The following is a 115,343-nucleotide window of genomic DNA, read 5'->3' on the forward strand; positions in this document are numbered from 1 at the left end:
CCAGCAACATTGAAGTCATACAAGCGCAGGATTTGTTTAAATAAAACTTCAAGCCGTATGAAAGTGTAAACGCCTCGCTTATGCGAGGCGTTTTTATTGATTGGCATTAAGTTGCACGCGCGTAAAAAAAACACCATTATAGGAACCTTAAGTTATAATTAATAACTAGAAATTTGAGTCTGGCTAGTGCTATCAAAGGGTGATGCGCGCTAAGATAAGTAACGACAGTAAATGATAGGCATGTGGAAATTATGAGACACGAAATTTGGCAACAATTGAGAGAAGAAGCCCAAGAGCTTGTGCAAAGAGAGCCTTTACTCGCCAGTCACGTCTACTCAAGTGTGCTCAATCATGAATGCTTAGGTGCAGCGTTGAGTTTTATTGTGGCAAATAAGCTCTCAGATGCTGTCGTTTCTGCATTTACCATTCGAGAATTGTTTGATCAGGCGTTTGTCGATTGTGACCGAATGCTTACCCATGTTGCTTATGATATAAAAGCTGTTAAAGATCGAGACCCTGCTGCCGATAGTTATCTTAACGTGATATTAAACTTGAAGGGTTTCCATGCATTACAAGCACACCGTCTCGCATATTGTCTGTGGCGACAACAGCGCAAAGAGCTCGCCCGCTTTATCCAAAGTCGCACCTCTGAAGTTTTTGGCGTTGACATCCATCCTGCTTGTAAAGTCGGCCATGGTATTATGCTTGACCATGCGACTGGTATAGTCATTGGTGAAACCGCGGTGATTGAAGACAATGTATCCATACTGCAGTCAGTTACGCTTGGTGGTACGGGTAATGAGCAAGGTGATCGTCACCCTAAGATCCGCGCTGGCGTATTGATTGGTGCGGGTGTAAAAGTGCTTGGTAACATTGAAGTCGGGGAAGGGGCGCGCATTGGCGCAGGCTCGGTAGTATTGAAAGCTGTTGCACCGCATACCACGGTAGTGGGTGTACCTGCCAAAGTGGTCGGTAAACCAAATTGCCCATGTCCTGCAGAGAGCATGGATCAAAACTTCTTAGATGATGCGATTAGTCGAATTAACGACTCCCATACAAGCGCCATGCTTTAAGTTGCGCTTGGTCTGATGCGCTCCAAGAGTTCTTTGGTATATGCGTTTGCTGCAGGTATTTTATTAACTTGTGGTGTTTATGAGATACGTCAAACTGATTTGGGCTCTGGAGACGCACTACCGGAGAAAGCGTCTCGATTAAATGAGGGCACACGCGAAGAGGCTGAAGAACATCTGTTAGAACAAGCTATCTCTGCGGCTCCACCACAAGATACGTACAGTAATGAGTTAGCTGCTTTAAATCAAACCACACAATACGCACAGCTGGTTCAACTCATTCAGCAATTAGAGCAAGAAAATACGCGCTTGAAAGCGCAGTTATCCAACCCCAGTGAATCTTCATCTTCAAGCTATAATGTTCCAAATCAATTGAAAAATATATTCGCACACCAGCGGCGCGATGAAGTATGGGCCTCTGAAGTGGAGCTATTTGCGGAAGATTTTTTATATGAGGCGAGTCTGCATGATGATATAGATATGCTATCTGTCGAATGCAAGCTACATATTTGTCAGCTCAACTTTGCCTCGCAATCACATAACTCTTCACCAAGGTGGCAGCAGCTTCACAAAGCTCTACTTAACATGCCTTGGATGAAGCAGTTTAAAACGGTGACCGCTGTGCAAAACCAAGGCGTCATGCAGATACACCTGAGTTTAAAAACCAGTGAACAATTAAGAAGTGAGTACTAACTTACTCGTCTTTTTCTTTAATTGCAGTGACTTTAGTATGTAGTTGCCCATCTGCGAGCTGTGTAATAAGCGCGTCGCCGGTTTTGACCTCTGATACCGAACTGAGCACATGTTTGCCTTTTTGAGTAATACTGTAACCTCGAGATAGCACTGTCAGAGGGCTGACACTGTCAAGTCTAGCAGCAAGTAGCGCCAGCTGGTTTTTTTGGCGGCTTTGCTGCTGTTTCATAGTATTGTGCAAGGCTGATTCCAATCTCTGTACCTTTGCTTTGGCTTCATTCAAGCGCTTTTCAGGGTGGAATTTTAGTAGTGTATGCTCAAGCACATTCACTTTGTGATGGTATTTTTGTTGCTGATATTGCCATGCTCGGATCAAACGTTGCTGCAATTCATCGACGCGCTGCACTTGTTGCATTAATTGGTTCTGAGGATGCTGCAGGCTTAATCGCTGTTGTAGCCGTGCAATATGTTGTTGTTCATCATATAGCTTGCGTTTTAACGCATTTGTTAGGCGCTGCTTTCTATCTTTTACATAACTTATCAGTTCATTACTATCAGGGCTCACTAACTCTGCGGCTGCTGAGGGGGTAGGGGCACGTAAATCAGCGACATAGTCACTGATGGTGGTGTCTATTTCGTGGCCTACAGCACTGATGACAGGGAGGTTACAGGCAAAAATAGCACGGGCGACGACTTCTTCGTTAAAGCACCACAGGTCCTCTAGCGAACCACCTCCGCGACCCACTATCAATATATCGACTTCATTACGCTTATCTGCCAATGCAATCTTTTCTGCGATTTGCACTCCAGCATCTTTTCCCTGTACGAGTGTGGGGTAGATGGTGACTTCTAATTGAGGAGCTCGGCGTTTTAGCACAGACAAAATATCTTTGATGGCAGCGCCGGTTGCTGAGGTTACAACCCCAACTCGATTGATTTGTTGCGGAAGCGGTTTTTTATGGAAACTATTAAAGAGTCCTTCAGCAGCGAGCTGCATCTGTAGCGCTTCAAATTGTTGTTTCAGTAAGCCTTCACCTGCAGGAGCCATCTGTTCGACGATAAGCTGATAATCACCACGGGGTTCATACACTGAGACACGGGCTTTGACTTGTACTTGTGCGCCATTTTCAGGGCGATATTTACAATATCGGTTATTGCCTCGCCACATGGCCGCCTTAATTTGTGCTTTTTCATCTTTGAGAGAAAAGTACCAATGGCCAGAAGCGGGGGCGACAAAGTTTGAAATTTCACCCGTCAACTCAAGAGAAGCGAAACCTTGTTCTAATAAACTGCGAATTTCGCGATTTAGACGCGAAACTGTATAAACTTTGTTGTTTTGTGGCAACGACATACCGAGCTCCATAAAAAATTCACAGACACTTTAGCACATTTTTTGCTAAATTTTGTTTACTCACATAAGGAACGCTGATAAAATGCGCACGCAATTCCTTATACTCAGAATTCACTTGAGAGAAGCCGCACACATGCTAAGAATTGCAAAAGAAGCCCTTACTTTTGACGACGTACTATTAGTACCCGCTCATTCAACTGTTCTACCGCACACAGCGAGTCTTAAAACTCGTCTGACACGCGATATCGAGCTTAATCTGCCACTTGTTTCTGCGTCAATGGACACAGTTACTGAAGCACGCTTAGCGATTGCCTTAGCGCAAGAAGGCGGCATTGGCTTTATTCACAAAAACATGACCATCGAAGAGCAAGCCGACAATGTTCGTAAAGTGAAAACTTACGAAGCTGGTATTGTTACTTTCCCGGTTACAGTGACAGCTGACAAAACAATTGCTGAAACAATTGCCCTTGCTGAAGAAAAAGGGTTTTCAGGCTTCCCAGTAGTGGGTGCTGATAACCAGTTAGAAGGCATTGTGACAAGTCGTGATATGCGTTTTGAAACTCAGTTAGACAAGCCTGTTTCGTCAGTGATGACAAAACAAGCAGACCTAGTGACTGTAAAAGAAGGCGCGGGTCGTGAAGAGATCCTTGGCCTGATGCACGAACACCGCATCGAGAAAATCTTAGTGGTTGATGATGCATTTGCACTGAAAGGCATGATCACTGTTAAAGACTATCAAAAAGCTCAAGAAAAGCCGAACGCATGTAAAGACGCACAAGGTCGTTTACGTGTTGGTGCTGCTGTGGGCGTTGGTGCTGGTACTGATGAGCGTATCGCTGCATTGGTTGAAGCAGGTGTGGACATCTTATTGATTGATACATCTCATGGTCACTCTCAAGGTGTAATTGACCGCGTTAAAGCAACGCGTGCAGCTTACCCAGAGTTACAAATTGTTGCGGGTAACGTTGCAACAGGCGCAGGTGCTCTTGCCCTTGCAGATGCTGGTGCAGATGCCGTTAAAGTAGGTATTGGCCCTGGTTCAATTTGTACAACACGTATTGTTACAGGATGCGGTGTACCACAAATCACAGCTATTTCAGATGCTGTTGAAGCACTAAAAGAGCGTGATATTCCAGTCATCGCCGATGGTGGTATTCGCTATTCAGGTGACATTGTTAAAGCGCTTGTTGCTGGTGCAGCGTGCGTCATGGTTGGTTCAATGCTTGCTGGTACCGAAGAGTCACCGGGTGAAGTTGAATTGTATCAAGGCCGTTACTACAAGTCTTACCGTGGTATGGGTTCTCTAGGTGCTATGAACCAAAAAGAAGGTTCTTCAGATCGTTACTTCCAGAAGAGCAACCAAGCAGACAAGCTTGTGCCAGAAGGCATTGAAGGCCGCGTTGCATACAAGGGCCCAATTGCTGCGATTATTCACCAGCAAATTGGTGGTATTCGCAGTGCAATGGGCTTAACAGGTTGTGCAACAATCGCTGAGCTGAACATCAAACCTGAGTTTGTACGTGTTACATCAGCAGGTATGGGTGAGTCTCACGTACACGATGTACAAATCACCAAAGAAGCGCCTAACTATCGCTTAGGTTAAGTCGGCCAACGTGCGTTGAGCCCGCAAAATTGTCAGGGCTAGCAGCAGCTAGCCCTTTTTAATTCTGGTAAAGCAGGTTAGCTGTGCTTTACTAATTTTATCGTTTCCTAACTAACGAGATTTTCAATGAGCAAAGACATCCATGATTCCCGTATTTTGATCTTAGACTTCGGTTCTCAATACACGCAGTTAATTGCACGTCGTGTACGTGAGATTGGCGTTTACTGTGAACTTTGGGCGTGGGATGTAACGGAAGAGCAGATCCGTGAATTCAACCCTCAGGGTATCATCCTGTCTGGTGGTCCAGAGTCAACCACAGAAGAAAATAGCCCAAGAGCACCTGAATATGTGTTTGAGGCAGGCGTACCTGTACTTGGTGTATGTTACGGCATGCAAACAATGGCGATGCAGCTAGGTGGTAAAGTACATAGCTCTGATAAGAAAGAATTTGGTTACGCAAAAGTTGAAAAAGTCGGTAACTGTGCACTATTCGAAGCGATTGAAGATCACATCGAAGATGGCATTGGTCAACTGGACGTATGGATGAGTCACGGTGATAAAGTGGTTGAAATCCCTGACACATTTGTAACAAGTGCGAAAACGGATACGTGTCCACACGCGGCAATGTCTTGGGAAGAAAAACGTTTCTACGGTGTGCAATTCCACCCAGAAGTAACACACACGCAGCAAGGTACTCGTTTGTTAGAGCGTTTTGCGATTGATATCTGTGGCTGTGAGAAGCTTTGGACACCTTCGCAGATCATTGAAGATGCGGTTGAGCGTATCAAAGAGAAAGTCGGTGATGACGAAGTTATCTTAGGACTATCTGGTGGTGTTGATTCATCGGTTGTGGCTATGCTAATCCACCGTGCGATTGGTAAGAAGCTAACGTGTGTATTCGTTGATAACGGTTTACTTCGTTTAAACGAAGGTCAGCAAGTAATGGAAATGTTTGGTGATAAGTTCGGTTTGAATATCATCAAAGTAGATGCTGAAGATCAGTTCCTAAATGACTTGGCTGGTCTTTCTGATCCTGAAGACAAGCGTAAAGCAATTGGTCATACGTTCATTGACGTATTCGATGCTGAATCTAAAAAGTTGAAAAATGCTAAATGGCTAGCGCAAGGTACAATTTACCCAGACGTAATCGAATCAGCGGCGTCTAAAACAGGTAAGGCGCACGTGATTAAATCTCACCATAACGTAGGCGGTCTGCCTGATGATATGGAAATGGGTCTAGTAGAGCCACTTCGCGAGCTGTTTAAAGATGAAGTACGTAAGATTGGTTTAGAGCTTGGTTTACCTTATGACATGCTATACCGTCACCCATTCCCAGGTCCAGGTCTAGGTGTACGTGTACTTGGTGAAATCAAGAAAGAATACTGTGATTTACTTCGTCGTGCAGATGCTATCTTCATTGAAGAGCTTCATAAAGCAGACATCTACCACAAAGTATCTCAAGCATTCACTGTATTCCTTCCAGTTAAATCTGTAGGCGTAATGGGTGATGCACGTAAGTACGACTGGGTTGTATCATTACGTTGTGTAGAAACCATCGACTTTATGACGGCGCGTTGGTCACATTTACCATATGACTTCCTAGGTCTGGTATCAAACCGTATCATTAATGAAATTGATGGAATTTCTCGTGTTGTTTACGATATCTCAGGTAAACCACCTGCGACCATCGAGTGGGAATAATGATAATTAGCACAAGCTAATTGAATGAAAAAAAGGCGAATATAATAAATATTCGCCTTTTTGTTTATAAAAGACGCAAACAAACAAAAAAATGCATTTTTCCTCTTTACCTTTTCTAAAAGCTCTTTATAATGCGTCGACATTGCAGGGGCGTAGTTCCAATTGGTAGAACAGCGGTCTCCAAAACCGATGGTTGCGGGTTCGAGTCCTGCCGCCCCTGCCACTTCTTACTTTTCCCACGTAATTGAATCTTTTACTACTACCATTTAAAATCAGTATAAAAAGTGTTTTCATCATGCATCCGATACATGCTCAATTACTTGGTTTAACACCACTCAAGCTCAAAGCTCGCTATGATACGCAAGTTGCTTCGCAAGATGAGTCAAATGCCCCAATCAATTTGCAGCTGACAGCGCAATTGACAGAAGATATTTGTCTTGCTTTAAACTGTACTGACTTAGTGGTGGTGCTAGGTGATTCAATCGCCTTAAATGGCAGTACACTGACACTGCCTAGTGACATATTGAATGCCCAGCAAAAGCAACATCTATGGCAGGTGATATCTCATGCAATATCAGCATAAAGACGCACTCGGAGAGTTTCCGTTAGATAAGGTCATGGAGATTGAGAATGCGTGCCACAGCCATCCGTGGAGCGAAAAAACACTCGTCTCATGCATTGGTGGACGCTACTTTAATATGTGTCGCGATAGTGAGCAGGGGTTGATTGGGTACTTTATCGCTGAGCGAGCGGGCCCTGATTATACTTTGATGAATATCTGTGTACATCCAAATAGCCAAGGCCAAGGAATTGCAACTGAGTTAATGCATGCCTTGATCGCTTGGTGTCGAGATGAGCAGGCGGAAAACTTATTTCTTGAAGTTAGAGCATCGAATACACCAGCGATTGCTTTGTATGAAAAGGCGGGTCTGCATGTGATGGGTAGAAGAAAAAACTACTACCCGACTCAAAACGGTAAAGAAGATGCTATTTTAATGGGGCTACAGTTCACACAGTGAAGAAGCGACAAGCAAGCTTAACGAGCGGCTTGTAGTTGAACATCTTCATTGTCTAGTGTGTATTGTATTGCTTGTGTAAGCTGCAGTGTGGTGTATTGCCACTGTGCTTTGTTATTACCTTGCAAACTAATCTCCAGATCTCCAGCTGCACTGTGGATGTTACTAAAGCCAAAGCAGCCCGCACTACCTTTCAAGCTGTGTGCTAGGGCACGCAGAGATTCCCACTCTTGGTTTTCATAAAGAGCCTCTACAAGATCGAGTTGCTCAGGCAGCTTTTCTAGATAGTTCTGGCTTATCTGCAAGAACTTTTCGCTTTTGAGCAGGTTATTCCACTTAGAGGCATTTTCGCTGGCGAGCTCTAAAAACTCGAGTAACACCGCACCTAGTTTCTCTCTATCAATTGGTTTACCAAGAGTGGCATTGCACCCTGCTGCCAAGTAGGTGTCAATATCATGCTTCATGATGTTTGCTGTCAGTGCGACAATAGGTCCGTCATAAGCTGCATGTCTAAGCATTTCTGTTGCCTCTAAGCCTCCCATTACTGGCATTTGCATATCCATCAGGATCAAGTCGTAATCATTGATGAGGGACATCTCGACAGCCTCTGCGCCGTTATTGGCAATATCGGGTTTGAGCCCCCAAGAGCTTAATAGTAAAGAGATCAATTCTTGGTTATCTTTGTTATCTTCAGCTAAGAGTATTGTCGCCTCTAGCTGAGTCTCGGCGAGCTTTTGTGAGCTGCTGGCTTGGCTATGGGTGTGGGTATCACACTCAATCCACTCAGTGTCGTGACCTGCATGGTTTGCAGAAATGGTAACAGTAAATGTACTACCATTGCCTTGCTCACTGCTGACTTGTACATCTCCACCAAGTAGCTGAGCGAGGTTTTTGGAAATACACAAACCAAGTCCTGTGCCGCCAAACCGTCTTGTGGTAGTGGTATCAGCCTGCTCAAAAGGTTTAAACACCCGTTCCATCTCACTTTTAGACATACCAATACCAGTGTCTCTGATAGTAAAGATAAACTGATCATGCTGAGTGTTAAAATCAATATTAATAGAGATAAAACCCTGCTCAGTAAATTTGACGGCGTTACTGGCAATGTTAAGCAAAATCTGTTTTAGGCGTGTCTCGTCGCTGTTGAGCACTTTTGGCAATGGGAATGTGTAATCAAGGTTAAGCTCAAGATTTTTTTCGTCAGCGAGAGGCTGAATAATAGACTCAATATCTTTTATTAAAGGTAGGAACTCAATTCTATTTTTTTCAACTGCAAGTTTTTCGGCTTCAATTTTAGATAAATCAAGAATATTGTTGATAAGTTCAAGTAAGTGCTTTGAATTTCGTAAAATAGTGTCTAGGTGTAAATCTGCATTTTTAGCGCCAGGATTGTGTAGCAGTTGTTCAGTAAAACCCATGATTGCAGTTAATGGAGTACGGATTTCGTGGCTCATATTGGCTAAAAAGCGACTTTTAAGCTGGTTTGCTTGCTCAGCTTCTGTGATTGCGACTTCGAGCTGGCTGTTCATTTCTTCTAGTGCTCGGGTACGGCTTTCTACCTTTTCTTCAAGGTGAAGCTTATAGTCTTCCAGTTCGCCTTGGAAATCACGGATCTGCTTTACCATGTGATTGAAATCATCAAACAAGGTGCCTACTTCGTCGTCGTCATGGGCTGGCAAGGATACTGATAAGTCTCCGTCACCGACACGATGGCTGGCCTCCCCAAGTAGCTCAATTGGCGTAAGTAGTAGATTACGTACTACGATAAAGATGAGTACAGGTAAAGTCACCACGGAGAGAATAACAATCAAAGCTGTGATCAAGCTGATCGCTTTACCAGATTGATAGAGAATGCTTTTGGGAATAGTAGAAATATAATAATAACCGCCGCTGAGCTGCGCGCTATAGGTCATACGCTTTAGCCCATCTACCGAGGGAAGTACGACTGAGTCTAATTTCCCCCTATCTGCCAATGAGCTTATCTGGGCCATCTCCTCATCAGATAGATAACTCGATGTAAACTGCTCATCAGAAGAGAAAAGTACTTCGCCCTGTGTGGAGACTAATAGGTTTAATGTATTGTCGTAGGGGGCTTCAAGTATGCTACTACTGATAATTGAGGGAGCGACTCGGACAATAATATAGCCCTGACGTTGAGGCCTTTTTAGGTGAAAGTTGACGCTATAAATCTGTTGCACAAAGTAGAGTTGTGTTCCGCCTTCTTTGGCTGGCAGCATATACTGTTGTTGTCTTAAGTTGCTTTTTAGAACTTGATCAAAAAAAGGGTAATCATCTGGCGCAAAGCTTAAATTACTTGAATAGAAAGCATGGCTTTTACCATCGGCATCGACAAGATTGATACTAAGTATATCTGGATAGGCTTCACTGTAACTAGCAAAGACATCCATAAGTGCACCTAAACGTTTTGTTTTTAGTTTGTGTTCATCAGATGATGTAAGAAGTGTACCCAAGCGCTTTTTTTGAAGCGGTTCTTTATCGGGTGGAGAGAGTAGATAATCACTGAGTACTGGAGATGTGGAAAGCAGTTTTGTGGTTGATTGATATATTTCCATGTAGTTGAACATTTTTTGCTGTTGTTGTTCAACAAAACGGCTAACAATGAGTTTTGCTTGTTTTTGAGTAGAGCTAGTTACATTGGTGAGCGTAAAGCCACCTAAGAACAGCAAAGGCAAAATCACTAGCGGTGTGATATACCAAAGTAACCTGATACTGAGCTTACTGGTTTTCATCTTTCCCGATATCCATATATTCTTTAAAAGTCCGTCAATTTATCCATTCATTGTGCAATATTGGATCATATGATGGCTTGCCTGATTTCTCAAGTTTTTGCGCTGTGTCGGGTGATGTTTGGGTTTAAATTAAAAGTACGGTGGCAGTGCAGGGGTTGGCAAAGCTTGAAGGCAAGGTAAAAAACCTTGCCTTAATTTATTTACTTAGCGCTAAAAAAGCCTATTTCTGATAGCTGAAGTAAGTTATTACCATTATTGTCAGTAGCAGTATGCGTTAAGTCAATACGGTAATGGGTAAACGCAGTGGTGTTTTCAATACGAAAAGTGCGAGTTTGAGTACGTTCAGTAAATTGTTCAGATTGACGTGTATCCAAAGTATGCCAATGGATGCCGTCATTTGATCCATGAAGCGTCCAGCTTGACGGGTCTCGTTCTGGAGCGTCGTTTCCACTGGTTATGCTATATGCACTGAGAATACGAGGTTGGTCGGCAATAAATTGTAGCCACCCTTTGTCTGTTAGTGCAACATACTTGTTTTTATAATTACCATCAAATGCGCTCTGATAACCTTCGCCCCATTGACTAAACCCTTCATGCTCTGCGCTCAGTTCACCACCTAGTAAAGCAAAGTTTTCTAAAACGACAGGTAAAGTTGCCGTAGCTCTATCGGCTAACAAGTCGATTTCAGCGATTTGAAACACTGAATCACCATTGCTTTGTTGACCACTGTTCATGAAGTTGAATCGAAAGTATTGGTAACTTGGCACTTGGTCGACTGCAAATTCTCGAGTTTCTAACCTTTGATTAAATACCTGATTAGATTGACTATCCACTTCATGCCATGTGACTCCATCTTGTGAGCCCAATAGCGTCCATGCACTTGGATCTCTGCTTGGTTGATTATCGCCGACAGTGAGTCTATAAGATTTAAGTTTTCCTGCGCCATGGGTAGAAAATGTTACCTCAGACTGATTATTTATCGTCAGGTATTTAGTATAACGGTCGCCATCGATTGCTTTTGCAATATCATAGATAGGGTCTGCAGGCTGTGCTGAGGCACTTATATCTGTGCCTAAACTGACTAAACTAATTTGATCTTCAGGGATTGCGGGGGCTTCAGGTGCAGCGCCCAGTGTTGCTTGGTACTTCTGCCACAGGGTATTAATATCTTGATTTAAGATGCGTTTAAATGCTTCTTCTAATGTCCACTCCCAACCTTCACGTTGACTCGTTAGCACCATTTGGTTGATCTTATAAGTAAAATCATCATCATAATTGTCTTGAACCCATGATAAAAAGAACCCAGTATTGGTGTAACCACCTAGCCAGTTTTTAGACGGTGAAGGGCTGCGTGTAGCGTGGAAACCAGCTCTGATCCGAACGAGATCAGCAATGCCTTCAACGATGGCGTGAGTTTCATTTCCATCGGCCATTGCGCCTGTTGGAAAGTGTTGATAGCCGTGAACAAGCTCATGCCAGAATACACCGAGCAATTCGTAAATAACTTCTTCATCGCTGGCGTTGGCTAAAGATTCCGTAATATATTTGGTACTGAACGCAATTTCCATATTTCGGCCAGAGCCAGCTCGGTAAGCAAGGGTATCCATCCACTTAAGACTAAATGTTACTGAGTCAAATTCAGGTGATTCACCATAGTGCTTATATAAATATTGATTTACTTGTAACGTAACGTCATTGATGGTTTTTTCTAGATTAGGGAATAGCCTATTAATACGTTTATAGCCTTCACTTTGCGTATCTTCGTGGGCAAATTTAATTTCAGGATAAGCAAATCCGTGCCAAGGATTTACGGGGTCAACCACTTTTACTTTGTGACTCGCCGTGTCACTTTGGCCATGCCAATTATATGTGACTAATTCTACTGTTTTTACACCTGGCGTATTAAAGGTGACTTGTGGGTCCTTAGCTAAACTGGTTGTTGGTGTGCCTTGCTCAAACCGCCACTCAAAGCTATTTGGTTTATTGAGACTGGTGTCTTTCAGCGTCAATGCTTCACCTATAAACACTGTGCTTGCATCGCTAGCAATACCAGCAATAGGTAGTTGCGTGTTGGTAAATAAATCAATTTCAGCAATTTGTAGTAAATCATAACCCCAATCATCCGTGCCTTTGTGAGTCATATCAAAGCGATAATGTTGATAAGGCTTTACCGTATTTAAATGATAGGTTTTTTGCTCGAAACGCTTACTGAAAGATTGCTCGGACTGTGTATCGATGACATGCCAGTTTTCGCCATCGTTAGAACCTTTCAGCGTCCATGTGTGTGGATCTCTCCCCGGAGCGTCGTTTGCGGATGTGAGTTGATATTTCGCCAAACTCTGTGGCTGTGTTAAAGAGACTTGCAGCCACCCCTGTGGTTTGAGTGTGACGTATTTAGTGCGGGGATCGCCATCAAAGGCATTACTGATAGCTTCTCCTGCAGGAGACTCTATTTTTTGTTCACTGAGTACTATGTTATTGCTAATTAGGCTCATTTGTGAAATTGGATCGTTCTTTTTATTATGGGCAACTTTAGCCCAGACTTGGCTTACATCTGGGACTTCATTCAATGTCCACCATTTAGCTTCAAATAACTCGCCCTTATAGGCAACGATGTGACCTTTGGTGTATACCTGCGCATGCAACCAAGGGTTTGGGGTATTATTTTCATGATTGATGAATTGTACAAACTGCCATGCCCCTGAAGTATTAATGGCGGGCGAATCGCCCTCAGACCACCAGTTTGCTTGATAAATTGCACCTTGGTGCGTGACTCGCTGGCCTTTTTTGTAGTTGTTTTTATCTTGCCATTCGTTGATTTCATTTGTGTGTGACGGTGAATGTGTATGGCCTGTGTGCGCGTGTATAGATACAGATTGGATAGCAAGTGCTAAAGCACAAAGTGCAAACCTTTTCATGATTAACTCCCATTCTCTTGATTGTTATTTTTTGGAACGTTCCATTTATTATTGGCACAAAATAACATCAATTCAAAGCATTAATTACACTAAAGAAGAGATAAAACAGAAAAAAGTAGGAGGTTAAGTTACAAAGACAATAAAAAAGCCGGAATAACCGGCTTGTTTATTTCGACAGATAAAATTAGCTATCTGCACGACTCATGAATTTAACTTCAGTCGTGTTGATTTTGATTTTATCGCCTGTTGAAATGTGCTCAGGCACTTGGACGATTAGGCCTGTTGTAAGTGTTGCCGGCTTTGTACGCGCACTAGCAGATGCACCTTTAATTGATGGTGCAGTTTCTTCAATCACAAGCTCTACGCTGGAAGGTAAGTCAACCGATACTGGGCTGCCTTCAACAACCACAACAGATAGACCTTTAGTATCTTCATTGATAAATAAAACCTGTTCTGAAATTGCTTCTTTATTTAGGTGATAAGGGGTGTAGTCTTCCTCATCCATAAATACATACTCTTCACCATCGATATATGAAAACATCGCAGGGCGACGTGTTAAATCAGCTAGCTTAAGCATTTCTTCTGCTTTAAACGTCTCGTCCACTTTACCATTGTTGACAACATCGTACATGCGCATGCGGTAAAGACTACCACCTGCGCGGCCCTGTGGTACTGAGCGCTCAATATCACGTACAATCATAACGCGGCCATTGTATTCAATCGCTGCATGTTTCTTTATTTCACTGGCCTTTGGCATAGTAATTCCCAAATTTATTTTGTTTTGCAGCAAACTAGCATGAAGCTGACTCTAGGCCAAGCGCCACTTGCATTTTATTGTGTTGTAAAGCACTGTTAGAGTGCATGCAAAGCAGCAATATGAACGAGCCTAATCCAGATGGAGAATACGATGGAAAAGTGTGTGAATGTTAAATGCCAATGTGGAAAAGTGCGCGGTGTTGTATCATGTGGCAATCGGCTTTTTCACAATCGCGTGGTTTGTTACTGTGATGATTGCCAAGCCTTTGTGAAACACTTAGCGAAGCAAAATATTCTCAATGAATATGGCGGTTCAGATGTGTTTCAAGTGAGCGCGTCACAGCTTATATTCACACATGGCATTGAAGAAATAGCTTGCCTTACCGTCACGCGACAGGGCGTGCATCGTTGGTTTGCAAAATGCTGCAATAGCCCTCTGGGTAATACCATGAACGCGCATTGGCCATTGGTTGGGCTATTGCACAGTTGTATTGAAGAAGATTTAGATGAAGTAGTTGGCCTGCCCTCAGGTAGCGTCTTTTGCAAATTTGCAAGTGCAGAGATTCCAGCAGAAATCAAAGGGCCTTGGTCACATAATCGGGTGGTGGCCAATTTGGTATTGAAACTTGTGCTTTGGCGACTGCTGAGAAAAAATTCACCATCGCCTTTTTATCGACAAGGCAAACCTCTGGTAGAACCTTATTGCCTTGTCGATAAAACAGAATAGGGGCTATAGTGCGTATAACGTCGCCATCTCTTGATAGCTCAGTCCAAATTGTTTTTTAAACCAACTGTTTACGAATTCATTATTGGGGGTGATTTTACCGCAGCGTAAGATATATTCTCCTTGTTGTGCACCGATTAAACCATTGCAATGGGTGTCAATCCAAACGCGATCTAACTGAGCTTTAAAATCTTGTTGCAATGTACTTAATTGTTTATCAAGTTTACTTTCTACATCTAAAAAGGATGCTTTTATGGGCTTGATTTTCAACTGAGGGAAGTTCGTTTGATGACTCTGTGTATAATGTGTCTGACTATCATCGACACGAAACTCAATGTGTTGTTGTGCAATGACGCCTTCATACTGTGCATTGACGCTAAATTGTTCAGTGAACTCGGTGACGGGATATCGAAATGCTTTTTTCACTTCAACATCTAGCGTATCAGACGGGTTGGTTTTACTTTGCTTTTCTTCAACGAGTGTGAAGTGAGTGTGTCGATTAACAAGCTTTGCTTTTCTAGTATGCTCTAAGCTTGCGTTAAATTTGAGTTTAAATTCGTTTTTACCGACAGGGTTATACCACAGACTTTCTCGAAATATTTGTTTTAATTCTGATGAAGCGGTTTTGAGTGAATTAGACTGCCTGCTGGTGGGATGCAAGTTCACCTTGAAGCGAGGTGTAAGCTTTATACTTGAGTAACGAGTTGGATCTTGAGTGATTGTGGTGAACTCTTGTGGTAGATCCCATGCCATACAATATTTTTCTGTGAACTGGCGCAAATAAAAGCGTTCATTGTTCGTTTTAGTCGACATGCGTGCACATTGAGCATGCGCTTTATTTTGCAATGCTGCATGATATGGTTTGAACTGGCTGTGTAATTGAGCATTACTGATTAAAAAAGCATACTTATGTTCAAAGTAGCGAAATTGATCAGGAAATCGAGACTTACTAAGTTGTTGAGCGCGCTGCTTTAACCACAATGTGGCATAATCGATTTCTTCATTTTGCGTGTTAGCGATAGGCCCAAATGGTTCAATTTGCCAAGCAATTTGATTGCGTAATAAAGATTCTAATTTAATGACTGCACCAGTTGGGTTGCCACCTAACCTTAGCATGCGAACATCGATTAAGCCTTTATCTAAAATCTTATTACGTGCTTGGAGCAGACCTTTTTGCGCTTCAATATCGTGAGGGTCTTCTTGTAGTGCTTGTTCATAGTATTCTGCTGATTGCGTATACATACCTGCTTGAAACAGGTTATGCCCTTTCTCCACTAAGCTTTTGCAACCACTTAGGGCGAGTATCAGCATAGGTAACATCAATACATTTCTCACTTCTGCCTTCCTTTTTCTCTGAATGAAACGGCTCAGACCTTTGCTGTCATACCTAGCAATCAGTCTTTATATTTATATATACGATTACAAGTATAGGTGGAATGTTAACCTATTATTATATAGTAAATGTTAATTTGTACCTATGTCTATGACTACTGAGGAAAGTTAGTGTAAATCTTGGCTGAGCGCGAACTCAATGGAGTGATAAAAGGCTCAGTAGAGCCTCATGCTAAAGCGAATTTAGTAATTTAGATACTGCTTTGATCACTTGTTCACTGTGGGAGTTAATGAAGAAGTGGTCGCCATTGAATGCATGTTGAGTAATCGGTAAAGCTGATAGCGCCTGCCAAGCGTTAATCATAGGTGGTGTTACATCAATATCCTCATGGCCGAAAAAGACATCGATAGGAACCGGTAGAGGATGCTTTTCGGTCTGATAACAATCGGCAATTTCAAAATCAGCACGTAGTAGGGGTAAAAATAGCTCCATGAGTTCCGCATTGTCTAACACTTCTTTAGGAGTACCGTTGAGTTCTCGTAGTTTAGTGATGAATTCGGATTCCGGTAGATGATAGATAGGCGTCTTATGATTTTCTAAGTGAGGCGCTCGACTACCTGATGCAATTAATTTCTGCGGCAGTGCTAGATTATTTTTCTGTAACGTTAGAGCGAGCTCATAAGCCACTCTACTTCCCAAGCTATGGCCGAAAAATACATTAGGCTTTTGCGTGATAAAACTACTGTGTAGCATTAGCTCGTCAATAATTGAACTCATTTTATTGTGGGGAGCTTCCATTAAGCGTGCGCCGCGCCCTGGAAGTTGTATCAAAACAAGCTCAACATTGTTTGGCAGTTTATTAAGCCATGGCATAAAGATATTAGGTGCGCCGCCTGCATATGGAAAACAAAATAATCGCAGGGTTGCATGTGGGTTAGGTTTCGGAATTAAAAAGAGTTTTGTCATTAGTCATATTTTTATTATTTGTTGATGGCGCTTATCCTAGCAATTTGAGCACATTTGTATAGTGGGGTTTTTGTCATGTATTAATAATTTAAATATGACGCTAGGCTACTAGCGGATATGTAACTTCACAATGCAACCGAATTTTGCTTAAAACAGAGCATCTAGAGTTTTTTGTGTAAATGTGACACAGATTATCGGCAATTTATACGCCGATAAGTTGTTAAAATAGTCAGGATCAGAGACAATATGCGGATATGTGTTCACAGTCGAGTGTCAGCAGCTAATAGATACACTCAGATAAGCCAAAAGTAGAGTTTTCAATGTCAAACAACAGTATCCAGCAAGAAGTATCGCTTCGCCGTACTTTTGCCATTATTTCTCACCCGGATGCGGGTAAAACCACCATTACAGAGAAAGTACTTTTATTCGGAAAGGCGTTACAAAAAGCCGGTACGGTAAAAGGTCGTGGTTCAAACCAGCACGCAAAATCTGACTGGATGGAAATGGAAAAAGAGCGTGGTATCTCGGTAACAACCTCAGTGATGCAGTTCCCGTATAATGATGCATTGGTAAACCTACTAGATACCCCAGGACACGAAGACTTCTCTGAAGATACTTATCGTACACTGACTGCAGTTGACTCATGTCTAATGGTGATCGATGCGGCAAAAGGTGTTGAGGATAGAACACGTAAATTAATGGAAGTTACTCGCTTACGTGACACGCCAATCGTGACTTTCATGAACAAACTTGACCGTGATATCCGTGACCCAATGGAAGTGATGGACGAAGTCGAAACAGAACTGAATATCATGTGTGCACCTATCACTTGGCCAATCGGCTGTGGTAAAGAATTTAAAGGCGTTTACCACATTCATCGTGATGAAACGATTTTATATGCAACGGGGCAAGGTCATACCATCCAAGAAAAACGCATCATTAAGGGTTTAGACAATCCAGATCTAGATGCCGAAATTGGAGATGAGTTAGCTGAACAGCTACGTGAAGAGCTAGAGTTGGTGATCGGTGCATCAAATGAGTTTGATCATGAGTTATTTTTATCGGGTGAGCTAACACCCGTTTACTTTGGTACAGCATTAGGTAATTTTGGTGTTGACCATATGCTTGATGGTTTAACAGAGTGGGCGCCGACGCCAATGCCGCGTCAAACTGAAGAGCGTGAAGTAAAAGCTGAAGAAGAAAAGTTCTCAGGCTTTGTATTCAAAATTCAAGCGAATATGGACCCTAAACACCGTGACCGTATTGCCTTTATGCGTATTGTATCGGGTAAATATACTCAAGGTATGAAGATGGACCATGTACGTATTGGTAAAAAAGTCAGTATCTCTGACGCGGTAACCTTTATGGCGGGTGATCGTGAGCGTGCTCAAGAGGCATACGCTGGAGACATCATTGGCTTGCATAATCACGGCACAATTCAAATAGGTGATACCTTCACGCAAGGTGAGAAGCTGAAATTCAGTGGTATACCAAATTTCGCGCCAGAATTATTCCGTAGTATTCGTTTAAAAGATCCGCTGAAGCAAAAGCAGTTGCTAAAAGGCTTAGTACAGCTGTCAGAAGAAGGTGCTGTACAGGTATTTAGACCACTACAAAATAACAGCTTAATCGTAGGTGCCGTCGGTGTGCTTCAGTTTGATGTGGTTGTAGCGCGTCTAAAAGCTGAATATAACGTAGATGCAATTTACGAAAGTGTAGCGGTACAAACAGCCCGTTGGGTGACGTGTGACGACGATAAGAAGATGGCTGAATTCAAACGTAAGTGCGAAGCAAACTTGGCCCTTGATGGTGGTGATAACTTGACTTACATTGCACCTAGCCGTGTAAATTTAAACTTATCAATGGAACGCTATCCTGATGTTAAGTTCCACCATACACGTGAACACTAATAAGCGCTTAAATTGAATTTAACCTTGCTGGTTTGATGGCTGGCAAGGGTCACAGGATAACAAATGAATATCAAAACTCTATTAATTGAAAAAGCTAATGCAGCGATGCAAGCTGCGGGCATTCCAGAAGGTACAAACCCAGCGGTTACACAATCTACTCGTCCGCAATTTGGTGATTACCAAATCAATGGCGCAATGGGTGCCGCAAAAGCATTAAAAACGAATCCGCGTGAAGTTGCACAGAAGATCATTGATAACTTAGATATCGACGATGTTGCTGCAAAAACTGAAATTGCAGGACCAGGTTTTATCAATATTCATCTAAAACCTGAGTTCTTAGCATCTAGCTTAGAATCAGCTAACCAAGATGCAAAACTTGGTGTAGCAGAACACGCGACGCCACATAAAGTCGTCGTGGATTATTCATCGCCAAACCTTGCAAAAGAAATGCACGTTGGTCATCTGCGTTCGACCATCATTGGTGATGCCGTTGTGCGTGCCCTTGAATTCCGTGGTGATAACGTTATCCGTCAAAATCACATGGGTGACTGGGGTACTCAGTTTGGTATGCTTATCGCACACCTTGAAGATTTACTTGAGCAAGGTATTGATCTTGAGGCGGTGGCACTGGCTGATTTAGAGAGCTTTTATCGTGATGCGAAAAAACGCTTTGATGATGAAGAAGGTTTTGCGGATAAAGCCCGTGACTATGTTGTAAAATTACAAGGTGGCGATGCGCACTGTGAAAAATTGTGGCAGTTATTCATCGATACATCAGTAAAACACTCTGAAGAAGTTTACCAAAAGCTGAACGTAACCCTTGGTCGTGAAGACATCAAAGCAGAGAGTGCATATAACGCGCGTCTTAATGGTGTAATCGAACTGCTCAAAGAAAAAGGCATTGCGGTAGAAGACCAAGGTGCACAAGTAGTATTCCTTGATGAATTAGCGAATAAAGATGGTGAGCCATCAGTATTCATCGTACAAAAATCAGGTGGTGGTTTCTTATACTCTACAACAGATTTAGCGGCGTGTGATTACCGTTCGAATGAGCTTGATGTTGACCGTATCTTGATTTTTGTAGATGCTCGTCAGGGTCTTCACTTCAACCAAGTTGAGATCACAGCGCGTAAAGCAGGTTTATTAAAAGAAAAAACCAGCTATGAGCCAAGCCTGTTTGGTACCATGATGGGTGATGATGGTAAACCATTTAAAACTCGTACAGGTGGTACGATTAAGCTTTCAGATTTGTTGGATGAAGCGGTTGGCCGAGCATCGGATAAACTTGCTGAGCGTGCTTCTGAGCTGTCAGAAGAAGCACGTGCGGAGATCGCCCGAAAAGTAGGTATTGGCGCGGTTAAATATGCCGATTTATCAAAGCATCGTACCAGTGATTATATCTTCAATTGGGATACGATGTTGAGTTTTGAAGGCGCAACAGCACCATATCTTCAATATGCATATACACGTGTTAAGAGCATCTTCCGTAAAGCAAATGTGGATAGCGCAACCTTGGCTGGTAATATCGCTATCATAGAGCCGCAAGAAAAAGCACTTGCGCTTAAGTTGTTGCAGCTGGAAGAAGTGCTTGATTTAATGATCAATGAAGCGACGCCACACGTATTATGTGGTTACTTATACGAGCTTGCGAGTTTATATATGTCTTTCTACGAGGCGTGCCCTATTTTGAAAGACGATGTCACAGAACAAGCAAGAGAAAGTCGCTTGATGTTATGTAATTTAGTGGCAAAAACACTGCACACAGGTCTAGATTTGCTAGGCATTGAAGTGATGGAGCAAATGTAAGCTTTATCTATGTGTGATGTTGAAAAAGCCGCCACTTTAGGCGGCTTTTTGTTTATGTAATACTTCCTTTGAGTGCAAAGAGAAGTCGTTGAAATATGCTAAGGAATCGCCAAGATGAAATTAGATGATATCCGCAGAGAATATGTGCAAGGTGGGCTGCGTCGAGAAACTTTGCAAGATGACCCTATTGAGCAATTTGAGATTTGGTTGAAGCAAGCGGTTGAAGCCAAGTTCAGTGCAGATCCAACAGCCATGGTGGTTGCGACTGTTGATAAAGATGGTCAGCCTTCACAGCGCATCGTATTACTCAAAAATCTAGATAAAAATGGCTTCGTATTTTTTACTAATACGGGCTCAAAAAAAGCACAAGATTTGTCTGAGAATAATAAAATCTCTCTACATTTCCCTTGGCATGCAATTGAGCGACAAGTGATTGTTTATGGTGAAGCTAAGCCTTTGAGCACTGCAGCTGTGGCAAAGTACTTTTTATCTCGCCCAAAAGAGAGCCAGCTAGCTGCTTGGGCTTCTCAGCAGTCGCGTCCAGTGTCATCAAGGCAGGCATTGATGCAAACATTTGAAGGGATGAAAAGTAAGTTTTCTAAAGGCGATATTCCCTTACCTGATTTTTGGGGCGGATACTGTGTTGTGCCACATAAAATAGAGTTTTGGCAAGGTGGAGAGCACCGCCTTCATGATCGCTTTATGTATGTGAAGCAAGCAGATGGTAGCTGGTCTATTGAGCGTTTAAATCCGTAAATGCGCTTTATAGACAGTCATTGTCACTTGGACTTTGACGAACTTGCCGATAACTTAACGGAATATATGTCAGATGCCTCAGCGTCTGGCATTGAGCGGTTTGTGGTGCCAGGTATAACACTTGCGCAAAGTGAAAGTTTACTGACGTTTCAACAGCAACACCCAAGTTGTCATATTGCATTTGGCTTACACCCATACTTTTTGACTGAACGAAGTGTAGAAGACATGCCACAGTTGGTTGCATTGGCAGTGCAACATAAAGAAAAACTGGTGGCTATTGGGGAGTGTGGTATCGATAGTCATTGCGATGACTTGGCAATGCAACAAACACTATTCAAAGAACATATTAAGTTGGCTAATCAATTAGGCTTACCGATTATTGTCCATCATCGCCAAAGCCATCACTTAATTGCACAAGCGTTTAAGCAAGTGGCCCCTCAATTTGGTGGTGTGATCCATGCATTCTCTGGCTCGCAGCAGCAAGCTGAATATTATATTAAGTTAGGATTTAAACTGGGTATTGGTGGCACGATCACTTATGCACGTGCGAGAAAGACCCGTGATGTCGTTAGCTGTTTGCCATTATCTAATTTTGTATTAGAAACCGATGCGCCATCAATGCCGGTTTGTGGGTTTCAAGGACAGATAAATGTGCCAGTGCGTTTGGTGGATATTTTTGAACAGGTATGTCAGTTGCGAGTTGAACCACCAGAAGTCATTGCGCAAGCTCTATATAAATCGTCCAGAGAGCTTTTTTCGCTTTGACGTCTGTAAGTTTACTCTAGCCTTTACTGCATTGAGTAAGTTTTGCTAGCGCCCCATCATTCGTTGATATCTTTTTCGGTCTTATTCTCTTGTGCACTTATGTTAATGTGCTTTTTGACATCACGTCGCGTCAATGCTCTGCCTATTTGCCAAGTAAACACTCCGACAATAATGAGCATGAGTAGCACGATACGGCCAAGCTGATGAAAGTGCTTATGGCTCTCACTCATCGCAGCGTCAGTCAGGTACTCAATACTCACAAAACCAATCGTGCGCTCATTATCTATAATTTGACTGACAATAGCATCTTTACTTGGGTTGATGCCTGCGAGTCCATCTGGCAATCCAGCAATAACAGGTGCTTCGGTGAGACCATCATTACCAATGACAAATTGCCCCTTGTGGTTGTATACCGCCACAGATAGTACATATTCATCGCTAGCAAGATGATTACTTAGTGCTCTGAGTCTGGGGGTATCCATCTTGGTAAGCGGTTCAATCACATTTAATGCAAACTGATTTATTAAGCTTTGGCCTGTGTGATTGGCATTGGTGTGTAGTAACTGATGAGATCGAAAACTGGTATTGGTTGCAATCCATAGCAGCGCAATCAAACAGCCTGCCGCGATAATAAGTCTCAGTAATCGTTTACTTTTTGATGACTGTAAAAAGGTGTTTGCTTGCGTATTTTTCATAGTTACAGCTTGTTGGCTGACATTATTTTCATTAGATGTTAAAAAGAGCCTATACCGCTATGAGGAGCGCTCAATGCCAATGCAAAATATGATAGATGTCGACCAACTTGACGTCCGCCCTGTTGAAAATCAACTTACCTTATCAAAGTGGTATGAATTTGAAAATGCCCAATCTGTGAAAGTGGGAGGATTAACAGAGGAATCAGTACACTGTATCGCGTTTTTTGGTAAGGCTATTACAGGAACACTTTTAATCGAGTTTTTAACCGCCTTGGAACTGGTCAATATTGTGCCTACACAGGTGTGTGTATACCAAGCACATGAAGACTTACCAGCGGGGGTCGCCATCATGGCACGTTGTCCCTCTGGTGAGTTGCCTAAATTAGAAGTCCGCCAAGCAGCTGGTAGTCTTGGTTGTCAAGGAGCAGTACTACCTTGTTTGCCTCAGCTACATACTCCAGGTTTACTGGTCATGGACATGGATTCAACAGCCATCGAGATTGAATGCATTGATGAAATTGCCCGTTTGGCCGACGTATATGAAGAAGTCGCTTCAGTCACCGCAGAGGCCATGGCTGGTAAATTGGCATTCAGTGAAAGTCTGCACAAGCGAGTGGCGAAGTTACAGGGGATTGAATTGAGCTTAATCTCACCGCTTAAAGAAGACTTACCTTTAATGTTGGGTATTAAGCAGCTGTGCGAGGTGTTAAAAGCACATCAATGGCGATTAGCAATTGCATCGGGGGGATTTACTTGGTTTGCAGAGGCGCTGCAATCTAGATTGGATTTAGACCATGTATATGCCAACACGCTAGAAATCGATGGGCAAAGTCTTACTGGCCGCGTCATCGGAGATATTGTGGATGCTGAGAAAAAGGCTGAGGTGTTAAATGCCTTACGTGCACGCTATGAAGTGGGTATAGGGCAGACACTCGCGATTGGTGACGGCGCAAACGATCTTGTCATGATGGCCTCGGCTGATTTAGGGGTCGCGATTCATGGCAAGCCCAAAGTAGTAGAGCAGGCCGATGCTGCAATTTGTGAAGGTTCATTATTGCAATTACTGTATTTTTTGACAGTTCCATTACCTTAACTTCTTGGTTCATAATCTGATGGGTCAGTTTGTACCTAAAATACATACTGACTAAGAACATACAATGATAACAAGTGAAGAAGAGGAAATTAGAGATGAGCACAAGTTAACCCTGTGAGAAGTTGTCCATCTTGACGTTGATTTTAGGACAGCTTCTCCCTCACCTTTGTTATCCATTCTGCAAACCACTCCCTATCTTGATACTATTTAAATTTGCCAATTGGCTTCAATCTGTATAGCCCCTTCTGGTCTGACCATTTTTATTTTTCTTTGCAATCATTTTTAATTGTATAAAGTTTAATCTGAATGGATGTCAAAAAAAGGATATTAAAAGCGATGAAAAGGTGTAATTTTGACAGCCGAGCTTGATTTTGATAACTTATTGTCCAAATTTGGTATGACCAATTTACCTACCTGGTCACAATATACTAAATGATTAAGTAAATATTGCTAAGTTTTAAAGACTTACGATGTAACGTAGGGACTTCATACTTAGCTGGTGGATATAACCCAAACTGGCGTGTTATCAATGTCTTTGAAGATTAAAGCTGCGAAACTCTCGGATGTGATTTTAGAGCAATTGGAAAACATGATTTTAGAAGGATCATTGCTTCCTGGTGAAAAGCTTCCTCCCGAACGAGAACTTGCTAAGCAGTTTGAAGTATCCCGCCCGTCGTTAAGAGAGGCGATTCAAAAACTCGAAGCCAAAGGGTTAGTGACGCGTCGCCAAGGTGGCGGCACGTACGTTAAAAATCAGCTAGAAGAAGGATTAACTGATCCACTTTTTGACTTGATCAGTAAACACCCTGAGTCTCAGTTTGACTTACTTGAATTCCGTCATGCTTTAGAAGGCATCGCTGCTTATTATGCTGCGCTTCGAGGCACAGACAATGACATGGATAAAGTAAAGCAAAGCTATGACAATATCGCTGAGGTGGGGGATGATTTAGCCCTAAAAGCCAAAGCAATCAATGCATTTCATTTCACTGTAGCAGAAGCGTCACATAATGTGGTGTTACTGCATCTTGTGAGAGGAATGCAAACGTTACTTGAGCAAAATGTATTGCAGAACTTAACCGTATTGGTGCAAAAGTCAGATGTGAGCGAACAACTTGCACAGCACCGAGCGGTATTGATGGATGCCGTGATCCAAGGTGATCCGGAAAAGGCGAGGCTTGCGAGTAACGCACACCTAGCCTTCATCGAAGAAGCATTACTTGAAGCGGGTAGAGAACGCTCTCGTATTGAGCGGAGTCTGCGTCGCACTAAGCAGCAATAAGTTAGGTAAATTCGGTCTTTTAAGCAAAATCGAGCAATTATGCTTGATTGCGTCATTGGCGCATTGAATAAATTTGCATTTAAAACATAAGGAACACTCCATATGTCTGAAGTCAATAAGTTTGACGTTGACGCGTTAGAAACCCAAGAGTGGTTACAAGCGCTTGAGTCAGTTGTTAAAGAAGAAGGCGTAGAACGTGCGCAATTCTTACTTGAGCAAGTGCTAGAGCAAGCCCGCCTAGATGGCGTGGATATGCCTACAGGTATTACTACAAACTATGTAAATACCATTCCGGCAGGCCAAGAACCAGCATACCCTGGTGATACCACGATTGAACGCCGTATCCGCTCTATCGTGCGTTGGAATGCGATCATGATCGTACTTCGTGCGTCTAAAAAAGACCTAGAGTTAGGCGGCCACATGGCGTCTTACCAGTCTTCAGCAGCATTTTATGAAATGTGTTTCAACCACTTCTTCCGTGCGCCAAACGAGAAGGACGGTGGTGATTTAGTTTATTACCAAGGTCATATTTCACCGGGTATCTATGCACGTGCATTCCTTGAGGGTCGTTTAACTGAAGAGCAGTTAGATAACTTCCGTCAAGAAGTAGACGGTAAAGGTATCTCTTCATACCCTCACCCTAAATTGATGCCTGAGTTCTGGCAATTCCCAACAGTATCTATGGGTCTTGGTCCAATCGCATCAATCTATCAAGCACGTTTCCTTAAGTACCTAGAAGGTCGTGGTCTTAAAGAGACCAACGAGCAGCGCGTATACGCGTTCCTAGGTGATGGTGAGATGGATGAGCCAGAATCACGTGGTGCAATCTCATTTGCAGCTCGTGAGAAGCTAGATAACCTATGTTATCTGATCAACTGTAACCTACAGCGTCTTGACGGCCCAGTAATGGGTAACGGTAAGATCATTCAAGAACTTGAAGGCCTATTTAAAGGTGCAGGTTGGAATGTGATCAAAGTTGTTTGGGGTTCTGGTTGGGATACGCTGCTAGCGAAAGATACAACTGGTAAGCTTCTTCAGCTAATGAACGAAACAATCGACGGTGATTACCAGACATACAAAGCGAAAGATGGCGCGTATGTACGTGAGCACTTCTTTGGTCGTTACCCAGAGACAGCAGCACTTGTTGCTGATATGACAGATGATGACATCTTCGCACTTAAGCGTGGTGGTCATGATACATCTAAACTATATGCAGCTTATAAAGCGGCGCAAGATGAGAAAGGTCGTCCAACGGTTATCCTAGCTAAGACTGTAAAAGGTTACGGCATGGGTGAAGCTGCGGAAGGTAAAAACATTGCACACCAAGTTAAGAAGATGGACATGTCTAGCGTTGAGCACTTGCGTTCACGTCTAGGTCTAGAAGATCTGGTTTCTGACGAAGAAATTACCAACTTACCGTACCTAACGCTTAAAGAAGGCTCTGCAGAGTACGAATACCTGCACGCACGTCGTAAAGCGCTACACGGTTACACGCCACAGCGTCTACCTAACTTCACACAAGCACTTGAGCTACCAAAATTGGAGCAGTTCAAGCCGCTACTTGAAGAGCAAAAGCGTGATATCTCAACGACAATGGGTTACGTACGTGCACTAAACATCTTGTTAAAAGACAAGGGTGTTGGCAAAAACATCGTACCAATCATTGCGGATGAAGCGCGTACTTTCGGTATGGAAGGTCTATTCCGTCAAATCGGTATTTATAACCCGCACGGTCAGAACTACACACCTCAAGACCGCGACATCGTTTCTTACTACAAAGAAGCAACATCAGGTCAGGTACTTCAAGAAGGTATCAACGAGCTAGGTGCAATGTCTTCATGGGTTGCTGCTGCAACATCATACAGCACAAATGACCTACCGATGATCCCATTCTACATCTACTACTCTATGTTCGGTTTCCAACGTGTTGGCGACATGGCGTGGATGGCGGGTGACCAACAAGCGCGTGGTTTCCTATTAGGTGCTACAGCAGGGCGTACAACGCTAAACGGTGAAGGTCTACAGCACGAAGATGGTCACTCGCACATTCAAGCGGGTACGATTCCTAACTGTATTTCTTACGACCCAACGTTCGTATTTGAAGTTGCGGTTATCTTGCAAGATGGTATCCGTCGTATGTACGGTCCAGAGCAAGAAAATGTGTTCTACTACCTAACGCTGATGAACGAAAACTATCACCAGCCAGCAATGCCTGAAGGTGCTGAAGAAGGTATCCGCAAAGGTATCTATAAGCTTGAGTCAAACGCAGGTGAGAAAGCACATGTACAACTTATGGGTTCAGGCACAATCTTGAACGAAGTACGTAAAGCGGGTGCAATCCTAAGCGAAGAATACGGCATTGGTTCAGATGTATTCTCTGTGACGTCATTCAACGAGCTTGCTCGTGACGGTCAAGACGCTGAACGTTTCAACATGCTTAACCCTGAAGCGGATGCAAAAGTACCTTACATTGCAACTGTACTTGGTGAGTCTCCTGCGATTGCAGCGACCGACTACATGAAGAACTATGCAGATCAAGTACGCGCATTCATGCCAAGCAGCTCTTACAAGGTACTAGGTACTGACGGTTACGGTCGTTCAGACAGCCGTGAAAACCTACGTCGTCACTTCGAAGTGAACGCAGGTTATGTGGTTGTTGCTGCACTTAACGAACTTGCTCAACAGGGCAAGGTTGAAAAATCAGTTGTTGCTGACGCTATCAAGAAATTTGATATCGACACAACAAAAGCTAACCCACTTTACGCATAAGAGGCAAAAACATGTCAATTGAAATTCATGTTCCAGATATTGGTGCCGATGAGGTTGAAGTAACCGAGCTCCTAGTAAGCGTAGGTGACACGGTTGAAGTGGATCAGTCATTGATCACAGTTGAAGGCGATAAAGCTTCAATGGAAGTACCAGCAGCTGCTGCGGGTACTGTTAAAGAAATCAAAGTTGTTGAAGGTGATAAAGTTTCAACAGGTTCTTTGATTATGATTTTTGACGCGGCCGGTGCAGAAGCGCCAGCGGCTCCTGCTGCAGCGCCAGCACCTGCTGCAGCGCCAGCACCTGCGGCACCAGCTGCGGCAGAGCTTAAAGAAGTACACGTACCAGATATTGGTGGCGACGAAGTTGAAGTGACTGAGATCATGGTTGCTGTGGGCGACGCAGTTGAAGCTGACCAGTCAATCTTAAACGTAGAAGGCGACAAGGCTTCTATGGAAGTACCAGCACCATTTGCAGGTACTGTGAAAGAAATCAAAGTGGAAGTTGGCGGTAAAGTGTCAACAGGCTCTTTGGTATTTGTATTTGAAGTTGCAGGCAGTGCGCCAGCAGCGGCTCCTGTTGAAGCTGCACCTGCGCCAGCGACGGCACCTGCTGCGGTAGCAGAAGCGAAAGAAGTACACGTACCAGATATCGGCGGTGACGAAGTTGAAGTGACTGAAATCATGGTATCTGTCGGTGATTCAATCGAAGAAGAGCAATCTCTTATCACTGTAGAAGGCGATAAGGCTTCTATGGAAGTACCTGCACCATTTGCAGGTACTGTGAAAGAGATCAAAGTAAATGCTGGCGATAAAGTATCGACAGGCTCTTTAATCTTCGTATTTGAAACAGCTGGCAGTGCACCAGCGGCAGCAGCACCTGTAGCTGCGCCGGCACCAACAGCAGCGCCAGCCGCGGCTCCTGCAGCAAAACCTGCACCGGCAGCTGCCCCTGCATCTGCACAAAAAGATGAATTTGTTGCCAACGATCAGTACGCACACGCATCACCAGTTGTACGTCGTCTAGCTCGTGAGTTTGGTGTAAACCTAGCGCGCGTTAAAGCCACGGGTCGTAAGAACCGTGTTGTTAAAGAAGACGTTCAGAACTATGTGAAAGAGCTAGTGAAGCAAGTTGAATCAGGTCAGCTATCTAAAGGTGGTAATACTGGTGGCGGCGAGCTTGGTCTAATTCCTTGGCCGAAAGTAGACTTCAGCAAGTTTGGTGAAGTTGAAGAGAAGAAGCTATCTCGTATTCAAAAGATCTCTGGTGCAAACCTACATCGTAACTGGGTACAAATCCCTCATGTTACACAGTTTGACGAAGCCGACATCACGACACTAGAAGCGTTCCGTAAAGAGCAAAATGTGCTGGCTGAGAAGAAGAAAATGGGTGTGAAAATCACGCCATTGGTCTTCGTAATGAAAGCAGCTGCAAAAGCACTTGAAGAGTTCCCAACGTTTAACTCTTCACTATCAGAAGACGGTGAGAGCCTAATTCTGAAGAAATACGTGAACATCGGTGTGGCGGTTGATACGCCAAATGGCTTGGTTGTTCCTGTATTCAAAGACGTGAACAAAAAAGGCATCATCGAACTTTCTCGTGAACTGATGGAAGTGTCTAAGAAAGCACGTGACGGTAAGCTTACTGCTGCTGACATGCAAGGCGGTTGTTTCACAATCTCGAGCCTTGGTGGTATCGGTGGTACGTCATTTACGCCAATCGTGAATGCACCAGAAGTGGCAATCTTAGGTGTATCTAAGTCTGAGATGAAGCCGAAATGGAATGGTAAAGAGTTTGAGCCGCGCTTAATGGTGCCGCTAAGCTGTTCATACGACCACCGTGTAATTGACGGGGCGCTTGCAGCACGCTTTACTGTGACACTTGCAAACTACCTGAGCGATATTCGTCAGCTAGTGATGTAAGATGAATCAAAACCGCTCAACCTAAGTTGTGCGGTTTTGTTGTATTTTTAGTGTCCTGTCTGATAATTGGACGGGACATTAGTGAGTGCGAATGATACACTTTCGCGCACAAAAAACTCTCTCTGTTGGATTTGCCCTAATTTGGCGACCGGCAGGCAAATTGGGTGCGGATACTCAGTTGAGTAGAGTCCCGTTCGAATAATAGTTAAGGTAATAACATGAGCAACGAAATCAAAACTCAAGTTGTTGTACTAGGCGGTGGTCCTGGTGGTTACTCTGCAGCATTCCGTGCAGCAGACCTAGGTTTAGATGTTACATTGATTGAATCCCGCGATACCCTAGGTGGTGTTTGCTTGAACGTAGGTTGTATTCCTTCAAAAGCACTTCTTCACGTCGCTAAGGTTATCGACGATGCAGCTGAAATGGCTTCTCACGGTGTAACTTTCGGTGCTCCACAAATCGATTTAGATAAAATCCGTACTTGGAAAGAGTCTGTAATCGGTCAACTTACTGGCGGCCTAGCTGGTATGTCTAAAATGCGTAAAGTTAACGTAGTTAACGGTTACGGTAAATTCACAGGTTCCAACACCATCGCAGTTGAAGGCGCTGACGGCACTAAGACAGTGACGTTTGACAATGCAATCATCGCAGCTGGTTCACAACCAGTAAGCCTTCCGTTCATCCCACAAGATGAGCGTATCATTGATTCAACTGGTGCACTTGAGCTTAAAGACGTTCCTGGCAAACTACTTGTACTAGGTGGTGGTATCATCGGTCTTGAGATGGGTACTGTTTACCGTGCGCTAGGTTCAGAGATCGACGTTGTTGAATTCGCTGATCAGCTAGTACCTGCTGCTGACAAAGACATCATCAAGGTTTACCAGAAGTACGTTAAGAACAAGTTCAACGTAATGCTTTCTACGAAAGTAGTTGCTGTTGAAGCGAAAGAAGACGGTATCTACGTTTCATTCGAAGGTAAGCAAGCACCTGAAGGTCAAGTGCGTTACGACAAAGTATTGGTTGCTGTTGGTCGTACACCAAACGGTAAGCTACTTGACGCTGACAAAGCTGGCGTTGCAGTTGATGAGCGTGGCTTCATCAACACAGACAAGCAAATGAAAACGAACGTTGACCACATCTTCGCGATTGGTGACATCGTTGGTCAGCCTATGCTTGCGCACAAAGCGGTACACGAAGCACACGTTGCTGCAGAAGTTATCTCTGGTAAGAAGCACTACTTCGATCCTAAGTGTATCCCTTCAATCGCTTACACAGATCCAGAAATTGCATGGGTTGGTGTAACTGAGAAAGAAGCGAAAGAGCAAGGTCTTAAGATTGAAACCGCGGTATTCCCGTGGGCAGCATCTGGCCGTGCAATCGCTTCAGCACGCACTGAAGGTCAAACTAAGCTTATCTTTGATAAAGAGTCAGGCCGTGTTATCGGTGGTGCAATGGTTGGTATCAACGCAGGCGAAATGCTTGGTGAGATCGGCCTAGCGGTAGAAATGGGTGCAGACGCAGAAGATGTGGCACTGACTATCCACGCTCACCCAACATTGAACGAGTCAATCGGTCTAGCTGCTGAAATTTTCGAAGGTTCAATCACTGACCTTCCAAACAAAAAAGCAGTTAAGAAGAAGTAATTTACACTTCTTTTTAAATTGAAAAAACCCGGCAATTGTCGGGTTTTTTGTTTGTTAAACGGGTGTATCGTTGTGAAAAGTGAGCTCCGATATGCTTATAAGCACGCTCAGCCATCTTTGTTCAACCCACTTAATACGCTCAAGCGGTCACTGTGACATTCGATTGCAGCGGATAACCTTGATACTCTTTGAGCACGGCTAAAAAGCTTTCTAGCTCACCGGTATCACTCCCTCTACTTTGCTCAAAGGCGATTTCGTTTTCAATTTGTGCTAAAAAATTCCTACTGCCAGAACTTTGGAGTTCACCATCAACCAATTTAAAGGTGTCATGAGGGAGCCTGAACAGCAGTCTATCATCACCTGTTGTCTGTATCAGTGCATTGAGCTCATTCATGTCGATATTGCTCATATCTATGGCTTTTGTATTGATCGACTGTGGTGTGGTGTTTTGAGGTAGTGTATTGCTATGTTGCGTTTTTCCCTTTCTATGGTGGTTCGTTGGGGCATATGCAGTGTATGAGCCATCAATTTTCATCTTGTTTCCTTACCCTTGTGTCGTTATTGCTTTAGATAAGCAAGATGCGTACACAAACTTCATTACGCTATTTATATTTAATGATTTATGTTCATAAGTTTGACTGGGTGTGAGTTTTAACGAAACTCAGGGGCATATTTGATTAGCAAGGCTCTCTTTTATATAACGGTGCGGAAAAGATTAACTGTAACTATGGTAGGTGTTGAATGTATCTATAAGGCGATATTTTAATGCTTTGGTACATTCTATGCAGTCACTTAAATTAAGACATAAGCGGTAAGAAATATATGTGAGAAAGATAATACTCAACATAGAAAGTGTCTAAATTTAATACTCTTCCTGCTGAAAAATGAAAGCTAATAGTAGCTAATTTTAAAACTAGCTAATAAAAGAAATTAGCTAAGTGATTAGTAGTGATTACAAGGAGTTTAAGGGGGGGGTTACTGATAGTGTTGCTAGCACCAGCAATTGCGTAAGTTTTCTCTTTGCTTAGATTTTATTATTTTGATTTTTATTTTATATGGCTATATTGTTGGTAATGAGGTTTTAATGGGCTTTTTAATTTTTATGAGTTTATTTTTTTAGTTATTATCTAATTAGTAGCTAATTTAAATAACTAGCTACTAAGATAATTAACTAATTAATTTTTTATTTTAGTACGCATTTAAAGTAAAAGTTTGTTTCGCCAATTGTAGTACCGCCAGCAATTTGATGAGTTTGCTTTTTGCTAAGATCTTTATTGTTAGAAAGTTCTTTTACTTTCTTTTTAGTCAATTTTAATTTCATTGTTAATTTTCCTTTTAAACTATTGTTTTCTCACCTTGGGTTGGTGAGTATTTAAAATATACAGTGAGTTTTTGAATGGGTCAATATTTTAATTAAACATTAATTATTTAATGCTTTGTGGTTTTAAATGTAAATAACATTAATATATTAATATTTTTTAATCGGTCTTGTTTTCTAAATAAATGAACTTCTGGCCTTTTGCTTGATCAGAACAAAAAACATAACGTAACCCAAGCGACAATGAAAAATAAAATTAAGAACTGCTCTGCCTATAATCGCGCATTGATACAGCGTGGCAATATTGCTATTTGGGTCAGTGATGACGCGACTTAACTCCACAATGGAAAATCACTTACAAACATGGAGGGCGTGGCCGTTCAAATAAATACTCTGATTTTGCCATTGAGGCTTGCCTGACACTTCGCTCTATGTAAGGGGGGGTTAAACTTTGTATATTAAAATGTAGTGGTTTACTTTGATTTACTTTTAACTTGGTTAGCGCTGTTAGTGTCGCGTCTTTTAAATATAATATCCGCCAGTTTATTCTCGATATGACAACAAAATAATGAAAAAAGTACTACCTGTATTCTTAGGGTTATCTCTGGCAGCATGTGGTGGTGGTAGTGATGGCAATAGCACGCCTAAAGCGCAAGAACAGCAACCAACAGTCAATAATTCAACGGCGACTGAACAACCTGCAACATCAGAGTTTGCACCGATAGTAGGTGTTTATGATGCAAGTTATGAGGGAGATAAAGCGGTTGCAGTAATTGATAGTCAGGGCAAATACCATATGTTTGACCACATAAATGATGACAAAGGTGGCAATAAAGACTGTTATGCTGCTGCAACAAAAGAGCTGCCTAATTATTCATTTAACGGCTTAAGCTTTAAATATGATGAGAACCTACGTCATTTCCAATTACAAAATGCAACGCCGTCACTTGCATATGAAATCAATGACAATAATGAAGTGGAATATATCATTAGCGATAATATGATGATAGGTGGCGGTACTTTGTCAATTAAATCTAATAATCAGCATATTGTGATCCGTAAAGATAAACTGGCTGTTTCAGTTGAAGATGTATTAGGCAAAAAATGTGCTTAATGCGCTGGGGGCGATAGCCCCCTTTCTAAATAGTTTAAAGCGTCAAAATGGCTTCAATACGCTTTAATTTAAGCTTATCCATCTCTACTTTTATTTCTGGCCCTTTTGCACCCAATGCAATGACCTCTTGTGCTTTAACATGACTGGCTGCTTTATATGCTTTGTTGAGTTCAACGGTTTTGGCGGCGCAGTTGTCATCTATGACACGTGCCGTGCTAATAAATACACTTAGTCGCTCTGGGCGACGCCATGCATCGAGTTGATTTAGAATGCTCATGATGGTGTCCGCTTGCCATTCACTGGATTGCAGTAATGGTAAGTTTGCTTGCAAATCACGTAAGCTATCGGCATAGGCTTTCGGGATCTTATGATCTTGCTCTAGATTGTATTGGCTCAGATCAGCTCGATATTGCCAAAGGCTAAACGCAGATCTTAAATAGGTATCATTGCTAGGATCTAAGCGCGCGAGTTGATCCGCTAATGTCTTAGCGTTTTCTTGATCCCATTCGGTTTGCCAAGGTGTGACAAATGGCAGGGCATTCAGATCCGCAAGCACATTGGCAAATATATAGATAGCACCATCTTTGAGTGACTTTTCTATCTCCATCCATACTCGCTCTCTAGTGAGTGTTTTAAGCTCACCCGCTTGAACCATGGCAGTCATTAACTGCATGGTTTCATCGGCAATGGTAAAACCTAAGTAGTGATAGCGCGCAGCGAATCTCGCAACACGTAAGATCCTCAGTGGATCTTCACTGAAAGCATCGCTGACATGGCGTAAGATCTTATTATCGAGATCTGCTTTGCCATGATATGGATCGATCAAATTGCCTTGATCATCTTGAGCAATAGCATTGACTGTTAAGTCGCGGCGGATCAGATCATCTTCTAGGGTAATGGTCGGTGCAAAGTCGCAAATAAAGCCTGTATAGCCTTGCCCTTGCTTGCGCTCGGTGCGTGCTAAGGCGTGCTCATCTTTACTCTCTGGGTGCAAAAACACAGGGAAATCTTTGCCAACTTGCTGATAACCAAGTTTGAGCATATCTCTGATTGTCGCACCTACTACAACATAGTCTCTTTCTAATATAGGTCTGCCGAGTAATTCATCTCTGACGGCACCTCCGACCAAATACACCTTCATAGTTATCCTAATACGTCATTATTTCATGTTTCACTATGGCACTATCATCTTGAGTTTAAAATGTTTGTTCCTAAATTTGTGAAAAATTCAGTGTCGATTAAGCAAACAATGTTTTAACTTAAAGTGATTTTTTGCCATTATAGGCAGCATTCTAACAATAAAGAGACAGCACGTGTATTTACGCTACTTTGGTTTAACGGAAAAACCGTTTTCAATTGCGCCAAATCCTGAGTTTCTATTTTTAAGTGATCGCCATAAAGAAGCGTTGGCACATTTAACCTATGGACTTGGTGATGCCGGTGGCTTTGTATTATTGACAGGGGAAGTGGGCACAGGTAAAACCACCGTGACACGCAGTATGTTGGCGCAATTACCCGAATCTACTCAGGTTGCGTTTGTTTTAAACCCAGCACTGTCTGAAATGGAATTATTAGCCAGTATTTGTGATGAGCTGCATATTGACTATGATGCAAAAGAAGCAACGCTGAAGTCATTAACCGATGTGATCAAAAAGCGCTTGTTAGATAATCATGAGCAAGGTGGCCACACCATGCTGATTATTGATGAGGCACAGCACTTGGCTGCAGAAGTATTAGAGCAGCTTCGTCTATTGACTAATTTAGAAACGGATCATAAAAAGCTACTGCAGATCGTACTGGTTGGACAGCCTGAGCTTCAGCAGTTACTACAACGCAACGAGCTGCGTCAGTTAGCGCAGAGGATCACTGCGAGATACCATTTACTGCCGTTGACTGAGTCGCAAGTGTTTTCTTATATCAAGCACAGGCTGAATAAAGCGGGTTGTCAAAACCATCTCTTTAATAATGAATCAGTTGCCTATATTCATCAAGTCACTGCAGGGATCCCAAGACTTATCAATTTACTGGCGGATAGATGTTTGCTTGGTGCTTATTCTGCTCAGCAGCAAGAAGTCACTAAGCAGATAGCGCAACAAGCTGCCAAAGAGGCTTTGCCGCTTAATTTGATCCCAGAACAACAAACCAAAAAGCTCAACGTGCCGATGTTAGTATCTGGTTGGGTGGCCGCGATGTTTGCTTGCGGTTTTGGTCTTTCATATATTTTTTAATGGTGTGTCATGTCTTATCTTGTTAATGCATTAAAACAATCACAACAACAATCAAAATCTGAGCAAGACTATGTACAAGCACGTCAATCTGCACAGGTCGCATTTTATAAACGTTTGAGTCTTGGGCTCGGAGGTGGGCTTATTAGCATTTGCGCGCTAAGCGCAGGGTACTTTCTGGGTCAATCGGTGCAAACACCTGAAAGTGATCAAACTCAGGTGGCTGTTGAGCCTCTATCGGGTGCTGGGGTAACCAAGGAGACTGCAGAGGGTGAGGCGGTTAAATCGGATTCTGAGGTTACTCAGGCTGAGTCCAATGCGTCTGAGAAAGCTGTCGCAAACAACACTGCACTTACAACCACCAATGTTGTTGCTGCCGCACCGGTTATGACCAACCAAATACAACAACCTGTATTAATGCAACAGCCTATGGTGCAAAACCAAATTCACTACCAATGGATGTCAGTGCAAGTGGGCTTTGATGCCAGTGGCCGGGCTGTTTATTCTCAACAGTTGGTACCTGTAAATAGTCAGGGACAAATCGTCAATGTACCAGTGCCAGCTCAAATGCCACAAACACAGCAATTTGCAACTGCAGGGCAAATTGTACAGCCAAATATGGCTTATACACAGCAGCCAGTCTCGATGCCTAATGCAGGGCAAGTTTATAATCCAAATATGGCACAAGTGTATACTGGATTACCACAATCTAATCAGTTTAATAGTACTCAAAGTCGTGAAGCAGATGAACTAGCTGGTGTATCTGATGAGTTAAAAAAAGCCTTTGCAGCGGCTGTGGAAGAAACGCGTCCGACATTTTCGGTGGGCTCAGATGAAGACAGTGACGTGGTATCTAGTAGTAGAGAAACAGCACAAGCGACGCCTGTTGAGCTACTTCCTTTGAAGTTGCAAAATAGTATTCCATCATTGCGTTATCAAGCTCATATCTACGCCACTGAGCCCGATAAGCGTTGGATCAAAGTGAATAACCGTGAGTTATATGAAGGCGATAACTTAGGTGCATTGACCATAGTGGAGATAACGCCTGAGCAAGCCTTATTTGATTTTGATGGCATTGAGTTTACTTTAAATGCCATGCAGGATTGGATCCCATAACCCGATTACAACGACCTTAGCGCTTTGGGGCGCTAAGGTAGCATGGAGTGGCGGAAAAATTTGATTAAGTCTAAACCAAACTCTTCAGGTTTTACCGCTGCTTCTAACTCATCATCAATGCGTTTATCGCTTAAGTCGACATCTCTCACTTCAACATGAAACATGTTTTTTGCGTTGTAAAAAACTTTTACCACAGGTTGTAAAGGCGATACTGGGTTGCTCGCTGCAACGATACCCACTCGGTGGCTTTTTAGCTTAACCAAAGTACCTACCGGATACATACCAATGCAGTGAATAAACTTATTGAGTAAATCCCCATCAAATTCGTGTGGACATCCAGCTCTGAGCTTTTTAAACGCTTGTATTGGTGTCATGCCTACTTTGTAGACTCTGTCGGCAGTCAGGGCATCATAGACATCAATAATGGAAATCATACGCACATACTGGGATAGTTCGTCCCCTTGTTTTGCGTATGGGTAGCCCGTACCATCAAGTCTCTCGTGATGAAATCCCGCTATTTCAGCGGCAATTTCACCTAATCCACTGTCTTTAACAATATCGTGACTATATTTGGCATGCTCTCGCATAATGGCAAATTCATTTTCACTGAGCTTGTCCGGTTTTTGCAATATGTCATCAGGGATTTTAATTTTACCTATGTCGTGTAATAACGCGCCCGTTGCCAACTCTTCTATGAGCTCGCGATCAAATCCGAGGTGCTTGGCAAAGATACTCATTAAAATGGATACGTTTAAAGAATGCTCCAGCAGGTAGCCATCTTTTTCACGGATCCGTGCGATGCAGGCGAGGGCATCTTGATTTCTAAACACTGAATCGATAAAGCCTGAAGCCGTTTCTTTAAACTCCGCGATATCAATTTTTCGACCTTCTTTTATATCGGAGAACGCCTTTTCTTGTAGTTGCTTTGCTTGCTCGTACATTTTAACAGCTTGGCCAAGCTCAGCTTCGACTGGGACGGATTTATGCCAGGGATCTGGTTTAGCAGAAGTGATCACTTCTTCGATGATCTCTGGTTCAGGTTGGAACTGATCTAATGTTTTGTCGGGATCGATCTCGACTTCTAATACACCGGAATGGATCAAGTTGTTGATCCCTTTTTCATCTCTCACCCAGCCCTGATTTTTTACCCGTACGTGTCCGGCTTGTTTGATCACGCCAACAACAAACATACCAGGTTGCAACTCTTTGATATTTATTGTTTTCACAGTATAAAAACCCCTTGTGTAGAGTTTAAGCTTAGCAAAGGCATATCAAAATGAAAGCGCAATAGTGCACAGATTATGAACATTTTTGTCCAGCGTGAATGGCATAAACAGTTGCATTTATCAGCAATTGTTTGCAAGCTGGAACGACTTTTTCAATTCAATAATAATAACGTTATGAAAACATTGCTCACATCAATGGCGCTATTGTGCTGCGTACATCATGCTGCTGCTAGTGATCTAGCATCTGCAGTCAACCAGTCGCTTCCTAAACTAGAAGCGCTGTATTTACATCTACACCAGAACCCTGAGCTGTCTATGCAAGAAAAGCAAACAGGCGCACGTTTGGCAGAAGAGTTAAAGGCACTGGGCTTTGACGTCACCGAACGTGTCGGTGGCTATGGTGTAGTGGGACTGATGAAAAATGGTGATGGACCTACAGTTATGATCCGCGCTGATACAGATGGTTTGCCAATTATTGAACAAACCGGAAAGCCTTATGCCTCAAAAGTGCGAGTAAAAGATGCCAACAATAACATGGTCGGTGTGATGCATGGCTGTGGCCATGATATTCATATGGCCAGCTTTATTGGTGCTGCAGAGCAGTTGGTAAAAAATAAAAATCAGTGGCAGGGGACATTAATGATGGTGGCGCAGCCCGCTGAAGAAGTGGGTGCTGGCGCTAAAGCCATGCTTAAAGAAGGGCTGTTTAGCAAATTTGCCAAGCCTGATCATGTGCTTGGTTTACATGTCAGTGCATCGCTGCCAGCAGGTAAAGTTGCCATCTCTCCTGGCTATGCGTTAGCTAATGTTGATTCTGTAGACATTACTGTTAAAGGGCAAGGTGGTCATGGTGCCTACCCGCATACAACCATTGATCCCATCGTGTTAGCGTCGCGCATTGTACTTGGGATCCAGACCATTACCAGTCGCGAGATTTCACCGCTTAAGCCTTCTGTGATCACTGTGGGATCGATTCATGGTGGATCTAAGCATAATATTATTTCTAACGAAGTGAAATTGCAGCTGACATTGCGATCTTATGATAGAGAAGTGAGAGATCAGCAAATAGCGGCGTTAAGGCGGCTGACTAAAGGGGTCGCTTTGAGTGCTGGATTAACGCCTGATCAAGCACCTGTTGTACATGTGCATGAGTCAGAAAGCATTCCATCAACTTATAATGCACCTGATCTTGCTAATGCGGTGACAGCCAGTATTAAAAATGAATTGGGTGCTGAAAATGTAGTGAAAGCAGAACCTGTGATGGCGGGTGAAGATTTTGGTCTGTATGGGCGTACAGATGACAATATTCCAATCACTATTTTCTGGTTAGGGGGTGTAGAGCCACAAGCTTATGCTAATGCGCAAACACATGGCATTAGTTTGCCTTCATTGCATTCAAGCAAGTTTGCGCCAGATTATCCATTGGCTTTAAAAACTGGGGTACGTGCCATGACGGCCAGTGCGTTAGATCTCTTTAATCAAAAATAGTGAGTTGTGCCAGAGCCTAAAAAGGATCTGGCGCATTAAATTGCATCATCTTGCCACTGACTGGGTGGCAGATCTCTAACATTTGTGCATGTAGCTGCAAACGCTCTGCGGCTTTGAGGGCATCACCAGTCGCATATAGCCTATCACCTAGAATAACATGCCCCAGTGATTGCATATGTACCCTTAGCTGGTGAGAACGACCTGTAATTGGCGTGAGTGACACACGTGTTGCATTTGGCTCGTATTCAAGCACTTCATAATGGGTCAGTGATGGTTTACCGGATTCATGACAGACTTTTTGCTTGGGGCGGTTAGGCCAGTCACAAATGAGTGGCAGATCAACTGAGCCTGTTTTACTTTCCAGTCGGCCATGAACACGCGCGACATAGCGCTTCTTAGTCAGTCGGTCTTGAAATTGAATACTTAAAAAGCGGTGTGCTTCTTTGTGCATGGCCAAGCATAAGATACCTGATGTCGCCATATCAAGACGATGCACGATTTTTGCGGTTGGAAACACCCGATTGATGCGGTTAATGACGCTGTCAGCATGTTTTGGATCTTTGCCCGGCACTGTCAACAAGCCACTTGGCTTGTTGATCACCAACATATGATCGTCCTGATATAAGAGACCTAGATAGGGATCGGTTGGTGGGTTGTAATTTAAAAGCACTGCAAAATTCCAAGTTTGATCGAAAACGGGCGTATTCTAACTGGCTACGATCAAAAGGCCAAGTAAACCCTAGTTGCTTGGCACGATTGTTAATTCAATCCCAAGTGTTTGGATGCTGGTTTGCACATCTTGGCGTATGCCTTCATCGGTGATCACATGGTTGATTTTATGTGCAGGCACAATCTGATAAGTTTTGGTTTTATCTAGCTTATCGTGTGGTCCCATTAAAACGGTGCGATCGGCTTGATCAATGGTGGCTCGCAATACTTCAGCTTCTTCGAGGTAATTAACGCAAAAGCCGTGCTTGGCATGAAATGCACAGATCCCCATAAAGACGATATCAAAGCGGATCTGTTTGAGCATCTCAATGGCACTGTGACCAACAGTGCGCATGGCGGGCTTAAACATTTTGCCGCCAATTTGGATCACCTGCACCTGAGGTTGCTGCATGAGATCTTGCACAATCAGCGGGCAACCGGTGACAACGGTTAAAGGTAAGTTGGCTGGTAAGTTTTGTGCGAGGTAACGACACGTCTCGCCAGAATCAATAACAATGGTTTGTCCTGCTTCAAGCATATTGAGTGCCGGTTCTAAAAAGCGCTTTTTTGAGGGATCGGGTGTATTTAATCTGTCAAAATAATCAGGTGTCTCTTCTTGCATCACCAAAGCACCGCCGTGAACACGGTGTAACAGTTTTAACTCTCCTAGCTTGTTGAGATCTCGCCTGATCGTGTCTTCACTGACAGCCAGTGATTTAGCCAATTCCACAGATGTGATCCTGCCATGCAGATTAAGTTGTTCTAAGATTAATTGATGTCGTTCCGCCAATAGCATTTTGCATGTTCCTGCGCTTTTTTGCCGAATTTTACTTGATCTTAGGGGGATCGCAAGCGTATTATTTGCATGTAGGTGCATTTATTTGCGTTTTTAAGTTTTTATTTGCGTGTTTTTGCCTGTTTTGATGGAGGGAAATATGGATTATTACTGTAATTTGTCAAAATACCGAGGTGCTATTTTTGATATGGATGGCACACTTGTCGATTCTGATACCGCGATTGCCAAAGCCATTGCGCCTTGGTGCCAACGGCATCAGCTCGATATTGAACAAGTATTAAAAGATGGCCGAGGTGTTCGTTTTGAAGACTATGTAAAGCAACATTTACCACATTTGGACCTTCACCAGGAAGTTCAGCATTTAGAAGGCGCTGAGGGCACATTTGCAAAGTATGTTGAAGAGATTGCTGGCGCAAAGACTTTCCTTACTCATTTACAGCAGTTGAACTTACCGTGGGCGTTAGCGACTTCAGCGGATCGTGATAATGCCGTAAAGCGAATGAAAACATGCGACTTACCTATACCCATGCATTTAATCGGGGCGGAAGATGTCCAACAAGGTAAACCAGACCCAGAGCCTTTCACCGCGGCTGCAAATAAGCTGGGTTTGCCCTGTCGAGAATGTGTGGTGTTTGAAGACTCAGATGCTGGCGTACAAGCAGCTTTGTCTGCGGGGTGTGACGTGGTGGTTGTTGGACGGTTTTGTCAGCTATCACATCCCAATATTGTTGCCAGAATAAATGACTATACAAACTGGAATGCAAGGCTTTTGCAGGGGAGGCAAGCATGTTGAGAGTCACTTGGGCACACTTTTTGATGAGTGATGAGCGTTATTGGGATATCGCAGGTGTATTATTTGGAGGTATTGGCGCATTTGCGTTACTTGGTCAACTTCTGAGTGAGTTGAATCGTGATGGTGAGAGTACTTTATCGATGAGCTTTTTATTTGGCTATGTCGTCGTATTTCTGTTTTGGTTACTGTACGGGTTGAGATTTAAACGTCCTGCAATTATTTGGACTAATGCTGTTTGCTTAGTATTGCAATCGATAATCGCTTTAGTGGTTTTAAGTTAAAAAAGGGGCAAATAACGCCCCACTTAGTTATTGAGCGACTGGGTATGGCCCTGCCTCATGAGTAAATTTGAATATCGCTTGTTTACCCAATGAACAATGTTCACCCGGTTGATACTGACAGACTGAAAGTCCATCTCTCTCAAATAGCGTTATCTCAAAAATACTTTCTTGTTGGTTAATGAATGTGTGTAATTTACCTTCTATAAAGGAAAAGGTGCCTGTACCTTCCGGTGAGGTCACTTGATTAACTAGATCACCGTTCTCGTCTGGTAAACGACTAAATAGATATGGGTGGCTTTGACCTTGGTACTCTAAGTTCATAGTCGTGAATGAAAAGATATTTCTAGAAAAATCTTTTATGCCAAATGCTTCGTCATACTCAACTTTGAGTATCCATTTACCTTGAAATTTTAACGGGCCTTGCGGATAAAACTCTGAATTATAATGGTAAGCAATGTAGAGCGTATTGCCTTTTTTAGCGAGCAGTTCATAAAAGAATTCGCAGCTAACATAGCAGCGATTGTCAGGGCAATTAAGTACAGTCCCTTGTTCTGGATGATCTAGTTTTTCTCTAACAAGTTGATTTAGGTGATTGAGTTTCCATTTTGAGGCTGTGTTGGCAACGCTTGCAACTGCAATTTGATCTGGATAGTAGTCATGAAAGCGCCCATTAGATTTACGCCATTGACCAATAACTTGTTCGTAAGTGAGTGCAATATCCTGCTTTTCAATCATGTAGCCGGAGATCCACTTTGCTTGCTTGGACTTTTTATTTACCTGTTTTGCAACAAAGCGCAGCCCAATATCATCAATATTCTCAACTATGCGAATTACTAATTTCACATTCTGTTCGTTGCGATGATAGCGAAGAACAAGCTTTTTTCCTTTCAGTTTCCAGGTTAAGTCACTTTGTGTGTTATCCCAATGATTGACTGTGCCTTTACCGTTTTCATGAAAAGTCACGGAAGCTGAGCTACTGGCTTTAAACCAAGCTACTTCGGCATGTGTGACTTCATCAAAATTAGCGATTTCCCAGGTTGTATTTACCAGCTGTGTTTGCCACTTTTGCAGTTGTCGTTGTTTTACTAAAAGTCCTTCGCTTGGGAGTGTATAGGTCTGTACAACCTCTTGTGCTTCTTTGTGCCAAACTTGCATATGCTGTGTGTATTCACTAGGGTTCTGCGTGTTGAGGTTAAAGCTCAACCCAATCAATTGGTGAATATGTGTCTCGTTCTCTGACATTGGTATTTGATATCGAGTTTGCGGCTGAGAAAAGTTTGCCATGACCTGCTGGTGGGACTGCCACTGCCACTGGGCAGACACTTTAAAATCATCCGCAACAATGACTTGATTATTGGCTTTGAAGTTCAATTTGAAGACTTGGTCAACGTCTGTACCAATCAAAAAATAGTTGCCTTGTGGTGCAGAGTTATTCGAAGCATATAACTTTGTGCAGAATATCGTTAATAAAAAGATATTAAGCATCAAGAGGAGATTTATTTTTTTAATTTTCATTGTCATTTCCTTGATTGTTTAAATCTTAATCAAGCTATCAAGGGAGGGGTAAGTTGACAAGAACTAAGAATATAATATGAAATTAATAATAAATAATTAAGATAAAAAGACTATGAAATAAAATAGGCAATAAAGTATCTATTTATTTTATTGCCTATTTTTAAGGACGTAATTACTGGTTAGCAACCACAATTAAACGGATCGCATCCAGTTTTACCTGTGCTTTAGAGATGTGCTCACTGAGCTGTGCTTTTTGCTTATCAAAGACTTGAATCTCTTCTTCACGGATATTTGGATTAATCGCTTTGAGTGCATTTAGACGGTTTTGCTCTTCGTCTAAGCGCGTCTGCATGTCTGCTTGAGCCTGACTTTGCAATGTATCTAACTGCTGATTGGCAATATCTGTCGCCTTGGAAATTAGTGGGTGGATCCCCGATTGCAATGCATTAGCTAGTTTACTGGCTGTTTGGCGGCCGACTGCAGACAGTTGCTGGTTAAATGCATCAAATGCGACGTTTTCAGCGAGGTTATTGCCTGCTTTGTCCATCAACACACGAATAGGTGTAGGTGGTAAAAAACGACCTACTTGCAGCGATTTAGGCGCAGAGGTTTCGGCAACATAAATCAGCTCAACAAAAAAAGTACCGACAGGCAGTTTGTTGTTTTTAAGTAGTGCCACTGATGCACAGCCGAAGTCATCATCACAGATCATGTCCATAACGCCTTCAACCATAGGGTGATCCCAACTGATGAATTGCGCATCTTCTTGAGATAGTGAAGTTGATCTGTCAAATGTTACTGTCATGCCATCGTCTTTTAAACATGGAAATGACGGGTTAAGCATATGCTCTGTGGGCTTGAGAATAATGGTGTTTTCGCCTTTATCTTCTTGGTTTACACCAAAAATATCAAACACATTAATCATATAAGCTGGCAAGATTACATCATCATCAAGCTTCTCAATCTCAGTTACGATTTGCTCTGCACGGCCTTGTCCGCTTGAGTGCAGTTCCAGTAGTCTATCTCGACCTTGTTCCATTTTTGCACGTAACACTTTGTTTTGCTTGGCGACTTGCTCAAGTAATGGATCAAGTTCTTCTTCGTCACAGTTATGCGCTGCGATAAATTCAAGTAGATCTTCAGAGAACTCTTTATATAGCAACTGACCGGTCGTGCTGGTGGTTTCGAATGCATCTAATGCTTCATTGTACCAACGTAATAACACTTCTTGTGCAGTATTGGCAAAATAAGGAACATGAATATTGACGTCATGTTGCTGACCTATACGGTCAAGTCGGCCAATACGCTGCTCTAATAAATCTGGGTTGAGTGGCAGATCAAACAAGACAAGGTGATGTGAAAACTGGAAATTACGACCTTCCGAGCCTATTTCTGAGCATAATAACACTTGTGCACTGTCATATTCATCAGCAAAGTAAGCGGCCGCACGGTCACGCTCAATGATTGACATGCCTTCATGGAATACAGCTGAGCGAATGCCTTCGCGCTCGCGTAAAGTCTGTTCAAGGCTAATTGCCGTTTGTGCTTCGGCACAGATCAAAAGTACTTTTTCGTGCTTTAGCTCTTTAAGCTTTTCAATCAACCAGTTGACGCGAGGATCAAATTGAGTCCAGCTGGCGCTTTCACCTTCAAACTCCTGAAATATTTTTTCAGGGAAAAGGGCGCGTGATGCGCTTTTTTCTGCAGTTTGGATACCGCCCATACTACCAAGCACGGACATAGCCGTTTTATATTGCTTTGGCATGTCAACTGGGTGTGCATGGACTTTACGACCGGGATAGCCATCAATGCCACTGCGACTATTACGGAACAAGATACGGCCTGTACCATGACGGTCAAGTAACATGCCTAATAGCTCTTGTTTTGCTTCTTGCTCTTTTGCAGCAACACGCTCTAGAAGTTCTGAGATATCAGTTTCTTTTAGAAGCTCAGTAATGGTCGCTGTGGCTTTGTCATCTAACTGCGCATCTTGCAGCAGTTGATTCGCCGCATCCGCAATTTCTTTATAGTTACTTTCCTCTGCAACAAATGCGTCATAGTCATAGAATCTATCCGGATCTAATAACTGCAGGCGAGCAAAGTGGCTGCGATGTCCTAATTGGTCAGGCGTTGCAGTCAATAAGATGAGGCCTGGAATATCTTGGCTGAGTTCAGCAATACGCTGATATTCAGTACTTGGCTTATCTTTTTCTACTGTAAGGTGGTGCGCTTCATCAACCACAAGCAGATCCCAATCTGCTAAAGTGGCTTGTTCAAACCAGCGGCGTTTCTTAGTGATAAACTCAAGGCTGACCAAAACCAACTGCTCGGTTTCAAACACATTGGGTGAGTCTGCAAATGCTTCGTCGCAACGTTCTTCATCAAAGATCGAAAAACGTAAGTTGAAACGACGCAACATCTCGACTAACCACTGATGTTGTAAACTTTCAGGTACCGCAATTAAAACACGGCTCGCGCGACCTGTTAGGATCTGCTGATGCAAAATCATACCGGCTTCAATGGTTTTACCCAATCCAACTTCATCAGATAGTAAAACACGTGGTGCAAAGCGTTGTCCTACTTCATCAGCTATATACAGCTGGTGTGGAATTAAGCTGGCACGTTGACCTATTAGGCCTTTCAGATGAGATTGTTGACGGTGAAACTGGTGCTGCCACGTTTGGTAACGCAGTGTATAGCGATCAAATCTATCTACTTGACCTGCAAACAGTCTGTCTTGAGGTTTGTTAAACTTAATGAAATGGTCTAAAAAGGTTTCTTTTAGGCTGACAGTTTCTTCTGTGTCTAGACGAACACCATGATAGCAAAGCAGATCCCCTTGCTCTTCGATGCTCTCTACACGCATTTCCCATTCTTCAACACTGCGGATCACATCCCCAGGATTAAATGCTACTCGAGTCACCGGCGCTTCTTGTACTGAATAAACGCGGTTTTCTCCACTGGCGGGAAACAGAATGGTTACTTGTCTACCTTCTAAGGCGACAATGGCCCCTAAACCCAAATCTGATTCGGTATCGCTTATCCAGCGCTGACCTAAGGAAAAATTCATGGTTTTCTCATCTTCGCAGAAAAAAGGCGGCTATGTTACCGAGAAGCAAAGCCTTGTTCAAGATTGTAAAAACACAATAAATGTGCCTTACAACGCGGTATTGCGTGGGTTTTGCATGATAACTGATTCATATTCGTCGTTTGCTCACCGTTGATTATTTTTTATTGTGCAATAGTGGCTATTAAGCATAGTCAAACATCACTGGTATTGGAGATAAAATATACGAATTGAGTCATTAAAAAAAGTGGCATAGGGGGAGTATGGAAATAATTAGGGACATTTCGGCAAAAGGTTTTTTGTCATGAAAACGACTTTTGTGACAAATAGACTAAAATTAAGTTAGAGCGATGTATTGTGTGGCGAGCAATGCACAGTTCAATCATAGAAATTGCAGACGAATAGGAATGCACTATGGGAAAAGATGACCTCGACCGGAAAATTTATGTACTAGACACCAACGTTTTACTTCACGAACCCCTCGCTTACCTTTCCTTCCAAGAACATGATGTTGTGATCCCCATGACCGTGTTAGAAGAACTTGACCACATCAAGGACAGAAAACGCGATGTAAGTCGAGATGCAAGAGTCGCTATTAGAAGTTTGGATGATGTTCTGACCGATGCGACTCCTGAGCAAATGCTAGAGGGCGTTGACTTACCAAAAGTACAGCGTGATCCAAACAAACCAGCCAGCAGTGGCAAGCTCATAATCGTAAATGACCATTTGTATCCAGATAGTATTTCTGGACTACCGGGTAATGAAAACGACCACAGTATCATCAACTGTGCACTACAACTTCAGAAACAATATACAGAGAAAAAAGTAATCTTGGTAACAAAAGACATCAATATGCGCCTCAAAGCAAAAGGGGTGGGTTTGAAATTCGTTGAAGATTACCGAACAGATCAACTCATTGATGATATCAACTTACTGACGTCAGGTTATAACAAGTTTGAAGGAGATTTTTGGGAAAGTGTGGGTGAGTGCCAAACTGAGCAGCAAGGGAGGTACAGTTTACACAAAGTACCTAAATCTCGGATGCCAGAAGTGTTTTATAATGAGTATCTGCTTGATGGCGGCGAGCACTTTGCGGCACGCGTAGTTGGGTATGATGAGGCGCATGTGACGTTAAAAGACATCAGTGTCGAACGGTTATTGCACCAGCAAGCATGGGGAGTCAAACCTAAAAATGTATATCAAGGTATGGCACTGGATGCACTCTTAGACCCCAATATTGAGCTGGTGGTATTAACAGGCCCTGCTGGTTGCGGGAAAACGCTATTGGCATTAGCTAGTGCCTTGGAAATGATCATAGAAAAGGGCGTATATGATAAAGTGATTGTAACGCGAAATACTCCTGAAATCGCTGAGAGTATAGGCTTTTTGCCCGGCACTGAAGAAGAGAAAATGGCGCCTTGGCTGGCGGCAATTACAGATACACTTGAAGTGCTGCACAAGCATGATGAAAGCCCAATATCTAGCCGAAATTACATTATGGAAAAGGCCAATATCCAGTTTAAGTCCGTTAACTTTATGCGTGGTCGCAGTATTCAAAATGCGGTGGTCATTTTAGATGAGAGCCAAAATTTAACAGCTTCTCAGCTCAAAACCATTATTACGCGTTGTGGTGAGGGAACTAAGCTTATCTGTACAGGTAACTTGGCGCAAATAGATAGTAACTACTTAACGCCAGTGACCTCTGGGCTAACTTATATCGTAGAGCGATTTAAAGACTTCGAAGGCAGTGCGACAATCAACCTCAATGGTGTTGTAAGGAGTCGATTGGCCTCATTTGCCGAAGAAAACTTGTAATATGTAGTTGATAAATATGAACCGGTGTATCCGATATACACTGGTTTTTTCATTTTCAAATAGGGTAGTTACGCTGTGAATCACTTGCTTATCTGAACGCTGCTCGCTAACCTTTCAAAAAAAGATGGAAAGAACTACTACAGGCCATTGAATGGACATTATGTCAGAGTTTCAGCCACTCAAAACTTATCGAAAATCTATCTGTGTTGCGTTATTAATTCCTTTAATTCTCGCCATTGTGCTGTGTTTTCATTTATTCAATATTAAGTTAGAACGTCAATACGCCGTCTACCAAGTGCAGTTTTCCGCAGTATTGGCGCAAGTCGATCAAGCTGCGAGTGCTGCAAGCACTGTCATTGGAAGTATTAAACGCGGATTAGAGACTCCCATCAAATACCAACTAAGCCGTGATGTCCAGCAGCAGGTACGCCAGCAATTAGGTTACTATTATCATCGCTTGCCAGAAAAAGGCGGAGAGCTGGTTGGGCTGGGAACCTACAAAGCCTCCCCCCGCGTGCTAGAGCACTGGCTGCATGTAATGGCGCTGGGTCCTAGCTTTGATACGGCTTTGGCGTTGATCAGTGAGTTAGAGGCTGTGGCCTATTTTAATGAGCATGGCTTTGCATTCGTTAAACGCCGTGATGAAACACAAAGTCATCTATTAACTGCCATTGTCGAAGGGCGTTTTAGTCCCAGAAAGGGCGTCTTGGCTAACCCTGACAGTAAGCAAACAAGGTTATTTGGCAATACCTATTTTAGCATTGCTCAACCAGTAAATAGTGGTGGAAAGTCTCATATTATTCTGATTTACAACGCAGAAAAAGTAACGGCTTTATTAGATAAGTTGACTTTTGATGGTGGGTCGCTGGCACTGGTAGATGATAATGAACAAGTACTGGTGCAAAGTAGTTCGCCGGCGAACTTATTAAAGTCTTTATCTTCGGAGCGTGCTCGGGTTTGGCGCGGTGGTATTGAGTTAACCGGGGATATCCAAAATGCACCTTATATACTTAGATTTCAGCAAACAGAAGATGCGTTTACTGCCGCTGTTTTCAAAGAAGTCATGGTTGAACTTAGCTTTTTAGCACTATTTATTGTATTCACTTTTTTCTCCTTTTTATGGCTCAACGGGCAGATATTTATTCGTCCGCTCAGACATTTTGTTCATTATTTAACAAAGCAAGATGCAGTCGATTCAGATACGCTTGATTACTCTGTTCCAGTGGATTGGCAGCCTTGGTTTAAAGAGATCAAAGATGTTGTGGTGCAAAGGCAGGCACTCATTGAACAGATGGAAACACATAATGCGCGATTGGATGGGCAGGTACAGCGACAGAAAAAAGCTTTATCACGTAGTTTTGAAGCCAAAGAGCGACAGGCTGCGCTGCTTAATACCGTGCTTAACTCAGTGCCTGATCTTATCTATTTTAAAAATATTGATGGTTCATTTATTGGTTGTAACCAAGCTTTTGAGCGGTTTATCGGGGTGGCGCAAAGTGAGTTAGTTGCCAAAGAGCATCAAGAGGTGAGTCAAAAGTACCATGAGCTATTAGATCTTGAGCAGGCAATGGAAAGTCATAGCATTCCACTTACTGAGATCCTAGACTTTGATGATAAGGCATACTTAGTGAGTGTCTCTCCTTTATTCGATGAACAGGGAAGTAGAATAGGCAGTTTGGGGATTGCTCGAGATATTAGTGAGCAGCAGCAAGCTATGAATGCGCTGCGAGCGTCGGAACAAAACTTTAAAGCGGCGATTAAACATGCGCCTAATGGCATTCTGCTCGTCTCTACTGATGCAATGATTTTAGAGTTCAACCGCGCTGTACGTAAATTGTTGGGAGGAGTGGAAACTGGTCAACCATTAAGCGCGCTGTTTGCTCATGCTGAGCTTGAGACGCTTAATGGAGTTCTAAATCAATTACTTGAAGAGCGCAAAGGCGTTAAAGTACTCAGTTTGTCACAAAGTGAGTCGTCTTTGTGGTTACAATTGAGTGTGTCCTTGGTTTGGGATAAGCAAAAACAGCCCAAGTACTTTGTTATTCATGTGCAAAACGTCACAGCTCTTACCAAAGCAAAAATAGAAGCTGAGCGCGCAAATAGGGCAAAAAGTCGCTTTATTGCCAATATCAGTCATGAGATCCGCACACCGTTAAATGCCATTCTCGGGTTAGTCGGGATATTAAAACCAAGTCTCACACTGCCGCAAGACAGTGAGAAATTAACCCATATAGAAACCGCCGCAAAGCAACTGTTGACTATGCTAAGCGATATTTTGAGTTTTGCGCGTTTGGAGAGTGGTCGTACCAAAGTGCGTAATAAACCTTTCACCATATTGAGCTTAATGAATAGCTTAAATGCCTTAATACAACCATTGAGTGATGCAAAGGGATTAACACTGAATCTGCAAGTTGCCGCTAATGTTTGGCCTGAGTTTGTTGGCGATGAAGCGCGCATTAAGCAAATCTTAGTTAACCTGATGGGGAATGCCGTTAAGTTTACGCAACGTGGTGAAGTTGGCTTAAAGGTTGAGTCTAAATGGAGTAAAGAGGGAGAGCAGTGGCTTTCTTTTTCAGTTTTTGACACCGGCCCCGGTATTAAAGAAGACGAGCAAGCGCGATTATTTGATGCCTTTACGCAGGGCAACGAGTCAAGTTCGAGAGAGTATGAAGGGATTGGTTTGGGCTTGGCGATTGTTAAACAGCAAGTAACACTGCTAGGTGGAAAAATTGAAATACACAGTGAGGAAGGCGTTGGCAGTAATTTTGAATTTGAACTTATGCTACAAACGCAAAAGCGTGCTTACACGGCCGAGCAAGATACGATATGTTTGATATCTGCACATGAGCCCCCTGATTACCTAAGTCATTATCAAATTGCCTGCTTTGCTAATTTCGGAGAAGCGCTGGCACAGTTGGATAGATTTGCTTATATCGCATGTGATGATGCCGATGAAATGAGCTATTTGTGTCACCATTTTAGCGATATCGCGCCTGAGAACTGTTTAGGGCTGGTGGTGCCGAGCGATTTATCCTTAGCGTCAGCGCATCATGCATCACTGAACACCTTAAAGATACCGCAGCATATGTTCTATCAGTCTTTGTGTTTGGCTCCATTTGAGCAAGGCGTCACAGAGGTTGAAGGTCAGACGCGTCTGGCAAATTCTCTTTGCCTGGTTGTGGATGATAATGCGTTGAATCTAGATATCTCCAAAACGGTATTAGAACAGCACGGTGCTGTTGTCGTGGCGCTTTCAAGTGCACAAGGTATTGTACAGATTTGCCAGGCTCTGCAGCCAGATATGGTACTGATGGATATTTACATGCCACACATTGATGGTTATCAAGCTACAGAATCACTGCGTAAAAAATTAAGTAAAGAAGCCCTTCCTATTATTGCTTTGACAGCAAATGCACATGAGCATGAAAAGGAAAAAGCGTTTAAACATGGTGTGAATGCTTTTTTGGTGAAGCCTATTTCTCCTCAAGAGTTGTGTTCAGCATTATTACCTTATGTAGGCACTCAGCCATGTGTTTTTGATAAAGCCTTCGCAATGGCACAGTTGATGAACAACCCAAGCCTTGTAAAAACAATGTTGAATAAGTTTGCTAAACTATGTGATGAATATGTGAGCGAACTACTCGCAATAGAGAGTAACCAGCAATTGGCAGATATTGCACATAGCATCAAAGGAGCATCCGCAGGCATAGGGTTAACGCGCTTGGCCGAGTATGCCAAATTAGTAGAAGCGAATTCTCGTTTAGACACTGCGGTAAATGCGCCAATGGAGTATCAAGGTGTGATACCGCAAAACGCCTCTTTGAGAGATGAGCTTATTATTTTTATCCGCCAAGCTCAGCAGTTTATTTTATTGGAAACAAAAGGAAGTTAAATGCAAAAATCGGCCAATATATTAGTGTTAGATGGGGATCCGCTCAATCGCGTCGTGCTTGAAAATACGTTATCTGATGAGCACTTGGTGATCAGCTGTGCTAACAGCGACAAGGCTTTTGAACGGCTACTACAAACACAAATTGATTTGATCATTGTTGATATCCTTATGCCTGATGATGAAGGGCTCGATTTTTTACTGCAACTAAAAGCTGATCCAAGCTGTTACCAAATTCCCGTGATTGTTATCTCAGCGAGCAATAGCTATCAAGATGAAGCTAGGGGGTTATTGCTTGGCGCTGTAGATTATATTGTTAAACCATTTAGCCCTAATATTGTGAAAGCGCGCGTAAAAATACATTTAGCGATCAAGCAAAAAAATGATCTACTTGAGCGTTTGGCAAATATTGATGGTTTGACAGAGGTACCCAACCGCAGAGCACTTGATGAGACTTTAGCTCAGCTTTGGTATCAAAGTCGTGATCAGCAAGTTCCGCTGTCAATTTTGCTCGTAGATATTGATTATTTTAAAGAATATAACGATAGTTGCGGGTTTAGTGCCGGAGATGAGTGCTTAGTTAAAATTGCTAAAGTGTTGGAAAGCATGACGCAAAAAGTGGAGGGGTTTGTTGCAAGATACGATGGCGTGCGATTTGTTGCTTTGATGAATAAGCGCAATGCAGATCAAGCTATGTCATTGGCATCGGCAATGCATCAAGCTGTTGATGCACTATCTATTCCACATCCATGCTCTCCGATTTGCGCGCACGTGACTATTAGTATGGGGGTTGTGCATGTGCATGAGGATTTTTCTGGTGACCAAAACGACAGTTTGGAGCTAGCCGACGAAGCTTTATTACAAGCACATCACCAGCAAGAACGTATCGTTTTGGTGAGTCGCTGAGTAAGAAAAAAGCCGCATAATGCGGCTTGTGTTGGGAAGTAAATCGAATTTTTTTATAAATAACTGTCTACAGCAGCTTGGCCAAACCCGATGAGCTGATCATCTTTAAACACCAGTGGCGTGCATTCATCTTTGGTAATTTGACCATCCGAGTGCTTTCTGTTTGTGGCGAAATAAAGTACTTGATAAGTATGACCGTTTTTAGAGACGGCTTCATTAAAGTCAGGTGTACCAAACTTACTGGTTACTGCTTGATAACTTGCGCCTAGTTCAAGTTTACTGATCTTTGCTCTGTTCTCTTTGTGAGTGCTATTCCAGGCGCTGTGGTGGCGCGCTTCACCATCAGAGACTGCAACAATACAACCAGATAATAAAGTAGTGCTCAAAAGCGCAGTAGCTAAAAGTAATTTTTTCATTTTGTTATCCTCATGACCCGATGTGTGCTCCATCATCAAGTTCTTTATTTTTTACTTAACTTAGAGGTTGCAATTGCTTTGCCAAAAATTTTGTTTAATAAAAACAAAGGTTTGCTTTTTTGGGCGTTTCGGTGGATGTTAGTTTTCACTAATAAATAACAATAATGAACAATATGTAGTGAATAAAGCCACTTGAATACGAAGTAGCTTTATTGCATTAAAAGTGTGAGATCACACAACGCGGTTGTGTTGGCCACCGTCTAGGAAACTGGTGATATTGTCTGCAATACCTTGTATTAGGCGCGTAATAGACTCATGACTGGCCCAAGCTGTATGTGGGGTGAGCATTAGGTTATCACCTTGATATGTGATCAGCGGGTTATCTGTGGTTGCCGGTTCAATGGACAAAACATCGACGCCAGCGGCAGCTATTTGGTTTGCTGCAAGGGCGTCTGCTAGGGCTTTTTCATTGACGATACCGCCACGCGCTGTATTAATCAAAATGGCATGTTTTGGTAAAAGCGATAACGTCTTCTCATTGAATAAGTTTTCGGTTTGTGGGGTAAGCGGGCAATGTATCGAGACAATATCAGCTATTTGCATGGCTTCTTCAAATGTAACTCTACCGCTGCGCGTCGCCTTGCTGTTTGGTCGCTCTGCAATAATGACTTTCGCGCCAAACGCCTCTGCGACTTTAGCAGTTGCTTGACCGAGGTTACCATAGCCAACAATCACGAAGTTCTTAGCTGCAATATCATTGATGCTGTAATCTAAGCGACAAAACATCTTACTGTTTTGCCAAGCGCCTTGCTTGGTATCTGCAGCATATCTATGAATATTGCTCATTAAATTGCCAAGCAAAGTAAAGGTATGCTGAACCACCGATGGCGTTGAGTAGCCAGCGACATTGGTAACCGCAATACCGGCATCTTTTGCGGCGACCAAATCAATGTTATTGGTGCCTGTCGCGGCAACGCAAATTAATTTAAGGTCTGAGGCAATGGCAAAATTGGTGGCATTTAATTGTACTTTGTTTGAGATAATGATGTTTGCCTGCTGGATACGGCTGTTGACTTCACTTGGTTGGGTGTATTCATAGGTGGTCACTGTACCAAAAGCATGCAGTGGAGAAAGGTCGACACCTGCCAAAGTAGCGGCATCCAAAACAACAATGTTCATATTTTTATCTCGTTATTGACTTTGGAGTAAACTCCAAGGTTTATACTCTGTATTAGTGATGAATTTGACGAAACGGTGATGTCGGATTTTAGGCCCTTTTTGAGCGAGGCGGATAAAAGATCTCTACTTTACAGCACCATTTGCAGAGTTCATTTGTGTATGTTCAGCAAATTGCAAACACCAGTGTATCACTTTTAGCGCTTAAATTTTATTAAATATGGCGATGAGTACAGCTGGGAACAAATCGGTTTGTTGGTTGGTTTTACTACTTAGTTGGAAAGCAATGACGATGTTTCGAATAGGACAATTAGCTAAGCTCTTAGGCGTGTCGACCGACACGTTAAGATATTACGAGCAGCAAGGGTTATTGACTGCCAGTGAAAGAAGTGCAGCTGGTTATCGTCTATATGATAAGCAAGCTGTCGATAGAATGCGCTTTATAGTGCGCGCCAAGGAAGTCGGGTTCAATCTTAAGGATATTCATGAATTACTGAGTATTAAAATTGAAAAGCAAATGCACAGCTGCGAAGAGGTAAAAACACTTACATTACAAAAGCGTGATTGGGTAAGAGAAAAGATTGCACAATTGAGCATGTTTGAGCGCTCATTAACGTTATTAGCAAGCCAATGTTGTGGTGGCGATGAACCTGCAAATACTTGCTCAATTTTGACCGCATTGGAGGATTTAGATGACATTCATCAATAATTTTTGGCAGTTATTTGTGATTTCTGCACCTTGGCTAATGCTAGGGTTATTGTTGGCTGGGTTGTTAAATGTGTTTATTCCGAAAGACTTTTTACAGCGTCATTTGGGTAAAGAAGGGCTTTGGACCACAATTAAAGCGGCGCTCATTGGCGCACCTATGCCGCTGTGCTCTTGTGGTGTTATTCCGGCTGCAATTGGACTAAGGCGTGCAGGCGGCTCTAAAAGTGCAACTACTGCATTTTTGGTGTCAACACCAGAAACGGGTGTGGATTCAATTTCAGTGTCTTATGCGTTACTTGGGCCATTTATGGCGATTATCAGGCCTATTGCCGCGGTAACCAGTGCCATTACCGCAGGGTTGCTAGTTGGCAGAGATAGTCAAGATGAGGCCGGTAAAGAGACTTCAGAAAGCCCCACGGCTAATCACGCTAGTTGTTGCTCTAAAGAGCCACAAGTAGCGGCTTCTTCATGTGCGAGTCAGCCTAAGAATTTAGATGAGAACTCGATATCTTGCCGCGCTAAAGAGCCTCAAGTAGCAGCTTCTTCATGTGTGACTCAGCCTAAAAATTTGGATGAGGATAAGGCTTCTTGCTGTAACAAAGAGCCTGTTGTTGCGCCAAAGCTTGAACGTGAACAAGCAAGTTGTTGTGCTTCTGATAATAAAAAATTCGAGCCAGAAGTAAGCACTTGCTGTTCTTCTAAAGTCAAGAATGAAAACAGTTTGCTGAGTCAGCTTTGGCAAGCAGTAAAATTTAGTTGTAACAAGCTGTTATCTGATACTATGGTTTGGCTTTTAATTGGTATATTCTTCGCGGCATTAGTCCAAACATTTGTGCCAACCGCATTTTTAGCACAGTGGGGAGATGGCATTTTAGCCATGATAGTGGTTATCTTGATCAGTATTCCCATGTACATTTGTGCCACGGCATCGACGCCCATCGCCGCAGGTCTACTGTTAGCTGGCGTGTCTCCAGGTGCTGTATTGGTGTTTATGCTGGCAGGTCCGGCAACCAATGTGGCGACCATAGGTGTAGTCGCAAAAGAGCTTGGCCGCCGAGCTGTTGTCGCCTATATCACGGCTGTTATTGGTGTCGCAATTGTGTTTGGATTTTTAACGGACTACTTAGTCTCTCACTTTGGCTTTGAAGTGTCAGCCATGGCTGGGCATGAACATCAAATACTCCCTGGTTGGGTGAGCCAGCTTATGGCGCTTGTATTGGTGATGCTTATGTTACGCTTGTTTGCAATGGATGTTATGAAACGCCGAGCCGCCCAGTGTGGTCAGACTTGATATTCTTAGCATCCGAATAAAGAGCGAGATAGAATGAGCCGTTTTTTTGTCATACGCCTAGATCAGTAAGAGTAATTTAGTGGATAAATACGCAGATATCAGACCATATAATGATGATGAAGTGCCCGCAGCCCTAGCGAGGTTATTGGCCGATGAGCAATTTTTAGATGTGATTGCCGAGCATAACTTACCAAAGTGGCTTGCAGCCTTTTCTGCGATTAGCAGACCTTTGGTAAAGGCAAAATTAAAGTCTAAATGGAAGACGGTTAATAACGTTGAAGCGGTACAAAATGAAGTGGCGCAGTACTTGTCCTTGTTGGTTGAGCGTACCACGTCAAAAGTAACCTATTCTGGACTCGACCGTTTAGATAAAGACGCTGCGTATTTATTTATCTCAAATCACCGAGATATTGTACTTGACCCAGCATTAGTAAACTGGGGACTGCACCAGAATAATTTGCCAACAGTGCGTATCGCGATTGGCGATAACTTGTTGCAAGTACCCTATATCACTGAGCTGATGCGCTTAAATAAGAGTTTTATCGTTAAACGCTCAGCAAAAGCGCCAAAAGAAATGCTCAAAGCGCTATCTCAGTTGTCCGGCTATATCTATGACTCACTTCAGTCAGGTAATTCTATTTGGATTGCGCAAAAAGAAGGCCGTGCCAAAGATGGCATTGATTATACCGACCCTGCCTTATTGAAAATGTTGCAGTTGCAAGGGCGACGTTTGAAAGAGCCATTTGCTGATTATGTGCGCAAACTTAAAGTGGTACCTGTTTCTATCTCTTATCAATATGAGCCATGTGCGTTAGCTAAAGCCAAGGAGCTTTACCATAAACAGCAATTTGGTGAATATCAAAAAGAAGAAGGCGAAGATATTAAGAGCATCATTGATGGCTTTAGTGCAGACAAAGGAAACGTGCACGTTGCATTTGGTACGCCAATTGAAGATGATTTTGAAACCCCCGAAGAGTTGGCACAGATCATCGATAAGCAAATTATTGATAATTACTATCTGCATTCAAGCAATTATTTAGCGGCGGGTGATAAAACAAACAGCAGCAGTGAAGAAACAGCGCGTTTTAATCAAAGTATTGAGACACTGCCAAATGAACTAAAAGAGTTTGTTTTGTCTATGTATGCGCAGCCTGTGAAACGAAAATCGACAATATAAGCGGTAGCTAAATATGACTGATAAGCCCATGGGACTATGTTCTGTGGGTTTTTTATTTTTCTGACTAGGGTAACGCAAAAGAATAAGCGAGCGGTTCCATAAGTATGAAAGGTGTCCCCGGCTGCGTGGATGCGGATATAAGTCCTTGAACCCTAAGGTTCAAGGCGGAAGGCAACAACCCACCGTAGGCTTCTCGGTACATGCCAAGCTTGCGCAAAAGTGGATAAACTGCATTCCTAAAAAAAGTTTATCGGCTCAGGGACATAATCCACGGTCCAGCGAGCTAGGGAACACCTTCAGTATATAAGACAACATCGAATGCTTAAACCTTAAAATGAAAAAATCTTACGTATTTGCTGGCTAATTAACCTGCTGAGTATTGTCTGTGCAGCTTTTGCTTTTTTTCCATACACAGCAGATATCCACTTTATAAACTGAGTAAATCAATACGGTACTTTAGCTCCGGTAAAGACGGGTTTTTTCCAGCAGAATAAGACAATGCATTGTAGTTGCTATACTTCGAGTGGTAGCATTAACCTTATCAAGTGAATGAGAATTAAGCCTTATGATCGAATTAAAAGATTACCAACAAGCCCAGTTATTACTCGAAAAACACGGCATCTTTGTCGCACCTGCAGAAGTGCATGGCACCATCAGCGGTATTTTAGCCTGTGGATTGAGTATTGATGACAAAGAATACCTAGGTTTACTCAGCGATGTATTCAACGATGGCCAAGCATTTGGCGTTGAACTTAAAGACTTTTTAGCTGAGTTATACAAGCTTGTGGTAGAGCGCTTTAATGATCCTGAACATACCTTTGAAGTGTACTTACCAAATGATGATGAAGCACTTATCGACCAAGCTAATGCGTTAGTGTCTTGGGTGTCAGGGTTTTTACTTGGGTTTGGCTTAAAGCAAAAAGATTACGGCAAACTGTCAGCTGATGTAAAAGAAGTGATCAGCGACTTCAGTGAGATCACTCGCCTTGATACGCATTTCGATGATACCGAGGAAGACCAACAAGCATTCCATGAAGTGGTCGAGTATATTCGAGTTTCTGCGCTATTGTGCTTTGCGGAGATGGGCCGAGAGCAAGGAAATGGCGCGACATCAAAAACAGTGCATTAATTATGATAAAAAATGAAGAGTTTGTAGCACGTCGTGCACGACTGCTAAACAACCTAGATAATAACTCGGTTGCTATTATTCCTGCGGCTGCTGAAATTACCCGTAGTCGTGATACCGAGTTTCCATTTCGACAAGATAGTGACTTCTTTTACTTAACCGGCTTTAAAGAGCCGGATGCAGTGCTGGTGCTGAGCAAAGACAAAGCGGGTAAGGGGCTGAGCACCATGTTTTGTCGTAATAAAGATAAACTGGCAGAAATCTGGCACGGTAGACGCGTTGGTTTTGAACAAGCGAAAACCTTGTTTGCGATGGATGAAACCCATGCATTGACAGAGCTTGACGATGAGTTGTTAAGTTTAGTGAATGGCACCGCGACACTGTATTTTGGTCAAGGCACTTATCCAGACTTTGATGATAAAGTGTGGCGTATACTGAGTACGCTGCGCGGCGCACCTAAAAAAGGCTATAGAGCCCCTGAAACCATCAAAGATATTCGTTCGCTTATACATGAAATGCGTCTGTTTAAATCTGCAGACGAAATCGCCGTGATGCGCAAAGCGGCGCAGATCAGTGCTCAAGCGCATATTCGTGCCATGCAGTTTGCCAAGGCAGATGCCACTGAGTATCAATTAGAAGCTGAAATTCATCACCACTATGCGATGAATGGTGCGAGATATCCAGCGTATGGCACCATTGTTGGTTCTGGCAATAACGCCAACATATTACACTACACCGAAAACAGCGACGCATTAACGCAGGGCGATTTGATCTTGATCGACTCAGGCTGTGAATTGGAAGGGTATGCTGCGGATATTACACGTACTTTTCCTGTCAGCGGACAGTTTAGTGAAGCACAGACAGAGATTTATAATCTGGTATTAAAATCTCAGTTGGCTGCATTTGAAGAAGTGAAGCCCGGCGGTACGCTGGTTAAAGCCAATAAGCAAGTTGTGCGTGTGTTAACAGAAGGCTTAATTGAGCTTGGCATTCTCTCTGGCACCTTAGAAGAGCTGATAGAAACACAAGCGTGCAAGGCGTTTTATATGCACGGAGTGGGCCACTGGCTTGGTTTAGACGTACATGATGTCGGTGAATATAAACTGGACGAGGCAGACAGACCGTTTGAAGCGGGCATGGTGTTGACCATAGAGCCGGGTTTATATTTTGACGAAGATGCTGAAGTACCAGAAAAATACAAAGGCATTGGTGTGCGCATTGAGGATGATTTATTGATCACTCAAGATGGCCATGAAAACTTAACTGTTGATGTGCCAAAATCTATCGCTGAGATTGAAGCACTGATGCAAAAAGCCTAACTGCAAGATTTGGGAGTATCAGGCTTGCAACAATTCGACGTCCTTATCGTCGGCGGCGGCATGGCGGGTGCCACTGCCGCCGTCAGTATTAAAAAACAAATTCCCGATTGCCGTATTGCGGTGGTAGAAGCGTTCGCTCCGAAAGCTAATAGCCACCCAAGCTTTGACGATCGCAGTATTGCTTTGGCTGAGCAATCGGTTGATTACCTGAGCAAACTGAATCTATTTAATAAAACATGGTCATTCGCTGAGCGGATCTCGCAGGTCAACGTGTCTGATAGAGGGCACTTTGGTAAAGCCTCCATCACGCCTGAGGAATATCAAGTTGATGCGCTTGGCTATGTAGTTGAGGTAAATCCATATGGTCAGTTTTTACATCAGCAATTACAAAACCAAGATATCACCTTATTTTGCCCTGCAAAGGTAAAAACTGTAACGCAGCACACCGAGTATGTTGAAGTTGAACTCGATGCGGAGCAATCACCTGTTTTGCAAGCAAAGCTTTTGGTGATAGCGGACGGCGCGCATTCGCCTACGCGCGGGCTATTAAATTTAGAGTTTGATAGTTTCCCTTATGAGCAAGGAGCGTTAATTGCCAATGTGAAAGTGTCACCGGGTCATCAGGGGAAAGCGTTTGAGCGTTTTACATCGCAAGGGCCCATCGCACTGTTGCCAATGAGTGACGACCGATTTTCTGTCGCATGGTGTATGAACAAAGATGTCTTGGAAGAGGTACTCGGGCTTGATGACTGTGCCTTTTTAGCGCGATTACAGCAAGAATTTGGTTACCGAGGTGGCGTGTTTGAAGCCGTAGGTAAGCGCAGTCGCTATCCTTTGGTGCATGGGCGGATCTCCAGTGTTGTGCACCACCGCGTGGTGGTCATTGGTAATGCCGCGCACGCCATCCACCCCATTGCTGGGCAAGGCTTTAACTTGGGCATGCGCGACATTCAATGTTTAGTATCGCAACTACAATCCTCGGACATCGCAACATGGGGCGAACATGCATTTACGCAGGCGTATAAGATTGCCAGAGATAGCGATATTGGTCGGGTGATGACACTCACCGATGGTCTGGTACGACTCTTTTCTAATGAGTCCCGCAGTGTAGCGTTTGGACGCAGCTGTGGCCTGATGATGATTAGTCTCTTCCCTAATTTAAAAGCACCGTTAGCCAGACAGCTAATGGGTCGAGTGCAATAAAAGGAGCTCTCATGCAGCAAGTGCAAGTATGTATTGTTGGCGGTGGCTGTGTCGGTTTAACTTTGGCACTTGGGCTAGCACAGCAAGATGTGTCGGTCATGGTTTTGGATGCAGGTAATGCACCTAAGCCTTTGGCTGAGGACTACAGTATGCGTGTCAGTGCAATTAGTTTGGCCAGCCAGCAGTTATTTGAATCGCTAGATGTATGGCAGGACATTTTTGCTAGCCGCGCCACGCCTTATACCGCGATGGACGTCAGAGATGCAGATAGTTTTGGTAAAATCGCCTTTGACGCGCAGTCTTTGCAGCTACCACAACTTGGTCACATCATCGAAAACGATGGGATCCGCTACGCGCTCTATAATAAATTGCAGGCCTTTGAAAATGTGACGCTGGCATTTGAGAGCCGTTATCAGGCTATCCATCAAACCGAAACGGATGTATTGATAACGTTGAATTCAGGCATGCCCGTGATGAGTAAATTGCTGGTGGCAGCAGATGGCGCGAATTCAGGTGTACGTAGGTTATTTGATATGCCGTTGAGCTTTTGGGATTACGACCACCATGCCATTGTGGCGACGGTAAAAACGGATTGCACACACCAGCATACCGCCCGTCAGGTTTTTTTACCAACTGGCCCATTGGCATTTTTACCATTGGCAGAAGAGACTATGCATTCTATCGTATGGTCTACCTCTCCTGAGCATGCTGAGCAGTTAATGGCGCAAAGTCCCAGTGAGTTTAATAAGTCCTTATCTGCGGCCATTGATATGCAATGTGGCTTGTGTGAAGTGCAAAGTGAGCGAGCTGTATTTCCATTGACCATGCGCTATGCCCAGCAGTGGCTCAAAGGCCGTGTGGTGTTAATGGGCGATGCAGCGCACACCATTCACCCACTGGCAGGGCTTGGTATGAATTTAGGCTTAAAGGATGCCGCGCACCTGATCAAAGCATTGGGAGAGCAAAGCCAAGAATTTGCCGCGCACAAAGTGCTTAGAGAGTATGAGCGGGCGCGCAAGCTTGATGCGCAAAAGCACATTGCCATGATGCAGGGCCTAAAAGATTTATTTGAGGGCGCACATCCAGCTAAAAAACTGATCCGTGGGTTAGGGTTGAGCTTGGTTGATAATCTAGGCCCAATTAAAAGCTTGTTTGTAAAGCAGGCTGTCGGGCAATAGCGCTACGCCAAACGCAGCGCGATAAACTCAGCGAGCTTGTTCACCGCATGGGCAGACTCCTGAGTATTCTTTATTAGACTGATCCCAATCTCTCCAAGTTCAGGAAGCTGGGGTGTATGTTCTTGATAGGTCAGCTCACTGGGGACGGTATTTTTTGCCAATACAGTGATCCCCAGACCTTCTTTAAGCGCAGCGGTTAAACCAGTCAAATCAGCATTGCTGTAAACGATGCGAAAAGGACGTCCGCTTTGCTGTAGTGCTTCGATGGCGCGGCGACGGTAAATGCAGCCCTCCGGTGCAGTCACTAAAGTGATGACTTCTTTTTTAGCGAGATTCAAGTCACCGACCCAGACCAGTTGGTCACGCATAAAGATTGGGTGACTGACAGACTCAAGCTCTTCGTTGAGTGCCAATACCAAGTCAAATTGATCTTGCCTTGATACCGAAAGTAAATGCTTACTTAGTCTTGATTTCACTTCTAGTGCTACATCAGGGTAAAGAGAGACAAAGTCACCAATAATTGCTGGCAGAATACGGGCGGCAAATTCACTGGGGATCCCAAGACGTACACGCCCTGTGACACTCTCAGAAGTAAACTGCTGTAAAATAGCATCATTGTATTGCAGCATTTGTTTTGCTTGCGGCAGTAGCAGCTCGCCATATTGATTAAGTACTTGGCGCTGACCCTGCTTTTTAAACAATTTACAGCCAAGCAAATCTTCTAAGCGACGGATCTGTAAACTCACAGCGGGTTGCGATAAGCCCAGTAGTTCGCCTGCTTTTGCAAAACCTCCGACCTCTACAACCGTGACGAGTGTCCGTAGGCCATCAATTGATAAGTTCTTCATATTTAAAAAAGCTATTTATAAAACTCGAATACATTAATATTATTTATCAATTGATAAATAATTACAATTTGTTGTTGCCATTCACCCCCCCTATACTTTTGTCCATCTTCATTTCACTAAGGTGGTTGTATGACGTTTTCTCCAATAATTTTTGCCAAGCATCGTCAAGGGACGGTACCTGCTGAAAATGCCTACAGTGCATTGGCCGGTCAGGTGGTATTGGATTTTAGTGGCTTTGAAACAACTCCTTTTCTTAATCAAGAGCTTGGCATTAACTTAAACAAGTTAATTGCGCCGGGTTTAGGCATTCAAGGGTCGTTTGCAAATGGCCATCGTTATGCTGTTTATTACTTTAGTGAAACCGCTTATCGCTTCATTTTGGACCAAGACGCAGCACATACATTGCAAGCGCTGGTTGACCAACATGAGCAGGACTATGACATCGAATTGATGCGCCGTGATGATTTGGCCATTGCACAACTCAGTGGTGCGGCAGCATTTGAGTCATTGTTAACCCATTTTTCGCTCACACCGGGCTTAGGTATTTCTGACTTGCAGGCTTGCTATGGCAAGCAAAGTGGCGATGTGTTCATCACAACGCTATTGCAAGACGGTGTGCAGCAGCATCAACTCATCGCGCAGCCAGAGCCACTATCACTATGGCAAAAGAAGTTAAGCGATGCAGGTTTTTGCATTAACTAATTCCGTGCATTTGAGCTGATTATCAGCTCATGATTAACCCCATCGAGACTATGTGCTCGATTATATGTAACTCACCTTGAGTGGCTACATAAACCAAAAAAGTGAAGGACAAGTATGACTTCTAAAACAGTACTACATGCTAAGCACCTAGAAGCTGGCGCTAAAATGGTTGATTTCCACGGTTGGGAAATGCCAATCAACTATGGCTCACAAATCGAAGAGCACCACGCAGTGCGTCAAGATGCAGGTATGTTCGACGTATCTCACATGACCATTGTTGATGTAAAAGGTGCTGACGCACAGGCGTTTTTACGCAAGCTAGTGGCAAACGATGTTGCTAAGCTAACGGTTGCAGGTAAAGCGCTTTACACAGGCATGTTGAATGAGCAAGGCGGCGTAATTGACGACCTTATCATCTACTTCTTCACAGAAACAGATTATCGTTTAGTTGTAAATTCAGCAACGCGTGAAAAAGATCTGGCGCACATCGGCTCAGTCGCGGCTGATTTTGACGTGACAGTGACTGAGCGTCCAGAGTACGCGATGATTGCCGTTCAAGGTCCAAATGCAAAAGAAAAAACAGCAACTATCTTAAATGACGAGCAGCGTGCTGCTGTTGAAGGTATGAAGCCATTCTTTGGTGCGCAAGCTGGAAAACTATTCATTGCAACAACAGGTTACACTGGCGAAGCTGGCTACGAGATTGTTGTGCATAACGACGATGCTGCAGAGCTTTGGCAGCAACTGCTAGACGCGGGCGTGCGTCCGGCTGGCTTAGGTGCACGTGATACGCTACGTTTAGAAGCAGGCATGAACTTGTACGGCTCTGATATGGATGAAACTGTATCTCCACTGGCTGCTAACATGGCTTGGACCATTGCTTGGGAACCAGAAGATCGTGACTTCATCGGTCGTAAAGTGGTTGAGCAACAACGTGCTGACAAGAGCACTGATAAGTTAGTTGGCTTGGTGCTTGAGAGCAAAGGTGTTTTACGCGGTGGCTCTAAAGTTATCGTAGAAGGTGGCGAAGGTGTTATCACTTCTGGTACATTCTCCCCGACTTTAGGTTTTAGCGTAGCATTGGCACGTGTACCTCGTTCAACTGGGGAAACGGCACAAGTTGAAATGCGCAAAAAGCTGGTAGACGTTAAAGTAGTGAAGCCTTGCTTCGTACGTAACGGTAAGTCAGTGATCTAAAATCATTGTAACGAGTAGAATAATGGGCGGTTGCCCAATTAAAACGACCAAAGGAACAAAAAATGAGCAACATTCCTAGCGAGTTAAAATACGCATCTTCACACGAATGGGTTCGCGCTGAAGGCGACGGTGTATTCACTGTAGGTATCACTGAGCATGCACAAGAACTTCTAGGCGACATGGTATTTGTTGACCTACCTGACGTGGATGACGAAGTAGATGCTGGCGAAGACTGTGCAGTTGCTGAGTCTGTAAAAGCGGCTTCTGATATCTACGCACCAATCACTGGTACTATCGTTGAAATCAACGAAGAGCTAGAAGACTCTCCTGAGTCTGTAAACAACGACCCATACGGTGACGGTTGGTTATTCAAAGTGAAGGCGTCTGACGAGTCTGAGCTTGAAAACCTACTTGACGCTGAAGGTTATTCAAATTCAATCGACGAAGACTAATTCGTTGGATGACTAAAAGCCCCATTTTTTGGGGCTTTTGTTGTTAAATCAAACCGCTTTGGTTTGGTTTACTCTCAAAGCATTATTTGTGACTGCGTTACCAAGGCCTTTGTCTGGCAACACTGCTAGGCATCAATGCAGGAACACCCATTTTATTTGGATCATAGGAATCTGGACTAATGTCAAACGCCAAATCTCTTGAACAGTTAGAGCAAAAGCAAGACTTTATTCGTCGCCATATCGGCCCGAATGCCGCACAAGTAAGCGAAATGCTTGCTGAGCTTGGAGTATCAAGTGTTGAAGAGCTGATCGGTCAAACGGTACCTGACTCTATTCGTTTAGAAACAGGTCTTAAGATTGGTGAAAGCCGTACAGAAGTTGAAACGCTGAGCTACCTAAAATCAGTAGCAGGTCAAAACAAAGTATTTAAATCATACATTGGCCAAGGTTATCACCCAACACACGTACCTAATGTCATTTTACGTAATGTGTTAGAAAACCCAGGTTGGTACACAGCGTATACGCCTTATCAGCCAGAGATCGCACAGGGGCGTTTGGAGTCTCTTCTTAATTTCCAAACTCTAACAATGGATGTCACAGGCCTAGACTTGGCAAGTGCATCTTTGCTTGATGAGTCTACCGCAGCGGCAGAGGCAATGGCCCTAGCTAAGCGTGTAGCAAAAGCGAAAAAAGCAAATACATTCTTCATTGCAGATGACGTACACACTCAAACGATTGACGTAGTAAGCACACGTGCTGAACAGTTTGGTTTTGACGTAGTTGTAGCGCCTGCAAGCGACGTGGTAAATTACGAGATCTTCGGTGCACTATTCCAGTACCCGTCAACATCAGGTGAAGTGGTTGATGTCACTGACCTAATCGCACAAGTACAAGACAAAAAAGCGATCGCCTGTGTTGCTGCAGACATCATGAGCTTAATGCTATTGAAAGCACCGGGTAAACTAGGTGCAGACGTGGTACTTGGTTCGGCACAGCGCTTTGGTGTACCTATGGGTTACGGTGGTCCACACGCAGCTTTCTTCGCAACACGCGACAAGTACAAGCGTTCACTACCTGGTCGTATCATTGGTGTTTCTAAAGACCGTTTAGGTAACGATGCACTACGTATGGCGATGCAGACGCGTGAGCAGCATATCCGTCGTGAAAAAGCGAACTCAAACATTTGTACAGCGCAGGTATTGCTAGCTAACATGGCTGCATTCTACGCGGTGTACCACGGTCCTCAAGGTCTTAAAACTATTGCACAGCGCATCAACCGCTTTGCAAGCATCTTGGCGACTGGCCTTAAGTCAAAAGGCGTTGCACTGAAGCACGACACTTGGTTTGATACCATCACGGTTGTGGCTGAAGACGCAGATAAAAACGCGGTCGTTGCACGTGCCGTTGCAAAAGAAGTGAACTTTGCAATTAACCACGCAGGTGAGTATTCAATCGCACTGAATGAGACAACGACACGCGCTGACATCACAGAATTATTCGACATCATCCTTGGCGAAGGCCACGGTCTTGATGTGGCTGCGCTTGACGCAGAGGTTGCGGCAAACGACATCACAGGTATCCCAGCAAGCTTGGTACGTGATGACGAGATCCTAACCCATCCAAACTTTAATGAGTATCACAGCGAAACTGAAATGCTGCGTTACATCAAGCGTTTAGAGAACAAAGATTTAGCATTGAACCACTCAATGATCTCTTTGGGCTCTTGTACTATGAAGCTAAACGCGACAGCGGAGATGATCCCAGTAACCTGGCCTGAATTCGCTGAGCTTCACCCATTCTGTCCACTTGAGCAAGCACAAGGTTATCAAACTATGATGACTGAGCTGCACGACTGGCTTGTAGATATCACAGGCTACGATGCCGTATCACTACAGCCAAACTCAGGTGCACAAGGCGAGTACGCGGGTCTTATCGCGATTCGTAAATACCATGAATCACGTGGCGACGCGCACCGTAATGTCTGTTTGATCCCAAGCTCTGCGCACGGTACTAACCCTGCGTCTGCGCAAATGGCCAGCATGAAAGTTGTGGTTGTTGGCTGTGATGATAAAGGTAACATTGACCTTGACGACTTACGTGCAAAAGCAGAAGAAGTGTCTGAGAACCTATCTTGTATCATGGTTACTTACCCGTCTACACACGGTGTATACGAAGAGACTATCCGTGAAGTATGTGACATCGTTCACCAGCACGGCGGTCAAGTATACATGGACGGCGCGAATATGAACGCGCAAGTAGGTGTGACAAGCCCAGGCTTCATCGGCTCTGACGTATCGCACTTAAACCTACACAAAACATTCTGTATCCCACACGGTGGTGGCGGTCCTGGTGTTGGTCCTATCGGTGTTAAATCGCACCTTGCGCCATTTATGCCTAACCACAGCATCATCAATGTTGCGGGTACAACAGAAGGCAATGGCGCGGTATCTGCTGCACCTTACGGCTCAGCGGCGATTTTACCTATCTCATGGGCATACATCGCGATGATGGGCAGCGAAGGTCTTAAGCAAGCGACTGAAATTGCGATTGTTAACGCGAACTACCTAACGGCGAAACTAGCGGACCACTACCCAGTGCTATATCGCGGCCGTAACGACCGTGTTGCGCACGAGTGTATCGTTGACTTACGTCCACTTAAAGATGCGTCTGGCATCACTGAAATGGACGTGGCGAAGCGTCTTATGGACTACGGCTTCCACGCACCAACAATGTCATTCCCAGTTGCTGGCACACTGATGATCGAGCCTACTGAGTCTGAGTCTAAAGTTGAAATCGATCGCTTTATCGAAGCGATGATCTCAATTCGTAAAGAGATTGCAAAGGTTGAGTCTGGTGAGTGGTCTATTGAGAATAACCCACTTGTATTTGCACCGCACACACAAGCTGACGTATTAGGAAACGAGTGGGAGCGCGCATATGACCGTTTTTACGCGGCATTCCCAGTACCGGCTGTAGCAAAAGACAAGTTCTGGCCAACGGTAACCCGTATCGATGACGTATACGGTGACCGTAACCTAATCTGTTCATGTCCAGCCGTTGAGACATATGCAGAGTAATTGATATCTGATTGTCGGGAGAAATCCTGACATGGATTTTGATTTGAAAACCGCCTTAAGAGATTAAGGCGGTTTTTTTGTGGGTGGGTTTTGGTTTCAGTTGCAATCTCGCCCTCGTCATCCTGACGGAGGTCAGTATCCATGTCTATTAGGGTTATCAGGTTAACAACAGTTATGGTGTCGACAGCAGCCTTCAACTATACATTTTGTCGCGTTGGCGACGACAACCAAGGGACGGCTGCCGTTGGCCTCTCGGGTGCGACCTTCGCTCTGGACTCTCCCAGCGCTCTATTATCTAGAGATAAGTGAGTTTGTAATTCCTAGGAATTTTATAATAAAGATTATTCTATAATAGTATTTCTCTCTTTTATTGAACAGTATGCCATTGTAATAAGTGCACCAAATGTTAAAGCCCATAGTAAATAAGCGACTATAGGGTATAGATCATAAAAGAATTGAAAATCTATGTCGTAAATATTTCTTACAGTATTTTCTGCTAATGCTAGCAAGCAATTGAAAGCCGATAGTATGAAAAACCAGTGAAAAAAAGCATCAAAATCTGTTAATGAAACTTTACTTGAACCGAATAGTTTTTTTGATAATTGTACCCTGAAAATAAAAACACAGACAGCAACAAGGTTAATGACGAACTGAAGTCCAAAAATAATAGTACCTTTACTCAGATAATCATTATTTTGAGCAATTGGATCAATTAACTTAGTAAAGGTTATGTATTCTATCCCATTGATTACTACAAGGAATAGAGAGATGTGAGTTAAATTTATATCGTTGTTTTTTAAGCCAAAAATGAAACATACACTAAGAAGCATTAAGTATAAGGGAGCTACATATTGTGGTTCCCATAATTGAATAAAATACAGAGTAAAAGCTGAAATAATAAGCAAGATTATATTAAATGGTTTCATGGCTTTTTGCCTTTAAAATCATCAATACTTTTCACAGCTGATTGGGCTTTTGGCTTCGCTGGTCTGTAAGGACCTCTACCACAAATCTTCTCACAGTCTTTTGGGTTTAATAGAGTTCTCATTCTTCATCTCCCTTTATGATTGACTCTCCGGTCTTATTACCATTTACTTGTTCGCGAACAGCTTTGATTTGTCTAAACACTACACTTACGTCTACCTTACAGTAATATAACCAAAAAAATAAATCCCTTCCCCTAACCTTGATAACATTTAATTCATAATCAATGATGGTTTTACTTTCTAAATTGAGTTTGGTTGCCATGTTTTTTTGCGCAATCCCTGCTTTTAGGCGCATAGCCTTTAAATCATCGCCATTAATCACATCCTTTTCTCCTTTTAACGAAGTTTTTCAAATGTTAACATTTGGTTTTAAATTTGAAAGTGTTTTGTTCTTTTGGTCTGTGCTCAGCTGTAATTCCATCTTGGCGAATGTCAGGAGCCATTTTTGAGCTGTTAGTTTTAATCATGTATTTGCTGGTAATAGCAGTCTCCAATTAAACATTTTGTCGCGTTGGCGACGACAACCAAAGAGGGGCTGACGCTGGTCCCTCTCTGGACTCTCCCAGCGCCCCGCTATCACGCTGTTTCTTCAAATAATCAATTGATGTGAACGTAACCGCCACGAAGGCACATCCATGTGCCAACGTGGCTTGGCTCGCATCCATGCGATCGCATTACTCATCAATTGTTTATTTTCAGGCGTGATAGAAGGGGGAGTGGAGTTGTCTGTAGTTTGTTTGCTTGAGGTGGAATATCAAAGGCTCTCGCTTCTGTAGTTAAGAGATGCTGGGTTCAGCTGCAATCTCGCCTTCGTCATCCTAACGGAGGTCAGGATCCATTTTGCAGAGGTGTTAGGTTCAGCTGCAATCGCACCATCGTCATCCTGACGAAGGTCAGGATCCATTTTGCAGAGATGCTGGGTTCAGCTGCAATCTCGCCTTCGTCATCCTAACGGAGGTCAGGATCCATTTTGCAGAGGTGTTAGGTTCAGCTGCAATCTCACCTTCGTCGTCCTGATGAACGTCAGGATCCATTTTGCAAAGGTGTTAGGTTCAGCTGCAATCTCGCCTTCGTCATCCTGACGAACGTCAGGAACCATGTTTATTAGGACTAGCAGTTTAGTAACAGTGTGGGTTTGGACAGCAGCCTTCAACTAAACATTTTGTCGCGTTGGCGACGGCAACCAAAGAGGGGCTGACGCTGGCCCCTCTTTGGACGCTCCCAGCGCCCCGCTATCACGCTCATCTTCAAATAAGCCTTAACCGCTACGAAGGCACATCCATGTGCCAGCGTGGCTTGGCTCGCATCCATGCGAGCGCATTACTCTTCTTTAGATTTTTATAATTGGTAATAATTTTAAGAAGGCTTTATAGCTTTCCAACATCTTTAATTGGTGACCGGCTGTAAAGCTTGCTTTTAGAAATGAAGGTTAGTTAGTAAAGTATTATAAAAATTAACGATTTTATTTGTGAGTAGCAAGGTTTTAAATTTGATTGGTTAATGTAATTTTTAGCGTTTTATGTCAGAGTTAACTTAAGTCTAAGTAGAATTAAGTTATTTATTAAAGGATTAGCATATGCCGTTATTCGACAATAAACAGTTACAATATTTCGGAGCTAGTGCTGGCGCCTATTCACCAGTTACAGTAAGAGAAGCAACGGGAGATAAGTCAGTAACAGTTGATAAGTTCGAAAAAAAAGTACTGGAGACATGTTATCCATTAGATAGTTTTACTCGAGCTGGCGGTGCCCTGCCTGACGGAAAAGCAACTCATGTAACTTTCAAGCATCTTGTAGGCACAGAAGTTTTCGAACACGATCTAGCAATAAAATATCCTAAAGCTAATAAAAATGAACTAAGACTTTATTTTAATAGAAATAGTGAGTTCTATCCTTCCTCTGAGGATGTCTGGTTTATATTTAGTAGGTTTGACGAAAATATACCGTATATAGGTTTTATGAATGCCACGGCATGGAATAAAATAGGACAAGAAAAAAGCCCTCAAGATATCTTTGAGCACGATTATTCTTTTGATGAAGAAGATGAACAATATCAAAAAAGTATTGCATCACCAGAAGAACCAAAAGGGTCCAGTATATCAACAATTGTGCGGTATAATCGAAACCCAAAGTTGGCCCGTGAAGCTATTTCTAGAGCTCGTTATATTTGTGAATATGATAAAAATCATACAACATTTATTTCAGGCACTACTAAAAATAATTTCTTAGAAGCTCACCATTTGCTACCTGTATCTGAAGAGAGTAGTGAGTTGTTTAAAGTAAACTTAGATGTTTTAGAGAACATAATAGCTCTATGTCCTAATTGTCATAGAGCTATTCACTATGGAGACCAAGAAACTAAGTTCAAGCTTTTAGAAAAGTTATTTAATAATCGAAAAGAAAACTTGGCTCAGAAGGGAATAAGATTAAATTTTGAGACACTTTTACAAATCTACAGTGTAAAATAAGTTAGTAAAAGTGTACGTAATATAATCTATATTCCTCATTTAACTTTCAAGTATTCAGATATATTCTCAGATATTGACTGTACTATAGGTACAACGACTGAATTTCCAAGCTGTTTATAAGTAGGTGTTTTACTGTGGGGTAGCCAAAAATTTTTTGGGTACCCAAACAGATTTGCACATTCTCGTTTTGTAAGTTTCCGAGGGTTCATACCTTCTCTCTGAGGAGGTACAAGACATTCTTTTCCATCTTTACCATATCTCGCGACAATAGTATTTGAAGGCTTATTCAAATCAGCCATATGTGCTGTAAACCCAGTACCTCTATCAATATTTCTCTTTGTTCTATTTATATGACCCTGCCATAGCTTGTCTGAAATCGTATATTCCTCAAGTTCATCAAAGCTAAGCTCTTCCAGAGCTTCTTTTAAAGGTATAGGTTGCCCGTCAAAGTTGGGAAAATTGAATTCTCCCTTAAGTTTGTATATATCTTTTCTAATACAAACCATGAAACATCGTTTTCGGCTTTGTGCAACCACTGTATCTGAGTTAATTATTGAGAAATGGAAAGTGTAACTTTGCTTATCGTTATTGCCCCCCGACAGGTTTTCCATCGTTTCTCTAATAACCTTAAATGTTTCTCCTTTATTATGCGAAATGATATTTCGCACATTTTCCATAAAAATAATTTTTGGTTGCTTTACGTATGCAATTCTAGCAATTGAGTGAAATAAGGTACCCTGAGTGCTACAGTCAAAACCATGGTTATGACCCAAAGAAGAGCGAGCTGAGACGCCTGCAAGACTAAATGGTTGGCATGGAAAACCTCCAGCTAAAACATCATGGTCCGGTATTAAATTACTCAAAAGCGTGTCTTCAATCTCTTCTCCAGTGAATTGGTTAATATCACCAAAAGGAAACTTTCCATGATTCTTAAAATATGTTTGTTTAGCAGACTTATCCCACTCACTTGAAAACAAGCACTTCCCCCCAGTGTTTTGAAGTGCCAATTTAAATCCACCTATACCTGCGAAGAGATCTATAAATGAGAAATCATTTTTTATTGACGGGAAAAGGATATTACTAAGTAATGAATCTAGGGTTGTGTCATGTAAGGCGCAAAAATCATTAACCTCACTTCTCCATAATGTTATCAATTCTATGCTTCTTAGCTTGAAATTTATCTCAGGTGTATGAAGCCAATGAGAAATACAAGCTAAGAGCTCATCTTCTTGCTTTAATAAAGGAAAAGTTGCAACTGTTTTATCATAGATACTGCGAATTAAATCTTCATACATGCTCATTCTTCAAAGCCGATTACTGTGTTTTTATACATGAACAATTTTAGATTATTTCGAATGCAGTTGTAAGGGAAAGTGTGAAAATAAAAATTTAATCTAATGAGCAGTGGTAGGAGTCAAAGGGGAAGAGTAGCTTTTCTCCACTTCTAATCAATCCCCCCCCATACAGCCCTTGAAAAACACCATATATACTTACCCTATTACCATCCAACCCCCCCCATTTAATGTATCATCCTGATATCAACCATTTAGCACAGCTATTCATGTCAAAATTAACTGCGAAGCAGAACATCAATGCAATAGTGACGGCGATAAAAGCCGAAGAGGCATCGCTTAGGGCGCGTTACCCTATTCTTAAGTGGCAAAACGGTATTGCCATGGTCATTTTGCTGTTGTCATTGTGTTCATTCATTGGCGTTGCGACGCTGTATTATGTTGCGGCGATACCTGCGTGGGTGTGTATTATTTTAGTGGCTTTGATCACCTCTATTGCGCATGAGCTTGAGCATGATTTGCTCCACAAGCAGTATTTTAGCCAGCGCCCGTTTGTACATAATTTTATGATGTTAAGTGTGTGGTTGATGCGGCCAAATACGGTGAACCCTTGGTATCGCAGGAAGATACATCTGCACCATCATAAAGTGTCTGGTACTTCGCAGGATTTAGAAGAGCGTTTGGTGGGCAATGGCATTCAATCGCCTTTTTTACGGGCTGTGGTTATCCTCGATGCCCTGTTAGGGCTGCTTATAAATTCAAAGCGCTTTAGTAAAGAAATTCGTGGCTTTAAGTTTTTTCGAGTCTTTAATGCTGGCGCGCCGTTAGCAATTGCTTACTTTGGTATTTTGTATGGGGTGCTAACTTATTATGCGCTGCAATTTGTAATGCCATTCACATTGCCTGCATGGGGGGGGGAGTTTCTGGCGGTGGCTGAGTTTTTAATGGTGGTATTGATTGTGCCCAATATGCTCCGCTCAGCGTCATTGAATTTGATCACTTCTTCTATGCATTATTATGGTGGTGTGACGAATGTATTAGAGCAAACCCATGTGATCACTAGCCGCTGGTTTTTACCTTTTCAATTATTTTGCTTTGATTTTGGTCGCACTCATACCATTCACCATTTTGTGCCAAATCAGCCCTTTTATATTCGACAAGTGATCAGTCAAAAAATACGCCCAGTGATGGCAAAACATGGTGTACGCTTTGATGATTTACATAGTTTAAGGCATGCAAATAGGTATTTGGCGAAGAAGGAGTGAGGGGATTGGGAATTCAGGTAGGCTATGGTTACAATGGCTTAATTTACCTTGCGCAAAAGTAATCTTGCTCCGCAAGATGTATTTTGCACGAGCCCACCTTGCAGCTGGTACGATGAGTTGCTACTCTCGAATTAAATAATCATAATTTGAGGCAAGGTCATGCAGGAGTTTTTCGAGAAGTTTGCAATTAACACAAAAATTAATGTGGTTTGGGGCGAAATGGATGCGTTGGGGCATGTGAATAACGTGTCGTACTTCCGCTATTTTGAAACCGCAAGGATTGATTTTTTAAAGCAAACTGGCTTGCTCTCTATTTTATCTGAGCCCAGCCATAGTCCTGTTCTACGTGATACCTACGCGCAATACAAACGACCTGTTACTTTCCCTGACACTCTTTATATTGGCTCATACATTACTGACATCAAAGAAGACCGTTTTACTATGCGCTATGAAGCATTTAGTGAGTCACAGCGAGCAATCTGTACAACGGGGTATGCCACAGTGGTGATGTTTAATATGAAAACAGGGCAAAAAGCGGCCATTCCGAATGATATGCTCGCGATTTTGAAGCAATATGAGATGGAACCTTAGGGAGCAGAATAATTCGCTCTCGCTGTTTTGTACATAGCGGCCACTTAAGGGGTAAAGAGCTATTTGTGAGATCAGAGCAATGAATATGGAAAAAGCATTTTTCTGGCCTTTGGGGTTATCGATAGCCGTATTTAGATTTTGTTTAAAATGGTTCATTTCACCTTGCGCAAAGAGAATACCTTCGCTGCGCAAGGTGTATTTTGCACTAATGCACAGTGATCGGTTTGTCATTCACAACTAAAGACTGGCCATTTTTTTGGGCGCGCTGAAAGCTGGATATTAACACGTCATTAGACAAAGCATTAATGTCGTCGACCTCTTCAACCATGCAAAATGTGATGGAGTCCCAACCTAAATCTTTGATAAAGGTTTTAAGGTTGTTGATATTCTCCTTGTAGTTTTTGTCGGTTGTTAATAGGCCGATAGAGTGCTTGTTACCTAGTTTGTATTTACTTTGGTCTGTGGTCGAGCATTGTGCGTAACCGCTCAATACATACACGGTATTTGTGCTTTCATTCATTGTGATGTCATCACTCAATTGCAATTTTGTTCTTAGCTAATTTTGAATGCATTTTTCAAACCAAACTTTCTAAGTAGTACTAGGTTACTTTGCTAGACCTTGAAAGTAGAGGGAAAATATTCTTTTTTGAGTTGAATGAAGCCTAAGGTGTCAATTTTTTGCTAGATGTTTTTTTGCAGAGGCACAGCGCTATTGAGCATCAAGGCTAAATTTTGCCTTATGAACAATAGCTCTGTGCCTTTGCAATTGACTACTCACTGATTACTTTGGGAGCTTTTAATCTCACTATCAATGGTTTGATACCAAAATGTGCGACAACAGATACAATCACGAAGAGCACCACGCCAACAAATGGGATCATAGGGCCGGTAAAATAGGCGCCACCCAAAACATAGCCAACGATGGCTTCAATTCGATACAGGGGTAAAAACAGTGCGATAAAAGCAATGACAAGTAATAACGAGGCTGCGATTGATGAATAGCCGAGACTAAATATGGTCGATTGAATCAAGCTTATCAGTAACATGCCGACAAAGCTGCGCGCGGCTACGGTGTGAAAAGCTAAGCGGCTCTGCTCATCTTCTATCTGTTTACTTCTGTGCTCAATACCATAAGCGGTAAGCCACACTAACATAGGTAATATCAATAGTCCCCACCAATTGGATAAACCAGGCATGTCTTCTTGCGCTAAAAAGTGATGTGTAACAACACCGCCATTTAAGCTCTCCCACGTGAGTAGGGCGATTTGACATGCAACAACAGCGATCATTAAGTAGTTTCTTATTTTTTTGATATCCAAAATACAGTTCCTTAGCTTGTAGAGTCTGAGTATGACCTTATTCAGCAATAAGCAGACCAAAAAATAAAAGCCATAATTTTCAATGGCTTATTTATTTTTAAATTAAGATAAGGGCATTTTGATGCTAATTATTAGTGATTTTAATGAATAAATGGTGGTAATAATCAATGGCAGCTGGCAGTAAGTTCACGTAAGAGCAACCTTCAATAATATCGTAGCTTTTCGCAAGCTTGGCCGTAGCGCGTCTGTTCTGGTGTCAACTAAAGGTATGCTGTTACCAAACCATGGTTAGTTCCTTAGGGCGTTGCAATTACTGTCATATTGAATGTTTGAACATGTTATTTCTGATAAATATAGGTTATAAATGTTTATGGGGTGGCCGCATGACACTGTTGCTCAGTATTTCAGTTAAACATACCGCTTCAGAACAGTCTCCACTTTGCTTTAATTCATAGGTATTCACCCTTGTTCCAATCGCCAAGACTTATATCGCTTGCGCTACTTGTTATTGCCGAGCGTTATCCATAGCTCTTTGTCTTCAATTGGTGTGGACTGAGATAGAAACGGATTATCTATGGTTAATATCGTTTTCTTCTTCCATTTACTCAAAGGAAATAAATGCTTAGTCGTAGGGTGAGTTTGCATATATTTATCAAAGCTGCCATCTTTGATTGCCAGCATTAAACCCGACTTCAGGTCATCGATGAGCTGCATGTTATCTTTATGGGTAAAAAAGTACATTGGGAAATGATAGTGCAAAATAACATCATCAAATACCTTTAACTTAGGCATGATTTGCTTTCGGCTTGCTACTTCAGAGAAGGCCTCATTAATCCCTCTGGGAAAGGCTTTACACCGATCGACATAAACTTGCTTAAACATGTTTTCATAGACGACGTTAGTGATCACGCTGAGGCCAGCTGCTAGCATGATGTCTGTATCAGGCCAATGCTGTCCCTGACACAAAGTGATACTTTTTAGCGATTCTAAAGATTTGATTTGAGAGAATAACGGTTCTTTATCTTGATGAATGGTAAAAACGCGATAGCCGAGTAGCCCTTTTATCAGTGGAATAGGCACGACCCCTAACTCTGACTCTCTTTGCTGATCGGTACCTGCCCAGTACAAGTCAATTAAACGTTTAGATTGCAGTTCTAATAGCGCTCTCTCTTGTACCATATAAGGTGCAAATTGAATTCTAATTGGTTTGTTGATTTTATCGAAAGCCAGCTCTATGAGCCCAACATAGTAATTGTGTGTACTATCATGCTCTGATTGACTGCCTCGAACGCGAATTGTTTCAGTGGCAATGGACGTGTGGCTTATTAGCAAAAGCCAAATAAGTATGAGCTTGTACATTGGTCTCTCATTATTGTTGCCCAATACTATTAGCGTAGTGCATCTTTTGATGTTGTGTGTTGTTCATCTGGTTATTTGCTTTTTGAGCAGCTTAGCTTTTAAATGTGTTGCTTATTTTTTTCGTGCCTTCCAAGTACCACCGTATTGATACGTTTGAGCGAATTGCTTTTTGATGACGGTTAAACAGGGCCCACAAATAAACAGCCATTGAATATTATTGTCATAACGACAGCGGTACATGACCTTTTTGCTTTGCTGGCATTGTGCACAGACTTTGTGGCGTAATCGCATGATATATTTACTTAATGTTATATGAGAAAAGTGCCGCTAAATTACGTACTCAGGGTGATCTACTCTCCATTTACTCTTATATGTAAGAATACAATTTATAAAATGGATTTTTTGAGTGGACGTAATTTAGCTGGCAATATAGATACGAAACTGCCTGCGGTTCGATCAATATAGATAAAAAGGTAGCAAATATCGTGCTTTTTCGTCAGTCATAATAGTCGAGTGTTCCCATATGTGTTTTGTACTTTAAATGAGTTATTTATCCAATTTTACGCAGTACAAAAATATAGGGATGGTAGATACTTACTGTGAGAAAATATGACGGTACTGAATTCTTCTTTCTTTAGTGAGTAGCACAACACATATGCTGTAACAAAGCGCGTGTAGGGCCTCGTGTACTCTTTATTTATTGCATATTGGTGTATTATTGCGGTATCGAAAACGAAATAAATTAGACAGTGAGCAAAGAGTCATATGGCCAGCACAGCACATGCACTACACATCTTGGTAAAGCATAAAGAGCAAGCGGAAGATATCCTGAAGCAGTTAAAAAAGGGGGCTAAATTTCAAACTCTTGCGAAGAAGCATTCGACCTGCCCATCTGGTAAAAAAGGGGGGGATTTAGGTGAGTTTAGACGCGGGACTATGGTACCTCAGTTTGATAAAGTATGCTTCTCATGTGAAGTATTAACTCCGCAGCTGGTTAAAACCAAGTTTGGTTGGCACATTATAAAGGTGTTATATCGCACTTAAGAAATATTAAGCAATGACTCGACCTCATTGATTCTGTTTATTGTAGATAAGTACCCCGATGAAATCGGGGTTTTAAGTCATTTGGTTATGATTACCAAGCCATTAGATGTGATAAATTTTACTTAGACTCACTATTTAAGAACGCCTTATTGCCAAAAAATGATAGGTAGTTGTCGATTAAGCAATAGCATAATGCAAAATTGTAAAGCACAGATCAGACATACCAAATCAAACCAGTATATTTTACTTTGCTTTAGCAATGCTTTGGTTTTGTAAGCTGACCAAGTAAGACTGAGAGGCAATAACCCCGATAATAGCATGAGACAGAATGACGCTACTGTGAGCTCTCCAAATTGCATAAAACTTTGTTGCGTATATAAAGTGATGGGTATGGCAAACATAATTAGGTTATAAAAGCTCAGTTTTATATTGGCATATCTATTGTGCTTATCTCTAATCAAGGTTGCTATGCCCACGAGCAATATGCCAAATAAACTTGTGAGGCCGAGCAGTATGCTAGACCAAGCTAGTACTAATTTGAGTACGCTGCCTTTTTTATATGTCCTATGGCCATAACTAAGCATGGAGTGATTTTCATCATTTTGGTAAAACACATAGGTGGCATTACTGCGAGTGACGTCTCTAAAAAGCTGTTTGCCTACAGGAACAATGACTTTATCTTCACTTTGTAAAGAGTGGATCACTAAGTTGTTTCCAGCTTGGGTGAGCCACACAAAATTGGCGATCCAGTCAACAAATGCGAACTCGGCCATACTGTTAGGTGCTAAAAAGTAGATCCCTGTTTTGTCTTTCAAAGCCGTAATATCATTGACTGTTTCAGCGATTTTAGCGGGTTTTACTTGAAGCTGTTCGATAAAGAGTTTATCAAAATGAGCATAGTTTGCTGTTTCACTATCTGTATTGAGGGCGTAAAAAAATGCTTTATTTTCGTCGGGGAATACACACATATGGGCCCTAAAACCAAACGTTGTTCCAGGCCTACAGTGCCCGATGACTCCGTGACGGTCTCGATTTGAAAATACTAGCCCGTGGCCAATTTTAAGGCCAGCTTTATGCGCATTTGTATCATGAGCACCAGCTAGAAAAGGGAGTAATTCTGGTAAGATAAAGATTTTTCCATGCAAGGTTCCGCCAGCAAGTATAAGTGCCATAAACTTGCCCATATCAGTCGCAGTGGTTGTAAATTGGCCTGCACCTCTTAATAAAAATGGTGGGGCGGCTTGCGCTGTCATTAAATCATGGTATCCCATTGCCAAACTTGTTGGGGTCGGCATTGCAGTTTGTGTTTGAAAAGTAAAAGTGCTGTCATGCATGCCTAGCGGTTGTAGTAAGTGTTCATCAAGGTAGGTTTCGTAGCGCGTCTGTGTGACATTTTCTATGACCATTGCTAACAGTTGATAGCCCATATTCGAATAAGATTCTTGTGAGCCGGGTTTGAATCTAGCTGTGAGTAGGCTTGTATCACCGTTATTAAATGCGTTAATAAGCGGTGTATCTGGTGTAACTTGTGTATTTAGATACTGCCACATACGCACACTATCTATCCCTGAAGTATGAGTTAATAGGTGCTTTACCAATATCGGCGAGTCATCCTGCCATGGGTTTTTAATGGTAAGCGCTGGAAGCAAGGTTCTGATCTGCGTATCTAAAGTTAATTTGCTTTCACTGACTAATTGTAATATACCCACAGCTAAAATCGCTTTTGTTACAGAACCAATGTGCATTTTTTGACTGTCGTGCATCGCAAAGTTTTCTGCGACATTTGCCAAACCGGCACTGCCAACTTGCATCTGCTCTTCGTTTAAGAGGGCCCAAGTGATCCCTGCAATTTTTTGTTCTTGAATGGTTTGTTCAATTTGATGCTTAAATGCATTGTTTTCATGTGCTTTTATGTGTTTGCAAGGCCAAATCAAAAAGATTAAAAGCAAGGTTAGGTAAGGTTTAGTCATTTTTATTCTTATATTTCGATTAATGCTTAAAGATATCACTTTTTATGTGATTTGAATGTGAAATACACTTTGACGCAACCAAATGAATCAAAGGGGGTAGAGTGAATGTTCTCTTTAAAATATTAATATGTGTGTAGTGAAAGAGCATTGCCAAGAAACTAAAGGGTTATGTTGCTTATTTAGACAAACTTAAACAGTATGAAAACTCATGCTTATGTTTTAATGACGAATCATGTTCATTTATTGCTAATACCTACGACGCCTATAGTTACTAGTAAGCTAATGCAGTCTCTGGGGCGTTACTATGCTCACTATTTTAATAACACTTACCAAGGAGCAGGTACTTTGTGAGAAGGGCGGTATAAATCGACACTAGTAGATACTAAGAGGTATTTTCAGCTAGTGAGTCGCTATATTGAATTGAACCTAGATAGAGCAAATATGGTGTCAGAACCTGTGGATTATTCGCGCTCAAGTTATCAACATAACGCGCTGGGCAAGCACATCGAATTATTGACAGAGCTTGATGTGCACTTAAGTTTGGGGCTTTTACCGCAATACAGGTAAGCAAATTATCAAGCTTTTTTGGGCGTGAAATTCCCGATAAAACGATGGCTGAGACCCATAACTCAATAAATAAAGCGTGTTTACATATTAAAAGTTATTCCATTTTACCAAGTATTTCTGACGGCTCACCCTCTTTGATAATCTTGCCATCTTTAATCTCTATAATGCGGTCCATCATAGAAAGCACATCATAAGAGTGTGCAATAGAGATAACGGTTTTACCTTTCATGAGTGTTTTTATAGAAGTAATAAATTCGGCTTTTAATTTAGGGTCTAAGGCACTTGTCGCTTCATCTAAAAGCAGTATTTTTTTGTCTCTTAAAATGGCTCTGGCAAAGGCCAGACGTTGACGTTGTCCGCCAGATAATTGTCCTCCATTTTCACCGATAAAAGCAGCTAACCCTTTTCGTCCGCGCGCATCGCTGTATTTTTCTACAAAGTCTAACGCATTGGCTTTTTTGAGGGCTTGTCTGACCGACTCTCTGCTGACACTATTTAAACCAAACGCGACGTTTTCATAAATACTTTGATTAAACAGCCCGATATCTTGGTTCAAAAAGCTGATTTCATTACAGACTTTATCGGTTGGGTAGTCCTCGATATTTTTACCATCAATATAAATTCCACCGCTTTCTATTTCATCAATGCCTGAGAGCATATTAAGCAAGGAAGACTTACCGGCACCAGAGGGGCCGATGATCCCAACTTTTTCACCTGGTTTTATTTTTAAAGACAGGTCGGTAAATAGAGGCGCTTTGTTTTCATAGGCGAACTCAACATTTTTAAAGGTGATTTTGCCGTTTGGTACATTGAAATTCCCTTCATCTTCAAGCGGTTCAATATCTTCCAAAAACTCATTGACGACTTCTCTGCCTACGGTGACTTGGCCCCAGGAAACAAAAAAGGCATCAAACTCTTCTTGGCACCACTCAGACAGTGAGATCACTCGATAAACCAAGGCTAACACCATAGAAAACTCACCAATGGACAGGTTGTTATTGATCCAAAGTTGTAAACATAAAGCCCCCGTACCAACGACTAAAACCCCGTTTAGCAGCCCCACGACGGACGCAAGATGAGAAAAAACTCGATACTCTTTTGCCACCACTCTACGGTGACGAGTTGCCCACTTCTGCGCAAATTGCTGCTCATAGTCATCATTTGAAAGCATTTTTACTGTACGAATACGGGCAAAGCGTTCTGTGAATTTGCCTGTGATCTCTGCGCAACTTTGTGCTTCTAATCGGTTGGTGGTTTTGGCTTTGGGGATCCACTGTCCTAACAGCATAGCTAAAAATAAACCTGTCCAAATTAAAAATGGCAGTGTCAGCCAGCCGTCAATATTACCCACATAAAATAGTAAAGCCCCTAAAAACGCCAGTAAAAAACCGGCAAAACCACAAAACTGTAATACCACATCGATGATGGCCTCAGAGGTATCGACTATGACTATAGCGGTCGAGCCTGGATCGTCTTCCTCATGGTAACTTGCAGGTGAGGCAATGAGTGTACGGTAGAGCTTAATTAAGGTGTTTTTTTGTAGGTTTGGCCCCAATAGTTGATGAAAAACGAGGTTTTTAACTAGGGTAATGGTTGGAATGAGCACCGCAATTGTGATGGCGACAATCGCAAGCTCATAGCCTTTATCATTGAGTGCTAAGCTACTACTTGCGGTATCGAGCCAGTCAACGAGCTCACCCAAAAAATCAAAAGTGACAATCTGTAAAATGCCGCCTAGCAACGAGATAAAAAAAGCGACTACTATCCAGCTAGAAAACTCTTTAGTGCATTGGCGAATAAAAGGAAGGTTATGATCTGCTTCATGTAACTGGCTGTCAATAGCGTCTTTGTGGCCTAGTTTTTCGAATAACTTAAATAGTGATTTCATCGCTTTGCGTGGCACCTAGATGTATCTAGTAAAGCTCATGCTAAATGGCGTGAGCTTAGAATGACTAAGCCACTGATACGAGAATATAACCTTTCGTTTCAGTGGCCTGTAATGTATACCCGGCTGCTTTTTTGGCAGACAAGGCTAAGCTTTATTCGTCGTCTTCATCGCAGTTGGATGTTTCTGGCGTATAGTCATCCCAGTCACCTGCTTCTGGCATAGATAACTCATCGACGTTTTCACATTTTACTGCTTGATTGACATATTCTCTCATGTCTTTTGATAAGAAGAATGAACCAAAGTGTGCTTCAGGCGAGTAGTATTTTGTTTGAATATCTGCTTTGTTATAACGGACTTCAATTTCTTCTAGTGATAGGGTGTTAATAGTGCCACTGCGTGTTGCCCAAATAAACGCATGTGAGCCGCCAAAGTAGTCATAGCAACCACCCATATAAATACCTGCAGGATTGTTAAACGCTTGTGTTAAGCGTGACACCATAGACTGCATCATATAAGGTTCAAAGTAAGGTGTGCCGCCTTGAGCGACTAAAATACCGTCTGCTTTTAGTGCAGTTAAGCAATTGCCAAAAAATGACTGAGTGAACAGTGTTTCAGATGCACCACCGTCTGGATCTGCAGCATCTAAAATGATTAAATCAAAGCAGTCACTGTACTGGGAGATAATATCAGCGCCATCACCAATACGCAGGACAAACCTCGGGTCATCAAATGCACCGTTGTTTATCTCAGGTAAATACTTTCGGCTTAATTGAATTATTTGCTCATCAATATCGACCATAACGACATTTTCTACGCTATGGTGCTTTAATACTTCACGGGCGCTACCGCCGTCACCGCCACCAACAATCAGTACATTTTTAACTTTGCCGTGGAACAAAATCGGTACGTGTGCCATCATTTCGTGATAAATGTGCTCACCCTTGGTCGTGACCTGAATACCATCGTCGATGCGCATTACCTTACCAAGGTGGCGAGTTTCAAAAATACTGACATCTTGAAACTTAGTTTCTACATCGACCAAGTCATTTTCTGAACGAAGTGCAACGTGAACGCCACTTGTCATTTGCTCATAGTGCCATTTAATTTTAGTCATTTGCTTGAGTACTCCGTTTATTATGCGGTTTGTAGGGTTGGCTGAAATTGGTTGTGTAAAAGTGGCTGAAAGTCTCCTGTTGTGCTAACAGAGCCTCCTCTAGTGAGCGAATTGACGACCACTTTGCCGGGTTGTAAATACTGTTCTATTACAGGCAAGCACAACTCAGGTTGTGCATCACCACACATAAAAATATCCATGGCGGCAAAGTTATATTCCGGCCAAGTGTGAATAGAGATATGACTTTCCGCCAAAATGATCATGCCTGATACACCGCCATTTGTTTCAAATGGGTGTAGGTGAGTTTTCAAAATGGTGGCATTGGCTGCATTAGCACAATCAATCATCATCTGTTCTATATGTTTTTCACCAATCAGGTTAGAGGCGTCGAATATATCGACAATAATATGCTGACCTAATGGGTTTACTAACTCTGGTTTTGATGAAGGTATATTCATGCTTTTACTCTGTGTTCTGTTTTAATGTGGCTTTACAATTTTGCCTTTTTCATTACTAATGCAGTGATAAGGGCGTCAAGTTGACAGCCAGATCACAGGGGCAGGGAAGTTTCATCATTGATGATTTCCAAGTGCAGACATTGCAGCATTGAAATGTGCAACGATTGTGGAAAAACCACGGTTCAGTAAAAAGTGCGTTTATACTCGTTTTAAAGTCATTGTTCTTATTCGGCTTGAATAGCCTTGAGTAAGGTGGCTGTGTTTGAACACATTATGAGCGACTTAATTAATAACTTATTTCTTAATCTATAAATCACCACAAATAACGATGTAAATTCATCGCAAAGTGCGTTGGATCAAAGTGTTTTACTCAATGTTTTATATAAAAACTCTAAGTACTATAGCTAGGAGGGTTTCAAAGACCATTTAATACGGCTTTTTTTGTTGTCTGTATTTGGCGATTTATTACTTTCCACACTTTATTATTAAATAATATATGCGAACCTTCGTCATGGTTATAGATAAAATAAATGATATTTTTATCAGGCTTATATTGAGTGAAAATTAACAAAGTGATGTTGTCTCAGTGATGTAGTGGAGTTTGCTTTTCTCTAAATGATTTCAAATATTTTGTTAGATGGGATTATTAATATATTTATATTAATGCGATTTTCTAATGATTTTTAATGGTAATTGGTGTTTTTTTAGCTATTGGCACCGCAATGAAAATAAACGTATAAAGGAATAATATACAATGAAATATTTAAACAAAGCTTTAGCTGCAAGCGCGCTTCTACTAGGTATGTCTGCAAACCTCGCATCAGCAGCGCAAGTGACGATTACAGAGCAAAATTATGGTGGTGGTATCATCATTGAAAAGCTAGATGCTGTATTAGACGATAGCCAAGCGGGTACTTTTTCTATGACGGTAAGTGAAAATCACTTTACAGTCAGTGCAACAGATAGCAATGGTCGTAGGTTTAGTTGCCGTATGAATGGTATTGTTACTTATGACAAGCCTGATTTACTTGAAAAAGTAACGAATATTGCGTCAGCTTTCTCAGCTGGTGATAGAGTGCAAGTTGAAACTCAAAAAGGCGTTTTACCTCAAAAATGCCACGTCAAAAAAGTCTTAAACTTTTAATTTAATTTGATGGGTAAACTTGCATAGGCAAGTTGAATTCTACTTTGGGGGCCAGTCTTGCTGGCCCATTTTTATCTATGCCTAGTTTGAATACAGGTAACGAATAGGCCTGCTAATCCCCCCTTTGATACCACAATAAGTATGATACTTTATGAGGATGTGAATTTAGACAAGAGCATCTTTACTGACTAAGATTTGATTGAAAGTGCCTCGCTTTAACTGTCGGTGTACATAAAAGAGGATGCGGCTGCGACTAATTTCACGTAAAATTACGCTGTTATTTATTGGCATTGACAATAGTACGCGAGCGTACTTTTAGACTCACCTTATTACTCAGCAAGTTAACGCTCGATAGCGTATGGCTTGTTTGAAGGTTATTATGAAAAAAACATTTGAATTAACTCACCCGAAAGTAAAATTAGCAAGACGTGTAGATGCGGTTAAATTTGAGATAAAAAAATACCTTAAACGTGAGCGTAATAAAACGCTACCAGAGGGGGCTGACTTTTGGGATTTTGATTGTAAGTTTGGTAACACAGAAGCTGAAGCTCAGCCTGTACATGTCTCACAAATCAATAAGTTAATAGATCAAACGCAACAAGAAAACCTGACGTCTTTTTATGTTGAAATTTTAGCAAAAGCGGGTGTACGACAACCACGTATATCTTCGGACGATACTGACCAATAGCACTATATTCAGAGAGTGAAATCAGGAGGGTGATCACATCGTCCTGTTTTATCACACTACACAACACTGGCTTTTAAATCTTTAGTGATTTGGTGTGAAATCATACGCCTAATTGACAGCTCATAGCAGCTCTTTTCTCTTCTCAACGTACACGTCACACATTTACAAAGTAAATCACGAGCAAATGCTTTTAACCCTCTGATTTATTGTAACTCCCTTCGATGAAATCAAAATTAAGAGCGATTCGTAAATACATAGTTGTACAATTTGTTACAAGAAAGAAATTGATAAGTTGCATTCTTCTTGACAGGTTGAAACCAGAGATGCTAGAAAATAAATTGAACCTAAAAAAGGAACTTAGTATGAAAATAAAAAAACAATATTTAGCAGGTTTGGTTTCAGCTCTTTTATCGGTGAATGCACTAGCTACAACAGATCGTGACTATGAGCATCGTTGGCTTGATCCAAACGGTGACCCTATGCTGGCTCTGCAGTGGAATTTACTTAATTCGGGTGCACTGAGTAATACGCAATCCGGTGTTGATTTGAATCTTTGGCAGACCCACTTGTGGGGCCACACAGGTCAAGATGTCTTGGTTGCCGTGATTGATAGTGGCGTGGACTTGAGCCACAGTGATTTGAGCACTAATATGGTTGATGATCCATTAATTGATGCTGTACCTTCAAGTCAATCTGATCATGGTACGATGGTAGCTGGTATTATCGCTGCGGCACAAAATAACATCGGTGTTCGTGGTGTTGCTCCAGACGCAAAAATGGTGTCATTTACTAATTTCGGTGGCACTTTTGAAAGCCATGAGCAATGGAAAGTAAGCCACGGATTTGATGGTAATCAATTTGATAACTCAACAGCGGATAGAATTCGAGTTTTTAATAAAAGCTATGGTATGAGTCCTGCTGTCAGTATGCCTTACACCTTTTCGAAAACAGTGAAAGATGGGCAAGGTAATGATGTCTTGTATTTTAGTCAGCCAGAACAAGAAAAAATTTACGAGACAGTTTCTCTTTCAACAAATTTAGATCCTCGAACTGCGGAATATGTACAGGCGAATGGTAATGCATACAACTTTTCACGAGTACATTACTTTGGCGAATATGGGGCCAGCTTTTATGGTTATTCAGTCCCTGTAGCTGGTAATCATGGTTTGCCTTGGGCAAATGGTAATGTATTTTACACGACTGCTAACTTTTGGAATCTAGCAGTAAGTGCACTTAGTGCAGATGGCGTCTTGTCTAGCTATTCGACTGTGGGTAGTAATGTATTTCTCACTGCTCCAGGTGGAGGTGATCGATCAACCCCTGGACATGCGACGCCAAAGATCTCTTGTGAGTTTATCGTTGAGAATCTAGATGCGAATTTTGATTGTAGTCAGCATGATGACTTTACTGTAAGAATGAATGGTACGTCGTCTGCAGCACCAAATACTTCAGGTGCTATTGCGTTATTAATCTCTGCAGCTGAGCAGCAAAATCATGACTTAACGCCTCGTGATATTCGTCACCTTCTTGCTCAAACCGCAACTAAGATTGACCCGACACGTGCTGATATTGAAGTAAATGGTGTGACAGGCCTTGAAGGTTGGTCAACAAATGCTGCAGGGTATGATTTTTCACCTTACTATGGGTTTGGTCTAGTTGATGTGGATAAAGCGACCGAGCTAGTTCGCCGTTTTGCTATTGAAAACTTGCCATCTGAACTGGTTAAGACCCCATGGTATGGATTGAATAATACTGTCGATGCAATTATCCATGATGACGCCACGCGCACAACAACAGCGAGCATTAAAGTAGATGACGACCTGTTTGTTGAAGGTGTGCAAATCCGTCTCAACGCGACACATACTCGTATTTCAGATTTGAAGGTCGAGCTGGAGTCTCCAAATGGTACTCGAAGTATTGTGATGTCACCTTTCAACAACTTAATCGGCCAACATCTTGATTTACCAGAGCAGGCACCAGGTAGTGCAGATGGTTATAATGATCACCTGATGTTGAGTTATAAATTCTGGGATGAAAAAGCAAATGCGGGCAATGGCGAATGGAAGATTCATATTACAGATATGAGCAGTGAGCCGCTGAACTTTGCTTTACATAGAAATGGTACAAGAGAAGTTGTGACGGTTGAAAATAGTACACAGCCAGGAACACTGGATAGCTGGTCAATTCGTATCTTGGGCCATAAAAACAAAGTGACAAAGAAAAAAGCACTTTAACTGTTTTCCTAGCTAAGAAAATTAATTGCTTAGCTAAATACGAGAGCTGAAGTAATGGGGTCATCATCTGGCCCCATTTTTTATGCACAATGAATTGTCTGGTTGATGCTTGAGTATTTGTAAGTTATGTATAAGTGATACCACAAAAAGTTTTTATTTGAGCCTTGGTAAGGCAAGCAATGATGGGGATAGGCATGAGAAAAATGTGAGGGTAGGTTAAGAGGTCACCCCCACAATATGAATTACGATTTTTAGTTAGCCGCCTGTGGTAGAGTGGCTGCGGTTTTTAATTTGTTTTCTAGTCGTTCCAGCTGTTCAGCGAGGGCATTTTGCGTCATTTCTAGCTGTGCAATGCTACTGCCAATTTCAACTTGTTTAGCATCACTGCCACGAGAGTGGGACTTTAACTTATCTAAATCTGTGTTGATGGATGTCAGTTGGTTTTTAAGGGTTTCGGCAGCTTGCAGTTGCTCTTCTAAAAGTGACAACTTGAATACTAAGTCAGTTTGGCTTTGGGCGAGTGTATCAACGCGAGTAGCGACACCAGATTGTGTATTAATGTGCTTGCTTTGATTGCTTGCAAGGGTATCTGCTTGCTCTTTTAGCTTTTTGATTTCAGACTGGTTTCTGCGCCAAGCTGATGCCCAAAGCTTGTCCATTTGTGACCAAAGCTCATCAGTGCGTTCACTTAAGGCTGTTAAGTTTGCTTGCATTGCGCCTGCTGAAAGACCCATTTCCTCCCCAGTGGCAGAGAGAGTGCGTTCAAGCTCAGCAATGCGTTTTGTTGACTCAATTAACTGTGCTTGTGTGGCTTGGTTTTGTTGATAGAGGCCATAAGAGCATGCCGCCAAGGCGATTAAAGCTGCGCTGCCAAGCCATGTCATTAAGCCTGATTTTTTAGCCGGTACACTAGGTTGCTCAGGGTTTTTGTCTGGCAAAGGCGCTTTATTAGATGGGTTGAGGGACTGTTTAAAGGTTTCAACCTGATCTAAGTCGGGCGTAATACTGGGCAATTCAGGTTCAATTCTTTTATCCAACGCACTTTCCTCTTCTGGGCTCTTTATGGAATAGGGCAGCTTACTCGAAAATTTAAATAGATGGAATCAACAAAGTTTGGGGGTGAGATAGGTTGGTTGATATTTGAGCTCAACTGCATCGTGCGGTTATGGATTTGATGCAAAAACTGGGACTGAATATATTTAAGCAGTGTTGTGTTGGCTAGTCACCAACCCAACCAACCCAGAGGGGGGGATGAGTGAATATCATGACGAATTCGTTTCGAAGCAGATGGTATTGGGAATTAAATCACTCAATATGAATAATATTAATAACTCTATCTTGCGACGTACCGAACAATAGAACCATACTTTTTTATTTCTTATCGTGTCTGTGCAGATGTCATGTGTATATAATTGTTGGATATTTTTTAATTTTCCTTCTGTGTGCTAGATACCTACAAATGTGAATTTTTTAATAAATGCACTTTTTCCAACATGACTTACTGGCGAGTCGTTCTCTTCCTGCTACTTTTTTGTATAAACCAGTCAAAAAATCGTAATGATAATTGATTGCACCGCCAAGGATCTATCCGGGGTTTGGGTAGAAGCTTGACTAAACGGACTCTTTATTTACAGGCTAGGTACTATGGGGATTTCATACCACAGTTACATTGGGGCAACTGTTGATCAGTTACCGCAGCTTCCGTGTTCGACAAGCGGACACCTTTCATTGAGCACACCAGTCGGCAGTTGTGTTGATAAATTTGGTCGGGTTTGGTTAGCGGATACCGCGCACAATCGGGTGTTGGTATTTGATTCCAAGATGGATCAAATTTTGGCAAGCTTTGGCACCGTAGGGGCGGGGCCTGAACAATTCAATATGCCCTTTAGGTTAGTTGCGCACCCAGATAAGAACTGGATATATGTCACTGATATTGGCAATTTTAGAGTGCATATTCTGTCTTATTCAGAGTCATTAGAGATTAAAACCGTGAAGATCTTTGGTAATGAACCTGAGGTCGCACTGAGAGGCCCTAACGGTATCGTGGTGCATAATGGTAAGCTATGTGTGGCTGATGAATTCTATGAAGGTCAGCACAGTGAATCTCGATTGGTGATTTTTAGTGAAGATGGCCAATTTGAGCGCACAATTGAAGAAATAGTACCTGAAAACGGCGGTGATACGGTGCATTTACTTTGGCCGCAAGGGCTGAGTTTAGATAAAGATGGCCATATTTACATTTCAAACACGGGCTTTTCGACGGTCGTGCGCTGCGACTGGCAAGGTAGAGGTGTTCCCTTTAGCGCTACAGGCAAATGCTACATTGATGGCTTAGCGCTTTCTCGCGGTGTGACAGTGATACAAAATCGTGTATTGATCCCCGGTGGAAAAGCTAATGCGATTTCTGTGTATGACTTAAATGGCCAATTTATGGGGAGCTTAGATGGCTTTTTTGCGCCGGTACAAATCACCGAATTTAATGACCCGCAAACCATGTTGATAACTGAACCGTTTTTAGCTTCATTGCAAAAGCATACGGTCAATCTTGCCACGCTCAAAGGCGGAAAGTCACGCTCAACCAAGGTGCTTAAAGCAATTGGGGACGAACGGGATAACCCCGGCCAGTTGCACTTTGTGACCTCGGTGGTGGGTGATGTGACGCAAACTCAATCGGGCTACTCGAGCAATGCTCCTTTGCTTGAACACTGGATTGAACATCAACTTACGTTGCAAGATCAGCTGCTTAAAGTAATGCAGCCACCGGGTTTGCCATCTTGGCTGAGTATTGCCCTGTCAGCGCAAACTGAGTGGGTGCAAAGGTGGCAGCAAACCATGGTACGTGTTTTTCTTAACGATAAGTTTGATGACCCAGAAGACTTACTCTGGATGATGGACTCAGGCAATTATCAATTACAGGCCACTGAAGACGGTAAAAGTGATTCAGCCAGACCGATAAGCTTACCCATGCTACCAGGCTCTTTGGGCATTGCAGCTCTGACGCCAAATAAACCGCTGCCAGGTCAGCTGGATTACAGCGTGCCTTTACTGGTCGTGAGCAACTACCTCAGTGGTATAGTGACCATTTTGCAATATAACGACACCTTGGGGGAACTTGTGCCTTATACCGTATTTGGTGGTCTTGGCACAGGTGATGAGCAGCTCAACCAACCGCAGGGGATCGCCATCGATCCAACTAATAACGACATTTTAATTGCAGATTCGGGTAATAACCGCATTTGTCGCTGGCGACTTTCGGATACCGGTGGGCCATTTTTAGTGCACACTTTCGGTCGCTTAGGCGCTGAGCATGGAGAGTTTCACACGCCATCCGATATCACCGTCGATGAACAAGGTCAGTGCTTTGTCACGGACCAAAATAACAACCGCATTGAGGTGTTTGACAGTCATGGCAAGTGGTTACGTAGTTTTGGCAAAGAGGGCTACGGCACCGCAAGTGAAAGCTTTTTACTGCCGACTAGTATTGATCACGAGAATGGCTACTTATTTGTCTCTGATTTAGTGAATAGAGCCATAAAAGTGTTCAACTGCTCTGGTGAGTTTTTAGAGTCATTCAGTGGGTTTGGCGCTGACAGAGACAAAGGCCAGTTGTGGCTGCCGTACTTGCTGCATGTAAAAAACAACAAGGTCTACTTACCAGATTGTGCCTTGAATAGAGTCAACGTGTATCAATTTAATATTTAACAAGGACTGTACATCCGCTATGACTGGACGTGGTATGTAAACATAGCCATGTGTACAGGGAATGCCTGGGGGAATTATGGAAAGTGTATTTAAGCGTGCGCAGGGGAAAAAACTGTCACACCGCAAATCTCAAGAGTCGAATGGTGTTTGCCAAAAATCAGAGGCAGACTCTAAGCAATTATTACAGCAGTTTCAGGATGTGATTAAGCATGTTGAAACCAATGCCGAGGATGAAGGGTCGTGCAAAGATGCATTGCGACGCTTGTATACCAGCCATGAGTCCAGCTTTTCTGCTAAGAAAGTGACTGGTCCGCACGAGTAACAAGGAGGTGTCATGAACTTTTCAATTCACAATGCGCCCATCAGCACACGGGCGTGGATGATAGTGGTGCTATTTGCTATTGGTTTGTTTGCTAATTCCTTGTTGGATGCTCACAACACCAACAAGCATATGCGTGCCAATTATGAGTATGGCGTGCAGCTCATCATTGAAAGCGCATTGGGTGTGATCAATCATTATTATGAGCAAAGTCGAAGCGGTGCGCTGAGTGAAGAAGAAGCAAAGCGACTCGCTTTGGTATCTATCTCGGCTATGCGCTTTGATAATGGCAATTATATCTTTGTTGCCGACAAAGACGGCATACAGCTCGCGTCAGGTCTTAAGCACTTACTGGGGACTAACATTTTGCCGCTCAAAGACGGTAACGGAAAACTCTTTGTTGAAGAGTTGTACGCAACCGGTAAAAGCGGTGGCGGGTTTGTCGAGTACCTCTGGAAAACATCCCCTGATGCCACTGAGCTGACACCTAAAACCAGCTATGCTGATTATTTTCACGAATGGGACTGGATGATAGGCACGGGCATCAACATTACCGCTTTAGAAGAAGACATTGCGCAGTCGCAGATGATCTCCTTGATGAATGTGGTCATGGTGTTGGCTGTTTTATCTACCTTGGTGATTTACTTTATTCGCAGCATTACAAAGCCAATCAAGAGCACGGTATCTGCAATGCGCGACTTGGCCAGTGGCGAAGGGGATTTAACCCAGCGACTAAAAGAAGAGGGCAGTAAAGAGTTGATTGACTTGGCGCAGTACTTCAACCGCTTTGTTGGCTCTATTCAAGATATCATGCTCAGCGTTAGTGCCGCAGGCACCCAGTTGTCGGATTCAGCCAATCGCTTGTCTTCCTCAGTATCATCGGTTGATATGAATTTAAATCAACAAAGAAGTGACACCGAGCAGCTTGCTGGCGCCATGAACGAGATGCTCACAGCCGTGACAGAAGTGTCGGGAAGAACGGTGGATGCCTCAGAGTTTAGTGTCAAAGCGGCGAAGCAAACTGAGCAAAGTCTAGAAATCATCGAGTGTAATATTCAAAAGTCGCAATTACTGGCACAAGACATTGGCGAAGCCAGCCAAGTAATAGCAAGGCTTGCAGCGGATAGCCGCAATGTAGATACGGTATTGGAGGTGATTCGAGGCATTGCTGAGCAAACTAACTTGCTGGCCCTTAACGCAGCGATTGAAGCTGCCCGAGCAGGTGAAGCTGGACGAGGTTTTGCGGTGGTGGCAGATGAAGTACGCACCTTGTCACTGCGCACGCAAGAGTCAACGATTGAGATTCAAACCATCATTGAGAAGCTCCAAGCGGGGGCTGAGCAAGCGGTAGAGGTAATGAGTAAAGGCGCAGAAAAAGCCTCAAATACTTCAGAGATCTCCTCATCAGCAGGGGATGCCCTAAATGAAATTGCCCAAGAAGTTCATGCTATTCAAGGTATGAATCAGCAGATATCCGCTGCCACAGAACAGCAAACCATGACAGTGAATGGCATCAATCAAAACGTAGCTAATTTAAATGACGGCTCAACGTCCCTTGCCAGCGAGTCGACCTTAATGGCGACTGCCAGTGAAGAGCTCAGTCAGGTCTCCGAAGATATGATGAGAATGATCAACCGCTTTAAGTTGGCGTAACGCTTCGGCGGAAATGCCAGTGTCTTAATACTTGATATTAACAGCAAACAAAAAACCAGATTGAAATCTGGTTTTTTGTTTTTGGGTGTCCTATGTTTGGGAGTTGTCAATTATTGTTGGTTACTGTGTTTACCACCAACTTATATTGAGGTCATAATATGATGAATGCTTTGATTTTTCCTATAAACGGCATTTGAGAAACGTCTTATATTAAACCTGAGTGACCTCTCATGTTAGTCTACTCTTTTTCACATTTAATTTATCTAGACGTCTGAAAGACTAACAATGACAAGTCTCAAGGCTTAATTAAGTGGGTAAAGTATGATTCAGGTACAATTCACTGACGATCTAGATGTCGCGTCAGATAAAACCTTAAACGCAGTAAATATCCAAAGACAAGATTATATGCAACAAAAAAATGATGTTCAGTGTGCTAAATGGAATAAGATACCCACAGGAAGTACATTAAATCATCATTGGGCGGATGCCAATATTCGTGCTGCAATTCAAAATAAAGTTACCGCAGGCACTACCACGACCAAATCTTACCTAACAGGCATGAAAGCGGGCTATGATACGCTGGTAAACCCCAGAACACTTGATGCCACAACGACTCAAACGGTTAATGCTTTAGCTGGCGATAACTCTGTTAAGTTAGGGTTATTTAACAGCTCTCATACTGACTTAGTAAAAGCTTATACGGGATATTACAATAACCTTTTTTATTGGCCGGACAAATACAGAACTGGAGATGCGGGAGGTGCTGACGACCAGCCATTAGACCAAGGTATTTTGCTAGGTAGTTTGGATAATTGGGAGCCCAGTGATGGTTATAAAACCGCTGGGCATGGTATGAAAAAAGTTGGGGCTACTGAAGAGCGAGCAAGAATCCAATGGGCTAAGACGAGTCTTGAGGCCGCAATAGGAAAGATCACCTAACGAATTCGACTCTATTTTTTGTACGTGGGCATATATAAAAGGAAGCCTATGCACCGATTCAAGACTGATTTAGCTCAACTGAGTATTAATGAGAGGCCTATTCAAGTGAACTTGAGAGTAAACGATCCAAAAGTACTTCATTGGTTGAACAGTTTAGTTCCTGAGCCTTCTTTATTAACAGCATTACTAACCCATGCCATGATGAGAGGGCTCGTACTGTTCTAGTTCCAATCGGAATGATTTAACTTTTGCTGTTAACTTCTCAAGCCTACTTGGAAGGTGTGAACACACGACGAATAAGCTTTGCACTATTGCTTTGCTCTTAGTGTGTCGATGATTTTGGCATCAACCCAATATGGGCCGCCAACGACATAGCGGCTGCCATCCGTATTGGTTTTGACATCGCCTTTCCAAAAAAACAGGTATTTACCATCTGGGGTTACCTTAGGTCTTTGCTCATAAAGCGGGGTATTGATTTGATCCCCCATATTAATCGCTTTGCCCCAAGAGCCGTCTTTTTGCTTAAAGCTGATATAGATATCAGGGGTGCTTTCACCTTCTTTTTCGGCGTCCCACATTAAATAGGACTCATCTGGGGCAACAAAGGGGTGTGCAATGTATTTGCCTTGGTTGACGGCGTCACTCATTTTGATCGGTGTTTCATACTGGCCATCAATAAGGCGCGAATAACTCATGTGTCCGCTGCCATCTTTTAAATCTAACTCATAAAAAAACTGGGTGCCTGCTGATGAAGTTGTGAAGCCCACCACGGGGATGTCTTTGAACACGGCATGTTGCTTGAGTGTTTCAACACTTGGGCTAAATTGCTCGTTATAGGTTTTGGCGGCTTCTGCCGAGACAAGGTGCTGGTGCCATTGGTTGTTATGGTGCTTTATTACATACAAGTCAGGATAGGCGCCTTTTTCGTAACGCGTGAAAGACAGTGCGCTCATATCGTGTAAAAACAGCACTTCGCTTTCAAGGGATTGTTCTGTGCTTACAATACCTGGTGCGAATGGTTTTGGGGTTAAGTCTGGTGGTGTTTGCCCAAGGTAGGGACCGGTAGCCGAGAGCGCTTTGCTCGTGGTGCTGCTCGCTGAGTTTTCCGCTGCAGTGCCTGTGCTGGTTACTAGTAATAGCGTGAGTGCAATGGTGCTTTGCTGTTGTAATGGTTTGCTCATAATAGCCTCTTTGTGAAACGCAATGACATCAAGTTGACAGGCACTTAGGTACCGGACAACTTAAAGCACCTTAAATCTTCCAAAATATGGGGTTTAGCTGTTTTTTATAAAATATATTCATATATTTCAGCTTGTTATGATTGGTTTGAATGTGTGTGAGTATTAACCTGTGGTTCAGCGATTTGTTTGGAGAATGAGAAAATACATCGTTAGGGGTTATTGATATGCTGCTTTTGGCATAGCACAATGCCTGTATCACCATATTGACTCAACGTGATTAACGCACGTGTAAATAAAGAATAATAAAAATAGGTCTCTAAATGGACAATCGCCGATCAGAATATGTGCCCAATACTGAATGTGACACGCCTTTGTTGGCGCATGCATACCAGCTTGGTCCATGGCATATATGCCCGAAAACCAACCGCATACAAAGCGAGTCGTTTACATGTGTGCTTGATAACAAGAGTATGCAATTACTACTGCTGCTGATAAAACATGCCGGTCAAACAGTTGATAAAGCGTCTATTTTTGAGCAGGTTTGGGCGGGCAAAGTGGTGTCTGCGGATATTCTGTCTGTCACCATGAGTAAAATCCGCAAAGCCCTCAATGATGATGCGCGCAATCCCAAGTTTATAAAAACCATTCCCAATGAAGGCTATGTCTTGATAGCACCCGTTGACGTTATCGCACAGTCAAGTGAGAAGGCTGCGCAATCTGGGTATAGCAAGTATGTTGCAGTGTGCATATTGTTACTTATTATTTTAGTGGCTTGGTTGGTACGACTGCCAAGTGAGCAAGCCAGCACTGCGCAGGTTAATGTGAATTCAATCGCAGTTTTACCATTTGAAGATTTAAGTCCGATGCAAGATAGCCGCTATTTTGCAACAGGTTTGTCGGATGGCATTATTCATCAGTTAGCGCAGATTAAATCGCTTAAAGTGATCTCCCGCGACTCTTCATTTGCTTATCAAAGCAGTGATAATGCCACAGAGGTTGGCAAGGTGCTGCAAGTTGACGCTGTTTTGACGGGCAATATACAAAAAATGGCAGAGCAAATACGGGTGCAAGTGCGTGTAATTGATACGCAAACGGGTCAACTGCTGTGGTCAAAAATCTTTGATGAAAATAGTAAAAATAGTTTTAAACTACAAGATGAAGTGAGTACTTATTTACTTGGTGTGGTTTATCCTGATTCAATCTCCTCTAAACCCATTATAAAAACGCTCGATGCGCAAGCCTATGAATGGTATCTGATGGGGCAGTATCATTGGCGTCAACGCAGCCCCGATGCGCTGCAACAGGCTGTCAGTTACTTTAAACACAGCTTAGAACTTGAGCCGGATTATGCCGATGCCCATATTGGCTTGGCTGTGAGTTATGCATTGTCCCATACCTATGGCAGCATGCCTGAGCTTAAAGCCATTGATGCGGCGATGCCCCATATTAAACACGCGCTGCAACTTGCCCCTGATTCGGCCATGGGGCAGGCCGCGTATGGCATGATTTTGTCAGACAAGGCCAAAGCAACGGGGGATTTTGCGCTTTACCGACAGGCTGAAGCAGCCTTGGTGCGAGCCCTTGAGATTGAAAACAGCGCCATGACACATCTTTGGTACGCCACCTTGTTGGCTCGTCTTGGTAAGCAACTAGAGGCTGTAGTGCATTTAGAGCAGGCCATTGTGCTCAACCCTTTATCGGCTTCATTAAAACGTGAACTGAGTTTTTTATTAAAGGCAATGAGTAAGCCGGACTCGGCACAGCGTATGTATCAGCAAGCGCTTTTGCAACAGGCGGATGCAAAGACTCAGTGGCTGGATTTTGCCAAAGTTCATAGACATACCAAAGACTCTATTTTAGCCATGTTGGCGTGGCAGCAACAGGCGCCTGAGTTATTTGAGAGCTGTAGTAGTATCGAGGTGTGCGAACAGCAAGTATTGGCCTATTTAAGTGTCGGCGCTACGCAGGCAGCCCAAGCATTGTTAAACAAAATGCAGCCATTACATGGCCACTTTAGTCACTCCCTAACGCTTTTTGAACTTGGCTCGCAGCAGCAAGACGCGCAAATATTGGCATTGATCCAAACAAGGGTGTTTAAGCTGCCCTACAACGCACGGGCAAGGTTTGAGTTGGCTCAGGCTCAGTTTCGTGCAGCGCAATTTAAGGCGGCCAAAAATACGCTCTTGCAATTGTACCCCCAGTGGCAAAACCAACGCGTGGGTGAGTCTTTTTCGGTGACGGCTGATAATTATCAAGCGGTGACTTTATACGCGGCGACCTTAAAGCAATTACATGATGTCGAAAGTGCAGAGCGACTTTTAAATGCGGTAAAGACATTTATTTTGCAAGGCGATGTAGTCGACCGAGCTCAAGCGCAACTGGTACTGGCTCAGGCGCATGCTCTGCTAGGGCATACCTCACAGGCTTTGGCATACTTAAATACTGCACTCAAGTTGGGCTGGATGGACTCATTTAATCAGCAGTGGTGGACGCTTGAGCATGACTATTTGCTCGCGCCATTACACAATGATGCGCATTTTTCTGATTTGCTAGAACTGCATATGCAAAGTAAAGAGTTACTGCGTAATGCAATCGAGCAGGAGAATTGATGGCTTATTTAAATAGATATAAACGCAGATAGTAAGGTCTAGAATGATTTATCTCAGCGTGATTTCACCTTGCAAAGCCCAAGCTGTCAATGTGCTTGGGCATGTGTTTTGTTATTTACCTGGAAGAACAAGTCCGCATCCTATCCTGCTACCAGAGCCACCAATCGGCTGTGTTAAGTGGTCGTCTTGATTTGCGTGGATCATCAATACAGAGCCATCTTCATCAAGCAGCGCTGGTTTATTGCCTCGACCACTGACTGATACCAACTCGGAATACAGTTCAACGTGCACTGACCCATCCTTGCGGACAATTAGGTTTGGTAAATTACCTTCATGAGGGCCTTTCGGGTGGTAATAACCATGTGGTTTGCCTGATGGCATGATATGGCCTTTGGCTTTTTTAAAGTGATGCTTGTCAACACAGGTGCCGACTTCGTGAAAGTGCATGCCATGTTTGCCAGCTGGTAGGCCATTGGCAATGATTTCAATCACGACACCTTCATTGCCCTGAGTGTACTGCGCAGTACCGACTTGCTTGCCTTGGTTATTGATAATTTTACTGTGGGCAACTTCGCCAATTTGATGCTCGGCGAATACGTGAGTTGAGAGTGTTACAAAAGACAGGGCTAAAAATGTTTTTTTCATTTTCCATTCCTTAATAAACTACCCGCACACAGTATGTGGGGCAAATCGGCGTTAACTATTTAGCGTGAGCGCTAAAAACTTGAATGTATTGAAGATACGATAGGGCGCTAATATATGATCATGTGTTGAATTATAAAACCAAGTATCTACAGGGTTATTAGGAAGTGGACTGTTTTTTAATCAGTAAATATAAATGAAAAAGGTCATGTAAAAGCTAGGGAATAGGAATGTTATGTACGATATTAATGCAAGGTGGGAAGTTTTTTAGTCTTTTTTTAAGGTTTTAAGTGCTGCTAAACCTGAACTTTTATTTTTAGCTTTTAAATTTGATTTGTTGGTTTTTATTCTTTGTTGTTTTTTTTTGATTTTAATTAAATAGTTTTTTTAGTTTTTTAATTTCTTTGAGGTTTAACGGTTTTTTATTAAATTAATGCTTTGAATTAATTCAGGGAAGTAATTGTTTTAAATGGGTACCTTATATAGGGTCGTATTTAGAGGACAGGCTCATCCAAATATTGATATTGATGACGCTAATCAAGAATTATGTACACTAATGGGGTTTTCGTCACATTCGTACGACAAGCTATTTAGTTGGTAAGTGTTTGCGTTAGCTAAAAACTCAGTAAAAAATAAGTAGATATACAGTTAGATAAACTGCAATCAATTGGGCTTATTGTATATTTAAAAGGTGGTGATAGTGCAATTAAGCAGGAAAAGCCATCCAATAATTTAAATCTAGGCGAATTTTCAAACATAGTTAAAAAGTCTTTATTGAATGCCTTTACTTAAACCATATTGTCGCTTTAAGTGTTTAAAGCGGCAATATTAATAAAACGGATTGAGCTATGCAGTGTTTATCCTCTTTCTAAAGCAAACATGGGTGGCTTTAATCTTCAGGTCCATTCATAGTAAACACCAAGTGTTTGCGCATATCTTTTAAGATCACCCCTTTTTTCACCATGGCGGCACTCAGGCGCTTTTGCCATTTGAGTAGGTCCGGTTTTGCAGCTTCTAATGCTTGTTCATTTTCAAACTGAAAGCACAATAATAAAGAGCTCGGGAATAGATGAAACTCCATATCAAACCAACATTGCAGCATACCTGGGATTTCTTCACGCGCTTGTGCTTCGAGTCTGTCAGCAACATCAAGTACCAATGCTTGTTGTTTTTCTTGCACTTTAGAGAGTTTTTTCATTTTTGAGCTCCGATCCAGCTTTAAAATAGGTTGGCAGTGCTGCGGATTATACCCAAGTAAGGCTAGGGACAACAACGTCAAAGCACCGCGCTTTTTCAATAGCAATATGTCCTACTTTGACCAAGATTAAAGTAGGCTGTACGACATAAGGAGTATGTTGGCTCAAGTGCGGGCTTCGCAGCCAAGTGCCTCGAGGGTACTGACCTCGCTCATCCATGAATTCGCCTTCAAGGACTAAGATCTCCTCTCCACCAAAGTGTGTATGCGGCATAAATCGCTCATTAGCAGGCCATTTTACCAGTGCAGTGTGTTGCTGCTCATAGCTGTGCAATGGCATCACTTGCAAATGACCTTGTCCTTGCTGCCAAGGTGTTTCATGGGTGTTTATTCTAACGGTTTTTGAGTCTTGGGCGTCAAACTGGTTGAGTTTGACAAAAATCACACAGCCTTGTTGGCTAAATGGTGCATGTACACTATTTGGCGGATTGCGTAAATATGTGCCAGCAGGGTAGTCACCATGTTCATCAGAGAAGACGCCTTCTAGTACAAATATTTCTTCACCAAGCGGATGTGGATGAGGTTTAAACGCCGAGCCTGCTTCGTATTTTACGATGCTGGTGGTATGTCCTGACTCTTTATCCTCGCGCTCCAAAGGCTTTCGCCAAACCCCTTTGGCGGGGCTGGCAAGCCAAGGTTGAGTGGCGGTGTTAATCACAAGCGGCTGTGCAAAATTCATGTTTAGCATAGAGTTACCCTTTTGAGCCAACGCCCTGTTGTTATATTTTAGTTTCTACCCGCCATAACGCCGCCATCGACGTCCATAATGGTGCCCGTTATCCAGCTTGATTCATCGGATAATAAAAATAAGATACTGTTTGCGACATCAACGGGTTCACCAATTCGGCCAATGGGATGAAAGTCGTTAAATGAAGCAAGCGCCTGTTTAATCTCTGCGGGCGGTATGAATGCGCCGTAAATGGGTGTTTGCACAACCGCAGGGGCGACAGCATTGACGCGAATGTTGTTATCCGCCAATTCCATAGCGAGATGTTGCGTAAACGCATGTAGCCCAGCTTTAGCCATAGAGTACGCACTAGAGGGAGTTGCCTTGATGGCTTGCTTGGCCCACATCGAGCCAATATTGACAATGTTCCCGCCATCAAAGCGGTTCATATTTTTTACTACGGCTTGGGTGAGTAAAAAGGTCGCCTTATTCAAATCATGGTACTTGTCATAGTCTGCAAGGGTATGGTCAACAAACGAGGTGGGAGAGAAGTATCCCGCGGCGTTAACAAGGTAGCGATAGTGTGTTGATGACTCAACTATCTGCTTTGCCAGCGTCATCACCGACTGGGTATCGTATAGGTTGATTTGTTTGCCAGTCACAGTGCCTAGCTCGCTCAAGGCACTGACTGCTGAATCTAACTTGTGTTGGTTATTGGCCACAATCTCGACTGCAACTCCGGCTTGTAACAGTTGCTTGGCTGTGGCGTACCCCATGCCGCTTGAACCACCAATGATGAGGGCTGTGCCTGTATTTGAAAAAGTCATAATCACGTCTCTTGTTTTTAAAAGTCGTGATAAGATTAAATTTAATAAAAGCCTCTGAATAGTAAGTACAAATTGGTTAGCTAGGTACTTTTTGGTACATCTTTATGACATCACAAGAAAAAAAATTTTCAAGAAAATTGGCACCGCAATCCAGTGCACGCATGGTCGAGACTATCTACGGCTGTAAATGGTCGTTGACTGTATATCAGTTATTGCATGCTGGGGTAAATCGACCGGGTGAAATGGTGCGTCAAGTTGAGGGCTTATCCACCAAGGTACTTAATCAATGTTTAAAGCGTAATGTTGAGTTTGGCATTTTAGAGAAACAGGTTTTTAATGAATTACCGCCACGGGTGGAGTATCAAGTAACGGCCTTTGGTGAAAAGTTTTTGGCGATTTTGGCGCAGTTAGAGGCTCTGCAAGCGGAGATAGATGGCGACTAACGAGTGGCCTTTTACATGTAAAACTGCACTGAGGCTAGGATATGAGCAGGTTTGTATTGATTTTTGAACAGTAAAGAACAAAGCCAGTCAATAAATCACCATATCCATAACTTGAAAATATATATCATTCCGAATCATTCTTTTCAGTATCGCAATAATTTATTACTGTGCGCGCTAGATAAAAATTCCGATTTATCTTCTTTTTAGATTTTCTCTCGTACGAATCATTCAAAGGTAACGATATGTCCTTCATCGCCATGGTGAGTCTTGCTGTTTTTGCTGCAATCCTCATTGTTTTATTTCAAACCCAGAAAAAAGGGGCTACGCTTTCTCGCCTCGTTTTAATCGGCCTGTCATTAGGTAGTGTATTTGGCTTCGCCTTACAGTTTTTCTTGGGGGAAGGGCATCAAGCCATCACAGAAACCCTAAATTGGACGAATGTGGTCGGTAGCGGCTATGTCGCATTACTGAAGATGATCATCATGCCATTGGTTTTGGTGTCTATGGTGGCTGCGGTTGTGCGACTAGATAAGTCAGGGGCACTTGGCAAAATCAGTGGCATTACGATTTCAGTGCTGGTAATCACCACCATGATAGCCGCGCTTATAGGTATTTTTATTACGCAATTATTTGGCCTCAGTGCTGAAGGCTTAACCGAGGGCGCACGCGAAACATCTCGCATTGCGGTGCTTGAGTCCCGCAGTGAAACGGTCAGTGACTTGTCTATTCCACAAATGTTATTAAGCTTTATCCCGACAAATATTTTCCAAGACTTAGCGTGGGAGCGTTCAACGTCTATTATCGCAGTGGTGATTTTTGGTATTTTGGTGGGCATTGCAGCACGCAAAGTAATGAGTGAACGTGAAGAGCTAGAAGCGCCAATTCGCACATTTGTAGAAACCTTACAAGCAGTTGTGATGCGTTTGGTGAAGATGGTGATTTCATTGACACCATATGGTGTTGCGGCCTTGATGGCCAAAGTGGTGGCAACATCAAGCCTAGCTGATATTACTAATTTACTGGGCTTTATCGTCGCTTCTTATGTGGCTATTTTCTTAATGTTTGTGGTACACGGCTTATTGGTTGGCTTATTTGGCGTGAGTCCTAAGCAGTTTTTCCAAAAAATCTGGCCGGTGCTGACGTTTGCATTTACGTCTCGCAGCAGTGCAGCAACCATTCCACTGAACGTGGATACGCAAATTAATAAGCTTAACGTGCCGCCTGCGATTGCGAACTTGTCAGCATCATTTGGCGCGACGATTGGTCAAAATGGCTGTGCGGGTATCTATCCTGCAATGCTGGCAGTGATGGTTGCACCAAGTGTGGGTATCAACCCGATGGATATTTCGTTTATTTTATCGCTTGTGGCCATTGTCGCAATTAGCTCATTTGGTATTGCTGGCGTTGGTGGTGGTGCAACATTTGCGGCACTGATTGTACTACCAGCAATGGGTTTGCCTGTGACTATCGCAGCGTTGCTTATTTCTATTGAGCCGCTGATTGATATGGCTCGTACAGCGCTTAATGTATCGGGGTCGATGACCGCAGGTACGATTACACACCGTATTTTAGGTGAGAAAGCCGCAGCTCAAGCGCCCGCAGAGCCGGTTGCTCAATCTTCATAATAAGAAAAATAAGGGGTCTACATGACCCCTTATTTTTACTTTGTCACAGTACTTTTTGACCTACGAATCCCACTTTGTTGCTTAACTTTTTGCTTGTTTCCATTTAGTGACTTGCCTATCACCGTGCGCCTGATAGTAAAAGAGTGACAGCTCTTAAAGTGCCTGTTCAGTGTTATATCCTGCCTATTCATCTCATTTTATTCATTCGACTTGGTAATGAAAAATCATTAGTATTTTGGTGGGTTAATTACAAGGAGACAGTAATAATGGCGGAACAGACGATCCCATTTAATATTAAAACCAAATGTTTATTCTCAGCACTTGCTGAGCATGTTTTCGTGTTTATAGGCATTTTGGCGTTTTTCGCCTCAGGTGTACTGCTAATTTACATAGGCTGGACTGATGATGAGGGTATCATTATCTTGCCAGTTTTTGCGGGCTCTGTATTTACGTGTGTTAGCTTCTTTATAGTGAAGTTATCAGGTTTATCAAGCATTTGTTATTACTACAACAAAAAGCTCTGTGAACTCTGTGGTATTGATTTTCGTGCTGTGATCACGGATAAGCGGGAAGAGGTAAATTCGTATATTGAAGAAGTCGACGGACGTAAAATAGAGAAAGAAGAAGTCTTTTACTTCGTCGGCTTTAAATATCAGTATAAAGGGGAACACAGCAGTGAGTTTGTGTTGGACAGTGAAACTTTATACAGCAAATTATCCGCAGGAGACAACTTACCAATCAAGGTGCTGAAAAACCAGCCAGAGACTGCCTTTCCTGAGCTAGTGAAGCTTGGTAAAGCATACAACTTAAAAGCTGAAGAGTGTTATTAGCGCCAGTATTGATAGTCTGAAATAAGTGTTAAAAAAGGTTAGGGCTCACTTTATTCCCTAACCTTTTGTGTTTTCAAGCAGCTCACCTTATCTTTTTGGCAGCACTAGCTGAGGTAATGGCAGGTTTATTGGCGCTTTGCTTGTGTGGCGACCAGCTAAAAAGACTTTCATACGGGCAAGCACTTCCGGTGAGCTGGTATACAAGTTATGTCCAGCATGATTGACTGTGATATGGGTGAGGTTGCTAAGGCCCTTTACTGCTTGTGCTTGTGAGTCTGGATAGGTACGACCATCTAGGCTCCCAGAAAATAGCAAGGTTGGGATTGAGGATTGCACCTCTGTTCTGAATTCATCACCTAAATCAAGCTGGCTATCTAGCATGTTCAAGTGTGGCATAGGGAAGTTCAATTGCTCTGCCAGCAGTGATGTACGTGCTTGTTGCTTAACTTGTGCTAAACGCTCAGCGGAGATCCCTGATGCAATATCCATTGCCAGTGGCATCAGCTTAAATGTGATGGGCTCATCGTTAAACATACCACGTTGAAGGACAGCACTTAATAGCTCAGTATCGCCATTATCTAACCCGAGATAAATATGCAGCAGTATTGCTAAGAAGTGATTAGGGTCCGCTATCATTTTACTGGCCAGTGTTTGCAGGTGATGAGTTTGAAAAAGTAATTTGGTAACAGAACCATCTCTATTTTGTATGGCAAGCTGCATGGGCGTTTCATCTAATTTTGCATGTACTCGTTTGATCAATGCAGGCAAGTTAGGTATGCCCGTTTTTAGTGCTTGTTGATCTATGACTGTTTGTAACTTTTTGAAATAGAGGTCTGTTAGCGCTGGGAGCTTGACGGTTTGATTCAGCCCTTCCGCACTGGCCATGATCACCTTATCAATGTGCTTTGGCATCAGTTTCATGGCGGCCAGGGCTAAGTGACTGCCATATGAAATGCCCCACAGTGTTACTGTATCAGCATGTAAATGCTTGCGTATATCATCTATGTCTAGCGCATTTTGAATCGTGTTATATCCATAAACATCAAGACCTTGTGATTTCCATGACGCAAGACATTCGTTTGCTGCAGCACGGTAGCTTTGGGTAATTTGCGCTGAGCTACTGGGTTTATCTAACGGGATTTTATAGTTTGATACGCAAGGTGCAGCCTGCTCAGAGAGGCCTGTGCCTCTTTGATCTAAGGCTATCACATCGCCAAATTCTCTGAGTGCTTGAAATAGTGGATAGCGTCGCCATTTTGCCGTGCCAATACCTGAACCACCGGGGCCCCCTGACAAGTAAATAATGGGTGGGCCTGATAGTTCACCGGTGGCTGGAAAGCGGACATAGTTGATCCTAATTTTACGGCTATGTGGATTTGCTCTATTTTCTGGGACCCATAAGTGACCTTCAACGGCATCCGTTGTCTCACCACTGCTTGCTTTGAATTGAATTTGTTTTTCGTTTTCATAAAGCTGTACATTGGTTGTTTGTTCATCTGCGGTGTTATAAAAGCTACAAGCCAATGTTAAAGTGGCTACTAAATGATGTGTAAATCGCATAAGATTGCTCCTGTATTGGTCTGTGCTTATTAAACGCAATAGATACTTTACTGGATAGCAAACTTCTTTGAATGGCCCTAAATTAAAGGGCTACAGGTTAAGCGGTAGTGAATTTTCGGTAAGTGGTATAAGGAAAAACAAGCGGTTGTGAATAGTCATTCTATATTTTATCTGGTGTTGTTATGGTTTGTGAGTGGCGTAGTCAATTTTGCTTATGGCGATCAACAGCTGGTGCCTTTTTCTCGAAGTATGGAAGCGACGGTTTGTCCATTTACCTCTTCTAATCCTCCTGATTTTTTAAGTCCGCAATGTAAAAGCACGCAATTATCAAAACTTGACCCGCAAAACCAAGCTATCTGGGTGAAATTACAATTTGAGCGCACACCAAGGATGGAAGAACTTGCGCCGCCTTACGGGTTATTTATATTTGCTAAAGCGGCGTCTCGTGTTTATCTCAACGGGGTGTTTATTGGGCAAAATGGTCTGCCTGCTTTGGATAAATCAGAGCAAGCAGGAAAAATGGATGAGGTTTTGTATATCCCTGAGCACTTGTTAAAGGCGCAAAATACACTGGTTCTAGCACTGTCGGCTCAGCATAGTTTAATCTCTCTCGATTATCCCATTCATTACATAGGTATTGGCCAATTTGGCGATCCTAAGCAATATATTCAATCATTTAGCAGTCTAGGTTTGATTTTAGTAGGAGCTTTTTTACTCGGCGCTTTGTATTTTTTGAGTATCAGTTTTAGACAGCAGGGAAGGCGAAACTTTAAATTATTTTCTGCGTTATGTTTGCTTGGTGCAATGCAGCTGAGTGCCGAGATGTCTCGTGGATTATTTAATTACGATTACCCTTGGCAAGACATCCGGTTACTTTTAGTGTCAGGGTTGTCGTTTTTATTTGGCATGGTTTTATTGGTTTATAGTTCGTTTAAAGTCGCTGGCAGTCGAGCTTGGCATTGGATTTATATCGGTGGTTTTTCATCTTTAACTATCTTCGTATTTGCACCGGGCTTTGATGTTAAGACCACCGCGGGCATATTTGTTCCCTTGCTGATTAGTTTGCTGCAAATTGCGGTATTTTGGCGACAAAGCCGCGAACAATCGCTGTTAGTTTGGTTTGGTGTTCAGTGTGTGGTTGCTGTGACCATTTGTATTGCGACTGTCAGCTTTCATGAAATTATCTATTTTGTGATCATTGCTTTATTGCTAGCCTACCTGTTTGTACGACAGGCAAGGGAGTATAACGCGCAACAACTTCAGAGTGCACTTGATCAGACCCACATCGCAAAGTTGGAGTTTAAACTTGCTCAGAATGTGCAAGAGAATACTCCTACCAAGCTTGAATTGTCGGTGGCAGGTAAAACAGATTACGTCACGATGACGAGTATTGTTTATTGCAAAGCGGCTGGTGATTATGTTGAGCTATATATGAAAGGCGGTACTGAGAAGCTCTATTCGGGAACCCTAAAGCAGCTAGAGTCTGTTTTGCCGTCAATTTTTGTGAAAACGCATCGCTCATATCTGGTTAATTTAAACGAGGTAGTCACACTAGGCGGTTCAAGTAACCAGCATGTATTATCGCTCAGTGGTGGCGAGTCTGTGCCCGTAAGCCGCCGCTTGGTACCCAGTGTACGGGCAACACTCAAGGAGTCAGTGAATTAGGGGGAAATGTAATGGTTCGGTTTGTAAGTATGAAATTTCAGTTCAAGAAAGGGCTTTGACTATTCATGCTTTCAATAACAAGGCTGATCTTTTCTCATTAAGTTACACCAGCAAATATGGTGAGTTGACGAGCATCGCCTCGATCAAAATAGTGAATGGAGGGTCTGGTACTACATACACCCCGTAGAGACAAAGTGATCTCTAGGAGTGATGTGTAGGTTGGCTTTAATGCTGCACTTTAGTGTTGTGTGAGTTAACACGTTTGCTATGCTTTTCTTATCGCTATAGGCTTCTTAATACTAATATTACAGCAAGTTTTTACTTTTTAATTGTGATTCTAGTGCGGCTTCGTTAAATCCTCTGATCAAGCCATCAGAGACTAAAATAATGGGCAAGACTTCGCCTTCCAATGCTTCAAACTCTTTCAGTGCTTCGGGGTTTTTCTCTATATCTACCTTGATAAATTCGACTTTACGATTCACTAAATATTCGGTTGCTTTTTTACAAAAAGGGCACCATTGAGTTGTATATAGCTTCACTGGTGTTTCATCATTTATCCCGTAGACTGCATAATCGCCCTTTTCTATTTGTTGACAAGCAAAAATGTTTTGTACTGCTTGCAAGCCATAAGTACCGCCGAACCAGCCGAGCCCTAAAGTTACTGAAAATAAGGCGAGGTATTTTATTATATTCATTAGGTTGCCTATTTATGAATAAATGAGCGATAACGACTGTTACCGCTCTAGGTCATGCGTATTACGCACAATCACTCATGCACTGTGCTTTGATAGTGCGACAGTTATAACCAGGTGTACCACCCCATTGACATACATAAGCTTGGTAGCCACAGTAATTTTCTAACGTACCAAAGCCTTTCCAGTTACATCCATTGGTGTAATTAGCAAAGTTACTTGCTGATACTGCAAGTGATGTACCCAGTCCCATTGCTGCGCCAATCACAGCCATTGCTATTTTTTTATTCATGTTATTTCCTTTATCATTATTTTATGTGAACGAAATTTGTTCACCTTTTCAAAGGTAATATTGCTATGCAATTGGAGTCAATAATAACTTTAAATGTTAGGTTGATTGATTTTCAACCAGAACTTTTTACATGTAAAATGTGGACTTGAAGTGAAAAATACTAATTTTTAGCTCATAGGTATGACATTATTCATTGAACGCAAGTAGCCTATGAATTTATCAGGCTACTGTATTCATACATGAGTGTGATAAATGTAAATGAGCGATCTGCTAGTTTATCGCTCGGGTCATGTTTATGCACAATCAATCATACATTGTGCTTTAATAGTGCGACAGTTGTGTCCAGGTGTGCCTCCCCATTGGCAAACATAAGCTTGGTAGCCACAGTATGCTTCTAACGTGCCATGTACCTGCCAATTGCAGCCATGCGTATAACCATGACCATTACTTGCAAGTACTGCTATCGAAGTACCTAACCCCATTGCTAGGCCTACCACAGTGGTTGCTATTTTTTTGTTCATTGCATTTCCTTTATCATTTTATTTTTGCTTGAAAATTAATCTGAGTGTGTATCTAACCGTGCTGCGCGTTTCTTAGCAATTCAAATTAGTCATGTCAGAAGTGATAAATATTCAGGTATCTAGCATGTGCCATGTGTGTTTTTGAATAATAATTAATTCATCAAGCCTTGATAAGGTTATAAGATGCAAGTGGAGTTTGCTCGAAAATAATCTAAAAGCACTGTTTTTAAATGTATGTAGAGTGTTTTTAAGATTATTGAATAGTGTGTGCTTATCTTTTTGTTGGAATTAAAATTCAAAATATAAGAATAAAAATTCTTTTATTTTGAGTTTCAATTCTCTATGATAAAGCTCTGTGTGTTTGTAATTTTGTCAGTACTTAAAAGGTAACTAGCTCGTGCGTACTACTGAACTTGTCGATGGTTTTCGTCAATCTACCCCCTATGTTAATGCTCACCGAGGCAAGACATTTGTTGTTATGTTAGGTGGTGAGGCCGTAGATCAGCCTGGTTATCGCAGTATCATTAATGATGTGGCGTTATTAACTAGTTTAGGTATCAAAATTGTGTTGGTGTTTGGGGCAAGACCCCAATTTGATACTGCATTGGCTAATGCGGGGATACACAGTGAATTTCATAACCAAATCCGAGTTACTGACGGTGACTCTTTGCAAATTATCAAGCAAGTCAGTGGTGCAATGCAGCTCGATATTACCGCAATGTTGTCAATGTCATTAAGTAGCACACCTATGTCGGGCACATCACTGAATGTTGTCAGTGGTAATTTTGTGATTGCGCAACCGATAGGCATCGATGAGGGAGTTGATTATCACCACTCAGGCCGCGTAAGGCGTATTGATGTAGAGGGGATTCGTCATCAGCTGGACAACAATAGTATTGTTTTACTTGGTCCTATTTCTGCCTCTGTGACGGGAGAGAGCTTCAACTTAACCGCAGAAGAAATAGCAACTCAAGTTGCTCTGCGTCTTGATGCAGACAAAATGCTGGGGTTCTGTCACGAAGCGGGCATCTTAGATGAGCACGGTGAAGCCGTCGCTGAATTAATGCCTAATGAAGCAGAAAAGCTGTTAGCCACAGAGCATGGGGGTAATTCACCCTGTAAAAGCGCAGCAGTATTTTTGCATGCCGCGATTGATGCATGTCGCGGTGGGGTGCACCGCTGCCATCTTGTTAGCTATCGAGAAGATGGTGCTCTGCTACAAGAGCTGTTTTCTCTAGATGGGATAGGCACACAGATAGCGCCGCAAAGCTCTGAGCAGTTGAGAAGTGCGACCATTTCAGACATTAACGGCGTGCTGAATTTACTTCGCCCTCTGGAAGAGCAAGGGTATTTAGTCAGGCGATCTCGAGAGCAACTTGAGATGGAGATTGAGCAATTTACGGTAATTGAGCGGGATGGGGTGATCATTGCTTGCGCTGCACTTTATCCATTTCCTGAAGAGCAGGTGGGAGAATTTGCCAGTTTAGCTGTTCATCCACAATATCGTGATGCTGACAGAGGCAGCTTTTTGCTACGCTCTGTAATTAATAAAGCGCGCCGCAAAGGCTATAGAGCTTTATTTGCGCTCACTACGCGCAGTATTCACTGGTTTTTAGAGCAGGGTTTTGACTGTGCTAGTATTGAAGACTTACCTGCTAAGAAAAAGTCTCTATACAATTATCAACGGCGCTCTAAAGTTTTGAAGTTAGACTTAACTCGGTTACCTAAAAACAGAGAAAGAGTATGAAAAAGGGGCATAATTAGCCCCTTTTACGCCAATATGCATGCACTGAGTTTATTGCTCAATAAACATGTCTTCCATTTTTAATCCGGTGAGCTTTTTCAGAGAATTAATTAAGTAATACAGGGCAACAAAGAAAATCACCATGGTAGGCAGTACGATAACCGGATAACTTAATGCAGTCATGCGACCCAGTTCGTTGTTATAGGCTTCGGTGCCTGCTGGACTGACTACAATCATTTTTGCGAGTACATAGTTCAGTATTGATGATAAAAAGAATGAGCCTGCCAAAATATTTGATGCAACAATTTGCACTTTAGGCAATTTGTCTAGATTCCCTTTTTCTTTTAATGCTGAGTCAATTTTGGGGATGTCCATGACATTTTCATTAAACAGCATGGTTTTTAATAACGGGTACTTAGTATATTGGCTGACCACAATTGCGACGCCAATGACTCCAGGTATCAGTGCTTCTTTGATGGCGATGTATTTAGCATCGAGTTCGAGCAAGCTTATGCCACCAGTTAATAGTACAGAGACTATCCCTAAGCCCGAAATAAAATTAAATTTGCCTGTTTTTTTACGTTCCCATAAACCAAAACCGACCGGAAAGGCCAAAGCAACGATGACACCAAGAGACGGCCCTAGATGTTCTTCTCCGGAAAATCGCGTCAGGATCACAACAGGGAGTATGATGTTAAAAAGCATCTGACTAAAGAAGCCAGAAGGTTTATTCTCAGGTTCAGCCATTACAACCTCAAAGATAAATGCATTAATGGCCATGAGTTTACGGCAAGAGAGGGTTGCGCGGCAATCCCAATAGTCGATTGTCATGCTCTAATCGTGCTTTTTAGCTGTTTTGATACTCACATGTGAATACTGAAGTGGCTGGTGTACATAATGCGGGATATAATGGCCGTTATTACCGATGTGCTTGTGTTATCAATGCAATATTAAGTAGTGATAGCTAATGAGCAAAAGAGAGTATTAAGAGAGTAAATAGGTATGATCACAGATCAAGATGAAATAACGAGTTTAGCAGAATTAGAAGCGTTTTTACTGCTGGTTGAAAGCGGCGGTTTAGGTTTAGAAAACGTCGAAGGAGTTGCATTAGCAACTCATAATAGCAACGGTCGTCCATTTGTTGCCGTGCTTGATGATAAGCATCAGCTCTTATTGGGTCGTTGGGTTACCCAAGACGTATTTGAAAATGGTAAAGACTTGGTGCGCATTGGGCCTAAAAAGCGCCATTAAACGCCACTTTCAGGCGACAATAAGCAAGGGTAGCTAGCTCCCCTTGCAGTAAAACTATTCTGCTTCAATAAAGTTTATTTTCTTCATGTTGATCTCTAGTATGCTTTTTCTTCGCGATACTAAAAATGTCACTTTTTAACTGTTCAATTACTAAAACCTTTTAATTTTGTTAATGATTTTATTGGCTTGTTCTGAATTGGGCATATTCAATATTGGTTTTTTAATGGGGCGGAAAGCGAAAAATACGTTATTAAAAAAATTTATACATCAAGCTTAGTTGTTTAATTTTATATATCGTATTTCAGTATTATTTCGACTCGATAATAAGTCAGCTCAACTAAAAATTTTCTCAATTGAGCAAAAATTGAGTAGAATATCGCCTTTGTACCTTGCAAAAGTACAGCTAATTATAAATTTTTTAATACTAAGGAGGTTAAGTGTCGGCTACTGATACAGCAAAAATGAATGGCGGTGGGGTGATATCATTCATTGAAAAAGCAGGTAAAAAAATTCCAGACCCTATCATTATTTTTATGTGGTTTATTGTTGGTGCATTTGCGCTGACGGCTATGATCGGCGGGTTAACATTTGAAATCCAAGGTGCCGATGGGAGCCCAATCACGCATACCATCAAAAATATGACTGATGCTGAACATGTTGTTTGGTTTTTTGATAATGCATTACTGCAAAACTGGCTAGGCTTTGGCAATGGCATTTTAGGCGTAATCCTAATTGTTATGCTGGGTGTAGGTGTTGCAGAAAGCTCAGGGCTGTTTAATGCGATTATCAAAAAACTAGGTACTCGTCTAAAAGACACTTACTTAGCACCTGCTTTGATTTTTTTGGGGATCATGAGTTCCATTGCAACCGACGCTGGCTACTTAATTTTAATCCCA

General features: G+C 42.5%; 101 protein-coding genes, 1 tRNA gene and 1 other RNA gene (2 of these 103 cut by a window edge). 61 read left to right on the forward strand and 42 right to left on the reverse strand.

Translation table 11 applies throughout. The features are described from left to right. The 3 genes from QNM16_RS15145 to QNM16_RS15155 all read left to right on the forward strand — a co-directional run. Positions 1–44 carry the 3' end of a M16 family metallopeptidase gene (locus QNM16_RS15145; protein WP_284021296.1) on the forward strand. The gene continues 2,842 nt to the left of window position 1, outside the view, so the window shows 44 of its 2,886 coding nt (coding positions 2,843–2,886); its start codon lies beyond the left edge, outside the window; it ends in the stop codon at positions 42–44. Between the two features lie 207 nt (positions 45–251). Continuing rightward, a complete protein-coding gene (gene cysE / locus QNM16_RS15150) occupies positions 252–1,073 on the forward strand; it encodes a serine O-acetyltransferase (protein ID WP_284021297.1) in 822 nt (273 codons plus the stop codon). Between the two features lie 15 nt (positions 1,074–1,088). Next, entirely contained in the window at positions 1,089–1,763 is a 675-nt protein-coding gene (locus tag QNM16_RS15155) for a hypothetical protein (protein WP_284021298.1), read from the forward strand. Position 1,764: 1 nt separating this feature from the next. Here the strand turns inward: QNM16_RS15155 and xseA are convergent, their stop codons facing one another. After that, entirely contained in the window at positions 1,765–3,114 is a 1,350-nt protein-coding gene (gene xseA, locus QNM16_RS15160; RefSeq protein ID WP_284021299.1) for an exodeoxyribonuclease VII large subunit, read from the reverse strand. A gap of 133 nt (positions 3,115–3,247) precedes the next feature. Here xseA and guaB point away from each other — a divergent pair, with 133 nt between their 5' ends. From guaB to rimI, 5 genes are all read left to right on the forward strand, one after another. After that, on the forward strand, positions 3,248–4,717 hold the full coding sequence (gene guaB / locus QNM16_RS15165) for an IMP dehydrogenase (protein ID WP_284021627.1): 1,470 nt from the start codon (positions 3,248–3,250) through the stop codon (positions 4,715–4,717). Positions 4,718–4,843: 126 nt separating this feature from the next. After that, the gene (guaA, locus tag QNM16_RS15170) at positions 4,844–6,418 is read left to right on the forward strand and encodes a glutamine-hydrolyzing GMP synthase (protein ID WP_284021300.1); all 1,575 of its coding nucleotides are present in this window, start codon (positions 4,844–4,846) and stop codon (positions 6,416–6,418) included. 146 nt (positions 6,419–6,564) lie between these two features. Further along, positions 6,565–6,641 (forward strand) — tRNA-Trp (locus QNM16_RS15175). Between the two features lie 72 nt (positions 6,642–6,713). Then, positions 6,714–7,001, forward strand: a complete 288-nt coding sequence (locus QNM16_RS15180; protein WP_284021301.1) for a hypothetical protein — start codon at positions 6,714–6,716, stop codon at positions 6,999–7,001. After that, positions 6,985–7,437, forward strand: coding sequence for a ribosomal protein S18-alanine N-acetyltransferase (rimI, locus tag QNM16_RS15185; RefSeq protein WP_284021302.1), 453 nt, complete (start codon positions 6,985–6,987; stop codon positions 7,435–7,437). Before QNM16_RS15180 ends, rimI begins: the two co-directional genes overlap by 17 nt. A 17-nt stretch (positions 7,438–7,454) precedes the next feature. Here the strand turns inward: rimI and QNM16_RS15190 are convergent, their stop codons facing one another. From QNM16_RS15190 to efpL, 3 genes are all read right to left on the reverse strand, one after another. Next, positions 7,455–10,184 carry an ATP-binding protein gene (locus QNM16_RS15190; protein ID WP_284021303.1) on the reverse strand — a complete coding sequence of 910 codons (2,730 nt, stop codon included), beginning with the start codon at positions 10,182–10,184 and terminating at the stop codon, positions 7,455–7,457. Positions 10,185–10,384: 200 nt separating this feature from the next. Next, entirely contained in the window at positions 10,385–13,102 is a 2,718-nt protein-coding gene (locus QNM16_RS15195) for a basic secretory protein-like protein (protein WP_284021304.1), read from the reverse strand. A 184-nt stretch (positions 13,103–13,286) separates the two neighbouring features. Next, on the reverse strand, positions 13,287–13,859 hold the full coding sequence (gene efpL / locus QNM16_RS15200) for an elongation factor P-like protein EfpL (protein WP_039612087.1): 573 nt from the start codon (positions 13,857–13,859) through the stop codon (positions 13,287–13,289). Between the two features lie 150 nt (positions 13,860–14,009). On the opposite strand from efpL, the gene QNM16_RS15205 reads away from it, so the two are divergent. Then, entirely contained in the window at positions 14,010–14,585 is a 576-nt protein-coding gene (locus QNM16_RS15205) for a DUF6151 family protein (protein ID WP_284021305.1), read from the forward strand. Positions 14,586–14,588: 3 nt separating this feature from the next. Here QNM16_RS15205 and QNM16_RS15210 read toward each other — a convergent pair whose 3' ends face one another. Then, positions 14,589–15,917 carry a hypothetical protein gene (locus QNM16_RS15210; RefSeq protein WP_284021306.1) on the reverse strand — a complete coding sequence of 443 codons (1,329 nt, stop codon included), beginning with the start codon at positions 15,915–15,917 and terminating at the stop codon, positions 14,589–14,591. Between the two features lie 229 nt (positions 15,918–16,146). Next, a complete protein-coding gene (locus QNM16_RS15215; protein ID WP_284021307.1) occupies positions 16,147–16,881 on the reverse strand; it encodes a thioesterase II family protein in 735 nt (244 codons plus the stop codon). A 320-nt stretch (positions 16,882–17,201) separates the two neighbouring features. Between QNM16_RS15215 and prfC the strand changes: the two genes are divergently transcribed. From prfC to QNM16_RS15235, 4 genes are all read left to right on the forward strand, one after another. Next, positions 17,202–18,791: a peptide chain release factor 3 gene (gene prfC, locus QNM16_RS15220; protein ID WP_063362491.1), complete on the forward strand. Its 1,590-nt coding sequence runs from the start codon at positions 17,202–17,204 to the stop codon at positions 18,789–18,791. Between the two features lie 63 nt (positions 18,792–18,854). Beyond that, entirely contained in the window at positions 18,855–20,597 is a 1,743-nt protein-coding gene (gene argS / locus QNM16_RS15225) for an arginine--tRNA ligase (RefSeq protein WP_284021308.1), read from the forward strand. 114 nt (positions 20,598–20,711) lie between these two features. Beyond that, positions 20,712–21,353 (forward strand): pyridoxamine 5'-phosphate oxidase, encoded by a 642-nt coding sequence (gene pdxH, locus QNM16_RS15230; RefSeq protein ID WP_284021309.1) that lies wholly within the window; start codon positions 20,712–20,714, stop codon positions 21,351–21,353. Next, on the forward strand, positions 21,354–22,118 hold the full coding sequence (locus QNM16_RS15235) for a TatD family hydrolase (RefSeq protein ID WP_284021310.1): 765 nt from the start codon (positions 21,354–21,356) through the stop codon (positions 22,116–22,118). It begins immediately after the preceding gene. Between the two features lie 56 nt (positions 22,119–22,174). Here QNM16_RS15235 and QNM16_RS15240 read toward each other — a convergent pair whose 3' ends face one another. Next, positions 22,175–22,813, reverse strand: a complete 639-nt coding sequence (locus tag QNM16_RS15240) for an AhpA/YtjB family protein (RefSeq protein WP_284021311.1) — start codon at positions 22,811–22,813, stop codon at positions 22,175–22,177. 79 nt (positions 22,814–22,892) lie between these two features. Between QNM16_RS15240 and serB the strand changes: the two genes are divergently transcribed. From serB to lpdA, 5 genes are all read left to right on the forward strand, one after another. After that, positions 22,893–23,906 carry a phosphoserine phosphatase SerB gene (gene serB, locus QNM16_RS15245; RefSeq protein ID WP_417710135.1) on the forward strand — a complete coding sequence of 338 codons (1,014 nt, stop codon included), beginning with the start codon at positions 22,893–22,895 and terminating at the stop codon, positions 23,904–23,906. 529 nt (positions 23,907–24,435) lie between these two features. Beyond that, a complete protein-coding gene (gene pdhR / locus QNM16_RS15250) occupies positions 24,436–25,185 on the forward strand; it encodes a pyruvate dehydrogenase complex transcriptional repressor PdhR (RefSeq protein WP_039612079.1) in 750 nt (249 codons plus the stop codon). 102 nt (positions 25,186–25,287) lie between these two features. Further along, complete coding sequence (gene aceE / locus QNM16_RS15255) at positions 25,288–27,954, forward strand: pyruvate dehydrogenase (acetyl-transferring), homodimeric type (protein ID WP_284021313.1); 2,667 nt, start codon at positions 25,288–25,290, stop codon at positions 27,952–27,954. An 11-nt stretch (positions 27,955–27,965) separates the two neighbouring features. Further along, a complete protein-coding gene (aceF, locus tag QNM16_RS15260; RefSeq protein WP_284021314.1) occupies positions 27,966–29,873 on the forward strand; it encodes a pyruvate dehydrogenase complex dihydrolipoyllysine-residue acetyltransferase in 1,908 nt (635 codons plus the stop codon). A 218-nt stretch (positions 29,874–30,091) separates the two neighbouring features. Continuing rightward, positions 30,092–31,516: a dihydrolipoyl dehydrogenase gene (gene lpdA / locus QNM16_RS15265; RefSeq protein WP_063355718.1), complete on the forward strand. Its 1,425-nt coding sequence runs from the start codon at positions 30,092–30,094 to the stop codon at positions 31,514–31,516. A gap of 139 nt (positions 31,517–31,655) precedes the next feature. Here lpdA and QNM16_RS15270 read toward each other — a convergent pair whose 3' ends face one another. Both QNM16_RS15270 and QNM16_RS15275 read right to left on the reverse strand, forming a co-directional pair. Beyond that, positions 31,656–32,051: a hypothetical protein gene (locus QNM16_RS15270; RefSeq protein ID WP_284021315.1), complete on the reverse strand. Its 396-nt coding sequence runs from the start codon at positions 32,049–32,051 to the stop codon at positions 31,656–31,658. 648 nt (positions 32,052–32,699) lie between these two features. Next, positions 32,700–32,837: a hypothetical protein gene (locus tag QNM16_RS15275; RefSeq protein ID WP_284021316.1), complete on the reverse strand. Its 138-nt coding sequence runs from the start codon at positions 32,835–32,837 to the stop codon at positions 32,700–32,702. Positions 32,838–33,402: 565 nt separating this feature from the next. Between QNM16_RS15275 and QNM16_RS15280 the strand changes: the two genes are divergently transcribed. Next, positions 33,403–33,948 carry a hypothetical protein gene (locus QNM16_RS15280; RefSeq protein ID WP_284021317.1) on the forward strand — a complete coding sequence of 182 codons (546 nt, stop codon included), beginning with the start codon at positions 33,403–33,405 and terminating at the stop codon, positions 33,946–33,948. Between the two features lie 34 nt (positions 33,949–33,982). Here the strand turns inward: QNM16_RS15280 and QNM16_RS15285 are convergent, their stop codons facing one another. Then, entirely contained in the window at positions 33,983–35,089 is a 1,107-nt protein-coding gene (locus QNM16_RS15285) for a tRNA nucleotidyltransferase (protein WP_284021318.1), read from the reverse strand. 172 nt (positions 35,090–35,261) lie between these two features. On the opposite strand from QNM16_RS15285, the gene QNM16_RS15290 reads away from it, so the two are divergent. Both QNM16_RS15290 and QNM16_RS15295 read left to right on the forward strand, forming a co-directional pair. Continuing rightward, positions 35,262–36,176, forward strand: a complete 915-nt coding sequence (locus QNM16_RS15290) for an ExeA family protein (RefSeq protein ID WP_284021319.1) — start codon at positions 35,262–35,264, stop codon at positions 36,174–36,176. Between the two features lie 9 nt (positions 36,177–36,185). Further along, the gene (locus tag QNM16_RS15295) at positions 36,186–37,289 is read left to right on the forward strand and encodes a general secretion pathway protein GspB (RefSeq protein ID WP_284021320.1); all 1,104 of its coding nucleotides are present in this window, start codon (positions 36,186–36,188) and stop codon (positions 37,287–37,289) included. A gap of 32 nt (positions 37,290–37,321) precedes the next feature. Here the strand turns inward: QNM16_RS15295 and QNM16_RS15300 are convergent, their stop codons facing one another. Continuing rightward, complete coding sequence (locus QNM16_RS15300) at positions 37,322–38,515, reverse strand: HD-GYP domain-containing protein (RefSeq protein ID WP_284021321.1); 1,194 nt, start codon at positions 38,513–38,515, stop codon at positions 37,322–37,324. 195 nt (positions 38,516–38,710) lie between these two features. On the opposite strand from QNM16_RS15300, the gene QNM16_RS15305 reads away from it, so the two are divergent. Then, positions 38,711–40,003: an amidohydrolase gene (locus QNM16_RS15305; protein WP_417710136.1), complete on the forward strand. Its 1,293-nt coding sequence runs from the start codon at positions 38,711–38,713 to the stop codon at positions 40,001–40,003. Positions 40,004–40,019: 16 nt separating this feature from the next. Here the strand turns inward: QNM16_RS15305 and rluA are convergent, their stop codons facing one another. Together rluA and QNM16_RS15315 are read right to left on the reverse strand one after the other, a co-directional pair. Further along, positions 40,020–40,673: a bifunctional tRNA pseudouridine(32) synthase/23S rRNA pseudouridine(746) synthase RluA gene (gene rluA / locus QNM16_RS15310; RefSeq protein WP_284021322.1), complete on the reverse strand. Its 654-nt coding sequence runs from the start codon at positions 40,671–40,673 to the stop codon at positions 40,020–40,022. 69 nt (positions 40,674–40,742) lie between these two features. Further along, positions 40,743–41,507 carry a DeoR/GlpR family DNA-binding transcription regulator gene (locus QNM16_RS15315; RefSeq protein ID WP_284021323.1) on the reverse strand — a complete coding sequence of 255 codons (765 nt, stop codon included), beginning with the start codon at positions 41,505–41,507 and terminating at the stop codon, positions 40,743–40,745. 139 nt (positions 41,508–41,646) lie between these two features. On the opposite strand from QNM16_RS15315, the gene QNM16_RS15320 reads away from it, so the two are divergent. Both QNM16_RS15320 and QNM16_RS15325 read left to right on the forward strand, forming a co-directional pair. Continuing rightward, positions 41,647–42,300: an HAD-IA family hydrolase gene (locus QNM16_RS15320; RefSeq protein ID WP_284021324.1), complete on the forward strand. Its 654-nt coding sequence runs from the start codon at positions 41,647–41,649 to the stop codon at positions 42,298–42,300. Continuing rightward, positions 42,294–42,581 carry a hypothetical protein gene (locus QNM16_RS15325; RefSeq protein ID WP_284021325.1) on the forward strand — a complete coding sequence of 96 codons (288 nt, stop codon included), beginning with the start codon at positions 42,294–42,296 and terminating at the stop codon, positions 42,579–42,581. Before QNM16_RS15320 ends, QNM16_RS15325 begins: the two co-directional genes overlap by 7 nt. 27 nt (positions 42,582–42,608) lie before the next feature. Here the strand turns inward: QNM16_RS15325 and QNM16_RS15330 are convergent, their stop codons facing one another. Together QNM16_RS15330 and rapA are read right to left on the reverse strand one after the other, a co-directional pair. Beyond that, positions 42,609–44,096 (reverse strand): hypothetical protein, encoded by a 1,488-nt coding sequence (locus tag QNM16_RS15330; RefSeq protein WP_284021326.1) that lies wholly within the window; start codon positions 44,094–44,096, stop codon positions 42,609–42,611. 172 nt (positions 44,097–44,268) lie between these two features. After that, positions 44,269–47,166: an RNA polymerase-associated protein RapA gene (gene rapA, locus QNM16_RS15335; RefSeq protein ID WP_284021327.1), complete on the reverse strand. Its 2,898-nt coding sequence runs from the start codon at positions 47,164–47,166 to the stop codon at positions 44,269–44,271. A 411-nt stretch (positions 47,167–47,577) separates the two neighbouring features. Between rapA and QNM16_RS15340 the strand changes: the two genes are divergently transcribed. The 3 genes from QNM16_RS15340 (at position 47,578) to QNM16_RS15350 (ending at position 53,773) form a co-directional block, all read left to right on the forward strand. Next, positions 47,578–48,978, forward strand: coding sequence for a PhoH family protein (locus QNM16_RS15340; protein ID WP_284021328.1), 1,401 nt, complete (start codon positions 47,578–47,580; stop codon positions 48,976–48,978). Between the two features lie 160 nt (positions 48,979–49,138). Next, positions 49,139–52,870: a hybrid sensor histidine kinase/response regulator gene (locus tag QNM16_RS15345; protein WP_284021329.1), complete on the forward strand. Its 3,732-nt coding sequence runs from the start codon at positions 49,139–49,141 to the stop codon at positions 52,868–52,870. After that, positions 52,871–53,773 (forward strand): diguanylate cyclase domain-containing protein, encoded by a 903-nt coding sequence (locus QNM16_RS15350; RefSeq protein ID WP_284021330.1) that lies wholly within the window; start codon positions 52,871–52,873, stop codon positions 53,771–53,773. Between the two features lie 53 nt (positions 53,774–53,826). On the opposite strand, the gene QNM16_RS15355 is transcribed toward QNM16_RS15350, so the two are convergent. Both QNM16_RS15355 and QNM16_RS15360 read right to left on the reverse strand, forming a co-directional pair. Beyond that, positions 53,827–54,189: a DUF3192 domain-containing protein gene (locus QNM16_RS15355; protein WP_284021331.1), complete on the reverse strand. Its 363-nt coding sequence runs from the start codon at positions 54,187–54,189 to the stop codon at positions 53,827–53,829. A 231-nt stretch (positions 54,190–54,420) separates the two neighbouring features. After that, positions 54,421–55,368 (reverse strand): D-2-hydroxyacid dehydrogenase, encoded by a 948-nt coding sequence (locus QNM16_RS15360; protein WP_284021332.1) that lies wholly within the window; start codon positions 55,366–55,368, stop codon positions 54,421–54,423. A 289-nt stretch (positions 55,369–55,657) separates the two neighbouring features. Here QNM16_RS15360 and zntR point away from each other — a divergent pair, with 289 nt between their 5' ends. The 3 genes from zntR (at position 55,658) to QNM16_RS15375 (ending at position 58,542) form a co-directional block, all read left to right on the forward strand. Further along, a complete protein-coding gene (gene zntR, locus QNM16_RS15365) occupies positions 55,658–56,074 on the forward strand; it encodes a Zn(2+)-responsive transcriptional regulator (protein ID WP_063362582.1) in 417 nt (138 codons plus the stop codon). Beyond that, a complete protein-coding gene (locus tag QNM16_RS15370) occupies positions 56,058–57,365 on the forward strand; it encodes an SO_0444 family Cu/Zn efflux transporter (protein ID WP_284021333.1) in 1,308 nt (435 codons plus the stop codon). The genes zntR and QNM16_RS15370 overlap by 17 nt, the downstream gene beginning before the upstream one ends. Before the next feature lie 79 nt (positions 57,366–57,444). After that, a complete protein-coding gene (locus QNM16_RS15375; RefSeq protein ID WP_284021334.1) occupies positions 57,445–58,542 on the forward strand; it encodes a 1-acyl-sn-glycerol-3-phosphate acyltransferase in 1,098 nt (365 codons plus the stop codon). A gap of 110 nt (positions 58,543–58,652) precedes the next feature. Here QNM16_RS15375 and ssrS read toward each other — a convergent pair. After that, positions 58,653–58,835: non-coding RNA, 6S RNA (ssrS, locus tag QNM16_RS15380), on the reverse strand. Positions 58,836–59,107: 272 nt separating this feature from the next. On the opposite strand from ssrS, the gene QNM16_RS15385 reads away from it, so the two are divergent. The 4 genes from QNM16_RS15385 to QNM16_RS15400 are packed head-to-tail and all read left to right on the forward strand — an operon-like array spanning position 59,108 to position 63,368. Further along, complete coding sequence (locus tag QNM16_RS15385; protein WP_046355896.1) at positions 59,108–59,671, forward strand: UPF0149 family protein; 564 nt, start codon at positions 59,108–59,110, stop codon at positions 59,669–59,671. A gap of 2 nt (positions 59,672–59,673) precedes the next feature. After that, entirely contained in the window at positions 59,674–60,987 is a 1,314-nt protein-coding gene (pepP, locus tag QNM16_RS15390) for a Xaa-Pro aminopeptidase (protein WP_284021335.1), read from the forward strand. A gap of 24 nt (positions 60,988–61,011) precedes the next feature. Beyond that, entirely contained in the window at positions 61,012–62,190 is a 1,179-nt protein-coding gene (ubiH, locus tag QNM16_RS15395; protein ID WP_284021336.1) for a 2-octaprenyl-6-methoxyphenyl hydroxylase, read from the forward strand. Between the two features lie 11 nt (positions 62,191–62,201). Continuing rightward, a complete protein-coding gene (locus QNM16_RS15400; protein WP_284021337.1) occupies positions 62,202–63,368 on the forward strand; it encodes an FAD-dependent monooxygenase in 1,167 nt (388 codons plus the stop codon). 2 nt (positions 63,369–63,370) lie between these two features. Here the strand turns inward: QNM16_RS15400 and QNM16_RS15405 are convergent, their stop codons facing one another. After that, positions 63,371–64,216, reverse strand: a complete 846-nt coding sequence (locus QNM16_RS15405; protein WP_284021338.1) for a LysR family transcriptional regulator — start codon at positions 64,214–64,216, stop codon at positions 63,371–63,373. A 129-nt stretch (positions 64,217–64,345) separates the two neighbouring features. On the opposite strand from QNM16_RS15405, the gene QNM16_RS15410 reads away from it, so the two are divergent. From QNM16_RS15410 to QNM16_RS15430, 5 genes are all read left to right on the forward strand, one after another. Next, positions 64,346–64,918, forward strand: coding sequence for a hypothetical protein (locus QNM16_RS15410; protein ID WP_063362522.1), 573 nt, complete (start codon positions 64,346–64,348; stop codon positions 64,916–64,918). Between the two features lie 114 nt (positions 64,919–65,032). Continuing rightward, positions 65,033–66,115 carry a glycine cleavage system aminomethyltransferase GcvT gene (gene gcvT / locus QNM16_RS15415; RefSeq protein WP_284021339.1) on the forward strand — a complete coding sequence of 361 codons (1,083 nt, stop codon included), beginning with the start codon at positions 65,033–65,035 and terminating at the stop codon, positions 66,113–66,115. A gap of 62 nt (positions 66,116–66,177) precedes the next feature. Continuing rightward, positions 66,178–66,567, forward strand: coding sequence for a glycine cleavage system protein GcvH (gene gcvH / locus QNM16_RS15420; RefSeq protein ID WP_046355903.1), 390 nt, complete (start codon positions 66,178–66,180; stop codon positions 66,565–66,567). Between the two features lie 179 nt (positions 66,568–66,746). Beyond that, complete coding sequence (gcvP, locus tag QNM16_RS15425) at positions 66,747–69,644, forward strand: aminomethyl-transferring glycine dehydrogenase (protein WP_284021340.1); 2,898 nt, start codon at positions 66,747–66,749, stop codon at positions 69,642–69,644. Positions 69,645–69,785: 141 nt separating this feature from the next. Then, a complete protein-coding gene (locus tag QNM16_RS15430) occupies positions 69,786–69,953 on the forward strand; it encodes a hypothetical protein (protein ID WP_284021341.1) in 168 nt (55 codons plus the stop codon). A gap of 32 nt (positions 69,954–69,985) precedes the next feature. Here the strand turns inward: QNM16_RS15430 and QNM16_RS15435 are convergent, their stop codons facing one another. From QNM16_RS15435 to QNM16_RS15450, 4 genes are all read right to left on the reverse strand, one after another. Then, the gene (locus QNM16_RS15435) at positions 69,986–70,570 is read right to left on the reverse strand and encodes a hypothetical protein (protein ID WP_284021342.1); all 585 of its coding nucleotides are present in this window, start codon (positions 70,568–70,570) and stop codon (positions 69,986–69,988) included. Then, entirely contained in the window at positions 70,567–70,692 is a 126-nt protein-coding gene (locus QNM16_RS15440) for a hypothetical protein (RefSeq protein WP_284021343.1), read from the reverse strand. The genes QNM16_RS15435 and QNM16_RS15440 overlap by 4 nt, the downstream gene beginning before the upstream one ends. Then, positions 70,689–70,952 carry an XRE family transcriptional regulator gene (locus QNM16_RS15445; protein ID WP_284021344.1) on the reverse strand — a complete coding sequence of 88 codons (264 nt, stop codon included), beginning with the start codon at positions 70,950–70,952 and terminating at the stop codon, positions 70,689–70,691. Before QNM16_RS15445 ends, QNM16_RS15440 begins: the two co-directional genes overlap by 4 nt. Before the next feature lie 172 nt (positions 70,953–71,124). Next, positions 71,125–71,295 carry a hypothetical protein gene (locus QNM16_RS15450; protein ID WP_284021345.1) on the reverse strand — a complete coding sequence of 57 codons (171 nt, stop codon included), beginning with the start codon at positions 71,293–71,295 and terminating at the stop codon, positions 71,125–71,127. A gap of 911 nt (positions 71,296–72,206) precedes the next feature. On the opposite strand from QNM16_RS15450, the gene QNM16_RS15455 reads away from it, so the two are divergent. Next, a complete protein-coding gene (locus tag QNM16_RS15455; protein ID WP_284021346.1) occupies positions 72,207–73,097 on the forward strand; it encodes an HNH endonuclease in 891 nt (296 codons plus the stop codon). A 35-nt stretch (positions 73,098–73,132) separates the two neighbouring features. Here the strand turns inward: QNM16_RS15455 and QNM16_RS15460 are convergent, their stop codons facing one another. After that, entirely contained in the window at positions 73,133–74,392 is a 1,260-nt protein-coding gene (locus QNM16_RS15460; RefSeq protein ID WP_284021347.1) for a DNA cytosine methyltransferase, read from the reverse strand. 266 nt (positions 74,393–74,658) lie between these two features. On the opposite strand from QNM16_RS15460, the gene QNM16_RS15465 reads away from it, so the two are divergent. Together QNM16_RS15465 and QNM16_RS15470 are read left to right on the forward strand one after the other, a co-directional pair. Continuing rightward, positions 74,659–75,654 carry a fatty acid desaturase gene (locus tag QNM16_RS15465; RefSeq protein WP_284021348.1) on the forward strand — a complete coding sequence of 332 codons (996 nt, stop codon included), beginning with the start codon at positions 74,659–74,661 and terminating at the stop codon, positions 75,652–75,654. Between the two features lie 159 nt (positions 75,655–75,813). Then, positions 75,814–76,245 carry an acyl-CoA thioesterase gene (locus QNM16_RS15470; protein WP_284021349.1) on the forward strand — a complete coding sequence of 144 codons (432 nt, stop codon included), beginning with the start codon at positions 75,814–75,816 and terminating at the stop codon, positions 76,243–76,245. A 205-nt stretch (positions 76,246–76,450) separates the two neighbouring features. On the opposite strand, the gene QNM16_RS15475 is transcribed toward QNM16_RS15470, so the two are convergent. From QNM16_RS15475 to QNM16_RS15485, 3 genes are all read right to left on the reverse strand, one after another. Further along, complete coding sequence (locus tag QNM16_RS15475; protein ID WP_284021629.1) at positions 76,451–76,765, reverse strand: hypothetical protein; 315 nt, start codon at positions 76,763–76,765, stop codon at positions 76,451–76,453. Positions 76,766–77,015: 250 nt separating this feature from the next. Continuing rightward, entirely contained in the window at positions 77,016–77,564 is a 549-nt protein-coding gene (locus tag QNM16_RS15480; RefSeq protein ID WP_284021350.1) for a hypothetical protein, read from the reverse strand. Positions 77,565–78,062: 498 nt separating this feature from the next. Next, positions 78,063–78,923, reverse strand: a complete 861-nt coding sequence (locus QNM16_RS15485) for a hypothetical protein (RefSeq protein ID WP_284021351.1) — start codon at positions 78,921–78,923, stop codon at positions 78,063–78,065. A gap of 765 nt (positions 78,924–79,688) precedes the next feature. On the opposite strand from QNM16_RS15485, the gene ppiC reads away from it, so the two are divergent. Next, on the forward strand, positions 79,689–79,967 hold the full coding sequence (gene ppiC, locus QNM16_RS15490) for a peptidylprolyl isomerase PpiC (RefSeq protein WP_039612035.1): 279 nt from the start codon (positions 79,689–79,691) through the stop codon (positions 79,965–79,967). A 146-nt stretch (positions 79,968–80,113) separates the two neighbouring features. Here the strand turns inward: ppiC and QNM16_RS15495 are convergent, their stop codons facing one another. Continuing rightward, on the reverse strand, positions 80,114–81,937 hold the full coding sequence (locus QNM16_RS15495; protein ID WP_284021352.1) for a serine hydrolase domain-containing protein: 1,824 nt from the start codon (positions 81,935–81,937) through the stop codon (positions 80,114–80,116). Positions 81,938–82,135: 198 nt separating this feature from the next. Between QNM16_RS15495 and QNM16_RS15500 the strand changes: the two genes are divergently transcribed. Further along, positions 82,136–82,288 carry a transposase gene (locus tag QNM16_RS15500; RefSeq protein ID WP_417710024.1) on the forward strand — a complete coding sequence of 51 codons (153 nt, stop codon included), beginning with the start codon at positions 82,136–82,138 and terminating at the stop codon, positions 82,286–82,288. 51 nt (positions 82,289–82,339) lie between these two features. Continuing rightward, complete coding sequence (locus tag QNM16_RS15505; protein ID WP_284021354.1) at positions 82,340–82,504, forward strand: hypothetical protein; 165 nt, start codon at positions 82,340–82,342, stop codon at positions 82,502–82,504. A 94-nt stretch (positions 82,505–82,598) separates the two neighbouring features. Here the strand turns inward: QNM16_RS15505 and QNM16_RS15510 are convergent, their stop codons facing one another. The 3 genes from QNM16_RS15510 to speD form a co-directional block, all read right to left on the reverse strand. After that, positions 82,599–84,392, reverse strand: coding sequence for an ABC transporter ATP-binding protein (locus QNM16_RS15510; RefSeq protein WP_284021355.1), 1,794 nt, complete (start codon positions 84,390–84,392; stop codon positions 82,599–82,601). A gap of 151 nt (positions 84,393–84,543) precedes the next feature. Next, positions 84,544–85,506, reverse strand: a complete 963-nt coding sequence (gene speE, locus QNM16_RS15515) for a polyamine aminopropyltransferase (RefSeq protein WP_284021356.1) — start codon at positions 85,504–85,506, stop codon at positions 84,544–84,546. Positions 85,507–85,526: 20 nt separating this feature from the next. Continuing rightward, positions 85,527–85,964, reverse strand: a complete 438-nt coding sequence (gene speD / locus QNM16_RS15520; RefSeq protein ID WP_284021357.1) for an adenosylmethionine decarboxylase — start codon at positions 85,962–85,964, stop codon at positions 85,527–85,529. 754 nt (positions 85,965–86,718) lie between these two features. Here speD and QNM16_RS15525 point away from each other — a divergent pair. The 3 genes from QNM16_RS15525 to QNM16_RS15535 all read left to right on the forward strand — a co-directional run bounded on the left by QNM16_RS15525 (position 86,719) and on the right by QNM16_RS15535 (position 90,030). After that, positions 86,719–87,108 (forward strand): hypothetical protein, encoded by a 390-nt coding sequence (locus QNM16_RS15525; protein ID WP_284021358.1) that lies wholly within the window; start codon positions 86,719–86,721, stop codon positions 87,106–87,108. A 379-nt stretch (positions 87,109–87,487) separates the two neighbouring features. Beyond that, positions 87,488–87,796, forward strand: a complete 309-nt coding sequence (locus QNM16_RS15530; protein WP_284021359.1) for a DUF6172 family protein — start codon at positions 87,488–87,490, stop codon at positions 87,794–87,796. Between the two features lie 362 nt (positions 87,797–88,158). Beyond that, complete coding sequence (locus QNM16_RS15535; protein ID WP_284021360.1) at positions 88,159–90,030, forward strand: S8 family serine peptidase; 1,872 nt, start codon at positions 88,159–88,161, stop codon at positions 90,028–90,030. 251 nt (positions 90,031–90,281) lie between these two features. Here QNM16_RS15535 and QNM16_RS15540 read toward each other — a convergent pair whose 3' ends face one another. After that, positions 90,282–91,067: a hypothetical protein gene (locus QNM16_RS15540; protein WP_284021361.1), complete on the reverse strand. Its 786-nt coding sequence runs from the start codon at positions 91,065–91,067 to the stop codon at positions 90,282–90,284. Between the two features lie 607 nt (positions 91,068–91,674). Between QNM16_RS15540 and QNM16_RS15545 the strand changes: the two genes are divergently transcribed. From QNM16_RS15545 to QNM16_RS15565, 5 genes are all read left to right on the forward strand, one after another. Then, positions 91,675–93,732 carry an NHL repeat-containing protein gene (locus QNM16_RS15545; RefSeq protein ID WP_284021362.1) on the forward strand — a complete coding sequence of 686 codons (2,058 nt, stop codon included), beginning with the start codon at positions 91,675–91,677 and terminating at the stop codon, positions 93,730–93,732. A 76-nt stretch (positions 93,733–93,808) separates the two neighbouring features. Then, a complete protein-coding gene (locus tag QNM16_RS15550) occupies positions 93,809–94,054 on the forward strand; it encodes a hypothetical protein (RefSeq protein ID WP_063362546.1) in 246 nt (81 codons plus the stop codon). Between the two features lie 12 nt (positions 94,055–94,066). Next, a complete protein-coding gene (locus QNM16_RS15555) occupies positions 94,067–95,704 on the forward strand; it encodes a methyl-accepting chemotaxis protein (protein ID WP_284021363.1) in 1,638 nt (545 codons plus the stop codon). A 321-nt stretch (positions 95,705–96,025) separates the two neighbouring features. Continuing rightward, on the forward strand, positions 96,026–96,643 hold the full coding sequence (locus tag QNM16_RS15560) for a hypothetical protein (protein ID WP_284021364.1): 618 nt from the start codon (positions 96,026–96,028) through the stop codon (positions 96,641–96,643). A gap of 48 nt (positions 96,644–96,691) precedes the next feature. Further along, complete coding sequence (locus QNM16_RS15565; protein ID WP_284021365.1) at positions 96,692–96,868, forward strand: hypothetical protein; 177 nt, start codon at positions 96,692–96,694, stop codon at positions 96,866–96,868. Between the two features lie 83 nt (positions 96,869–96,951). On the opposite strand, the gene QNM16_RS15570 is transcribed toward QNM16_RS15565, so the two are convergent. Further along, a complete protein-coding gene (locus QNM16_RS15570) occupies positions 96,952–97,824 on the reverse strand; it encodes a hypothetical protein (RefSeq protein ID WP_284021366.1) in 873 nt (290 codons plus the stop codon). A gap of 320 nt (positions 97,825–98,144) precedes the next feature. On the opposite strand from QNM16_RS15570, the gene QNM16_RS15575 reads away from it, so the two are divergent. Next, on the forward strand, positions 98,145–100,433 hold the full coding sequence (locus tag QNM16_RS15575; RefSeq protein ID WP_284021367.1) for a FlgO family outer membrane protein: 2,289 nt from the start codon (positions 98,145–98,147) through the stop codon (positions 100,431–100,433). Between the two features lie 111 nt (positions 100,434–100,544). Here the strand turns inward: QNM16_RS15575 and QNM16_RS15580 are convergent, their stop codons facing one another. The 4 genes from QNM16_RS15580 to QNM16_RS15595 form a co-directional block, all read right to left on the reverse strand. Further along, positions 100,545–101,078 (reverse strand): superoxide dismutase family protein, encoded by a 534-nt coding sequence (locus QNM16_RS15580; protein WP_284021368.1) that lies wholly within the window; start codon positions 101,076–101,078, stop codon positions 100,545–100,547. 886 nt (positions 101,079–101,964) lie between these two features. Then, a complete protein-coding gene (locus tag QNM16_RS15585) occupies positions 101,965–102,273 on the reverse strand; it encodes a hypothetical protein (protein WP_046356341.1) in 309 nt (102 codons plus the stop codon). A 46-nt stretch (positions 102,274–102,319) separates the two neighbouring features. After that, complete coding sequence (locus QNM16_RS15590) at positions 102,320–103,018, reverse strand: cupin domain-containing protein (protein ID WP_284021369.1); 699 nt, start codon at positions 103,016–103,018, stop codon at positions 102,320–102,322. A 38-nt stretch (positions 103,019–103,056) separates the two neighbouring features. Further along, a complete protein-coding gene (locus QNM16_RS15595) occupies positions 103,057–103,824 on the reverse strand; it encodes an SDR family NAD(P)-dependent oxidoreductase (RefSeq protein WP_284021370.1) in 768 nt (255 codons plus the stop codon). Positions 103,825–103,928: 104 nt separating this feature from the next. On the opposite strand from QNM16_RS15595, the gene QNM16_RS15600 reads away from it, so the two are divergent. The 3 genes from QNM16_RS15600 to QNM16_RS15610 all read left to right on the forward strand — a co-directional run bounded on the left by QNM16_RS15600 (position 103,929) and on the right by QNM16_RS15610 (position 106,722). After that, positions 103,929–104,267 (forward strand): winged helix-turn-helix transcriptional regulator, encoded by a 339-nt coding sequence (locus QNM16_RS15600; RefSeq protein WP_063362557.1) that lies wholly within the window; start codon positions 103,929–103,931, stop codon positions 104,265–104,267. 242 nt (positions 104,268–104,509) lie between these two features. Next, positions 104,510–105,892, forward strand: a complete 1,383-nt coding sequence (locus QNM16_RS15605; protein WP_284021371.1) for an L-cystine transporter — start codon at positions 104,510–104,512, stop codon at positions 105,890–105,892. Between the two features lie 266 nt (positions 105,893–106,158). Beyond that, positions 106,159–106,722: a hypothetical protein gene (locus QNM16_RS15610; RefSeq protein ID WP_284021372.1), complete on the forward strand. Its 564-nt coding sequence runs from the start codon at positions 106,159–106,161 to the stop codon at positions 106,720–106,722. Between the two features lie 87 nt (positions 106,723–106,809). Here QNM16_RS15610 and QNM16_RS15615 read toward each other — a convergent pair whose 3' ends face one another. Beyond that, complete coding sequence (locus QNM16_RS15615) at positions 106,810–108,282, reverse strand: alpha/beta fold hydrolase (RefSeq protein WP_284021373.1); 1,473 nt, start codon at positions 108,280–108,282, stop codon at positions 106,810–106,812. A 147-nt stretch (positions 108,283–108,429) separates the two neighbouring features. Between QNM16_RS15615 and QNM16_RS15620 the strand changes: the two genes are divergently transcribed. After that, complete coding sequence (locus QNM16_RS15620; protein ID WP_284021374.1) at positions 108,430–109,947, forward strand: LytR/AlgR family response regulator transcription factor; 1,518 nt, start codon at positions 108,430–108,432, stop codon at positions 109,945–109,947. Between the two features lie 305 nt (positions 109,948–110,252). Here QNM16_RS15620 and QNM16_RS15625 read toward each other — a convergent pair whose 3' ends face one another. From QNM16_RS15625 to QNM16_RS15635, 3 genes are all read right to left on the reverse strand, one after another. Then, positions 110,253–110,642 carry a glutaredoxin family protein gene (locus QNM16_RS15625; protein WP_284021375.1) on the reverse strand — a complete coding sequence of 130 codons (390 nt, stop codon included), beginning with the start codon at positions 110,640–110,642 and terminating at the stop codon, positions 110,253–110,255. Positions 110,643–110,703: 61 nt separating this feature from the next. After that, positions 110,704–110,931, reverse strand: a complete 228-nt coding sequence (locus QNM16_RS15630) for a hypothetical protein (protein ID WP_284021376.1) — start codon at positions 110,929–110,931, stop codon at positions 110,704–110,706. 293 nt (positions 110,932–111,224) lie between these two features. Then, a complete protein-coding gene (locus QNM16_RS15635; RefSeq protein WP_284021377.1) occupies positions 111,225–111,452 on the reverse strand; it encodes a hypothetical protein in 228 nt (75 codons plus the stop codon). Positions 111,453–111,849: 397 nt separating this feature from the next. Here QNM16_RS15635 and argA point away from each other — a divergent pair, with 397 nt between their 5' ends. After that, complete coding sequence (gene argA, locus QNM16_RS15640; protein ID WP_284021378.1) at positions 111,850–113,199, forward strand: amino-acid N-acetyltransferase; 1,350 nt, start codon at positions 111,850–111,852, stop codon at positions 113,197–113,199. Between the two features lie 48 nt (positions 113,200–113,247). Here argA and QNM16_RS15645 read toward each other — a convergent pair whose 3' ends face one another. Next, complete coding sequence (locus tag QNM16_RS15645) at positions 113,248–113,943, reverse strand: VC0807 family protein (RefSeq protein ID WP_284021630.1); 696 nt, start codon at positions 113,941–113,943, stop codon at positions 113,248–113,250. Between the two features lie 255 nt (positions 113,944–114,198). Here QNM16_RS15645 and QNM16_RS15650 point away from each other — a divergent pair, with 255 nt between their 5' ends. Next, positions 114,199–114,447, forward strand: coding sequence for a hypothetical protein (locus QNM16_RS15650; RefSeq protein WP_284021379.1), 249 nt, complete (start codon positions 114,199–114,201; stop codon positions 114,445–114,447). Between the two features lie 437 nt (positions 114,448–114,884). Then, on the forward strand, positions 114,885–115,343 hold the 5' portion of the coding sequence (locus QNM16_RS15655) for an AbgT family transporter (RefSeq protein WP_284021380.1). Its footprint extends 1,098 nt past the window's final position; 459 of the gene's 1,557 nt are visible here — the first part of the coding sequence; it begins with the start codon at positions 114,885–114,887; the stop codon falls past the right edge of the window.

Source organism: Pseudoalteromonas umbrosa (assembly GCF_030125375.1).
Lineage (GTDB): Bacteria > Pseudomonadota > Gammaproteobacteria > Enterobacterales > Alteromonadaceae > Pseudoalteromonas > Pseudoalteromonas umbrosa.

Coding starts and splice junctions, on each gene's coding strand:
- cysE (WP_284021297.1), top strand. CDS start 252: ATGAGACACGAAATTTGGCAACAATTGAGAGAAGAAGCCCAAGAGCTT.
- QNM16_RS15155 (WP_284021298.1), top strand. CDS start 1,089: ATGCGCTCCAAGAGTTCTTTGGTATATGCGTTTGCTGCAGGTATTTTA.
- xseA (WP_284021299.1), bottom strand. CDS start 3,114: ATGTCGTTGCCACAAAACAACAAAGTTTATACAGTTTCGCGTCTAAAT.
- guaB (WP_284021627.1), top strand. CDS start 3,248: ATGCTAAGAATTGCAAAAGAAGCCCTTACTTTTGACGACGTACTATTA.
- guaA (WP_284021300.1), top strand. CDS start 4,844: ATGAGCAAAGACATCCATGATTCCCGTATTTTGATCTTAGACTTCGGT.
- QNM16_RS15180 (WP_284021301.1), top strand. CDS start 6,714: ATGCATCCGATACATGCTCAATTACTTGGTTTAACACCACTCAAGCTC.
- rimI (WP_284021302.1), top strand. CDS start 6,985: ATGCAATATCAGCATAAAGACGCACTCGGAGAGTTTCCGTTAGATAAG.
- QNM16_RS15190 (WP_284021303.1), bottom strand. CDS start 10,184: ATGAAAACCAGTAAGCTCAGTATCAGGTTACTTTGGTATATCACACCG.
- QNM16_RS15195 (WP_284021304.1), bottom strand. CDS start 13,102: ATGAAAAGGTTTGCACTTTGTGCTTTAGCACTTGCTATCCAATCTGTA.
- efpL (WP_039612087.1), bottom strand. CDS start 13,859: ATGCCAAAGGCCAGTGAAATAAAGAAACATGCAGCGATTGAATACAAT.
- QNM16_RS15205 (WP_284021305.1), top strand. CDS start 14,010: ATGGAAAAGTGTGTGAATGTTAAATGCCAATGTGGAAAAGTGCGCGGT.
- QNM16_RS15215 (WP_284021307.1), bottom strand. CDS start 16,881: ATGACAAAACTCTTTTTAATTCCGAAACCTAACCCACATGCAACCCTG.
- prfC (WP_063362491.1), top strand. CDS start 17,202: ATGTCAAACAACAGTATCCAGCAAGAAGTATCGCTTCGCCGTACTTTT.
- argS (WP_284021308.1), top strand. CDS start 18,855: ATGAATATCAAAACTCTATTAATTGAAAAAGCTAATGCAGCGATGCAA.
- pdxH (WP_284021309.1), top strand. CDS start 20,712: ATGAAATTAGATGATATCCGCAGAGAATATGTGCAAGGTGGGCTGCGT.
- QNM16_RS15235 (WP_284021310.1), top strand. CDS start 21,354: ATGCGCTTTATAGACAGTCATTGTCACTTGGACTTTGACGAACTTGCC.
- QNM16_RS15240 (WP_284021311.1), bottom strand. CDS start 22,813: ATGAAAAATACGCAAGCAAACACCTTTTTACAGTCATCAAAAAGTAAA.
- serB (WP_417710135.1), top strand. CDS start 22,893: ATGCAAAATATGATAGATGTCGACCAACTTGACGTCCGCCCTGTTGAA.
- pdhR (WP_039612079.1), top strand. CDS start 24,436: ATGTCTTTGAAGATTAAAGCTGCGAAACTCTCGGATGTGATTTTAGAG.
- aceE (WP_284021313.1), top strand. CDS start 25,288: ATGTCTGAAGTCAATAAGTTTGACGTTGACGCGTTAGAAACCCAAGAG.
- aceF (WP_284021314.1), top strand. CDS start 27,966: ATGTCAATTGAAATTCATGTTCCAGATATTGGTGCCGATGAGGTTGAA.
- lpdA (WP_063355718.1), top strand. CDS start 30,092: ATGAGCAACGAAATCAAAACTCAAGTTGTTGTACTAGGCGGTGGTCCT.
- QNM16_RS15270 (WP_284021315.1), bottom strand. CDS start 32,051: ATGAAAATTGATGGCTCATACACTGCATATGCCCCAACGAACCACCAT.
- QNM16_RS15275 (WP_284021316.1), bottom strand. CDS start 32,837: ATGAAATTAAAATTGACTAAAAAGAAAGTAAAAGAACTTTCTAACAAT.
- QNM16_RS15280 (WP_284021317.1), top strand. CDS start 33,403: ATGAAAAAAGTACTACCTGTATTCTTAGGGTTATCTCTGGCAGCATGT.
- QNM16_RS15285 (WP_284021318.1), bottom strand. CDS start 35,089: ATGAAGGTGTATTTGGTCGGAGGTGCCGTCAGAGATGAATTACTCGGC.
- QNM16_RS15295 (WP_284021320.1), top strand. CDS start 36,186: ATGTCTTATCTTGTTAATGCATTAAAACAATCACAACAACAATCAAAA.
- QNM16_RS15305 (WP_417710136.1), top strand. CDS start 38,711: ATGGCGCTATTGTGCTGCGTACATCATGCTGCTGCTAGTGATCTAGCA.
- QNM16_RS15315 (WP_284021323.1), bottom strand. CDS start 41,507: ATGCTATTGGCGGAACGACATCAATTAATCTTAGAACAACTTAATCTG.
- QNM16_RS15320 (WP_284021324.1), top strand. CDS start 41,647: ATGGATTATTACTGTAATTTGTCAAAATACCGAGGTGCTATTTTTGAT.
- QNM16_RS15325 (WP_284021325.1), top strand. CDS start 42,294: ATGTTGAGAGTCACTTGGGCACACTTTTTGATGAGTGATGAGCGTTAT.
- QNM16_RS15330 (WP_284021326.1), bottom strand. CDS start 44,096: ATGAAAATTAAAAAAATAAATCTCCTCTTGATGCTTAATATCTTTTTA.
- rapA (WP_284021327.1), bottom strand. CDS start 47,166: ATGAATTTTTCCTTAGGTCAGCGCTGGATAAGCGATACCGAATCAGAT.
- QNM16_RS15340 (WP_284021328.1), top strand. CDS start 47,578: ATGGGAAAAGATGACCTCGACCGGAAAATTTATGTACTAGACACCAAC.
- QNM16_RS15345 (WP_284021329.1), top strand. CDS start 49,139: ATGTCAGAGTTTCAGCCACTCAAAACTTATCGAAAATCTATCTGTGTT.
- QNM16_RS15350 (WP_284021330.1), top strand. CDS start 52,871: ATGCAAAAATCGGCCAATATATTAGTGTTAGATGGGGATCCGCTCAAT.
- QNM16_RS15355 (WP_284021331.1), bottom strand. CDS start 54,189: ATGAAAAAATTACTTTTAGCTACTGCGCTTTTGAGCACTACTTTATTA.
- QNM16_RS15360 (WP_284021332.1), bottom strand. CDS start 55,368: ATGAACATTGTTGTTTTGGATGCCGCTACTTTGGCAGGTGTCGACCTT.
- zntR (WP_063362582.1), top strand. CDS start 55,658: ATGTTTCGAATAGGACAATTAGCTAAGCTCTTAGGCGTGTCGACCGAC.
- QNM16_RS15370 (WP_284021333.1), top strand. CDS start 56,058: ATGACATTCATCAATAATTTTTGGCAGTTATTTGTGATTTCTGCACCT.
- QNM16_RS15385 (WP_046355896.1), top strand. CDS start 59,108: ATGATCGAATTAAAAGATTACCAACAAGCCCAGTTATTACTCGAAAAA.
- pepP (WP_284021335.1), top strand. CDS start 59,674: ATGATAAAAAATGAAGAGTTTGTAGCACGTCGTGCACGACTGCTAAAC.
- QNM16_RS15400 (WP_284021337.1), top strand. CDS start 62,202: ATGCAGCAAGTGCAAGTATGTATTGTTGGCGGTGGCTGTGTCGGTTTA.
- QNM16_RS15405 (WP_284021338.1), bottom strand. CDS start 64,216: ATGAAGAACTTATCAATTGATGGCCTACGGACACTCGTCACGGTTGTA.
- QNM16_RS15410 (WP_063362522.1), top strand. CDS start 64,346: ATGACGTTTTCTCCAATAATTTTTGCCAAGCATCGTCAAGGGACGGTA.
- gcvT (WP_284021339.1), top strand. CDS start 65,033: ATGACTTCTAAAACAGTACTACATGCTAAGCACCTAGAAGCTGGCGCT.
- gcvH (WP_046355903.1), top strand. CDS start 66,178: ATGAGCAACATTCCTAGCGAGTTAAAATACGCATCTTCACACGAATGG.
- gcvP (WP_284021340.1), top strand. CDS start 66,747: ATGTCAAACGCCAAATCTCTTGAACAGTTAGAGCAAAAGCAAGACTTT.
- QNM16_RS15430 (WP_284021341.1), top strand. CDS start 69,786: ATGTCTATTAGGGTTATCAGGTTAACAACAGTTATGGTGTCGACAGCA.
- QNM16_RS15435 (WP_284021342.1), bottom strand. CDS start 70,570: ATGAAACCATTTAATATAATCTTGCTTATTATTTCAGCTTTTACTCTG.
- QNM16_RS15440 (WP_284021343.1), bottom strand. CDS start 70,692: ATGAGAACTCTATTAAACCCAAAAGACTGTGAGAAGATTTGTGGTAGA.
- QNM16_RS15450 (WP_284021345.1), bottom strand. CDS start 71,295: ATGGATGCGAGCCAAGCCACGTTGGCACATGGATGTGCCTTCGTGGCG.
- QNM16_RS15455 (WP_284021346.1), top strand. CDS start 72,207: ATGCCGTTATTCGACAATAAACAGTTACAATATTTCGGAGCTAGTGCT.
- QNM16_RS15460 (WP_284021347.1), bottom strand. CDS start 74,392: ATGTATGAAGATTTAATTCGCAGTATCTATGATAAAACAGTTGCAACT.
- QNM16_RS15465 (WP_284021348.1), top strand. CDS start 74,659: ATGTCAAAATTAACTGCGAAGCAGAACATCAATGCAATAGTGACGGCG.
- QNM16_RS15470 (WP_284021349.1), top strand. CDS start 75,814: ATGCAGGAGTTTTTCGAGAAGTTTGCAATTAACACAAAAATTAATGTG.
- QNM16_RS15475 (WP_284021629.1), bottom strand. CDS start 76,765: ATGAATGAAAGCACAAATACCGTGTATGTATTGAGCGGTTACGCACAA.
- QNM16_RS15485 (WP_284021351.1), bottom strand. CDS start 78,923: ATGTACAAGCTCATACTTATTTGGCTTTTGCTAATAAGCCACACGTCC.
- ppiC (WP_039612035.1), top strand. CDS start 79,689: ATGGCCAGCACAGCACATGCACTACACATCTTGGTAAAGCATAAAGAG.
- QNM16_RS15495 (WP_284021352.1), bottom strand. CDS start 81,937: ATGACTAAACCTTACCTAACCTTGCTTTTAATCTTTTTGATTTGGCCT.
- QNM16_RS15500 (WP_417710024.1), top strand. CDS start 82,136: ATGAAAACTCATGCTTATGTTTTAATGACGAATCATGTTCATTTATTG.
- QNM16_RS15510 (WP_284021355.1), bottom strand. CDS start 84,392: ATGAAATCACTATTTAAGTTATTCGAAAAACTAGGCCACAAAGACGCT.
- speE (WP_284021356.1), bottom strand. CDS start 85,506: ATGACTAAAATTAAATGGCACTATGAGCAAATGACAAGTGGCGTTCAC.
- speD (WP_284021357.1), bottom strand. CDS start 85,964: ATGAATATACCTTCATCAAAACCAGAGTTAGTAAACCCATTAGGTCAG.
- QNM16_RS15525 (WP_284021358.1), top strand. CDS start 86,719: ATGAAATATTTAAACAAAGCTTTAGCTGCAAGCGCGCTTCTACTAGGT.
- QNM16_RS15530 (WP_284021359.1), top strand. CDS start 87,488: ATGAAAAAAACATTTGAATTAACTCACCCGAAAGTAAAATTAGCAAGA.
- QNM16_RS15535 (WP_284021360.1), top strand. CDS start 88,159: ATGAAAATAAAAAAACAATATTTAGCAGGTTTGGTTTCAGCTCTTTTA.
- QNM16_RS15545 (WP_284021362.1), top strand. CDS start 91,675: ATGGGGATTTCATACCACAGTTACATTGGGGCAACTGTTGATCAGTTA.
- QNM16_RS15550 (WP_063362546.1), top strand. CDS start 93,809: ATGGAAAGTGTATTTAAGCGTGCGCAGGGGAAAAAACTGTCACACCGC.
- QNM16_RS15555 (WP_284021363.1), top strand. CDS start 94,067: ATGAACTTTTCAATTCACAATGCGCCCATCAGCACACGGGCGTGGATG.
- QNM16_RS15560 (WP_284021364.1), top strand. CDS start 96,026: ATGATTCAGGTACAATTCACTGACGATCTAGATGTCGCGTCAGATAAA.
- QNM16_RS15565 (WP_284021365.1), top strand. CDS start 96,692: ATGCACCGATTCAAGACTGATTTAGCTCAACTGAGTATTAATGAGAGG.
- QNM16_RS15570 (WP_284021366.1), bottom strand. CDS start 97,824: ATGAGCAAACCATTACAACAGCAAAGCACCATTGCACTCACGCTATTA.
- QNM16_RS15575 (WP_284021367.1), top strand. CDS start 98,145: ATGGACAATCGCCGATCAGAATATGTGCCCAATACTGAATGTGACACG.
- QNM16_RS15580 (WP_284021368.1), bottom strand. CDS start 101,078: ATGAAAAAAACATTTTTAGCCCTGTCTTTTGTAACACTCTCAACTCAC.
- QNM16_RS15585 (WP_046356341.1), bottom strand. CDS start 102,273: ATGAAAAAACTCTCTAAAGTGCAAGAAAAACAACAAGCATTGGTACTT.
- QNM16_RS15590 (WP_284021369.1), bottom strand. CDS start 103,018: ATGCTAAACATGAATTTTGCACAGCCGCTTGTGATTAACACCGCCACT.
- QNM16_RS15595 (WP_284021370.1), bottom strand. CDS start 103,824: ATGACTTTTTCAAATACAGGCACAGCCCTCATCATTGGTGGTTCAAGC.
- QNM16_RS15600 (WP_063362557.1), top strand. CDS start 103,929: ATGACATCACAAGAAAAAAAATTTTCAAGAAAATTGGCACCGCAATCC.
- QNM16_RS15605 (WP_284021371.1), top strand. CDS start 104,510: ATGTCCTTCATCGCCATGGTGAGTCTTGCTGTTTTTGCTGCAATCCTC.
- QNM16_RS15610 (WP_284021372.1), top strand. CDS start 106,159: ATGGCGGAACAGACGATCCCATTTAATATTAAAACCAAATGTTTATTC.
- QNM16_RS15615 (WP_284021373.1), bottom strand. CDS start 108,282: ATGCGATTTACACATCATTTAGTAGCCACTTTAACATTGGCTTGTAGC.
- QNM16_RS15625 (WP_284021375.1), bottom strand. CDS start 110,642: ATGAATATAATAAAATACCTCGCCTTATTTTCAGTAACTTTAGGGCTC.
- QNM16_RS15630 (WP_284021376.1), bottom strand. CDS start 110,931: ATGAATAAAAAAATAGCAATGGCTGTGATTGGCGCAGCAATGGGACTG.
- QNM16_RS15635 (WP_284021377.1), bottom strand. CDS start 111,452: ATGAACAAAAAAATAGCAACCACTGTGGTAGGCCTAGCAATGGGGTTA.
- QNM16_RS15645 (WP_284021630.1), bottom strand. CDS start 113,943: ATGGCTGAACCTGAGAATAAACCTTCTGGCTTCTTTAGTCAGATGCTT.
- QNM16_RS15650 (WP_284021379.1), top strand. CDS start 114,199: ATGATCACAGATCAAGATGAAATAACGAGTTTAGCAGAATTAGAAGCG.